General features: G+C 51.9%; 98 protein-coding genes and 3 pseudogenes (2 of these 101 cut by a window edge). 43 read left to right on the top strand and 58 right to left on the bottom strand.

Annotation, left to right across the window (positions count from 1 at the left end; all coding sequences use genetic code 11):
- From C3432_RS11840 to C3432_RS11795, 8 genes are all read left to right on the top strand, one after another.
- Window positions 1–149: the 3' portion of a helix-turn-helix transcriptional regulator gene (locus tag C3432_RS11840; RefSeq protein WP_103776780.1), read on the top strand. Its footprint begins 505 nt before the window's first position; 149 of the gene's 654 nt are visible here — the last part of the coding sequence; its start codon lies beyond the left edge, outside the window; its stop codon occupies window positions 147–149.
- A 774-nt stretch (window positions 150–923) separates the two neighbouring features.
- Entirely contained in the window at window positions 924–1,286 is a 363-nt protein-coding gene (locus tag C3432_RS11835) for a hypothetical protein (RefSeq protein WP_103776779.1), read from the top strand.
- Window positions 1,287–2,153: 867 nt separating this feature from the next.
- Window positions 2,154–2,510 carry a hypothetical protein gene (locus tag C3432_RS11820; RefSeq protein ID WP_103776776.1) on the top strand — a complete coding sequence of 119 codons (357 nt, stop codon included), beginning with the start codon at window positions 2,154–2,156 and terminating at the stop codon, window positions 2,508–2,510.
- On the top strand, window positions 2,510–2,899 hold the full coding sequence (locus tag C3432_RS11815) for a hypothetical protein (protein WP_103776775.1): 390 nt from the start codon (window positions 2,510–2,512) through the stop codon (window positions 2,897–2,899). Before C3432_RS11820 ends, C3432_RS11815 begins: the two co-directional genes overlap by 1 nt.
- Window positions 2,890–7,317 (top strand): calcium-binding protein, encoded by a 4,428-nt coding sequence (locus C3432_RS27970; RefSeq protein WP_103776774.1) that lies wholly within the window; start codon window positions 2,890–2,892, stop codon window positions 7,315–7,317. The genes C3432_RS11815 and C3432_RS27970 overlap by 10 nt, the downstream gene beginning before the upstream one ends.
- 97 nt (window positions 7,318–7,414) lie before the next feature.
- On the top strand, window positions 7,415–9,493 hold the full coding sequence (locus tag C3432_RS11805; protein ID WP_181012905.1) for a type I secretion system permease/ATPase: 2,079 nt from the start codon (window positions 7,415–7,417) through the stop codon (window positions 9,491–9,493).
- The gene (locus tag C3432_RS11800) at window positions 9,471–10,799 is read left to right on the top strand and encodes an HlyD family type I secretion periplasmic adaptor subunit (RefSeq protein WP_181012904.1); all 1,329 of its coding nucleotides are present in this window, start codon (window positions 9,471–9,473) and stop codon (window positions 10,797–10,799) included. The genes C3432_RS11805 and C3432_RS11800 overlap by 23 nt, the downstream gene beginning before the upstream one ends.
- Before the next feature lie 83 nt (window positions 10,800–10,882).
- Window positions 10,883–11,128: a hypothetical protein gene (locus C3432_RS11795; RefSeq protein ID WP_103776771.1), complete on the top strand. Its 246-nt coding sequence runs from the start codon at window positions 10,883–10,885 to the stop codon at window positions 11,126–11,128.
- 270 nt (window positions 11,129–11,398) lie between these two features.
- Here the strand turns inward: C3432_RS11795 and C3432_RS11790 are convergent, their stop codons facing one another.
- From C3432_RS11790 to C3432_RS11770, 5 genes are all read right to left on the bottom strand, one after another.
- A complete protein-coding gene (locus C3432_RS11790) occupies window positions 11,399–12,187 on the bottom strand; it encodes an EAL domain-containing protein (RefSeq protein WP_103776770.1) in 789 nt (262 codons plus the stop codon).
- A 235-nt stretch (window positions 12,188–12,422) separates the two neighbouring features.
- Window positions 12,423–13,490, bottom strand: a complete 1,068-nt coding sequence (locus C3432_RS11785) for a fimbrial protein (RefSeq protein WP_103776769.1) — start codon at window positions 13,488–13,490, stop codon at window positions 12,423–12,425.
- Between the two features lie 19 nt (window positions 13,491–13,509).
- Complete coding sequence (locus tag C3432_RS11780; RefSeq protein WP_103776768.1) at window positions 13,510–16,017, bottom strand: fimbria/pilus outer membrane usher protein; 2,508 nt, start codon at window positions 16,015–16,017, stop codon at window positions 13,510–13,512.
- A gap of 18 nt (window positions 16,018–16,035) precedes the next feature.
- Window positions 16,036–16,749: a fimbrial biogenesis chaperone gene (locus C3432_RS11775; RefSeq protein WP_103776767.1), complete on the bottom strand. Its 714-nt coding sequence runs from the start codon at window positions 16,747–16,749 to the stop codon at window positions 16,036–16,038.
- 219 nt (window positions 16,750–16,968) lie between these two features.
- Window positions 16,969–17,520: a fimbrial protein gene (locus C3432_RS11770; protein WP_103776766.1), complete on the bottom strand. Its 552-nt coding sequence runs from the start codon at window positions 17,518–17,520 to the stop codon at window positions 16,969–16,971.
- Between the two features lie 622 nt (window positions 17,521–18,142).
- On the opposite strand from C3432_RS11770, the gene C3432_RS11765 reads away from it, so the two are divergent.
- Together C3432_RS11765 and C3432_RS11760 are read left to right on the top strand one after the other, a co-directional pair.
- Window positions 18,143–18,373, top strand: a complete 231-nt coding sequence (locus C3432_RS11765) for a hypothetical protein (RefSeq protein WP_103776765.1) — start codon at window positions 18,143–18,145, stop codon at window positions 18,371–18,373.
- A 240-nt stretch (window positions 18,374–18,613) separates the two neighbouring features.
- On the top strand, window positions 18,614–19,516 hold the full coding sequence (locus tag C3432_RS11760) for an AraC family transcriptional regulator (RefSeq protein WP_103776764.1): 903 nt from the start codon (window positions 18,614–18,616) through the stop codon (window positions 19,514–19,516).
- A gap of 340 nt (window positions 19,517–19,856) precedes the next feature.
- Here C3432_RS11760 and C3432_RS11755 read toward each other — a convergent pair whose 3' ends face one another.
- The 11 genes from C3432_RS11755 to C3432_RS11705 form a co-directional block, all read right to left on the bottom strand.
- Window positions 19,857–20,801 (bottom strand): hypothetical protein, encoded by a 945-nt coding sequence (locus C3432_RS11755; protein ID WP_103776763.1) that lies wholly within the window; start codon window positions 20,799–20,801, stop codon window positions 19,857–19,859.
- Window positions 20,798–21,535 (bottom strand): CZB domain-containing protein, encoded by a 738-nt coding sequence (locus tag C3432_RS11750; protein ID WP_181012903.1) that lies wholly within the window; start codon window positions 21,533–21,535, stop codon window positions 20,798–20,800. Before C3432_RS11750 ends, C3432_RS11755 begins: the two co-directional genes overlap by 4 nt.
- Window positions 21,536–21,794: 259 nt before the next feature.
- Window positions 21,795–22,814 carry a hypothetical protein gene (locus tag C3432_RS27465; protein WP_146050851.1) on the bottom strand — a complete coding sequence of 340 codons (1,020 nt, stop codon included), beginning with the start codon at window positions 22,812–22,814 and terminating at the stop codon, window positions 21,795–21,797.
- A 16-nt stretch (window positions 22,815–22,830) separates the two neighbouring features.
- Complete coding sequence (locus C3432_RS11740; protein WP_103776760.1) at window positions 22,831–23,376, bottom strand: hypothetical protein; 546 nt, start codon at window positions 23,374–23,376, stop codon at window positions 22,831–22,833.
- A 241-nt stretch (window positions 23,377–23,617) separates the two neighbouring features.
- Window positions 23,618–24,523 carry a hypothetical protein gene (locus tag C3432_RS11735; RefSeq protein ID WP_146050852.1) on the bottom strand — a complete coding sequence of 302 codons (906 nt, stop codon included), beginning with the start codon at window positions 24,521–24,523 and terminating at the stop codon, window positions 23,618–23,620.
- Between the two features lie 327 nt (window positions 24,524–24,850).
- Complete coding sequence (locus C3432_RS11730; RefSeq protein ID WP_103776758.1) at window positions 24,851–25,378, bottom strand: fimbrial protein; 528 nt, start codon at window positions 25,376–25,378, stop codon at window positions 24,851–24,853.
- Window positions 25,365–26,066, bottom strand: a complete 702-nt coding sequence (locus C3432_RS11725) for a fimbrial chaperone (protein WP_103776757.1) — start codon at window positions 26,064–26,066, stop codon at window positions 25,365–25,367. Before C3432_RS11725 ends, C3432_RS11730 begins: the two co-directional genes overlap by 14 nt.
- Window positions 26,059–28,545 (bottom strand): PefC/AfrB family outer membrane usher protein, encoded by a 2,487-nt coding sequence (pefC, locus tag C3432_RS11720; RefSeq protein ID WP_103776756.1) that lies wholly within the window; start codon window positions 28,543–28,545, stop codon window positions 26,059–26,061. Before pefC ends, C3432_RS11725 begins: the two co-directional genes overlap by 8 nt.
- A 124-nt stretch (window positions 28,546–28,669) precedes the next feature.
- On the bottom strand, window positions 28,670–29,194 hold the full coding sequence (locus tag C3432_RS11715) for a fimbrial protein PefA (RefSeq protein WP_103776755.1): 525 nt from the start codon (window positions 29,192–29,194) through the stop codon (window positions 28,670–28,672).
- A gap of 538 nt (window positions 29,195–29,732) precedes the next feature.
- Entirely contained in the window at window positions 29,733–30,053 is a 321-nt protein-coding gene (locus tag C3432_RS11710) for a PapB/FocB family fimbrial expression transcriptional regulator (RefSeq protein ID WP_103776754.1), read from the bottom strand.
- A gap of 26 nt (window positions 30,054–30,079) precedes the next feature.
- Window positions 30,080–30,610, bottom strand: a complete 531-nt coding sequence (locus C3432_RS11705) for a hypothetical protein (protein WP_146050986.1) — start codon at window positions 30,608–30,610, stop codon at window positions 30,080–30,082.
- Between the two features lie 834 nt (window positions 30,611–31,444).
- On the opposite strand from C3432_RS11705, the gene C3432_RS27460 reads away from it, so the two are divergent.
- The 7 genes from C3432_RS27460 (at window position 31,445) to C3432_RS11675 (ending at window position 37,869) form a co-directional block, all read left to right on the top strand.
- Window positions 31,445–31,753 carry a DNA adenine methylase gene (locus tag C3432_RS27460; protein WP_146050854.1) on the top strand — a complete coding sequence of 103 codons (309 nt, stop codon included), beginning with the start codon at window positions 31,445–31,447 and terminating at the stop codon, window positions 31,751–31,753.
- Between the two features lie 166 nt (window positions 31,754–31,919).
- Complete coding sequence (locus C3432_RS27455) at window positions 31,920–32,465, top strand: hypothetical protein (protein ID WP_146050855.1); 546 nt, start codon at window positions 31,920–31,922, stop codon at window positions 32,463–32,465.
- Window positions 32,466–32,675: 210 nt separating this feature from the next.
- Window positions 32,676–33,239, top strand: a complete 564-nt coding sequence (locus tag C3432_RS11695) for a hypothetical protein (RefSeq protein WP_103776751.1) — start codon at window positions 32,676–32,678, stop codon at window positions 33,237–33,239.
- Window positions 33,232–33,477 carry a hypothetical protein gene (locus C3432_RS11690; RefSeq protein WP_103776750.1) on the top strand — a complete coding sequence of 82 codons (246 nt, stop codon included), beginning with the start codon at window positions 33,232–33,234 and terminating at the stop codon, window positions 33,475–33,477. Before C3432_RS11695 ends, C3432_RS11690 begins: the two co-directional genes overlap by 8 nt.
- A 19-nt stretch (window positions 33,478–33,496) precedes the next feature.
- Window positions 33,497–33,997: a hypothetical protein gene (locus tag C3432_RS11685; protein WP_146050856.1), complete on the top strand. Its 501-nt coding sequence runs from the start codon at window positions 33,497–33,499 to the stop codon at window positions 33,995–33,997.
- 18 nt (window positions 33,998–34,015) lie between these two features.
- A complete protein-coding gene (locus tag C3432_RS11680) occupies window positions 34,016–37,105 on the top strand; it encodes a calcium-binding protein (RefSeq protein WP_103776748.1) in 3,090 nt (1,029 codons plus the stop codon).
- Between the two features lie 185 nt (window positions 37,106–37,290).
- Window positions 37,291–37,869 carry a YebB family permuted papain-like enzyme gene (locus tag C3432_RS11675; protein WP_103776747.1) on the top strand — a complete coding sequence of 193 codons (579 nt, stop codon included), beginning with the start codon at window positions 37,291–37,293 and terminating at the stop codon, window positions 37,867–37,869.
- Window positions 37,870–38,526: 657 nt separating this feature from the next.
- On the opposite strand, the gene C3432_RS11670 is transcribed toward C3432_RS11675, so the two are convergent.
- Together C3432_RS11670 and C3432_RS11665 are read right to left on the bottom strand one after the other, a co-directional pair.
- The gene (locus C3432_RS11670) at window positions 38,527–39,516 is read right to left on the bottom strand and encodes an aldo/keto reductase (RefSeq protein ID WP_103776746.1); all 990 of its coding nucleotides are present in this window, start codon (window positions 39,514–39,516) and stop codon (window positions 38,527–38,529) included.
- A 26-nt stretch (window positions 39,517–39,542) separates the two neighbouring features.
- The gene (locus C3432_RS11665; protein WP_103776745.1) at window positions 39,543–40,394 is read right to left on the bottom strand and encodes an aldo/keto reductase; all 852 of its coding nucleotides are present in this window, start codon (window positions 40,392–40,394) and stop codon (window positions 39,543–39,545) included.
- Window positions 40,395–40,788: 394 nt separating this feature from the next.
- Between C3432_RS11665 and C3432_RS27665 the strand changes: the two genes are divergently transcribed.
- Window positions 40,789–40,950, top strand: a complete 162-nt coding sequence (locus C3432_RS27665) for a hypothetical protein (RefSeq protein WP_181012901.1) — start codon at window positions 40,789–40,791, stop codon at window positions 40,948–40,950.
- Window positions 40,951–41,020: 70 nt separating this feature from the next.
- Here C3432_RS27665 and C3432_RS11660 read toward each other — a convergent pair whose 3' ends face one another.
- The 5 genes from C3432_RS11660 to C3432_RS11640 form a co-directional block, all read right to left on the bottom strand.
- A complete protein-coding gene (locus C3432_RS11660) occupies window positions 41,021–41,335 on the bottom strand; it encodes a hypothetical protein (protein WP_103776744.1) in 315 nt (104 codons plus the stop codon).
- Between the two features lie 474 nt (window positions 41,336–41,809).
- Window positions 41,810–43,012, bottom strand: coding sequence for a MalY/PatB family protein (locus C3432_RS11655; RefSeq protein ID WP_103776743.1), 1,203 nt, complete (start codon window positions 43,010–43,012; stop codon window positions 41,810–41,812).
- Window positions 43,013–43,024: 12 nt separating this feature from the next.
- A complete protein-coding gene (gene nhaC / locus C3432_RS11650; protein ID WP_103776742.1) occupies window positions 43,025–44,476 on the bottom strand; it encodes a Na+/H+ antiporter NhaC in 1,452 nt (483 codons plus the stop codon).
- Window positions 44,477–44,617: 141 nt separating this feature from the next.
- Window positions 44,618–45,628 carry a LacI family DNA-binding transcriptional regulator gene (locus C3432_RS11645; protein WP_103776741.1) on the bottom strand — a complete coding sequence of 337 codons (1,011 nt, stop codon included), beginning with the start codon at window positions 45,626–45,628 and terminating at the stop codon, window positions 44,618–44,620.
- A gap of 200 nt (window positions 45,629–45,828) precedes the next feature.
- Window positions 45,829–46,746: a LysR family transcriptional regulator gene (locus tag C3432_RS11640; protein WP_103776740.1), complete on the bottom strand. Its 918-nt coding sequence runs from the start codon at window positions 46,744–46,746 to the stop codon at window positions 45,829–45,831.
- A 211-nt stretch (window positions 46,747–46,957) separates the two neighbouring features.
- Between C3432_RS11640 and C3432_RS11635 the strand changes: the two genes are divergently transcribed.
- The 5 genes and pseudogenes from C3432_RS11635 (at window position 46,958) to C3432_RS11620 (ending at window position 49,840) form a co-directional block, all read left to right on the top strand.
- Window positions 46,958–48,151: an MFS transporter gene (locus C3432_RS11635; protein WP_103776739.1), complete on the top strand. Its 1,194-nt coding sequence runs from the start codon at window positions 46,958–46,960 to the stop codon at window positions 48,149–48,151.
- 137 nt (window positions 48,152–48,288) lie between these two features.
- On the top strand, window positions 48,289–48,738 hold the full coding sequence (locus C3432_RS11630; RefSeq protein WP_258041602.1) for a cyclophilin-like fold protein: 450 nt from the start codon (window positions 48,289–48,291) through the stop codon (window positions 48,736–48,738).
- A gap of 102 nt (window positions 48,739–48,840) precedes the next feature.
- Window positions 48,841–48,978 (top strand): annotated as a pseudogene (locus C3432_RS27965) (NUDIX hydrolase); the annotation flags it as partial.
- Between the two features lie 234 nt (window positions 48,979–49,212).
- A complete protein-coding gene (locus tag C3432_RS27660; protein ID WP_181012900.1) occupies window positions 49,213–49,383 on the top strand; it encodes a hypothetical protein in 171 nt (56 codons plus the stop codon).
- A 13-nt stretch (window positions 49,384–49,396) separates the two neighbouring features.
- Window positions 49,397–49,840 carry a hypothetical protein gene (locus C3432_RS11620; protein WP_146050857.1) on the top strand — a complete coding sequence of 148 codons (444 nt, stop codon included), beginning with the start codon at window positions 49,397–49,399 and terminating at the stop codon, window positions 49,838–49,840.
- 192 nt (window positions 49,841–50,032) lie between these two features.
- Here C3432_RS11620 and C3432_RS11615 read toward each other — a convergent pair whose 3' ends face one another.
- The 8 genes from C3432_RS11615 to C3432_RS11580 form a co-directional block, all read right to left on the bottom strand.
- Complete coding sequence (locus C3432_RS11615; protein WP_103776737.1) at window positions 50,033–51,097, bottom strand: alpha/beta hydrolase; 1,065 nt, start codon at window positions 51,095–51,097, stop codon at window positions 50,033–50,035.
- A 23-nt stretch (window positions 51,098–51,120) separates the two neighbouring features.
- On the bottom strand, window positions 51,121–51,705 hold the full coding sequence (locus C3432_RS11610) for a flavodoxin (RefSeq protein ID WP_103776736.1): 585 nt from the start codon (window positions 51,703–51,705) through the stop codon (window positions 51,121–51,123).
- Window positions 51,706–51,716: 11 nt separating this feature from the next.
- Window positions 51,717–52,463 (bottom strand): carboxymuconolactone decarboxylase family protein, encoded by a 747-nt coding sequence (locus C3432_RS11605; RefSeq protein ID WP_103776735.1) that lies wholly within the window; start codon window positions 52,461–52,463, stop codon window positions 51,717–51,719.
- On the bottom strand, window positions 52,441–52,920 hold the full coding sequence (locus tag C3432_RS11600) for a (R)-mandelonitrile lyase (RefSeq protein WP_103776734.1): 480 nt from the start codon (window positions 52,918–52,920) through the stop codon (window positions 52,441–52,443). The genes C3432_RS11605 and C3432_RS11600 overlap by 23 nt, the downstream gene beginning before the upstream one ends.
- A gap of 104 nt (window positions 52,921–53,024) precedes the next feature.
- On the bottom strand, window positions 53,025–53,717 hold the full coding sequence (locus tag C3432_RS11595; protein WP_258041601.1) for a DUF4405 domain-containing protein: 693 nt from the start codon (window positions 53,715–53,717) through the stop codon (window positions 53,025–53,027).
- Window positions 53,718–53,726: 9 nt separating this feature from the next.
- Entirely contained in the window at window positions 53,727–54,338 is a 612-nt protein-coding gene (locus tag C3432_RS11590) for a flavodoxin (protein WP_181012913.1), read from the bottom strand.
- A 107-nt stretch (window positions 54,339–54,445) separates the two neighbouring features.
- Window positions 54,446–55,915: a heavy metal sensor histidine kinase gene (locus tag C3432_RS11585; protein ID WP_103776732.1), complete on the bottom strand. Its 1,470-nt coding sequence runs from the start codon at window positions 55,913–55,915 to the stop codon at window positions 54,446–54,448.
- A gap of 14 nt (window positions 55,916–55,929) precedes the next feature.
- Window positions 55,930–56,610, bottom strand: a complete 681-nt coding sequence (locus C3432_RS11580) for a heavy metal response regulator transcription factor (protein ID WP_103776731.1) — start codon at window positions 56,608–56,610, stop codon at window positions 55,930–55,932.
- A 274-nt stretch (window positions 56,611–56,884) separates the two neighbouring features.
- Here C3432_RS11580 and C3432_RS11575 point away from each other — a divergent pair, with 274 nt between their 5' ends.
- The 9 genes from C3432_RS11575 (at window position 56,885) to C3432_RS11535 (ending at window position 68,215) form a co-directional block, all read left to right on the top strand.
- The gene (locus tag C3432_RS11575) at window positions 56,885–57,895 is read left to right on the top strand and encodes an alpha/beta hydrolase (RefSeq protein WP_103776965.1); all 1,011 of its coding nucleotides are present in this window, start codon (window positions 56,885–56,887) and stop codon (window positions 57,893–57,895) included.
- 530 nt (window positions 57,896–58,425) lie between these two features.
- Window positions 58,426–58,557: a hypothetical protein gene (locus C3432_RS27960; protein ID WP_258041600.1), complete on the top strand. Its 132-nt coding sequence runs from the start codon at window positions 58,426–58,428 to the stop codon at window positions 58,555–58,557.
- Window positions 58,558–59,014: 457 nt separating this feature from the next.
- Complete coding sequence (locus C3432_RS11565; RefSeq protein ID WP_103776729.1) at window positions 59,015–59,734, top strand: Crp/Fnr family transcriptional regulator; 720 nt, start codon at window positions 59,015–59,017, stop codon at window positions 59,732–59,734.
- Window positions 59,735–60,352: 618 nt separating this feature from the next.
- Window positions 60,353–60,934: a common pilus major fimbrillin subunit EcpA gene (gene ecpA / locus C3432_RS11560; RefSeq protein WP_103776728.1), complete on the top strand. Its 582-nt coding sequence runs from the start codon at window positions 60,353–60,355 to the stop codon at window positions 60,932–60,934.
- 57 nt (window positions 60,935–60,991) lie between these two features.
- A complete protein-coding gene (locus tag C3432_RS11555; protein ID WP_103776727.1) occupies window positions 60,992–61,669 on the top strand; it encodes an EcpB family pilus assembly chaperone in 678 nt (225 codons plus the stop codon).
- A gap of 57 nt (window positions 61,670–61,726) precedes the next feature.
- A complete protein-coding gene (locus C3432_RS11550) occupies window positions 61,727–64,219 on the top strand; it encodes a TcfC E-set like domain-containing protein (RefSeq protein ID WP_103776964.1) in 2,493 nt (830 codons plus the stop codon).
- Window positions 64,220–64,229: 10 nt separating this feature from the next.
- Window positions 64,230–65,837, top strand: a complete 1,608-nt coding sequence (locus tag C3432_RS11545) for a fimbrial protein (RefSeq protein WP_103776726.1) — start codon at window positions 64,230–64,232, stop codon at window positions 65,835–65,837.
- Window positions 65,834–66,529 carry a fimbrial protein gene (locus C3432_RS11540; protein ID WP_103776725.1) on the top strand — a complete coding sequence of 232 codons (696 nt, stop codon included), beginning with the start codon at window positions 65,834–65,836 and terminating at the stop codon, window positions 66,527–66,529. Before C3432_RS11545 ends, C3432_RS11540 begins: the two co-directional genes overlap by 4 nt.
- A gap of 207 nt (window positions 66,530–66,736) precedes the next feature.
- Entirely contained in the window at window positions 66,737–68,215 is a 1,479-nt protein-coding gene (locus C3432_RS11535) for an EAL domain-containing protein (RefSeq protein WP_103776724.1), read from the top strand.
- 155 nt (window positions 68,216–68,370) lie between these two features.
- Here the strand turns inward: C3432_RS11535 and C3432_RS11530 are convergent, their stop codons facing one another.
- The gene (locus C3432_RS11530) at window positions 68,371–69,279 is read right to left on the bottom strand and encodes a LysR family transcriptional regulator (protein ID WP_146050858.1); all 909 of its coding nucleotides are present in this window, start codon (window positions 69,277–69,279) and stop codon (window positions 68,371–68,373) included.
- A 153-nt stretch (window positions 69,280–69,432) separates the two neighbouring features.
- On the opposite strand from C3432_RS11530, the gene C3432_RS11525 reads away from it, so the two are divergent.
- A complete protein-coding gene (locus C3432_RS11525) occupies window positions 69,433–70,869 on the top strand; it encodes an aspartate ammonia-lyase (RefSeq protein WP_219816722.1) in 1,437 nt (478 codons plus the stop codon).
- Between the two features lie 143 nt (window positions 70,870–71,012).
- Window positions 71,013–72,311, top strand: a complete 1,299-nt coding sequence (locus C3432_RS11520; protein WP_103776722.1) for an anaerobic C4-dicarboxylate transporter — start codon at window positions 71,013–71,015, stop codon at window positions 72,309–72,311.
- A gap of 48 nt (window positions 72,312–72,359) precedes the next feature.
- Here the strand turns inward: C3432_RS11520 and C3432_RS11515 are convergent.
- A pseudogene (locus C3432_RS11515) lies at window positions 72,360–73,187 on the bottom strand (class I SAM-dependent methyltransferase); the annotation flags it as partial.
- Window positions 73,188–73,370: 183 nt separating this feature from the next.
- On the opposite strand from C3432_RS11515, the gene C3432_RS11510 reads away from it, so the two are divergent.
- Together C3432_RS11510 and foxA are read left to right on the top strand one after the other, a co-directional pair.
- On the top strand, window positions 73,371–74,342 hold the full coding sequence (locus tag C3432_RS11510; protein ID WP_103776720.1) for a helix-turn-helix transcriptional regulator: 972 nt from the start codon (window positions 73,371–73,373) through the stop codon (window positions 74,340–74,342).
- A 121-nt stretch (window positions 74,343–74,463) separates the two neighbouring features.
- On the top strand, window positions 74,464–76,572 hold the full coding sequence (gene foxA / locus C3432_RS11505; RefSeq protein ID WP_181012898.1) for a ferrioxamine B receptor FoxA: 2,109 nt from the start codon (window positions 74,464–74,466) through the stop codon (window positions 76,570–76,572).
- Window positions 76,573–76,621: 49 nt separating this feature from the next.
- Here foxA and C3432_RS11500 read toward each other — a convergent pair whose 3' ends face one another.
- The 9 genes from C3432_RS11500 to prpR all read right to left on the bottom strand — a co-directional run bounded on the left by C3432_RS11500 (window position 76,622) and on the right by prpR (window position 86,284).
- Entirely contained in the window at window positions 76,622–77,884 is a 1,263-nt protein-coding gene (locus C3432_RS11500; protein ID WP_103776718.1) for a PTS galactitol transporter subunit IIC, read from the bottom strand.
- 89 nt (window positions 77,885–77,973) lie between these two features.
- Entirely contained in the window at window positions 77,974–78,969 is a 996-nt protein-coding gene (locus tag C3432_RS11495) for a 2-hydroxyacid dehydrogenase (protein WP_103776717.1), read from the bottom strand.
- 16 nt (window positions 78,970–78,985) lie between these two features.
- Window positions 78,986–79,747: an SDR family NAD(P)-dependent oxidoreductase gene (locus C3432_RS11490; RefSeq protein WP_103776716.1), complete on the bottom strand. Its 762-nt coding sequence runs from the start codon at window positions 79,745–79,747 to the stop codon at window positions 78,986–78,988.
- A gap of 11 nt (window positions 79,748–79,758) precedes the next feature.
- Window positions 79,759–81,297 (bottom strand): FGGY-family carbohydrate kinase, encoded by a 1,539-nt coding sequence (locus C3432_RS11485; protein WP_103776715.1) that lies wholly within the window; start codon window positions 81,295–81,297, stop codon window positions 79,759–79,761.
- 20 nt (window positions 81,298–81,317) lie between these two features.
- Complete coding sequence (locus C3432_RS11480) at window positions 81,318–81,869, bottom strand: glycerol-3-phosphate responsive antiterminator (RefSeq protein WP_103776714.1); 552 nt, start codon at window positions 81,867–81,869, stop codon at window positions 81,318–81,320.
- Window positions 81,870–81,883: 14 nt separating this feature from the next.
- Window positions 81,884–82,675 (bottom strand): class I fructose-bisphosphate aldolase, encoded by a 792-nt coding sequence (locus tag C3432_RS11475; RefSeq protein WP_103776713.1) that lies wholly within the window; start codon window positions 82,673–82,675, stop codon window positions 81,884–81,886.
- Between the two features lie 521 nt (window positions 82,676–83,196).
- Window positions 83,197–83,706, bottom strand: a complete 510-nt coding sequence (locus C3432_RS11470; RefSeq protein ID WP_103776712.1) for a hypothetical protein — start codon at window positions 83,704–83,706, stop codon at window positions 83,197–83,199.
- Window positions 83,707–83,915: 209 nt separating this feature from the next.
- The gene (locus C3432_RS11465; protein ID WP_103776711.1) at window positions 83,916–84,548 is read right to left on the bottom strand and encodes a LysE family transporter; all 633 of its coding nucleotides are present in this window, start codon (window positions 84,546–84,548) and stop codon (window positions 83,916–83,918) included.
- 140 nt (window positions 84,549–84,688) lie between these two features.
- Complete coding sequence (prpR, locus tag C3432_RS11460; RefSeq protein WP_103776710.1) at window positions 84,689–86,284, bottom strand: propionate catabolism operon regulatory protein PrpR; 1,596 nt, start codon at window positions 86,282–86,284, stop codon at window positions 84,689–84,691.
- A 250-nt stretch (window positions 86,285–86,534) separates the two neighbouring features.
- Here prpR and prpB point away from each other — a divergent pair, with 250 nt between their 5' ends.
- The 4 genes from prpB (at window position 86,535) to prpE (ending at window position 92,082) form a co-directional block, all read left to right on the top strand.
- A complete protein-coding gene (gene prpB, locus C3432_RS11455; RefSeq protein ID WP_103776709.1) occupies window positions 86,535–87,416 on the top strand; it encodes a methylisocitrate lyase in 882 nt (293 codons plus the stop codon).
- 80 nt (window positions 87,417–87,496) lie between these two features.
- Window positions 87,497–88,666 (top strand): bifunctional 2-methylcitrate synthase/citrate synthase, encoded by a 1,170-nt coding sequence (gene prpC / locus C3432_RS11450; protein WP_103776708.1) that lies wholly within the window; start codon window positions 87,497–87,499, stop codon window positions 88,664–88,666.
- A gap of 38 nt (window positions 88,667–88,704) precedes the next feature.
- Window positions 88,705–90,156, top strand: a complete 1,452-nt coding sequence (locus C3432_RS11445; RefSeq protein ID WP_103776707.1) for a bifunctional 2-methylcitrate dehydratase/aconitate hydratase — start codon at window positions 88,705–88,707, stop codon at window positions 90,154–90,156.
- Window positions 90,157–90,195: 39 nt separating this feature from the next.
- The gene (gene prpE, locus C3432_RS11440) at window positions 90,196–92,082 is read left to right on the top strand and encodes a propionate--CoA ligase (RefSeq protein WP_103776706.1); all 1,887 of its coding nucleotides are present in this window, start codon (window positions 90,196–90,198) and stop codon (window positions 92,080–92,082) included.
- Window positions 92,083–92,195: 113 nt separating this feature from the next.
- Here the strand turns inward: prpE and lacA are convergent, their stop codons facing one another.
- The 9 genes from lacA to phsA all read right to left on the bottom strand — a co-directional run bounded on the left by lacA (window position 92,196) and on the right by phsA (window position 104,139).
- Window positions 92,196–92,807 (bottom strand): galactoside O-acetyltransferase, encoded by a 612-nt coding sequence (gene lacA, locus C3432_RS11435; RefSeq protein WP_103776705.1) that lies wholly within the window; start codon window positions 92,805–92,807, stop codon window positions 92,196–92,198.
- 28 nt (window positions 92,808–92,835) lie between these two features.
- The gene (locus C3432_RS11430; protein ID WP_103776704.1) at window positions 92,836–94,089 is read right to left on the bottom strand and encodes an MFS transporter; all 1,254 of its coding nucleotides are present in this window, start codon (window positions 94,087–94,089) and stop codon (window positions 92,836–92,838) included.
- Window positions 94,090–94,141: 52 nt separating this feature from the next.
- Window positions 94,142–97,225 (bottom strand): beta-galactosidase, encoded by a 3,084-nt coding sequence (locus C3432_RS11425; RefSeq protein ID WP_103776703.1) that lies wholly within the window; start codon window positions 97,223–97,225, stop codon window positions 94,142–94,144.
- A gap of 121 nt (window positions 97,226–97,346) precedes the next feature.
- Window positions 97,347–98,447, bottom strand: coding sequence for a LacI family DNA-binding transcriptional regulator (locus C3432_RS11420; protein WP_308457664.1), 1,101 nt, complete (start codon window positions 98,445–98,447; stop codon window positions 97,347–97,349).
- A 17-nt stretch (window positions 98,448–98,464) separates the two neighbouring features.
- On the bottom strand, window positions 98,465–99,421 hold the full coding sequence (locus C3432_RS11415) for a GlxA family transcriptional regulator (protein WP_103776701.1): 957 nt from the start codon (window positions 99,419–99,421) through the stop codon (window positions 98,465–98,467).
- Window positions 99,422–99,433: 12 nt separating this feature from the next.
- Window positions 99,434–100,210 carry an MBL fold metallo-hydrolase gene (locus C3432_RS11410; protein WP_103776700.1) on the bottom strand — a complete coding sequence of 259 codons (777 nt, stop codon included), beginning with the start codon at window positions 100,208–100,210 and terminating at the stop codon, window positions 99,434–99,436.
- A gap of 295 nt (window positions 100,211–100,505) precedes the next feature.
- Window positions 100,506–101,273, bottom strand: a complete 768-nt coding sequence (phsC, locus tag C3432_RS11405; protein ID WP_103776699.1) for a thiosulfate reductase cytochrome B subunit — start codon at window positions 101,271–101,273, stop codon at window positions 100,506–100,508.
- Window positions 101,270–101,848, bottom strand: coding sequence for a thiosulfate reductase electron transport protein PhsB (gene phsB / locus C3432_RS11400; RefSeq protein ID WP_103776698.1), 579 nt, complete (start codon window positions 101,846–101,848; stop codon window positions 101,270–101,272). The genes phsC and phsB overlap by 4 nt, the downstream gene beginning before the upstream one ends.
- 14 nt (window positions 101,849–101,862) lie before the next feature.
- Entirely contained in the window at window positions 101,863–104,139 is a 2,277-nt protein-coding gene (gene phsA, locus C3432_RS11395; RefSeq protein ID WP_103776697.1) for a thiosulfate reductase PhsA, read from the bottom strand.
- A gap of 455 nt (window positions 104,140–104,594) precedes the next feature.
- Between phsA and mmuP the strand changes: the two genes are divergently transcribed.
- Both mmuP and mmuM read left to right on the top strand, forming a co-directional pair.
- On the top strand, window positions 104,595–106,001 hold the full coding sequence (gene mmuP, locus C3432_RS11390; protein ID WP_103776962.1) for an S-methylmethionine permease: 1,407 nt from the start codon (window positions 104,595–104,597) through the stop codon (window positions 105,999–106,001).
- Window positions 105,988–106,920, top strand: a complete 933-nt coding sequence (mmuM, locus tag C3432_RS11385; RefSeq protein WP_103776696.1) for a homocysteine S-methyltransferase — start codon at window positions 105,988–105,990, stop codon at window positions 106,918–106,920. The genes mmuP and mmuM overlap by 14 nt, the downstream gene beginning before the upstream one ends.
- A gap of 128 nt (window positions 106,921–107,048) precedes the next feature.
- Here the strand turns inward: mmuM and fbpC are convergent, their stop codons facing one another.
- The 6 genes from fbpC to C3432_RS11355 all read right to left on the bottom strand — a co-directional run bounded on the left by fbpC (window position 107,049) and on the right by C3432_RS11355 (window position 114,843).
- On the bottom strand, window positions 107,049–108,095 hold the full coding sequence (gene fbpC, locus C3432_RS11380; protein WP_103776695.1) for a ferric ABC transporter ATP-binding protein: 1,047 nt from the start codon (window positions 108,093–108,095) through the stop codon (window positions 107,049–107,051).
- An 11-nt stretch (window positions 108,096–108,106) separates the two neighbouring features.
- Entirely contained in the window at window positions 108,107–110,185 is a 2,079-nt protein-coding gene (locus C3432_RS11375) for an ABC transporter permease (RefSeq protein WP_103776694.1), read from the bottom strand.
- 70 nt (window positions 110,186–110,255) lie between these two features.
- Window positions 110,256–111,287 (bottom strand): ABC transporter substrate-binding protein, encoded by a 1,032-nt coding sequence (locus C3432_RS11370; RefSeq protein ID WP_103776693.1) that lies wholly within the window; start codon window positions 111,285–111,287, stop codon window positions 110,256–110,258.
- Window positions 111,284–112,612, bottom strand: coding sequence for an MFS transporter family glucose-6-phosphate receptor UhpC (gene uhpC, locus C3432_RS11365; RefSeq protein ID WP_258041608.1), 1,329 nt, complete (start codon window positions 112,610–112,612; stop codon window positions 111,284–111,286). The genes C3432_RS11370 and uhpC overlap by 4 nt, the downstream gene beginning before the upstream one ends.
- A gap of 60 nt (window positions 112,613–112,672) precedes the next feature.
- On the bottom strand, window positions 112,673–114,214 hold the full coding sequence (locus tag C3432_RS11360) for an MASE1 domain-containing sensor histidine kinase (protein WP_103776691.1): 1,542 nt from the start codon (window positions 114,212–114,214) through the stop codon (window positions 112,673–112,675).
- A complete protein-coding gene (locus C3432_RS11355) occupies window positions 114,214–114,843 on the bottom strand; it encodes a response regulator transcription factor (RefSeq protein WP_103776690.1) in 630 nt (209 codons plus the stop codon). The genes C3432_RS11360 and C3432_RS11355 overlap by 1 nt, the downstream gene beginning before the upstream one ends.
- 170 nt (window positions 114,844–115,013) lie before the next feature.
- Between C3432_RS11355 and murP the strand changes: the two are divergent.
- Window positions 115,014–115,184: pseudogene (gene murP, locus C3432_RS27955) on the top strand (PTS N-acetylmuramic acid transporter subunit IIBC); the annotation flags it as partial.
- Between the two features lie 130 nt (window positions 115,185–115,314).
- Here the strand turns inward: murP and C3432_RS11345 are convergent.
- Window positions 115,315–115,343: the final stretch of a hypothetical protein gene (locus C3432_RS11345; RefSeq protein WP_103776689.1), read on the bottom strand. The gene runs 361 nt beyond the window's last position; the window shows 29 of its 390 coding nt (coding positions 362–390); its start codon lies off the right edge, out of view; it ends in the stop codon at window positions 115,315–115,317.

Here is a 115,343-nt window from a genome sequence, read left to right as displayed (position 1 = left end):
GCAAAAACAAAAATTATGAGATTATCAAAGAGTTGAATTCTATCGGTTTATTTGATTTTCCTGTCACTAATAAAATTGTGTCATCAAATTTGGGCATAAGTCCAAATACTGTTTATAAGCATCTGCGATCATTGAATAGCAAGAGTTGATAAAGCAGGTACTTTCATTAAGGTACGTTTATAAAGGCATCTGCATTTACAGATGCCTGTAACACATGAATTTTCTCTGTTCAATATTTCGTATCACCGGATTAGCATCGAACGCCGTTTTCACGGCATAATGACATACGCGAACTGTCGTGTTAATCATTCTTCTTCCCGGTAATCCTTACTGCAAACGTCCATCGTTTTTTTATCATACGACAGCAACAATTAGAGTTTTTAAGCGTGTAATTACAACGAGTTATATACTAAAAAGACGTTAATGACAAAATGGATTTCACCGAGAATTGGTGTTCTCAGGCTGGTATAAAGGTCTGAAGTGAGGCGGGCGTGGCGTCAGGAGCAGGGAAGCAAGCACGTGCAGGAAAATTACATCAGGGAAGCAGGGTTATTGTTAATACAAGTGCGTTAACAGGACTGAATCTTTTTAGCATCAAATCCCACGGATATCCAAAGTGATTACTATTTGAAAAAGTCTGATTTTAGCGCTGTCGTGTATACAGCTTAACAGAAATACAGTATATATTAAAAAATTCAGAAAGTTAATGTCAGGATGGCAAGATATAAATCTTAAGAGAGAAATATTTTACGTTTTAATAATGAAAATGATGATGCTGGTTTTGGCCAGGGGATAGCTGCGTTAAAGGAAAAATCGTACTACTTAACTAATGACCAGATAATGTTATGTAGTGCTAAAGCAACTTTTTGTTTTTTAAAGCCAGATCCAGAGTATGGTAAGTGGTGACTACTGAAGGAAAAATAATGACAAATAACACCCCTGAAGAAATGGATGGTATTGATGTTCAAAAATACAATTTGCTTGATAAGCGATTTGACCGTTTTTTTGCGACGGCATTCTATTCACAAATAATTGGTGCAATTCTCTATGAATTTTGTAAGTTAATTTTTCTTAAGCTCATTGCTATTCCTTTATTTTTGGTGGCCATCGTTTCTATTTTCCATGTCTTCTATCTTAATAGTTATCTGGAACCCATAAGATGGAAACTTCATAACACGTCAAAAGGTGAAGTATTAGCATCTAAGTTTAGTAACCTGGAGTTTTATCTTATTACCATTGGTCTGATTATTTATGATATTGCTGCTATGTTTCAAATGATTATTTGAAAAGAAGTAAGGGGGAGTGTTGATATGTGATTGATGATAATATTGATGTCGCGAAAAGTAGAATGTTATAAAAATAAAATTTAGTCATTTATCGTCTTATTATCAATATAATGGAGCGGTGTGCACTACCGCGATGGTAAAGTATCAGAAATATCTGACTATCTAAATATTCAACCGCGGTTCATGGTTACTTATCATGCTGAATATAAAGAAGGCTTGTATAAGTTTGAGATGGTTATGGCTGGTGAGGAACTTTCGGAATACGGGGACCGCATAAAGGAAAACATGGCTTCGCTGCGCGGACAAGAGGTATATGCTCCGCTTATAACTCGCATACAGCAGGGGCCCTGTGTTATGCGGGGATAAATTTACCTCAGAAAGACGGGGTCATACCGACTGTGATCCTTTACCCCCTGCTGATGGCACCTGGACAGCTCACAACCCCTGCAGGAAAACATACCAGGTGCGCAGGAGCATCAGCAACGAAAGCGCTTTAACACGACTGATTTATATTTTAAACATTTTTCCTGCAATGTCTGAGTATACCTCTATTTGAGAACGTCTGATTTTAGCTCTACGGTATTTAAATTTTACGTCAATACTGTAATTCTGGTAATTCCAAAGTCGGTATCTCAGGGTAACAGGGATGTAAGTTTTATGGGAGGGTACATGGCAGTAAATTTTTTATCAGTCAGCAGGTTTTTTGCCTGTGTCTGTCTCTTTAATGTTGTGTTCATTCTGGCCTCACTGTCTGCAGCAGAAGACTCAGTTCCGGAGACCAGCACAACGGAATATGACGGTATGAAAAATATATCTGTCAGACAGTTTGTGGTGAATGTCGAAAAGTATTAACTACAGAGGTGAGACATGGAAACAGATAAAGAACTTGAAGAAAGGGTTAAAAAAGAAAGTAAAAAAAGCGAACCCTATTTTATCGCTGCTGTTTTATCTCAAATCACAGGGTACATTATTTACCAGTATAGTCATATTTACATACTGACACTGCTTGCTATTCCTCTGTTTATGGTTGCAATTTATTCATCTGTTTTTCTTGTTTGCCATGATATAAAAAATGAACCGGATGAAGTTAAAGTAAAGAAAATAAATAAAAATGATGCCCTGCTGCTTAAAATTGATGGGGTCGGCCTTTATTTTACCACGATAGTCATGATTGGCTATGATGTAATTGCTATTTTTAAAGTAATTTTGCAGGGAGTTTTGTAATGGATGTTAATATGAAAAGTATTTCTAATGATAAAATTGAATCCACTGAAGAATTAAAATTCAAAGTGGAGTGTTATAATCGAAAATTATATCGCATTGTAATAATTGGTTGTTTATCACAATTCATCGGATTTTGTTTGTATTCATATTTCAATAGTTATGCGTTTGTTTTTGTCGCAATCCCTTTGTATATCATTGCGATGATTTCATTGGTTCTGTTTTACTTACTTAGCAATGAATCTAAGCCACTAAAAATAAAGTTTTATAAAATATCAAAAAGAGAAGAAAAAATGCTCAAGGCTGATGGTTGGGAGTATTTCTTTTTTTTAGCCTTGATTTATTTATACAATATAACATCAATATTTAAAATTATTTTTTCATGGGGGTGATTAAAATGACCATAGTCTTAAAAAAAGATGATGACAAAGGAAGGGATTTTACAGAAGAGTGGAATTCCATAGCTAACAAAATTCAGTTTTTTAATAAAAATATTATCGAAAGATTTTTCCCGCAGCACAAACAAATATCACAAATTTTTAGTGGCAAGCTTGGTGCCCCTGCGTCTTTTGCCAATCTGATGGCAAAATATAAAAGAGGTGAGGATACCATTAGTGACTGGCTGGCAGCTGGTTCTGATATTTCATTGCTAGTAGCTGGATATACAAAAATCCCGGCTGCCGCTACTGTTGCTTCAGTTCTTGGGCTGGCTGCATTTCTGACCTCCGACGGATTCCATGATTTAGCCCGCACACTTCTGGACATGACCCAAAAGTATGGTATAGCCGATCCTGAAACCGGGGGCTGGTTACTTCCTCCGCACGACCTTCTGCTGGAACAATTATCCGGAGCTGCAGGCCCGGACTTATCCAATGCTGAAAATACCGCCTCACCGATTATTATTGACCTCGATCGCGATGGTGTGGAAACCATTTCTGTGGGAAATGGGGTCTTCTTCGATCATGATGGCAACAAATTTGCTGAAAGTACTGGTTGGGTGTCACCGGATGATGGGCTGCTGGTATTTGATCGAAATGGTAATGGTCAGATTGACAATGGTAGTGAACTGTTCGGAAATAATACACTACAGGCCGACGGAACTAATGCTTCAAATGGCTATAACGCCCTGAAAGGATATGATGATAATAAAGATGGAGTTCTTGACGAGAACGATGCCATCTGGAATCAGCTTCAGGTCTGGCAGGATAAAAACAGCAATGGCATCGTTGATGAGGGGGAATTATTAACGATGAAGCAGGCGGGTATTGCATCAATCAATACCGTTTATAAAAACTCATCAATAATTGACAGTCAGGGAAACTCGCATAAACAAACGGGAAATATTACTTATACAGATGGCAGTAAAGGTCAGTCGGCAGATGTCTGGTTCAATACGGATACGGGGAACACTCGCTATGATGGAGATAAAAATATCCGTGATGATATCCGGACAATGCCCTATGTCCGGGGATTCGGAAATATAACGGATCTTCATGTTGCAATGACGAAAAATGCACAACTGGAGTCACTGGTGAGAGAATTTATCGCTGATCCAGTAAAAGCAAAGAGCAGCGGGTTGCTTGAGACAATTATTTATTCATGGGCCGGAGTGGATGGAATATCAGCAGACGCCCGGGGGGAATATATTGACGCCAGATGGCTGGCCGTACTGGAATCGGCTTCCGGCAAACCCTATAAAAACAATACTAACGGTACGACAAATCCTCTTTCCGGAGCGGCTGAAGTTCTGAAGGCAGAATTTGCTGAGTTTTCAGCCTGGGTGGAAGCTCACTTACTGGCGCAAACTCTTTACAGTGAAGCATTCGGACTGATTAAAATGGAATTAAATGCCGACCTGAGCGGCGTTAACTGGAACTTTACGGCTTTTGAAACATATCTGGCGGAACTAAAAAGAACAGATATTAAACAGTATCTGCAGTTGAGTAATACGTTCTATTCTTATCTGAGTTACTCTGAAGATCTGAAAGATATACAGAATAAACTGGGTATTGATCCCGGGCATTCATTTATTGGCAGTGAAAACATCGACTCGCTCGTGGGGACATCAGGAAATGATGTCTTGTATGGTGGCGCTGGTAACGACATTCTCACCGGTGGGGCAGGGAACGACACCTACCTGTTTAACGCCGGCGACGGCCAGGACACCCTGCGCGGGCACTATCACAACACGCCGGAGACCAACACCCTGCAGTTCGGGGAAGGTATCACCGCAGACCAGGTGACGGTGAGACGCTCCGGCAGCAGCGGCCTGCTGCTGACGCTGGCGGGCAGCACCGACCGTATCCTGGTGGAGGACTTCTTCTCGTCTGACCGTCCGGACGGCACGTATAACCCGCTGCAGATGGTGGAGTTCGCTGACGGGACGCGCTGGACGGTGGCGGACCTGGTGGCGAAGGCACTGCAGGCGACGGACGGGGCCGACACCCTGACCGGAACCAGCGGGAACGATGTCCTCTACGGGCTGGCGGGCAATGACACCCTCGACGGCGGTGCCGGGGACGATATCCTGGTCGGCGGTACCGGGAATGACATTCTCACCGGCGGGGCCGGGAACGACACCTACCTGTTTAACACCGGCGACGGCCAGGACGCCCTGCGCGGGCACTATCATACCACCCCGGAGACCAACACCCTGCAGTTCGGGGCGGGCATTACCGCAGACCAGGTGACGGTGAAGCGCTCCGGTAATAATAACCTGCTGCTGACGCTGGCGGGCAGCACCGACCGTATCCTGGTGGAGGATTTCTTCTACATGGACCGGCCGGACGGCTATTACACCCCCCTGCAGGTGGTGGAGTTCGCTGACGGGACGCGCTGGACGGTGGCGGACCTGGTGGCGAAGGCGCTGCAGGCGACGGACGGGGCCGACACCCTGAGCGGAACCAGCGGGAACGACATCCTGTTCGGGCTGGCGGGCAATGACGTGCTGTACGGCCAGGCCGGGAATGACACCCTGTACGGCGGGGAGGGGAACGACACCCTCGACGGCGGTGCCGGGGACGATATCCTGGTCGGCGGTACCGGGAACGACATTCTCACCGGCGGGACCGGGAACGACACCTACCTGTTTAACGCCGGCGACGGCCAGGACACCCTGCGCGGGCACTACCACTCCACCCCGGAGACCAACACCCTGCGGTTCGGAAAAGGCATTACCGCAGACCAGGTGACGGTGAAGCGCTCCGGTAATAATAACCTGCTGCTGTCTCTGGCGGGCAGCACCGACCGTATCCTGGTGGAGGATTTCTTCTACATGGACCGGCCGGACGGCTATTACACCCCCCTGCAGGTGGTGGAGTTCGCTGACGGGACGCGCTGGACGGTGGCGGACCTGGTGGCGAAGGCGCTGCAGGCGACGGACGGGGCCGACACCCTGACCGGAACCAGCGGGAACGATGTCCTCTACGGGCTGGCGGGCAATGACGTGCTGTACGGTCAGGCCGGGAATGACACCCTGTACGGCGGGGAGGGCAACGACACCCTCGACGGCGGTGCCGGGGACGATATCCTGGTCGGTGGCACCGGGAATGACATTCTCACCGGTGGCACCGGGAACGACACCTACCTGTTTAACACCGGCGACGGGCAGGACACCCTGCGCGGGCACTACCACTCCACCCCGGAGACCAACACCCTGCAGTTCGGGGCGGGCATTACCGCAGACCAGGTGACGGTGAAGCGCTCCGGTAATAATAACCTGCTACTGTCTCTGGCGGGCAGCACCGACCGTATCCTGGTGGAGGATTTCTTCTACATGGACCGGCCGGACGGCTATTACACCCCCCTGCAGGTGGTGGAGTTCGCCGACGGGACGCGCTGGACGGTGGAGGACCTGGTGGCGAAGGCACTGCAGGCGACGGACGGGGCCGACACCCTGACCGGGACCAGCGGGAACGATGTCCTCTACGGGCTGGCGGGCAATGACGTGCTGAACGGTCAGGCCGGGAACGACACCCTGTACGGCGGGGAGGGCAACGACACCCTCGACGGCGGTGCCGGGGACGATATCCTGGTGGGGGGCACCGGGAACGACATTCTCACCGGCGGGACCGGGAACGACACCTACCTGTTTAACACCGGCGACGGCCAGGACACCCTGCGCGGGCACTACCACTCCACCCCGGAGACCAACACCCTGCGGTTCGGAAAAGGCATTACCGCCGACCAGGTGACGGTGAAGCGCTCCGGTAATAATAACCTGCTGCTGACGCTGGCGGGCAGCACCGACCGTATCCTGGTGGAAGACTTTTTCTCCGGTGATAACTGGAATCCCCTGCAGCAGGTGCAGTTTGCGGACGGGACGTTGTGGCTGGCAGACGATTTGCTCAGCTATATCGATGACGGCATTCCCCTGCCAGCAGCGTATAGCGAAGCGGACAGTACGGTACCGGTGAGCCTGCTCCGCCAGCAAATCNAAGGCATTACCGCCGACCAGGTGACGGTGAAGCGCTCCGGTAATAATAACCTGCTGCTGACGCTGGCGGGCAGCACCGACCGTATCCTGGTGGAAGACTTTTTCTCCGGTGATAACTGGAATCCCCTGCAGCAGGTGCAGTTTGCGGACGGGACGTTGTGGCTGGCAGACGATTTGCTCAGCTATATCGATGACGGCATTCCCCTGCCAGCAGCGTATAGCGAAGCGGACAGTACGGTACCGGTGAGCCTGCTCCGCCAGCAAATCAGCCAGTTTATGGCGGCCGGGGATGATGCTGAACCCCTGCTGATGGCACCTGAGCAGTTCACCACTCCGGTACTGGCCGGCGTGCAGAAAGCGTCGTTCGGGTTCTGAGTTTATCGCCCGGGCATAGTGTCCGGGCGCTCATATCAGCAAGGGAAAGAGACTGAACGTGTCACCTTCAGAACAGAGTTTATGGCAGGGGTTTGCCATGATTGCCCGCTATCATGAAACAGCCGTCAACATTGCGTCACTGAGAGCCCGGTTTTTCACGGATGACAGCCATGACATCACCCTGCAGTTTGTCCGGGCGGTCAGAAGCTGCGGGCTGAAATGCCGGCATGTCATGAAACTGGAGGCTGGCAGCCGTATTCCCCTCCCGGCGTTGATTGCCGTGCCGGATCGTGGATATGTGGTGGTGCTGGCTATCCGGGACGGAAAATGGCTGATACAGGGGGAGGGGGGCGCAGAGATCCTGGCGCCACAGCAGGGCGTACGCTATGCCGGGTTTCTCTTCGCCCGTCGCCTCTCCCTGGAAAATATTGAGCGGGAATTTAACCTGCGCTGGTTCGCCCGGGCCTTTATGCGCTACAAAAAGCTGCTCGGCGAGATCCTTCTGGCGTCCTTTTTTATCCAGCTGCTGGCCCTGGTCACCCCGCTGTTTTTTCAGGTGGTGGTGGATAAAGTGCTGACGCACCAGAGCCTGACCACCCTGGACGTACTGGCTATCGGGATGCTGGGGGTCTGTCTGTTTGATGTGCTGCTCGGCGGGCTGCGAAACTATCAGCTGGCTCACACCTCACAGCGCATTGACGTCACCCTGAGCTCCCTGCTGTACCGCCATCTTCTGGCCCTGCCGCTGGCGTATTTCCGTCAGAGACAGGTGGGCGTGACGGTGGCCCGGGTCCATGAGCTCAAAACCGTGCGGGAATTTCTCACCGGTAATGCGCTAACCCTGTGCCTGGATTTGCTGTTCACCCTGGTTTTTTTCGTGGTGATGGCACTTTACAGCGTGCCGCTGACGCTGATTGTCATTGTTTCGCTGGTGCCTTACGCCATTCTGTCCCTGACCATCACCCCGGAACTGCGTCGGCGCCTGGACGTACAGTTTCAGCAGGGAGCCCGTAACCAGGCCTTTCTGGTGGAAAGTATTACCGGGATCGAACCGGTCAAAGCGATGGCTGTTGAAAATCAAATGGGACGCCGCTGGGATGAACAAATCGCCGCCTATGTCTCAGGCTGTTTTCGCACCCAGAATCTGGGCAATGTGGCGGGGCAGCTGGCGCAGCTTATCGGCAAGGTCACCAGCGTGGCTATTCTCTGGTACGGGGCCCAGCAGGTGATTCAGGGAGAATTAACGGTAGGCGCCCTGATAGCCTTCAACATGTTTGCCGGCCAGGTCAATGCGCCGGTGCTGCGGCTGGTCCAGCTGTGGCAGGATTTTCAGCAGGTTTCCGTTTCCGTGAAACGGCTGGGCGATATTCTGAATGTCCCACAGGAAAAGGCGCAGGGCAGCGCGGTGACACTGTCTGCAATTAAAGGCGCGGTCCGCTTCAGGGAGGTGAGTTTCTCGTATCAGCCCGGCATGGAGCCAGTGGTAAACAGCGTGACGCTCTCCGTCAGGCCCGGGGAGGTGATCGGGATTGTGGGACGTTCCGGCTCCGGTAAAAGCACCCTGACCCGGCTTATCCAGCGCCTGTATATCCCGACGGGCGGGCAGATTTTTATTGACGGGACGGACAGTGCCAGCCTCGACCCGCAGTGGTTACGCCAGCAGACCGGGGTGGTGCTTCAGGAGACGCAGCTTTTTAACGGCACCATTCGCGACAATATCGCCCTGGCCGTGCCGGACGCCCCGCTGGACAGCGTGATGGCGGCCGCCAGACTTGCTGGTGCGCATGACTTCATCAGCGAATTTCCCGCAGGCTATGACACGCCGGTGGGGGAGCAGGGCGGGCAGCTGTCCGGGGGACAGAAACAGCGGATCGGTATCGCCAGGGCACTGCTGACTGAGCCACGGATCCTGATCCTTGATGAGGCCACCAGTGCGCTGGATTACGAGTCAGAGGAAATCATCCAGCGCAATATGCCTGATATTTGCCGTAACCGGACGGTATTTATCATTGCCCATCGTCTGTCCACCGTGCGGCAGGCCGGACGAATTATTGTGATGGAAAAGGGAGAGATCGCTGAACAAGGCTCCCATCATCAGTTGCTGCAACGTAATGGCATTTATGCCCGTCTGCACCAGTTACAGTCGAAGAGGGATGATGAGCCGACACTATCGTGAGTTCTTACCGGCCGTACTGGAGATCCAGGACACGCCGCCCTCTCCGGCCGGACGATTTATTCTCTGGGGAGTGATGGTATTGCTGACGCTGTCCGTCTGCTGGGCGGCAGTGGGACAGATAGATATTGTCGCCATCACCCGAGGTAAAGTCGTGGTAACCCTGCTCTCCCGGCCGGTCAGCAGCGCCGTGACGGCAGATATTGCCCAGGTATTTGTGCAGGATGGTCAGCATGTTGAGAAAGGCAGCGTTCTCATCCAGCTCAATGACAGCCAGCTGACGACCCGGCAGCAGGAAAATCTGCTGCGCCAGCAGATTAACAGGCTGAACATCAGGCGTCTCGGTCTGCTGCTGATGCGTGTCAGGGAAGCCCCCCTGTCACTGGACAGACTGGCTGACGCGGAGGGGGAAGACCACCTGGAAAAGCAGGTTTCTGCTCGCCAGGAGGCGGAGGCGGAGGCTCTGCGGCGGGAGATTCAGCGTTACCGCAATAATCAACAGACCCTGCACGCCCAGATGGAGGGCTATCTGGCACAACAGGATATGGCCGAAAAGCAGTTGCTTATCTACCGCAAACAGTTTGCTGCTCTGCAGTCGCTTTTTCAGCGGGGAAGTACCAGTGAGGACAGTCTGCTGGAAATCCGTAAGCGGCTTCTGGAGGCGGATTACAGTGCCCGGGCGGCGGGAGCAAAAGTCAGGGAGATTCAGGCCAGTATGGCGCTGTCAGAATCAGAAGAGGCCAGCTATCGTGCCGGTAAAATTCAGGAATGGGAACAGGAACGAACGGAGCTGATGACTGAAAATGCGGTACTGGAGAGCCAACTGACCCAGCTTGAAGCAGAGCTGAAATTGTATCGGTTAATCGCCCCGGTCAGTGGCAGGGTGGATTCTCTGGTATACCGCGATGCGGGCGCTGCGGTGGAAGCGACACAGGAACTGCTGAAAATTGTCCCGGAAGGCGAGAAGCTCAGCGCAGAGGTTCTGGTCAGTAATCAGGATGTGGGCTTTCTACATACCGGGCAACGGGTGACGGTAAAGGTGGACACGTTTGATTTTACCCGCTACGGCTGGGTGGACGGTACGCTGACCCGGCTGTCAGCCGATGCGGTGGAAGATAAGGAGCGAGGCTTACTCTACAGGGCGGTGATCCAACTGAATAAAACCGACATTGTCGTGGACGGGAAAAAACGTCGGCTGGAGCCGGGAATGTCGGTCTCAGCGGAGATAAAAACCGGGAAAAGAACGCTCCTGAGCTACCTGCTGAGTCCGGTACTGGAAGCGGTTGATGGCGTGGGGAAACAGCGCTGAGGCGTTTCCGGCGACGTGACGAAAGAGGCTCTCGCCCGGAGAATAAACGCCTCAGTGATGCGCTGAAGACAAAAGGAAAAAGCATGAGACCAGATGAAAATCGTTCAGAAGAGACCCGTAAGATATTGCAGAAGAGGATCCGGCTGAGACGCTGGATGATTATTGGCGGTCTCGTTATCGGGCTCAGGGCCTCGCTGAATCTGTATTCTCAGCCGGGAGCCGTATTCCCTGTTCTGGAGTTGATTCTGGCGCTGGGAAGCATGGGATACGGGGCGTCATTAACCCCGGGCATCCACAACCTTTCCCGAAAAGATGACACGAACGACTGAGATTTCGCGTGGGCGGGAGCGCCGCCAGCAGGCAGCGATGAACCCGGTTAACGTATTCAGCCGTTTCCTGGAATTTTTGGGCTTGTCAGGATGGATGGCATGGGCCACGCTTGTTTTTGAAATTGTAAGTGGCGCTATGCTCATTTTCTGTGTGAAACCAGGACTCGGAGCGCTTATTGCTATTCCGGGAATGTCAGGGCCTACTCAGGTAATGACGGGTTATTTAGCAATGCGAACGGTGATTGGGAGTATCCATTATTCTGGACATGCTCACCGATCGCTTTGGTATTGATGGGGGACGGGAAATTTACTGTGCTCCCCACTTTCAACAAACGATAATAACGGTCTTTTCGGTCCCACACTTTTCGTCATTAGCGGGATGTATTGCAGGAATTCCATCGCGGTACGCTGAAAAATATAGCCCTGTAACCAGCAGTTCGGAGTTCGGGTCAGGGCAAGCAGATGCTGTGAGTTTTCAATGCCTTCCACCACAACATGACCGGCAAATCGCGTCAGGTCACGAATGACCTTCTCAAGCTGAGCGGTATTCGTGACGTGGTGCTGCCAGAAAAAAAACTTATCAATTTTCGCGCCGCTGAAGTAGCCCCTGACAAGCAGGTCAAAATTATTGTGGCTGCCTGACCCGACATCATCCAGCCACAGCGCAGCATGCTGGCGCAGTCGCCCGAGCATTCCCTGTTTTTCCCTGTCTGAAGAGGTGAAAAACTCATTAATCTCCAGTCGGATACAGGCAATAGTGGACAACAGTGCCAGGATATCATCATCACGAACCAGCCAGTGTGCGGTTTCCTCATCAAGATTCAGGGATACTGCAACGCCGTGGCGGATGAACCACTCCTGATACTGCCGGATACAACCCAGCTGGCGGACAAAGTTCAGCCATTTATATTCCGGCGTCAGAATATCTGTCACCTCGCCCCATGAGACCATCCGGCCATCCGGTCCGGTAAATCCGGTTAATAACTCGACGGCCTTCAGACTCCCTGTCATGTCATAGACCGGTTCACAGAGGTAATGCTGTTTATAGCGATTTATCATTTATTTCCCTCTGTTTTATCCGCAGCATTTCTGGCTGCGTCTATTTAATATACTTCTGGACCGACGGGGGCCTTTTCGTAAAGCCGCCCGTGGAAAGTTCAGCGACCGTTGTCTGACGCGGAATAAAAATGCTCCGGTTCATCGTCTTAATACTGCCACAAATGTTTATTAATGAATGTTTCCAGCTCATACATGCTTACAAACCGATTTAAATGTTCTTTAAATTAATTATCTTTTATTGGTAGTTAATTATATAAGTAAGGCTAGTGCTGATATTTCCCGGCATCACTGAGTTACTAGTACGAATTATTCTTGCACCTAATGGAAAACTGACAGTACCACTACTGTCCCCCACCGCTGGTGTTACTACAATACTGCTCGACAGATCTAAGGGGATATACGTCCCGGATTGTTTTGTTGCTACCTGAACTCCAAATCCGCTGGCCGTTGCCGCGCTGTCCAGTGATACAATGCCATTACTCGTGTCAATGGCTGTGGTGTTTGGTGCCAGCGTCATGGTCAGCTTATTCGTTCCGGTACCTCCCCCCCCCTCCGATACGGCTCCCGTGTTATATCCCGTGATGCCATAAGAAGTGTAACTGCCGTTGCTGTTGTTGCCCAGAAAGACAGAACAACCCGTCAGAGTGACTGGCGTGTCACGCCATGAGGTAACATCTCCCTGATTTTTCAGAACTGTTGTGTTGGTGGTCCCGAGATCCCAGGTAAAGTTTGGTGTGGTGCAGGTGGGGGTTTGCAGGGTGAACGAACCTGTAATGGTATGGTATGCCACCCTTGCTGGGATATTATCCGCATCTATGGCGTCAATTCTAACCTGAGGAAAAAGCGCCGTATTCACAGTACCTGCGGTCACAGGTCCCATTTTGACCAGTTCAATGCCAAAGGCCAGCCATCCGTCGGGGTTCACCTGTCCACCGAGATAGGTAGAATTAACCGGATAATATTTGTTTTCAAAGGTACTTTTAAAGCGTATACCCAGTCCGTTAACCCCAGTCTGGTAGATATTGCTTTGACCTGCATACAGTGTCCCTCCTGACAGGGACATTCTGACGAAGGTTCCACTTTTTGTGCAGTTTACCGTCACGGTGCCATACCCTCTTACCTGTTGCACTCGAATATTGCTGCCGACAGGAAAGTCCTGCCCGACACTGAAGGTGGCAGCCTGAAGGGGGATTTGGACGGTATACTGATTGTTCGTGGTACAGACTGCCATACAATGGAGAGAGAACAGCAGCCCTCCCAGCACCAGCAGCAGGTGTAAGCCATATTTATTTAACGTTTTCATTTTCAGTTTCCGCTTCTGATTATTTGCATGTATAGGTCATCTGCTGCATGGCCTTCGTCTCATCCGTCACGCTGAATGGCATGATGCAGGTCGTGGCCTTGCCCCCGTTATTCACCGTCGCGAACAGCCGTCCCGTTTTATCACTCATACGGGCATACACGGTCCCACCCTGGCCCACCATGCCGGCCGCGTTCCCTTTACTGTCCGTCACCGTGGCACCGAAGGGGAGCCCCTCTTCAGGCCGGGCCGGCGTCAGCAGCAGCGCATAGCCCTGCTGCGTGGCAAACTCCGCCACCACCACAGCCCCGGCTCGCGGAACCACATTCTGGGTGGTGCTCTCCAGTTCCACCCTGTCTGACAGACCTTTCGGGTCCAGGCTGACCGGGTTTCGCTGATACGGCATTGACGCCGGCATCACCGCATTCCCCCAGTGGTCCAGCTTCAGGCCCGGATAACTGCTGACTTCCGCCCCCGCCGCACCCGGGGCATTCACCACCACCCAGGTATCGCCGGTATACGGCGTCAGCGTCACGCCATGAGGGTGAGCCACCACCGCCCCCGACAGCCCGGCGGATAACGTCCGGTTGTCCCGTCCCACTCCGGCAGAGGCATTCACGGTTGTCCACGGAGACAGATACTGTCCGCTGACGCTGCCGGTACTGCCGCTCTGTTCACTGTGGGTACCCGAAACGCCCCAGCTCATCTGCTGGCTTTCGCCCGCCGTTCCGGCCAGGGAGACCTGCTCTGCCAGACCGCCGCCGCTGTCATGGGACACCGCAGAACTGAAGGTCATCGGGCGCTCCTCACCCAGCGGGATGCTGAAAGATGCCAGCCAGCTGGTTTGCATGTCCCCTTGCGGCGCGCGGTTGCGCGCGGCTGTCAGGGAGTAACTCACCCGTTTCCAGCGGTTGGAATAACCGAACTGATACTGCATGTCATTCCCGGTACGGTCCCAGTAGTTCTGTGACAGACCAGTGACGGACAGGGTCCCCCAGCCTTCGGCCAGCCCCTGGCTGAGTGTCAGGCTGTAGCGGTTTTTGGTCCGGTAAAGCAGACCGGCATAGACCGGGTCCCCTTTCTGCTGGTTCTGGTACTCCATGGCCTGCGCAAAATCGAGATAATCGCGTGTGGAGAAGCGGTAGGCTGCCAGCGCGATATTACTCTGGGTGTCAGAGACCAGTTTGTTGTACGTGATGCGATAACTCTGCCCGCTCAGTGTGTCCCTGACGGTGGACGTGCTGGCCTGAGTGATATCCAGCGCCACGGCGCCCAGCGGGGTCGACACCGCGCTGCCGGCCTGGTACGCCTGATAGCCATCGCTGAACTGGGCACCGCCATACAACGTCAGGATATTGGTGATACCCTGCTGCCAGGTCGCCTGATAAAACGGCTGCCCGTCCCGGCCGTTCGGCTGGCGGTATTTCCCCGCCACCGCCTCGTAACGGGATGCGCCCGGGCGCAGCAGGTCCGCCACGGATGCATAAGGCACCAGGAACGTGCTTTCACTGCCATCGGCTTCACGCACGGTCACACTGAGGTCGCCGCCGTACCCGGTGGGATACAGGTCATTAATGACAAAAGCCCCCGCCGGAACGGTGGTCTCATAAATCACGTTCCCGCCCTGGCTGACGGTAACGCGGGCATGGCTGCGGGCAATCCCGCGAATTTCCGGGGCATAACCCCGCTGTGATTCCGGCAGCATCTGGTCATCACTGAACAGTGACACGCCGGTATAGGACAGCGAGTCAAAGAGACGCCCGGAGGTGTTCGCCTGTCCGGCCAGAAAACGTCCCCGTAACGGCGTGACGTCGTGCTGAATATAGGTGTTAATGCTCTGGTACTGGCTGCCACTGTCGCTCTGGTTCGTCAGGCTGCCGTTATGGCGCAGATACCAGCCCCCCACGTTCAGGCCGCTGTTGAGACTCAGATACTGCGAGTTAAAGGTCTCACCGCCGGACTCTGACTGATAGGCACTGGCGTTATATGCAGCAAACGCCGCCAGACTGCCGCTCTGCCACAGGGACGGCGGCACGCTGCCCCGGGCCGTGTTTTCCAGGTCTTCCTGAGGGACAGCTATGACCAGTTTTTGCTGACCGCTGTCCCAGGTCAGGTGTGCAGAGGGAATAACCTGCTCCACCGGCGTGCAGTTTTCAGCGGCTAGTCTGTCGGTGTCGTGCAGGGCGGCCGCCCGGACGTTCAGATGCGCCAGCAGCTCCGGCGTCATGCATACCGCCACTTTTCCGTCAGCCATTTTGCTGAAAGTCAGTTTTTGTGTGGTTATCAGGTCATCATTCAGCCAGATATCTGCCAGATATTCCCCTGGCTGCATACCGTTGCCCCGGGAGAACTGCTTCAGATCCACGCCGGAGGTATAAGCGCTGTCCAGAAAAGAGGTGTTGAACTCCACGTCCCCGGGGGCTGCGTCCGCCGCCATCACCGGTGTGGCCGCGATGGCCAGCAGGCAGACGGACATCCGGGCAACGGGCCGCCCTGCCGACAGCATTTCAGCAAGAAGTGTTTTACGCATTTGGGCTCCCCTGGCGTGTTACAGACGGCTTACCGGCGCGGTGACGGATGCACCATAATCATTAATCGCATCAACGGTCACGCTGTCTGCACTGTCGGCGCTCATCCCGGCTGGCAGGGCGAATTCCGCACTGCCGTTCGGGGCCAGCATGTCGGCCGGGACGGACGTTTTTTTGCCGCCCCGGGTCAGGGTGATGGCCACCGCGGAAACGTAATACGGCGTCGGATTGCTCAGGGATATTTTATTTCCCTGCGCCCGCCAGCGAAGCTGTGCAATGGCAGCCTGCGCCCTTTTATCATCCAGTCCGGTCGGACGGTAAAACAGTTTGATACGTGAGCGGAAGGCGACCTGAATCTGATTGCTGCCTTTATCCCCCACGGGTGGGATTTCCAGCACGTTCAGCCAGTAGACGCTTTCGCGGTCAGCCGGCAAGGGTGTGCCGGTGTATGACAGGCGCAGTGTCTGGCCCGCATCTGCGTTCACCCGGGTCAGGGGCGGCGTGAGAATAAACGGAGTACGCAGGGCGTCCGGGCGAATCTCCGGATGACCATCATCGGTCCAGCTTTGTAAGAGAACAGGATATTTACCCGGATTGGTTATCTGCACACTGACATCCTTTTCTGCGGCGTGATAAATCACCCGGGTGGCACTGATTTGTATACTGGCAAACGCTGCCGGTATACCGGCAGCCAGGAGAAGCGCTGTCGCAGAAAAGAAGCGTGTCAGTGTCATGATCGTAAAACCTTTAAAGGGGGAACCCCTCTCAGGGTTCCTGAATAATAAGTGATAACGGGCGTGGCGTTCAGCGGGTGCAGAAAACCACACCGTTATTTATTACGGTTTATTCGTAATGTTATTCTTTATTTCTTTTCAGGCTGCCGTTAAAAGAAATAAGGCGGTTTACCAGCCTGAATACAACATCCTGTCAGCACGAGAAATAATAGTTTTATATTAATTATAAATCAGAGAATAGGTAACGCTGGATGCCACGGCACCCGCAGTGGCTGCGCCGGTAGCGTAATAACGAACCGCGTATGGCAGGGTGGCATTACCACCGGAAATGGCCACGAAGTTACCGGTATTCTGGGAAATATCACCGGCTTTCAGGGCGGCATTACTGGTGCCGTCAACCAGCTCCAGTAAGACGTTGGACGCGCCGCCGGTGGAGGTGTTAATCAGACGACCATTAGCATCCACATTTGCCCCTTTCTCAAAGTAAGCTTTGACAGTGCCGGCCCCGGTTGGGTTAGTGGTGGCACAGCCGGTCACACCAACATTAAACGCAGTCTGGCCGGCCGTGTTGCCTGTGGTGGACAGGACGTTCGCCTGAACGGTGGGCAGCGTGACAGCAGCGGCAGTGGCGCCGGTGGCACCATTGACGGTGGCGTTACAGGTCTGGTTGTTTACCGCACCGGTAAAATTAATGGTGCCATTACCGGCAGCCTGAACGGCAGAAACAGCAAACACGCTGCCGAATGCAGCAATTGCGATGATTTTTTTCATAATGTCTTTCCTGAATAATAAATACGGGATGTTGTATCTTCTCTCGGGGGAGAATCGTATTCCCGGAGAAGTTAACGCATTATTACTAAGATTAAAAAAAGGTCAATAGCCTGGTAATATAGCGTTAATAACAGGGGTGGCGATTTATTCAAAATAATAAACAGGGTGATTATATGCTGGTTGTGAAGCAATACCAGAATTCCATTTTTCATGGGGAGGGTGAAATTATAGGATAAAGTAAAATAAATGACGGAGTTATTATGCGGTTTTTTTTCAAAAAAAACTGAATAGATTCAGCATAACTATGCGTAATTTTTTTTCAAAATATTTTTACCTGCTGATGTTCTCATTATGAGAACAGACCTTTATACCCCTTCATTTGCATTTAATAATAATTATTATCAGTTAGTGAGCAACTCTGCCATTCCACCGGAGTAGGTTTTTTTTGGAAAACGATTGAACGAATCAGGTCAGAACACCCTTCCGGGGAGGAGAGGGCAGGGCATGATGAGCTGTGCTACTAAATTGTAATAAACATGAAGGTTCTGCCTTCCATCTGGGTAGACAGTAGCAGATAAAGTTATCCGGATGGCTTCGGGGATCTCCTCAAAAGGAAGTGTGTATGGAACGAAAGAACTGGCTTGCTGAACAGACGGACTCTGCGACGATGGTGTTCCAGGTAGGGAAGTATTGCGATGACTGGAAGGTTTCAGGCAGTTCACCTGACGGTACGCCAGGTTTCTGGATGGAGAATGCTGGCTACAGCCAGAAGAGACCGGAGAACGTATTCACCCGGCCCGGAATGATGTGGTGTTTTTTTCAGAAACCAGAACTTTGTTTTACTGTCGTCTGAGCATGACGAAGAGGAGATCCTGCCAGCAAGTTTCGCGCGACATATCAAAGCAACGGAGTTTGGGCTGGACGCCCCTTCGCACAGGGGGATTCACAACGAGGAAAAAAGTAAATTATCAGCAAACTTTCGTCAAAAACTATCTCTTCAGACTAAGATATTTCTATATTCCTGGTAGTTAACTGCACTATAGATTATTTCGTAAAATAACTGAAAATTCGACACTTAGCTCAGGAGTGCTGTGTGGATATTAAAATATGGTTAGCTCAACAATCCCAGTCAGCAACATCGATCTTCCATATGGGCCGATATTGTGAAGAATGGAAAGCCACCACTCACCACACCGGAAAACCCAGTTTTCATCTTGTTCTGGATGGGAAGTGCTGGTTGCAACTCGGAAGCAACAGGGAAACCATTCCTCTTAGCCGGGGGGATATAGTCTTCTTCTTTTCAGACTTGCCTTTTTATTTGGTTTCATCCCAGGATCGGCGGCCAGAAGATCTCCCCAAAAAAACAATGCGCCCTCTAAACAAGCCCACTGAAAACGACATCGCTCTTCTGTGCGGCTTCCTTCATCCCCGCACCAATGAAAGCGAATTACTTTTCGCTCTCATGCCTGAATATCTTCTTATCACCCATGATATGCAGGTAAACAAAAAGCTACGCCATCTGTTTGAATTGGTCAAAATTGAATGCCTCTCTTCTGATGAAAGTAGCGAGCTGGCTGTCACCAGGCTGACTGACCTGTTGCTTGTCTACGTTATCGAACAGGTGATGGATTATCATCTGGTGGATGTTAATCTGCTCCAGGCTGCACAAAGTAACCCCCTCACCGAGTTGCTTATACAAATCATCCACTCCCCGGCAGAGGAATGGTCCATAGAACGAATGGCTGGCATAGTAAATATGAGTCGCTCAACCTTTATCAGGAAGGTGCATACTGTAACGGGCTACGCACCCAATGAACTTGTCTTGCGGCTGCGAATTAATGTCGCCGTTAATCTTTTGCGACGGGGATACCCGATTGATGATATTGCCCTTCAGGTGGGGTATGCGTCATCTTCTGGATTTTACAAAGCATTCAGAAAGGTAACAGATGTTACCCCCGCTGAATTTGCAAGAATGCTTACAGCAAGTGCTGCATAAGTTACAAAAAAAACCTGCCCGGACGAACAGGCATAAAGAAGGTGGTGGTGCCGGGTGCCTCCCGGTGATTCTGTGCCGGCTCACAGAATCGCGTGGAACAGCGCTTACAGAGAGTTGCCAGACGCCCCTCCGCATAGGGGGATTCACCACAAATCAAAAGATAAAATCATCCAATGCCCAGGGCAATATCTGACCTGCGTTTTTCAGAATTGAATATTTAAATGCAAAAAGCCCCGCACGGTGGCGAGGCTTGAAGTTCATCGATAATCAGAGCTATGACGACAAGAACAGACTGACATTAGACGTATACTACTGAATCAGGTTCAGAAGTAAAAAAGACTCACAGCCAGACAACATTGAGAATCAGTGTTGACTCCGCAGCACCGTTGCTGCCCGCGATCGGGTGTAACCGCACCGTGAAGTTTGTCACGTCCTGCGTTAACAGGACGCCATTCTGACCCGGAACGGTGCTGACCGGAACCGCACTCCCGTTCACCGGGTTGAGTATTTCCACCCAACTATGCCCCAGAGAGACACGCGTCCCTTCAGTCACAGTACTGCTGATAAACTCTATTCCCACCTGACCACTGACACCTGCCTGAGGGACCGTGACTGTCAGGGCGCGGTCCACAACCGGCGCGACGGCAGTCGCTGATACGGTGCCAAAATCAATCTCAACCGGACTTACCCTCAGTTCAGGCTGAGAGCTGGCGGTACAGTTGAACGTAATCGCCGCATCGTATCGCTTTCCGGTCGCGGCAGACCCGCTCACCCAGAAATAGCCCAGCAGACCAGTGGCCGTAACGGTAAAGTTACCGTTAAGGAGGGTGGGCAGTTTCACCTGGAATGGTTTCGGCTTCATCGTGACCCAGGTACTGACATTCAACCAGCCTGCGGGCATGGTGATATTAGCCTGGTTATTTGCCTGCCTCAGCGTATAGCCTGTGGCATGCGTGCCGACATTGAACGTATAGCCGGAAGGGACATAATTGATGGTGGTAAATGTGACGCCATTCCCGAAATTCACACAGGCATCTGATGTGAACGCCTGGGTAATGGCGTTTTTTAGCGCCGTAAGGTCTGCCGTCCCCGGAATGGTTGACGACGTGTAAGCCAGACTATTTTCCCAGGGGCCAATGATAATCCCATTATAAACCGACCAGGCAGACTCGGTTCCCTTCACTTCAGATTGCGCCGGGGTGCAGGTCATCTCTGTCTCTGCATGGCAGGTCAGAGGCAGAGATGACAGCAGGGCAAGCGTACTTAATTTCATCCGTAATCTCATACTTTCCCATCCGTTTTCTGGCTGCAGGGGCTGTCCCTGCCGTCCGGATATAACGATGACACCATTTTTTCCAGAGCGTCCAGGCTCCCCATCAGGTGCTGGCTCGCATCCTCTGTATGCTGTAATCGTGCTTTCAATACTCCGGCAGGCATCTCTGTCAGGGGACGATCAAATAACAGGGCGGCAGTCACATGCATCTGGTGATGTGCCTCCCGCAACGCCCTGAACCCCGGCTGTGTACAGAAGCGCCGTCCCCCTTCTGTACACAGCCACTGTCCTAAGGGGCAGGCATTCTCCTCTGCCAGCGCTGCGCCCGGTTGTTCTGTCAGTACAGCCATATACAGCCGGTCACGCCACTGGTAATGCTGCGCCTTCAGCAGGGTGAACAGCAGCGTATCCGCCGAGAGCATGAGCCCGGAGGCGATATCATTCAGTTGCTGCTGCATCATTCCGATCAGTCCGTACTGCTCCCGGGCACGGGACAGCAGCTGCCGCTCCTGTGTTGCATCCTTCACCCCCTCCCGGTCCGCCGCGATGCTGTTGATCAGCCGGTACTGGCGGTTCTGTAGTGGTGTCATCAGGGCGGCATCCTCGCGGTACCGGGTTGCCGAGCGGATTAATCCCTCCCGCAGGCGGAAGCATTTTTCAGCGGTGTAGTGAACCTGAACGGCTTTGTTCATCATGCTGTGTCGCATGTGTTCCATGATGATGTGGTGCTGCTCCTGTGTCAGCATGACTGACTCCATTTTCCTGGAAAGTTATTAACCCACGACAATTCAGTGTTTATGTATATGAAAACTTCCTTACAAAAAACACAGCGTTGTTATCAGACTCAATGCCACCCTGCTATATTTATTTTAACAAACAGATTATTCTTTAATTGTGGGGGTGTGAAAGATATAGAAAGCAAATTTTGATTTAAAGACGGGGGCTGATAAAATAAACGATGCATTCTTTTAAAAACACAATAAGGCGCGTTTCTGCCAATGATAACTATGGAATTATCGCTGTAACGCGTAAAAAGCCATTATACAAGCCCGCAGTAGTGTTTTTATTCGTAATTGATATGTTTCGTGTGAGTGTAACGGGTGAGTTCTTTGCAGCAGATGATGTTATGGTATCCGACAGGCCATCAATGCCCGCCGCATCAATTTTTAGGTTCGCCGCACCTGTGTCATCAATAAACTCATATTCCAGATTTATTTTTGTATTAACAGCATTACTCTGTATCTTTATAGCTACAGGAATAGACTTGATCTCTTCAAATAAAACCGGGCCAAAGTTTATATTTGCAGGGGAAATATCAACAGAAACGTCAGCAATCTCTGTATAGAAAATTTGTCCCAAACGTACATTTGGGTAATATGTAGCCTCTGAGTTAGGGGCTATCCATAATACATTGTCGTCAGCATCCCTTATTTCTACCGGTGCAACTGAATCTTTGATCAGATTTATAATGAAAGTATACTGAGTCCCAACCGGAACGGAGGGGTGGCACATACCATCCTCAATACTGAAATAGTTTCCTGCAGTCATCGTGGTGTTTACTGTATAAGCATAACCTATTTCTTTCCCCGAAAAATTTGGATCTACAGGAACTTTAATTTCAGGAACGTTCTGACCAAGAGCAATCCAGGGAGATTGAATGACTGGTTCTAATCTTCCAGATTCATGTGTTAAATTATTTACTGAATCCCATGCAGCAAGTCTTACTGACATGGTAAAAGGACCATCATGACTGAGAGTATTTACCCAGCCAGGAAGATAGTAAGCTGCATAACCGGTTTCAGATATCGACCGGAATATTGCAGAGGATCCTTTATTCACGGAATTTAATACATAAACAGTACCCGGCTTAGATAAGTCGACATCTGAAGGTACAGTCCATGTGGCTATTTTTTGTGTGTCATAGGCCGGAAGTCCCTGCGTAACTTTGACGCCACATACAGCCAGAGAATGAAGAGGAATTGATCCAACTGCAAGGCATAAAACCAATAAACTACATTTATTCATAATAGTATATTTTACCTCAAGGGTTCTCAATGGTAAATCTGATTGCAGCCATCAACCTTGTACCAGCTACAATAGCGGACCCGGACTTTACTGTTGTCACAGGCGTGATAACACAAGTTCTCGTTAAATCACCTGAGCAAATTGGCGTACCTGAGTTTGCCCCGGGTACTGTGTTGAATTCAATATTACCGGGCTGGCTACCATCCTTGAGAGAAAGATAAGCGTTGGTAAAGTTGCCTGTAACTTCATCCTGCATATGAATTAATTCCCTGTCATCCGCAGACAGACTTCCTGTTACCACCTCAGCATATATCGAAGCCTGTCTGCTATATTTGCAATCGATATTCAAGGAGAACGGAGGGTGCATTTTCTCCCCAATAGAAATATCACCAAGATTAATTTCAAGATTACTCCCACCATCAGAGAAACTCACATTGCATGGTGGGGCAACAAAAATGGCTGTAATAGGGATTAATTTGGCATAAGATGCCTGTTCCGCATCAGAGTAAAAAGAGTTAAAAATCAAAAATATAAAAAAGTAACATCTGAATTTGTTTTTCATGATCGGTTTTTATTCAGTTGATTATAAATAAGAGAATACTTACTCCGTATGAATAATGTTAATTCATCACGGATACATGACGCTGAACTGCACGATGACCGAGGTCTGGCCCCGGAGCGTGCCCTGAACCACTGGGATCGATGGCGTTATCGATCAGATCCGGTTGTCCTGCCCGGCATAAAATCCCAGCATCTCATCCGTGGCGCTATCCCTGGCCAGGTCAACCCCAACTGCATGTCAGTCAGTTAAAGCTGTGAGTGATGTTAATCTCGGCTGACTGAGGACCCGTTGCCGGCGTCGCTGCCTCTGGTGAGGCGTATACTTTTAACATCGTTTTCACTAGTGGCTTTATTGGTTCTCCAAATACATATGGGGTACCATCCGGTAATTGTAGTGATATATTATAACCACCCAGCATTAACGGTTTTCCTCCCATATTATGTGTTATGGTTAGCTCAGTATTCGGTAAAGCTCCAACATACCCGCCATACTCCAGTATAAAGTCAGCAGCAGCAGTTTCCCCATGTTTCACAACACCCATCTCAATTACGTCAGGGTAATTAAATGTCAAAGGGTTTGAAAAGCGGCATGAGTATTCATCAGTTACAACAAAATCATTCAGAGTGAATGTTCCATATCCAGAGACTGTTACCTTAGAAGACATTCTTGTGGTAACACTCAGTTCAATTGTTTTAGACTGTGTTGGATCCGCCTTAAAAAACACTGAAAAAGGCTGGCTTTCTCTGACCATTACATACTTATATAGTTGATTATACCAGTTTCCGCCTATGAGAGAGGAGCTTAATTGAGGACAGCTAATTGGAAGTATTTGAGGGTTTTCCGAACTGCATGTATGTTTAGTGATTGTTGTATTGTTGACATTATAAAAATCTCGTATAGCCACTCCCATATACACACTGGCATTGTAAATATACTGTGTGATACTGACTGACTTTTCCAATGCGGAATGCATTTCTGACACCCCGCCGACTGGTTCAGCGCCTCCCATATCTAACGTTCTTATAAAAGACGTTTCCTTTTGCACACTTGCATTTTGAATGTTGGCATTTACTATTCGTACTCTCATCTCATCTGATATAACGGGATTAGCAGCAGTACACACAAATTCAACAGGTATCGGCATCATATTATCCGTGGCTTTATACGGTATTTTTAGTGGCAACTAAAAACACCTCAATAACATACAGATCCAGATATTAAGTCGTTTCACATCCGGAATTACTATTAAGAAACGCAGTTCAGCGTCAGCGTAACCAGTACATTTGCTGAGGCCTGTCCGGCACGGGCTGTGGACGCGTCGAGAAACACGGTGAAATCCATATTCTTTCCCGTTACTGCAAAGGGGGCGTTGAGCCTGGCTAGCATCAATCGCGTCAACACGACTGCCCCGTTTTTTCTACCTCTTTATCATCCCGGATATATCCTCTGTTCTCTGACATGGGTGTGAAATTCATCACGGATACATCACACTGAACCGCACGGTGGCCGTGGTCTGGCCCCGGGGCGTGTCCTGAACCACCAGGGTCGACGGTGTCACCGTGCAGCTCCGATTGTCCGTCCCGGCACAAAATCCCTTCGTCTTATCCGTGGCGCCATCCCCGGTCAGGTCAACCTCATGACTTTCCGCCGTCAGCCAGAACGCCGCTGGCGTGCCGCTGCTTCCCGTCGGACCCGTCATCGCCATCCGCGTGCTGCTCCCGGCAACCAGCGAGCTGCCCACCTGTTGCCCGTAAATCACAGTGGATACCGGTGTCGGACAACTGATGTCTATCTTCACCGGGTAATGCGTCTGTGCCCCGTTCACCAGGCTACCAAGATGCACCGTCGGGGGTACCGTCAGCGTGCACGGGGGCACCGTGAAGGTCGCTTTTATCGTCACCGTGGCCGTTGCTGTCGTCGCCGCCTGCACCGGATGCGGTCCTGCAATCAGCAGCACCAGGGAGGAGGAGAGCGCCAGAAGTGCTGCCTTATTTAACGTCATAACTCACCGCCCCGCCCCAGTCATTAAGCGCCTCCACGCTGACCCCACTCAGACTGCTGTGTCCCGTGCTGGCTTCCGAGTACGGCGCCAGCTGCGCCAGCGCCCGCTGCGCAACCCCGCTCAGCGTCACCTCTTTCCCGTGGCTTTTTACCTTCGTGACCGCAAAGTAATAGGGCGTCGGGTTCTTTATCCACACGCTGCCCTCCCGGTTCACCAGAGTCAGCTGTTTCTCTGCCTCCTTTCTGCCCTCCACCAGGGCTTTCGGCCGGTAAAACACCTTCACCTGCGTATTCATGGCAATCGCCAGGACGCTGCCGTCCGTTTCCTTCGGCTTCGGCGGGATTTCCTGCACGTTGAGGCGGAACAGGGATTCCCGGTCAGAGGGCAGGGCAGGATTCACATTCATCAGACGCACTATCTGTTTGCCTTTCGGGCCCACTTTGAAAAAAGGCGGGGACGGCACCATGAACACATCCGCTTTATTCTGTGACACATTATCAATCCATACCTGACCACCATAAGTCTCCTGTGAACTGCTGCTCACCTCAAAGGAGATATTTTTCCTCCCCTCTTCATAGATAAAGCGCGTCCCGTTCAGGGTGAAGGCCGCCATCGCGGAGCTGACAAGGGTGGTGCCCAGTACTACAGCCAGCGTTGTCTGCAGTACCACTTTTTTTCTGTTATTCACAACGAATCTCCTGAACGGTTCCGGTATTTTCTTTTAAGCCAGCCGCGCTGAAGCGACACTGCTTCCCGCTGCTCTGACTGACGGTAATGGTTTTCGGGGCGGCCAGCAGGTTCATCAGCAGCACGCCGTTGCGGGTGATAAACCCGGCATCCAGCCCCTGCTCGGTGGTAGCGCTTCCCCCGGTGAACGTGTTGCCCTGCGCATCCCGCACGCGCACGATGTAACGCAGCACGTTCTGGAAACCGAACTCCCGGTAAATAATCGCTTTCTCTGTCGGCACCACGTCATACGAGGTGTTGAGCAGCTCGGCGCTGTCCGGGACGTTTTCCGGATTGATGCTGATGGTCGTCGGGTTATACCCGGTCAGGTACAGCACCGTGCTGCCACTGCTGTTGGTGGGCAGGGAGCCGTTAAAAGTCACGCCCGGGGTGTCCTTAATCCGCACCACCGCCACGGTATCGGATGCTTCTTTGGTCAGCAGCAGACCGGTCTGCGCCGTGGCAATCGCCGACCCGGAAAGGTTCCCGGACAGCGTGGTGGTCTCGCGGCTTTTTGACACCGCCAGGTTAGTCTGCATCCGGTCAAAGGCATAGCTGACCGACGCCCCGGCCGTATTGTTACTGCGCTCATCCGTCCCGGCGTTAACGCTGTAGTTCAGGCGTTCATTCAGGGTCGCGGAGGTGCTGGTGTTAAATGAAGCTCCGTTATAGCGGCTGTAACCCACTGAGTTACTGCTGTAGTGGCGCACCCCGCCCAGGGTGAACGGAATACTCACCCCCAGCGAACCGGAATATTCGTCCGACGAGGACCAGGCGCTGCGGGAATAGTTGCCGCTGAGGTACAGCGACACGCCGTCCAGAATGGTGGTGCTGGCGGACAAAGACGCACCGATGGCGTCTTTGTCACGGTTCCAGTAGGACTGCTGCCAGAACGAGCCACTCAGATACAGGTTGTCCATCCGGTGGGACAGGCGGGCCTCATAGCGGGCCTTCTCCTGGCCATCGAACCAGATGTAGTGGTCATTAAGCCCCAGTCCATCCGGGTCATATATCTTGCGTCCGTACCCGTACTTCGGGTTCCAGCTGGCAAACTCGGTATACCCGGGACTCTGGTAGCGGTAGGTCAGCAGCTGGATGTCGGTTTTACTGGTGAAACTTTTGGCATACTTCACCGTGGCGCTCACGCCCTGGCGGCGCGGACCATCGTCATACTCTGCCCGGGAGCCGTTCACGCTGAACGCCAGCGCTCCCCACGTGCCCATGGACTGCGTCAGCCCCACGCCGGCGGCCTGGTATCCGCTGTGCAACAGGGTGGCCATATTCAGGGTGGTGGACGACAACCCCCAGTCCAGGCTGGCCAGCCCAAAGGTGCCATTCCCGGAGCTGAACGCATCGTCCAGCCGGTTAGAATCATTCCGCTGCCCCACGGCCAGGTTATAGTTATAGTCACCCGGTCGCAGCAGGGAAGGCAGGGTGGCCACCGGGTATTCGGTCACCGTTTTCCGCCCGCCGTCATCCTCCACGGTCACCACCAGATTACCGTTACTGGTGGAGTTCAGGTCATCCAGCCGGTACGGGCCGGACGGCACCACCCGGGAATAGATAGTGTATCCCCCTTGAGTCACCGTGATGCGTGAGGTGGTGGAGGCCACCCCGGTAATCACCGGGGCGTAACCCCGGGTCTGCCAGGAGCGCATATTGTTGTTGGAGCGCAGGGCGGCACCGTAGAAGCCAAAATCGCTGAACAGTTCAGTCCGGGTCTGCGAACGTCCAAGCAGCAGGTCGCCCTTCACCTGGCTGATGGCTGTCGACAGGGTCAGGTTGTTGGTGGTGAATTCATTGCCCCACGCATTGCGGGTGGCATTCATGTCGCTGGATAAAATCCAGCGCCCCACATTGAGGCTGGTATTGAAACTGCCCCAGGCATTGAGGGTGTCATCACCGTATCCGTTATTATTCCGGGTCTGCACGTTCTGGTTAAAGTTACCGTTATACTTCAGACGCAGACCGTTAATACCGTAGTCCCAGCGGGCGGCATCGTTTTTTTCCGCCAGCCAGGCCTGGGGAATACCAAAGTCCAGCGTCTGACTGCCGAGGTCGAAGCTGACTTTTGTGCTGTCCTTCCGTCCGGGGAGGTAGCACCCCCGGACACTATCAAAGGTGTCCTGATACGCCTCCGGCTTAAAGAAGATGCCGGCATTCTGCAGCCATTCCGGGCTCAGGCAGAGCTGATCTGACTGCTCATCCTCCGGGCTGATAACCAGTGCCGAACGCCCTGTCCGGGAGCCGTTCAGGGAGACATCAACATAGTATTGACCCGCAGGGTATTTCACACCGTCCTTCAGGACTGAGGGGACATCCGTGGTTCCCTGCAGGAATGCCGTGTTGAGTTCCGTGGCAGACGCAAAGGAAGAACAAATGCTCAGTGCCAGCAGTGACAGTGCAGGTTGTTTTATTATTGTGGGGGATTTTGTGTTCACACAAACCTGCCTTCAGAGCAAACAAGAAAGAACAAGACAAAAAACAGCGGAGACCGGTAAAAGACCCTGCCGGGCCACGGGGTGAGCGCGGTGCGACAGGGCCTGTACGGATAACCGGTGGGGATTAGTTGTAGGCAACCACGTAGGCCGCAGCAGACTGGTAGTCACCTGCCTTGGCAACACCATTCAGCTGGGCACTGAACGTCATACCCTGACCGTTATTGGCGATAAACTGATCACCTGCAATCTCTGCGCTCAGGTTGGTGGTGTTGATGGTCTTGTCCACCGTGGCGTTGGTGGTCTTGATTTCAGTCCAGGCGTCATCTGCCGCACCGGACTGCGCTTTCAGACCGTTGCCATCAAACGGACCGGTCCAGGCGATGGTGACGGTGTTGGTGTTTGTCAGGCCCTGGCAGCCAGTCTGACTCATGTCCGGTTTCAGGGAGAAGTTAACGACACTGGCCTTGTCACCGACTGGTGCCGTACCCAGCTGAACCACGCTGTTTACTGCGCCATTCACACCCGGATTCACATCACAGGTGGTGTTCGTTACCACGCCCAGAAACTGCACATCACCGTTTGCTGCCAGTGCAGAGCCGGACATCACAGCCAGAGCCAGAGCAGAAACGGCCAGTAAATTCTTTTTCATGTTATTTTCCTTGTGGTGTGCTGAAGTCAGCACGTTTGTTATCAGCGATAATTTTCCTGTTGATGGCAGAAGCCATCCTCAATGCAGCCGCACCGGGCAGCATTGAGGATGAATACTGTTTATTTCGGCTTCTGTATCTCCGCCTGACAGCCATTAACGCTGCCGGATTTTCTTTAATGACAAAAAGTCGTATTACGCGGGCTACGGAATTAATTCATGCCTGATAAAATCAGTAATCGAACACAGCAGTATCACCCCACTGTTCAGATATAAATTATCCGGCTGACAGTACCTGCCCCCTGATGGGGCATTAATATCCCGACACCAGTAAGATAATGTTATTTGTTTTATTCTGTGCTTCCTGGCACCAGACAATAGCTACCGCACGAAAAATAACCGACTATTTTTCGACACTTACTCCAAAACAGACACAGTTTACCGTTCCTGAATAAACGGACTCACGGTTATGATGTTTCATCAATATATAAAAACTGAAAATAATCCCGGCAAAGAAACATGTCCTTTAACCGGCAGCACACTACATACCGGACGGCACATTCCCGGCGGCAATAAACGGATACATCCGCGCAGCCGTCTGATTCAGTATCTGTAGTTGCCGGAATTTCACCGAGAACTGGCTCTGCGATATACCATGAAGCTCACAGGCCTCGCGCTGGGTCACTCCCCGGACCAGCACATCTTCCAGCGCGTCCTGGATATTTTTCTTGCTTATTCGCCCCAGCGTCATCAGCAACCGGAAGTGACAGATATCCACCTGACCCGGCTCCAGCACGCCGGGAATATTCCTTACCCTGGCGTGGGCATTCTTGCAGGGTAATACAGCCCGGTCCGCCATCATTCAGCGCCTCCTGTATCCTGAAACGGTTATACGCTTTCACGCATCAGACAGACTGAAGAACAGCCCGCTGGTATGTCCCCGCCGTTCACACTGACCGACGGGATAAACTCCAGGGCCGTGTTCCTGATGCCCAGCTCCTTCATCAGCAACTTGCGGTAGTGATAGGCCAGTTTCTCACTGCGCCCCAGACGCTTTCCGACATCAGCCGCCGTTCCACCCAGCTCAAGCCAGTTCAGGATGATATTCGCCCCCTGACGTGAAGCAAGCCGCTGACGGAGTCGTTGACTCAGCCACCCCCGCAGGAAAACCAGCGCCTGTAAGCCGTCCGCCCGGCCGTGGCAAAACACCCGACAGGCCCCTGTACCTTCAGGGCCGGCAAAATAATCGTCGGTCACACAGTCCACCGGTATCACATCCGGATACCCGGCCATCAGGGTGTCGTAATCCCGCAGCCAGATATTCCCGAACCAGGACGCAGTAATGTAATCAGAAAATAAATGTCGCCGACGGGTGATAATCACCGGCAGTACCGGGAACTGGCGCCGGATGGCACACAATAAATAAACGCAATCCCGCGCGGAAATATCAAGAATCACCCGGAGAGGTCTCTTTTCTTTTATGAAATGAAAAAGTTCATTTATATTCCTGGTATATTCAGTGCTGTGCCTGTTATTTGTTTTATACAGTGCCGCCAGAGCCGTTCCGATAATAAAGTCCGGGGAGAACACAATAACATTCCCCACCCCGGAGCCCTGTTCATGCAACTCCATCCCTGAACCTCATTCAATATTTATCGCATCATGTTTTTTGTCATGAGCTAATGAGACGAATCCTAAGGTGTAAAAATGAATGACAACAGACAATAAAATCGATCGATAAGATCTTGAAATTTCATCGATCAGTTTCACTCATCCTTTTTCCTGATGATGGCTGACGGGATTATTCAGAAAGATACGTATTTATAAAAATAATATAAAACCACACAAAAACAAGATGTTTGATGAGGTAATTTGGAGTTATTCTCATTTTTCACATATCTGATAAAGACATTCTGATACAACATATTAGCGCGATATAAGACGAAAATACTCGCCCGGGCGGGGCGGCACGCGCCGGGCCTGTTCCCCATAAAAAATACGAATGGTGTCCGGTTCGGGGAGGAGTGTTAATTCGTAAAAACCAGGAATTAGTCAAAAACAAAATGGTGGAAATATCTTCCGGGCAGGAAATTTATTACCATCCGCAACGTGCATTTCCCGTCCGGCCATGGGCGGACCGCTTACTGAGAATGGATTTATCATGGATGTCAGCATCCGGGCCGTTTCGGCCACCCACAACCGGTGGGCATCATCAGCCCGTTCCTGAAATGAGCCGGTGCCAAAACACGCAGTATGAATGCACTCCTGTCCAGCCTGCCGTCCCACAGGCGGGGGATATTTGCCGGTCTGTGCTGTGCGGTCTACTGTGATCCGGTTTATCTGGCCCTGAGCGACAGCGCGTCGTTCACTACTTATGACGGCACGGCGTTTACCGCAGAGCATCACCGGGTACTGGCCACAAGGCTGCGTGACATCAACCGGATGACCGATTTTCCGGCGGTGGTGTCTGCCAGTGACACGCCGGAAAGCTGTCGGCGTGTCACTGGCAGCCTGCTATGGTGCAGGGGCTCACTGCACAGGACACCTGTGCCCGGCGACTGACCGTTATATAAAAGGAAACACCCGGCCACTCCCCGCAGTAAAACACATCAGGGAGAGCGATCTGAAGCGACCTCTTTTTGAGACAGTCTGATTTTTAAACATCCTCTGTCAAATCTCGCCTCCGGTCGTTACGGTAGTGGTATATCTCCCGCCCTGAGGACACATCATGGCTTTCGTTAACGAAAAATTCACCCCCGAAGACCGCGCCCGCTACCACTTTGACGACTTTGAACGTGAGCAGGTCGCCTTCCCCAATCCCTCCCGCTACTGGGCTATCGACCGCGGGGCCGGGATTTTCCTGCGCATGGTCCGCCCGACCGTGGGGGATAATTTCGACCCCGACTCCGGGCTGGAAAACCAGTTCCACTTCCACCGCCACGGCTACGATTACCTGGTTCATACCCGTGCTGGAGTAAGGGAAGACAATCTCGCACAGTTCCCGGGCACCCTCTTTGTCAGCGGCCGTGAGCCGCTCCCTGGCAGTGAACGGTTCCTCTACTACCTCCGGTTTATCGCTGAAATCAACGGTCCGTCTCCCAGTGCCCTGCGTCACCATCGCCAGGCGGTCCTCACCGACCTGGAGGTCGCCCTGGACGCCAGCTTTGGTGGTTTCTATATGTATATACCACCCGAACGGCGTGATAACCCCCGGCATATCCGCTTTATCATTGCCCCGGGAGAGGAATACTTTAATGACGGAGGCCGCCTGTGACTGAACTCAGCCTGCAGGCACCGGACCTCCTGAACACCCATCCGGAGCAGTAATTTCTCCTCGGCGGACCAGCAGAGCCGGAGCCCGCGTATGCTGACGTCTTTTTGGCATTAACACTCATTTGAGACAGTCTGATTTTTAAACATCCTCTGTCAAAACTCGCCTCCGGTCGTTACGGTAGTGGTATATCTCCCGCCCTGAGGACACATCATGGCTTTCGTTAACGAAGAATTTACCCCCGAAGACCGCGCCCGCTACCACTTTGACGACTTTGACCGCGAGCAGGTCGACTTTCCCAATCCCGACCGCTACTGGGTCATCGACCGGGAGGCCGGGATTTTCCTGCGGCTGGTCAAAGCGACCGTCGGGGACCATTTTGACCCGGCTTCCCGTCTGGAAAATCAGTTCCACTTCCACTTCCACCGCCACGGCTACGACTACCTGGTGCATATCCGCACGGGACTATGGGACGGTAACCTCGCGCAGTTTCCGGGGACCCCGTTTGTCAGCAGCCGTGAGCTGCTCCCCGGCTGTAAGCAATTCGTCTGCTATCTCCGGCTTATTTCTGAACGGGTTCGCCCTTCCCCCGGGGCGCCCAGTGCCCTGCGGCACCAGCGCCAGGCGGTGCTCTCCGACCTGGAGGCGGCCATGGACGCCAGCTTCAGTGGAGATTATCTGTATATGTCGCCGGAGGAGCGTGAGGTTCCCCGGCACTTCAGCTTTATCATCGCGCCGGACGGGGTGAGCTGCAGAGACGGAGGTCCGCGTGACTGAACTCAGCCTGCAGGCGGCGCTGAACCTGCTGGAAACTCATCCGGAGCAGTACAACAGTCAGGAGGCTCTCTTTGCCCTGGCCGAACGAATCAATGTCAATGCCACCGGGGAGGTCACCATCCTTTACAGCGGCAACCCGCTGGGAACTGACAGAGACGAGGACGCTGAGTGGAGCATTGTAACTTTTCAGAAGTCTTACGGTGCTGCAGGGGTCGCGGGACTTTTCTGTTTGATTTGACGCAATGGGTACTGCGAATATGAAAAAAAGTTTAAAAAGAATATTCTTTTTTTTATCAGGCATAATATTTGTCTTTTTTTTCTATGTGACATGCCTCCATCTGGCTGTTTATGGATTTAAATATGTGGCGTTACTCTCAAATTTACACATTATGGTTACAAGGCCAGAGTGTACTTACACATTTTTAACACCTGACTCATTAAAAAATAAATTTTCGTATAAATTATTTATGTGGTTAGGTAATAATAATGAACTGGACCCGGCAGTTAAAGTAGAAAAGATCCCTGATACTCTTGTGGCTAAATATTTCACGCCAGATAAATCCATTGATTACACCTTGAATAAGGTTAAGTGCGATTTCTCAAAACCCACAACATCCTGGCGGAAAAGTAAGAGATATATGCATTTTTCGTATTCTTATCAATACGATATGATTGGGGTCAGGAGCGCCACTATTTCTTTAAATGATCGTGACGGTAAGGCGTCTGATATATCAGGTTATCTATATTGGGGTTTTTAGAGTATTTAGGAGGAAACTATGAACAGTACTTTCGAAATGATAGAGGTAGGATATATAATGATCGGCCCTGGCTATTATCATAAATACCTCCTGTATACGAACAGTAATGGGGATAAATATATTGTAAGAGGAGGCCCTGAGAGGAATTCTGGCGGCTTTGGTAATATGGTTACTTCTCATGCTGAATATAAAGAAGGTCATATTGATTATAATAAAAAAGGCTTGCATAGGTTTGAGATGGTTATGGCTGGTGATGACCTTTCGGAATACTGGGACCGTATAAAGGAAAACATGGCTTCGCTGAGCGGACAACAGGCATATGATCCGCTTAACTATAACTCAAATACAGCAGTGGATTTGTCCCTGTGTTATGCGGGGCTTAATTTACCTCAGAAGGACGGGATCATGGATTACTGGTCTCCGGCTTCCATGGAAGATACCGACTGTGATCCTTTACCCCTCAATATTCCACCGGATATTTCTGGTAATGGTGCTGCCGGCCCTGACCTTTCTGCCGCGAAAAACACTACCTCGCCGATCATTATCGATCTCGACAGAGATGGTATTGAGACTCTTTCTCCCGGAGCCGGAGTTTTCTTTGATCATGATAATAACCATTTTTCTGAAAATACTGGCTGGGTGGGGAAAGATGATGGTCTGCTGGTACTGGATCGTGATGGAAATGGCCTGATTGATGATGGTGGTGAATTATTCGGAAATAATACCATTCTTGCGAATGGCAAAGCTGCCGCCAGCGGCTATCAGGCACTCGTGGAGCTGGATGACAATCATGATGGCCAGCTTAACAGCAGTGATGCTGTCTGGCAGCAGCTCAGGGTATGGAAGGACTCAAACAGTAATGGTCGGGTGGATGCGGGGGAATTACTCACTCTGGAACAGGCAGGTGTGGCGTCTGTTGGGACGGGTTATCAGAATTCGACGTTTGTCGATGGACAGGGAAATGCCCATAAGCAGACTGGCAACATCACTTACACTGATGGGACCACAGGAACAAGTGCAGATGTCTGGTTCAGCACAAATAACAGTTATACCCATTATGACAAAGACGTGAAGATCAGTTCAGAAATCCGTGCGTTACCTTATATCCGTGGATTTGGCAACATGGCAGATTTGCATATAGCAATGAGCCTGAATCCCCGGTTACAGGCGATGGTCGAACAGTATATTGCCTGCCCGCAGGGTAAGGAAGCCGATGATTTATTACAGCGTATAATTTTTGAATGGGCCGGAGTGACAGATATCCCCAGCGACAGCCGGGGCAGCTACATTGATGCACGCTTTCTCACAGTGCTTGAGTCTGCCAGCGGAGAGACTTACAGGAATGTGACTAATGGCACCGTTGATCCACTTCAGAATGCCGCAGAGTTGCTGAAGGATGAATACCATCGTTTTACAGAATTTATTGAAGCCAGTTTACTTTCACAGACCCTTTATCGTGAGGATTTTGCATTAATTCAGCTGAAGATAAAGCCGGATTCAGGTGGCATAACCTATGATTTTGCTGCTTTCGAAACGCACCTTAATGAACTGAAAGAGGTAAATATTGGGCGTTATCTTCAGGTCCGAAAACTTTTTTATGCGCAGTTGGAGTATATGCCATCCCTTACAGAAGAACGGAACAGACTGGGGATAGCAGGCAGCGTTTTGCTGGGAACCGATGCTAATGATTCTATCACGGGTATGGGTAAGGATGATTATTTATGGGGTGGGGCGGGTAATGACGTGCTGTACGGCCAGGCCGGGAATGACACCCTGTACGGCGGGGAGGGCAACGACACCCTCGAGGGCGGTGCCGGGGACGATATCCTGGTCGGGGGCACCGGGAACGACATTCTCACCGGCGGGACCGGGAACGACACCTACCTGTTTAACACCGGCGACGGGCAGGACACCCTGCGCGGGCACTATCACAGCACGCCGGAGACCAACACCCTGCGGTTCGGAAAAGGCATTACCGCCGACCAGGTGACGGTGAAGCGCTCCGGTAATAATAACCTGCTGCTGTCTCTGGCGGGCAGCACCGACCGGATACTGGTGGAGGATTTCTTCTACATGGACCGGCCGGACGGCTATTACACCCCCCTGCAGGTGGTGGAGTTCGCCGACGGGACGCGCTGGACGGTGGCGGACCTGGTGGCGAAGGCGCTGCAGGCGACGGACGGGGCCGACACCCTGACCGGAACCAGCGGGAACGATGTCCTCTACGGGCTGGCGGGCAATGACGTGCTGAACGGTCAGGCCGGGAATGACACCCTGTACGGCGGGGAGGGGAACGACACCCTCGACGGCGGTGCCGGGGACGATATCCTGGTCGGCGGTACCGGGAACGACATTCTCACCGGCGGGACCGGGAACGACACCTACCTGTTTAACGCCGGCGACGGCCAGGACACCCTGCGCGGGCACTATCACAGCACCCCGGAGACCAACACCCTGCGGTTCGGAAAAGGCATTACCGCCGACCAGGTGACGGTGAAGCGCTCCGGTAATAATAACCTGCTGCTGACGCTGGCGGGCAGCACCGACCGTATCCTGGTGGAAGACTTTTTCTCCGGTGATAACTGGAATCCCCTGCAGCAGGTGCAGTTTGCGGACGGGACGTTGTGGCTGGCAGACGATTTGCTCAGCTATATCGATGACGGCATTCCCCTGCCAGCAGCGTATAGCGAAGCGGACAGTACGGTACCGGTGAGCCTGCTCCGCCAGCAAATCNAAGGCATTACCGCCGACCAGGTGACGGTGAAGCGCTCCGGTAATAATAACCTGCTGCTGACGCTGGCGGGCAGCACCGACCGTATCCTGGTGGAAGACTTTTTCTCCGGTGATAACTGGAATCCCCTGCAGCAGGTGCAGTTTGCGGACGGGACGTTGTGGCTGGCAGACGATTTGCTCAGCTATATCGATGACGGCATTCCCCTGCCAGCAGCGTATAGCGAAGCGGACAGTACGGTACCGGTGAGCCTGCTCCGCCAGCAAATCAGCCAGTTTATGGCGGCCGGGGATGATGCTGACCCCCTGCTGATGGCACCTGAGCAGTTCACCACTCCGGTACTGGCCGGCGTGCAGAAAGCGTCGTTCGGGTTCTGAGTTCACCGCCCGGGCATGATGCCCGGGCCCTCAGAAGCTGCAGACTGAAAATGTGGTACTGGAGAGCCAACTGACCCGGCTTGAAGCAGAGCTGAAATTGTATCGGTTTTTAGCGTGGGCGGGAGCGCCGCCGGCAGGCAGCGATGAAGCCTGTTAACGTATTCTGAAACAGAACGGAGAAAAATATGATGGCGAATTACCCTGCGGCGTTTGAGACGGGAGATATTGTTTTTACCTGTATCGGTGCGCCTTTATTCCGTGAAGTGTCAACGGCCTCCCGGTGTTGGTGCAACCATGTCGGGATCGTCACGGGACATAATGGTGACGATTATCAGGTGGCTGAAAGCCGTATTCCTCTCTCAGGCGTCACCACCTTGTCAAAATTTATTCAACGTTCTGTTGGACAACAATATGCAGTACGTCGCTTTCGGGGAGGACTTACTACGGCACAGAAGCTTTCTGTTATGGAGCAGGTGCCAGCGCGTCTGCACAAATTCTACCATACGGGGTTTGAATACGATTCCTCGCGGCAGTTTTGTTCAAAATTTGTGTTTGATATATACAAGGATGCGTTAGGTATTCAGATTGGCAACGTGGAAACTTTTGGGCAGTTACTTAAAAGTAATCCGGAAGCAAAGCTGTTGTTCTGGAAATTCTGGTTTCTGGGGAGCATTCCATGGGACAGGAAAACGGTGACGCCCGCCAGCTTATGGCTGCATCCAGAACTGAGTCTGGTGTGTGGCATGTTTGATAGTATGGACTGAGTTTTTTCAGTGAGGAATGTGAGTAAACCTTGCTTCTGGTTTCGAGGAAATAAATAAAAAACGATATATATTTATAATTTTCAGCACTGAGAATGTGCCGATTTCTGAAATGCGACTGCATTTTAGCTTATTGAACTGTTAAGGTTTTATCTGAAGAGAACTGAATGGTAACGTATTATTTAGCCAGCCATTCATCATGAAATAAATAAATCGTAAAGTATGAAAATTCTTTTTGTCTTAAGCCCATGTAACTTTACTCAAATCGATTTTAATGAACTAACCCATTTTGAAAAATTTAACGATATGCGTATTGTTAACTGTACTGACTATCGGGATATTCTGAAATGCCGAATAAAAAACCGGCAAAATCATTATCATCTGTAATCCTGGTAGACATGACGGTACATCCCCATAAAAACAAAGTTAAGCAGCTTGCTAATCTATGGAACCTTCGGCGGTTGATGTTCCTTGAGGGGCGTTCAGGACTATCCCAATAGTGATATCTGGAAGAAAAAAAATTGAAATAGATACAGGTTCCATTAAATGGATAGAATCCCGACGTCATTCGGAAATGCTGATTAATTCTATTCTGCATGTTTATAGCTGGCCTGAGGAATATTTAAATCTGGATTTAACCCCTCAGGACCCGCCTGATTATTACCGGCCTGTGCGAGCCTGATGCTCCGGTGAGTAGCGCTCGCCGACGATTTTTACTGTTTCAAGAGTCTGTGTTATCTGAAGCAAATCATCCTCAGAGAGAATAATGTCTGCGGCCCCCAGGTTTTCCGCCAGGCGGTGTAGTTTGGTGGTGCCAGGGATAGGAACAATCCACGGTTTTTGTGCCAGCAACCAGGCCAGCGCGATTTGCGCAGACGTCACCCCTTTTTCAGCTGCCAGTTCGCCTAATAATGTCACCAGTTTTTCATTGGCTTCAATCGCCTGTGCGGCGAAACGTGGCACGGTACTGCGGTAATCATCCTTGCCAAAAGTCGTACCTGGCTTAATCGATCCCGTCAGGAAACCTTTACCTAATGGGCTGAATGGCACAAAACCAATGCCCAGTTCCTCCAGCAGCGGCAGGATCTCCTGCTCAGGCTCGCGCCACCACAGGGAATATTCACTTTGCAGAGCAGTGACTGGCTGTATTGCATGCGCACGACGAATGGTCTGTGCGCCCGCTTCGGAAAGACCGAAATGTTTGACCTTTCCTTCTGTAATCAGGTCTTTTACCGTTCCGGCAACATCTTCAATAGGCACCTCCGGATCGACACGGTGTTGATACAGCAGATCAATGACATCTGTCCTGAGGCGGCGTAATGACCCGTCAACGGCTTCACGGATATGCTCCGGACGGCTGTTTAAAATCTGCTGCTTATTGTCATTCCCGAAGGTAAAACCAAATTTGGTGGCAATGACGACACGATCGCGGAACGGCTGTAAGGCTTCGCCAACAACGTCTTCATTCAGATAAGGGCCATACACTTCGGCGGTGTCGAAGAACGTGACGCCACGTTCAACCGCTGCACGAATGAGTTCAATGGACTGACGGCGTTCTGTCGCCGGGCCGTAGCCGTGGCTGAGTCCCATGCACCCGAGTCCAGGTGCTGACACTTCAAGTCCGGATTTACCCAGATAACGTTTTTGCATTTAATCAGTACCTCTTTTATCACGACTTAAACATCAAGTTTGCGGGCAGTCAGCCATTCCACCATCGCCGGGTCACGGTGAGAGAAGAAGGCGCTGGTTGCGGTATCGAGCGCGGCAATCTGCAGCATATCTTCAGAACTGAGTTCAAAATCGAGAATATTGATGTTCTCTTCCATGCGTTCTTTTCGCACCGATTTCGCCAGCGAAACGATGCCGCGCTGGAAGATCCACCTCAGCACAACCTGACCCACGCTCTTGCCGTATTTCTGACCAATCGCCGTTAATACGGGATGCTGGAACAGGCCATTTTTACCCTCCGCAAACGGCGCCCAGGCTTCCGGCTGAATATTACGGCTTTGCATCCACGGCACGGCGTGCAGTTGCTGATTGAAGGGATTGACTTCAGCCTGGTTCACCGCAGGGGCAACGTTGTTGAAGGCGATAAGATCGGCCAGTCTGTCAGGATGGAAGTTGCTGACGCCAATGGCGCGAATTTTGCCTGCCTGTTGCAGTTCTTCCATGGCACGCCAGGCACCGTGGACATCGCCGTAAGGCTGGTGAATCAGGTACAGGTCAACATAGTCCAGCTGCAGTCGGTTCAGCGAACGTTCGAACTGCGCTTTAGCACCTTCGTAATGGGTATCCTGCAGCCAAAGTTTGGTTGTCACAAAGAGCTCGTTACGTGCAATACCGCTCTGTTTCAGCGCATTCCCGACCTGGGTTTCGTTCTGGTAGGAGGCTGCGGTATCAATCAGTCGGTATCCCGTATCAATGGCATCAATAACGGCTCTCTCGCATTCGGCGGCATCCGTCATCTGGAAGACACCAAAACCCAGCAGGGGCATTTCAATACCGCTATTCAGTTTTACAGTTTGCATGATGTTATCCTTCAGCTGTTGTCAGGAAAGCATAACGCATCGTGATTTATTCGATTAGATGGGGTAATTAGCTAGGGTTTATTAGTAGGGTTCATTAATTGCCAGCATCTGACGGGCAGCCTGGTGTCAGCAGGGACCTTCGGCACCGCCGATATTAACGGTGCATTTAGAGCAGCGATGTGTGGTTGACGCAAAAAATTTACTACTCAATATTTATTCAAAAGAATATATCCTTATTTGAATTCGCAGATCTATTTTCTGCCCTAAATAAAAAATCTCTTGCAATCCTTGACTTGCCCATAATGTGATTCTTTGTTAATGTAAAACATAAACGTCGAATACGTTGCGTATTATCCGTGCGTTATTTATACAATAATTTGTCGATGGAGCCGTAATGAAGTATGTGTTTGCATTTATGCTGAGTGTAGGGTTATCAGGCTGTACCGCAAATGATTGGGTGGATGCTGCAAGTGGGATAATGCAAGCTAAAGACCAACAAGAAAAAGACGCAAGAAATAAGCGCATAGAAGCCGCTAACAGGGCTGCGGGTTACTAATATTTAAACAATTTACATATTTCTCTTCTCATTCTACACAGACAGAAGAGAAATAGTTTTTTAATCAGGTTTACTGAGTAAACACTCCCTTATCCCTCGCCTGTTGGCAGGAGGTATAGCCATAATGTTTTCGGTTTCCATTCTTATCAAACGCCACATAAAAAGGCATTGTCTCTGCATCTTTTTTTAGCGTGTAGTTGATGCAAGTCCCACTGATTTCTGGAATATTCATCTCACTGTCTGGTTTTCCACCCGCAGTAATAACCGAGCTTTTAGTCGCATCGGGTGCGTAAGTCGCTTGTACGAGTGGATCATTATCAAATTTCATAAAACTGAAACTACAGGCACTTAATAAAGGCACAATTAAAAAAGGTGTATAGCGCATTGAATGTCCTTGCGGAGAATATAATTACTTAAGAAATTAAAGTGATCGAACCGATATTCTTTGCCCGTCAAATTTCCTCTCTCATATATGTTAAGAAAATGAAGAGGGAAGTACAATTACCGGACTTATAGTCACTGTGTTTAACTGATTTTTATTGGTCGTCTCGACCATTAATGAGCGTTGCCAGCATCCGCTTGTGGCTGTGAGTTCAACGGGTCGATGCAACGCTATCCTTAGTAAAGGGGGACGTTGCCATGAAACGAGGAACGCGAATTAACTACACGCCAGAACAGAAAGTGATTGTCTGCGACGGATATAAGCAAGGTGATTCCTTGTACCTGGGTTAAAGCACCGACTCAGTAGGTGCTTTTTTCATGTGGAGTTAGTCATATTCTGAGTCGCCACATAATGAGAACATGCTTTTTGCTTAAACCTTCAAAGGTTCATGCAGTGTAAAAGCGTCATCATTTTAAACTAACTGTTGGGATGCGCTTTCTTTGAGGCTGTATAGGCAATACGTTTCAGCCCTTCCACCGCTCTTTCGAGGTATGCTCGTGGACATCCCAGATTCAGGCGGATAAAACCATTGCCAGCCGATCCAAAGCTATTTCCCATAGAAGGTGCAATTCCGGCAACATCAGCCATGACCCATTTGAGCTGTTCATCATCCAGGCCCAGTGCTTTACAATTTAGCCATAATAGATAAGTTCCCTGGGCAGGGACAACTCTTGCCCAGGGAAGATATTCATCAACCTGTTCACTAAACCATCGGCGATTTTCTGCAAGATAACCAAGTAATTCGTCCAGCCAGGGTGCACCCTGTTGCCATGCAGCAATGCTTGCCTCGACAGATAGTGCATTAAACACATCCAGTCCATGTGCATCCAGACGGCGTAAGAACTGCTCACGCAATGTCGTCGCGGGTATCAGAAAGTTTGCAATACGCAATGTCGACAAACCAAACGTTTTACTGGCGGAGGTCGCAGAGATGACGCGCGAATGCCAGCGCTCTCCCAGATGGAGAACCGAAGTAAATTGTTCTCCAGGAAGTAACAAATCGGCCCATATTTCATCAGACAGTAACGTGACATTATATGTCTCGCACAACTGCAGTAGATCTTCCAGTTCCTGTGCAGACCAACAACGACCAGTTGGATTATGAGGATTACATAAAATCATTAATGGCGGATGTTCAGTGCGAAATACCATTTCCAGATGAACAAGATCCATCTGATAACCCGTATGCGGATCTTCATGCAATGGATTTTCCAGTAACCGTCTGCCGTTGAGTGTTATGACTTTTGAAAAAGATCCATAATAGGGTCCCTGAACCACCACCCCTTCACCCGGGTGGCTCAGCATTTGTACCAGTAAAGACAAGCCCGGAACCACCCCTTCAATACTGCAGATCCACTCTTGCTTTATTTCCAGTTGATGCCGGGTTAAGAACCATGCAATCAAGGCGTCGAAGTAAATTTGTGGTCGCTCGCTGTATCCAAAAACACCGTGCCCGACGCGATGAACCAGGGCCTCCTGTACAGCGGATGGACAGGTAAAATCAAAATCTGACACCCACATTGGCAACAGTTCATTTGCACCCTCGCCGAAATATCGCGCCATGAAGTCCCACTTCAGCGAACCGGTATTGTGGCGGTCTATAATCTTATTAAAATCCATCGAATTCCCTTCCTATTCTGTTACCGTTAAATTCTTTTCTTTTCCTGCCACCGATGACGTCTTCGCAATACCGATTCCAGTGAAACCGTAAATCAAGGCGAAGAAGATAGCGGCATAGCACTGAATCGCCCAGGGGAGTAAGTCCAGCGTACTCACCCCCAACGTTGTTGCCATATATACACCGGCAGAAGTCCACGGTAATAAGGGCTCAATAACGGTTCCCGCATCTTCAATTGTTCGTGAAAGATTTTTGGTATCGAGTCCCATGCGGCGGTAAGCGTCTTTAAACAATTCAGCAGGAACCAGAAGAGCCAGTTTGCCGTCGCTGGTGGCACCGGTAACCAGAATAGTGGTTCCAATGGTCGCCGCGATTAACTGACCGACGCTGTGAATCACCGTCAGCAGGCGGTTGATAATAATGTTGAGCGCCCCCGTTAACGTTAAGGCACCAGCAAAAGAGAATGCGCAAAACACCAGAAGGATAGTCCCCATCATTGAGAACATACCGCCACGGTTAAGCAGACGTGGGATATCAGCAATGACACCCTCACTCCCTTGCGGGAACATATTGATGTTGAACCCATCAATAAATGCGTCCAGGCCTTGCTTAATGCTAAGCCCCTGCATGACTACCCCCAGAATCAGGGCTAATACGCATGCACTGAGCATTAAAGGAATCACCGGTTTCTTGCGAATGGCCCCCCACAAAACAATAACCGGTGGCAAAATCAGAATGACATTAAAGTGGTACAGAGACGCCAGGCCGTTGACAATATCAGTGACCCGCTGGGGCGTGGCTACCTCGCCCAGCATATTACTGTGACCGGCAATAAGATAAACCACGGCAGCAAGCAGAAAGCTGGGGATCGTGGTCCACAACAAATGTTGAATATGTTCGAAGAGCGTCGTATCAGCCACAATCGCAGCAAAGTTGGTGGAATCAGACAGCGGCGATATTTTATCGCCAAAGTAAGCGCCGGAAACGACTGCGCCTGCCGCCGCTGCCAGAGAGACGTCCAGCCCGGCGGCTACTCCCATCAGCGCAACGCCCACCGTTCCTGCTGAACCCCATGATGTCCCGGTACATACTGACACTACGCTGGTCAAAAAGAAGGCGGCGATCAGAATGTATTCAGGGCTTATTAATTTAAGCCCCCAGTAAACCATATAAGGTATGGTTCCACTGAACATCCATGTTCCGATTAGCGCCCCAACGCAGATCAAAATCATGATGACCGGCATTGCTTTGGCGAGTTTATCAACCACCGAACTGATGATGTCTTCCCAGGTATATCCCTGCCACCACGCAACGCCTGCGGCTACAGCAGCGGAACAGAGCAGCAAGGGCTCAATGCGCAATCCCATAATGCCGTAACCAATAATTAGCAATAGCAGCATGGCGGCAATGGGTATCACTGCCAGGCCAAATGAGAGCGTTTTTTTCTGATTTTGAGAGGCATTCATAAATGGAACTCCTGTCTGTAAGGTCGCTCAAGAGTAGATGAACACCCTTTTCCCTGAATGTGATCGTCCATTCGCCTCCATGTAAGCGATTACATGAGATGACCAAATTTGAACCAGATCACAATTGGAACACTTGACGGCTTAACCATTGGCTTGAGGAGGAAGAACGGAATCGCGGATCACCAGTTCTGCGGCAAAGTTATTTACACTGGGTTGCTGAGTCACGCCCTTAAAGAGTTGTATTGCCAGTTGCGAAGCACGACGTGCCATTCGTTCGACCGGATAGTGCATGGTTGTCAGTGCCGGAAAGAGGTAACGCGCCATCACCACATCATCAAATCCAACGATAGAAAGCTGCTGAGGTAGCGCAATCCCTTTCTGATGTAAAATGCGCATGATCCCGGCGGCCATCACATCATTAAACGTCACTGCGGCGGTGAAAGGGATACCGCAGTTAAGAAGCTGATGCGCTGCACGTTCGCCTCCTTCTTCATTAAAAGGTACGCTAATTACCCAGTTTTTATCTGGCGTAATGCCATATTCAGTCAATGCCTGACGATACCCTTCCAGCCGCTCACTGCGATCGATAATCGGTAAATCGCTCGTCACGCAGGCAATACAGCGGTGCCCTTGCTCCAGCAAATGAAGCGTTGCCGTTTTTGCAGCCGCACAATTCTCCAGCCACACACAGCGATTGGCCATGCCGGCAATATAGCGGTTCACCACCACCATGGCGGGGAAATGTGCGGCATAACGCAGCAGTTCCTTCTCCGGTAATCTACTCGCATGTACCACAATAGCCTCACATCCCTGATTGATCAGAAAATCAAGCCCGGTTTTTTCCATTCCTTCATCGTGACCACCACTGCAGACCATTAATCGAAATTGCTCCTGGCGCGAGACCTCCTCTGCACCCCGGGCAAGACGAGCAAAAAAGGGATCGGCAAGATTACCGGTCAATAACCCGAGCATGTCACCGCTGCGCTTCGCAAGTGCTATAGCGGCGGCATTGCGATGATAATTTAGTTCGCGCATGGCCTTTTCAACACGCTCACGCGTCACAGGTTCAACCCATGCAGTTTGATTAATAACACGTGAAACTGTCGCTGTTGACACTCTTGCCAGCAATGCAACATCTTTTATCGTCGCCATACTGCCCCTTATCTTTTTGATGCCTAAGACTTTACATATCATCAGTCAGTATTCTTTTAACGCGTTAGCCTTAAACCAAAATGTCTGCCCCTCGCTCATTCCTTCAGGCCGCTTAATGCCAGAAAGAATCACCAATATTTCGGGGTAAAGACTCAACGGAGCACTGGCCCGGTAACGAGTCAGATCTTCGTTTCTCTCCTTCACTTTGCCTGGTTTACCGGCTGTCGTTTCCGGTAAACACGCAGAGCGTCTATCACCAGTGAAAATGCGGGAGAGACATGCTTACGGCTGGGGTAATACAAATAGTATCCCGGAAAAGGCTTGCACCAGGGTTCAAGCACCCGGATAAGGCGGCCTTCCTCAATGTGGGTACCAAACTCCTCCTCCGGTAAAAAAGCGATACCCAGCCCCGCCAGAGCGGCATAAACAATGTGCTCTGAAGTGTTAAACGTCACTTGCCCGTTCACGCGCACATTCAAATCTCCTCCATCCTGATCAAAATCCCAGACGTACAGCCCGCCGGAGCTGACCATGCGCTGGTTAATACAGCAGTGCTGTGTCAGTTCATGCGGTGTTTGCGGTATGGCGTAACGCGAGAAATACTCCGGAGACGCCACGGCAGCCATGTGCAGTTCCGGGCCAATCGGTATGGCGATCATGTCTTTATCAATGGTGTCGCCCAGGCGCACTCCTGCATCAAAACGGTCAGCGACGATATCGCGGAAACCGTGGTTGGCATCAAATTCAATATGGATATCCGGGTATTCATGCAGAAGTGGCGTCAGTTTCGGTAACAGCGTGGTGCGCAAGACGTCCGGCCCGCATGTGATTCGTACCGTACCGGCGGGTTTGTCACGCAACGCTGTGAGCATATCCAGCTCGGCTTCAATCTCATCAAGGCGGTTGCCGATGGCCTGCAACAGCCGTTCTCCGGCAGTGGTGGGGGATACGCTGCGGGTGGTTCGGGTGAGGAGCCGAATTTTCATGCGCTCTTCCAGCGCGGAAATCGCCTGGCTGAGGGCGGGTTGCGTCACCCCAAGATGAGCCGCCGCACGGGTAAAACTCCCTTCACGGGCGACGGTGACAAAATAGAGGAGGTCATTCAGGTTGCGTTTCATCTGGCAGGCGCTTCCGATTAATAAGTGTGGCTTATAAGCCCATTAAGTATTCATTAGCTAGTAAGCCTACACCCGGCGTGTAAAACTTTCAGCAAGAGAAAATCGCGAATGACGCGTTTAAATTATGTACTTTTTATCGCTATTCCCATGAATAGCGTCTGACCACGGCTTACCTGAATTTAGCCGGGCCGATATTCAGAGGTAGCCGTTAATGTCCACACTGACCTGCGAAACAACGCATCACAAAGAGCACGCATACTGGAGCGGCGTACTGGCGATGACGCTCTGCATCTTTGTGCTTATCGCATCAGAATTTATGCCGGTGAGTCTGCTGACGCCCATTGCGACCGATCTGGGGGTGAGTGAAGGTCTGGCCGGGCAGGGGATTGCCATTTCCGGAGCTATGGCGGTATTAACCAGCCTGTCTCTTTCCACTCTGGCAGGAAATCTGAATCGTAAATATCTGCTGCTGGGCATGACGGCGTTAATGGCTGTATCGGCAGCGGTGGTCGCGTTGTCTTCCTGCTATCTGATTTATATGGCGGGGCGTGCCCTGACTGGCATTGCGATCGGCGGATTCTGGTCGATGTCTGCGGCCACTGCGCTTCGGCTGGTGCCACAGCGTCTGGTGCCTCGCGCATTAGCCATCTTCAATGGCGGAAACGCCCTGGCGACCGTCGTGGCGGCACCGCTCGGTAGTTATCTGGGAGCGGTCATTGGCTGGCGCGGCGCTTTCTTCTGCCTCGTCCCGGTAGCGGTTGCCGCCTTTATCTGGCAGTACTTTAGTCTGCCCGCGATGGCGACCGACAAAAACACCGGGTCAGGCGATTCTGTTTTTCGTCTGCTTTCCCGTCCCGTCATGGCCGTTGGACTGCTGGCCTGCGGGCTGTTCTTTATGGGGCAGTTCTCATTATTCACCTACGTACGCCCGTTTCTTGAAACCGTCACCCAGGTGGAGATTGGCACCTTATCCCTCATTTTGCTGGTCATCGGCGTGGCGGGCTTTATTGGCACGCTGGTAATTAGCTTCTTTTTGAAGGCGGGCTTCTATTCGACGCTTGCCGCCATTCCTTTACTGATGGCGGCCATTGCTGCGGCGCTGATACTGACGGGCCATCACGTTTGGCTGGTCGCGCCGCTGCTGGGGGCCTGGGGGCTGATGGCAACCGCTGCGCCTACCGGATGGTGGACCTGGATCGCCCGCACGCTGCCGGACGATGCCGAGGCCGGTGGCGGACTGATGGTCGCGGTGATCCAGCTTTCCATCGCACTTGGTTCCACGCTTGGCGGCCTGGCTTTTGATCACAGCGGCTGGCAGAGCACTTTTGCCCTGAGCGGGGGGCTGCTGGTTGCCGCCGCGGGGCTGACAATACTGACATCACATAAAACACACCGCGCATACTAGAGGATACACGCCATGACAAATATGGCGCAGGTCATGTCGGGCTGTAAGATCGTATTGACTTATAAACTTCTGGACTCATTTGAAATAATGATAAATGCCACATCTTTACAGGTGCTGCGTAATTGAGGGGAGTCGCAATGATGAAAAAATCAGGTCTTTCACTTCTCTTAATGGCAAATTTCGTGTTTCCAGTTAATGCTAACGTCGCTGCTGCTCAGACGAACGGGGAGAATCTAATGACAATTAAAATGACGATTGACAGGCAGAGTTATACCGTTGAGCTTGCTGATAATTCAGCGGCAAAGGCGCTAATTAAGCAACTCCCTCTGACTCTGACTATGGAAGAGCTTAACGGGAATGAGAAATTCGCCGACTTAATGCATCCTTTACCCACCAGCCCAACCACACCTGGCATCATTCATAAAGGGGACGTGATGTTATATGGCCGCGAAACACTGGTGCTATTTTACGCGACATTTCATACCACTTACCGCTACACACCAATAGGTCGGGTAGTTGCAGCGGATTTATTGCCAGAGGCGGTTGGACACGGGGGGATTACAGTAAACTTCTCGAAAATGAAATAGCTTACACAGGCAGAATATTTCACCATTTGTGAAAAATCATGCTGTCGGCCTTAACCGCGGTGAAGCCGTTGATAAGGTATATCACGCCTCTACTGTGGCGTTGAGTGGCTGGCGCTACCGCTGGCGAGAGCCGCAGGTTCTGAATCTATCGACGATGAGACCGGGGAGTCCATGAGCTATCCGGTTGCGCACCGGCTCATCACGAAATGTGATGCCATTTACCGTATTGAAGGCGCTTCTGTTTATTTCGCTTGTGGCCTGACTGCCTGTGTATCATTTCGCGTAATGAGTCCGCTCCTTACTCACCGCGGACGTCATACCTCCAGGCTTGTCCCCTGCGCGCCAGATGCTGACATTTCATTGAATTTCCACTCCTGCACGGAACGGCAACCTGATGTTAGAATACCGTTTTCAAACTAAGCTCTAATAAGTCGTGTATATGTTGTCAACTTTTTATTCAACAGAGGTACTTTCGTGGAAAATACAATAACAGAAGTAAAATGGTGGGAAAAAACAGTTGAATATAATTTCGTATTAGCTGCAAAAGATGATTTTGGATTGAATTTGCTGGCTCCTTTTGATGGTAATGTGGAGTCAGTTGGTGATGCTTTAGTTGGTTCAAAAAGTCATTTTTTTTATCATTGAATTCAAAAGAACATTGTCAGACTTTACCTCTGAATATAAGAAATATAATAAGGGAGAAGAAGGTTTTAAAGAAGCTAAAGATTTATTGGCGAGCCTGGATGAATCGAAATATCATTACATTATTGGAGGAGAGTATAAAGAGGGTGGGGAAGGCCTGACATTGAAAATTAAAAGGTATTTCAATGTGGATTGCGTGACAGAATTAAATCCGGACGAGATTTTTGAGGGCGGCATGACTGTTAACGAACTGAATCAATATACAAAATGGTTTACTGAATTTAAAAATCATAACCATAGCAGTGACGATTCAGATGGCAGTGGGAGCGCCGGGAGTGGTGGACTGAGCCATTCGTTTGTACTCGCCGTAGATGAGAATAAAAAGACCACAATAATTCCGGTGAATTATTATGTTAAATTCTCATTGCGGAATAAGAAGGCATTCAAACCTGGCGGTTAACGGCAACGCCGCAGTGCTTCAGTTTGCTTGCTGGCATTTTATATCCGTTCCCCGCTCATCGCAGCCGGTCAGATTTACCGGTTCCTGTGCCACTTTCCTGCCACGGTCCGGCTATATCAACCTAAAACGACGCCTTCTTTAGCCGTTGTCCGTTCTGAACCCTCAGCTCTGAGGGTTCAGTTTGATCTCATTCTACTCGAGGTTTTTCTCTTTCAAAAAGTGACTCACCAAATCAGCGATCTGAACATTATTCAGGTCAGAAAACGGAAAGTGGGTATTACCGTGTATCCCTGTTTCCGGAAGGTGCGTAACGGTCACATCACCACCGTGCTTGTTCACCACGTCACGCCACTCACGGGCCATTGCCAGGCGTACCCGCCAGCTGTCCTGTGCGGGCATGGCGACAGGTTTATCCGGTATGTTATCGCCGTAAATAATCAGAACCGGGATTTTGGTCAGCGCCATAAATTGTTCCATTGGAACAGGCTCCCCCTTCAGCGTGTCGAACGCACTTGGCATAGGGGCAGGGAGTTCTCTCTCCGGGAAGACAAAGCTGCTGCCAGGCTCGAAGGCGACAATGGCTTTGACCTTCTCGTTTTTCATCGCCGTGTACCAGCCTGGTCCGCCGCCCTGAGAGTGGGTGAAGAGTATAGCCGGGCCGGATTTATCCACCACGGCGGACAGGGCATCAGAAATTACATTGATATCAAATGGTCCCGTATTCGGGGTCATCTGGCGGAAATACTGATTCAGCGCTTCTTTATCGTGAGAGAACTGCACGTCTTTAAAGTAGTCCGGCCAGACGCCAACACGGAACTGATTAAACCACATCTGCTCATCCGCTATTGGTGTAACAGTACCTGCTACCATAGTCCGCCCCGCGCTGCCCCGACGCGGTTGATCGACAAGATACGTTGAGAATCCGCGCCGCAGGAATATGTTCTGGAACCCTTCACGGCCGTCCGGGGTACTTTCCCAGGTACGGGAAGACTGGCCTGCGCCATGCAGCATGACGATGGGATATTTGTGAGGATCCTCCGGGATTTGGTAAAACACTGACGCATGATCGCCATGGTAAGTTTGGCCTGCGGGATCCACCGGTTTTTTCGCGTCAAATACCCCAGGCGCGGTGATGACCGTGCCGCCAGCGGAAAAGCTCCCCTGTTCCTGAATGACGATTGGCGCGGCATAGACGGATTGAGCCGCCAGGCCACCCGCCATCATGCAGATAGCCAGCTTTTTTAAAAGTGTCTGCAACGTAATATCCTCTTATCAATAAATCATCCACGTATCGTCTCTAACCAATGGATTACCGTCTCGGTGGTTCTTCGTTCCTGGCAGCATTCAACGATCAGCGGTTTTTCCCGACGCGCGGTTGGGGCAAGGCTTGCAAGAATATCGTCGCTGTCACCTTTCCCGTAGCCGCCGTGGGTCATGAAGGGGACGAGTAATTTCCCCGCCAGATTATGGGTACTGAGAAATGTTTGCACCACGGGGGGCACGCTGGCTCCCCAGATGGGGAAGCCTAAATACACCGTCTCATAGCGTTCGATATTGCCAACGCTATTTTTTAGTGTCGGTTTTGTTCCCTGTGCCCGTTCATTTTTTGCCTGTTCAACGGTCTGAAAATAGTCCTCCGGGTAAGGTGTCGCCGGTTCGATTTCAAACAGATCGGTTTTCAGGCTGCGATGTATTACACCTGCAATCACCCGTGTATTCCCGCTGCGGGAAAAATATGCCACCAGAATACGGCTGTTGCCCTGAACGTTTGCGGCTCCGGTCGCCGCAGACGCCAGAGAGACATGCGCCAGCGTGAGTCCGGCAAGGGCGGTCATTAACATTCTGCGGGTGGGATCATGCGCCATACCGGACTCCTCTATTGACTTGCCAGCGCCCGTTCAACCCGCATGGCGGCATCATTTTCACCATGTTCACGCAGAACCCCAGCCAGCTGGCGCAGTTGTGCCGCCGTCAGGCCGACCCGTATGCTTGCGCGTGTATGCGATAACAGTTGCGCTTCCACGCCCGGCGTGGCCGCTAATGCGCCGACCGTCGCCAGCTCGCGGCTTTGCCAGTCGAGGTTGTCGCGGGCAAAAATGTCACCGAACAGATGCGTTTGCAGGAACTGATTAATGACAGGGGCAAAATCAAAAAGTGGCCCCTGGACGGGCGCTCCTGAGATTTTAGTCTGGTTTGCGGTGCCGACACGACGAAGTTCATCCCCGGTGGGTATTGGGGCAACGGGCTCTTTACCCTCAACGTCTTTGATGCCGCGCTGTTTACGCGCGTCGACGACTTTCATCAGTTCATTAAGCGCATTCAGGCTACGGGGGAAGCCTGTATATGCATAGAGCTGCACGAGTATTTCTTTGGCTTCGCTTATCGTAAGCCCGGCGTCCAGACCCTGATTCAGCGCGGCGTTCAGCTTATCCATCTGGCTGCTTGCCATGGATGCCGCAATCAAAGGGATGGCCTGCTGTTGAGCAGACAGCGTATCTGAAACGGTTTGTGTAGTCATTTCTGTCGATCCTTGCGTGACCGGCGCAGCCTGTGCCGTGAGACTACAACCCAGGGTCAGCAGTGCCGCAACCGTTAATGCCTTAATGGGCGTGGTATTGTTCATCTGTCACCTTCTCCATCCAGTCAACGTTTTTGCCATCCACATTCCCGGTTATTGCCAGATGCGTCATGGCGCTACCTGGCGCAGCGCCATGCCAGTGTTTGACGCCAGGAGGACAAGAGACGACATCACCAGGACGAATGGTCTGTACCGGCTGGCCTTCCTGCTGCGTAAGCCCTACGCCGGAGGTCACAATCAGCCGCTGCCCTGCCGGATGCGTATGCCAGGCGGAGCGAGCCCCTGGCTCAAAGGTGACGTAAGCCCCGGAAACATTGATGTTGTTATCCGGTGTGAAGAGAGGATCAACCCGCACGCGTCCGGTAAAATTCTCCGCTGGCCCATTTACCGCGTTCTGACTTCCTGCAGGGGCAATATGCACTGCGGTATTTTGTTCCGCAGCCCAGGATGAAAACGTAAAGAGGGGAAGTAACAGTCCGAGGTAGCGTAAATATCGAGTCATACAAAGCGTCCTTTTCGTTGTTGGAGGGAATAGCCTGCAATGATTTTAACGAGGGAGTCATGTCGTCAGGCTGACGGCATCCTGACAATTTTGTCAGTGAGTTGTTATTGTGATGCTCCGGGGCGGCGTGTTCTGAAAATAAACCACCACAGCAAAAAACGCGTGGCTAATGAAAATAAAATAATAATGGACAGGTAACGTAAGTAAAAAAGTGCTGTCGACTCATCGTAATCAAAAAAGGAGAAATCCACTGCCATCAGTAAATATGAGAGATAGTCCCGATTCAGTAATCCGTACGCTCCCTGTAGAGCCACGATTGAAAAAAGCCCCGGCATAATCAGGTTCGCGAAGCGCGAATGATCAGAAATATGCATGATGCGACGGAAAAATGTCGCAAGCATCTTCCAGTGCAAACCGATATGAATGGCCAGTATGAGCATTCCCCAGTGGACTGCCGTCATATGCGCTTTTCTGACCCAGGTATCCGGAGTGTGGAAGGGGAGATTCAGAAAAATATGACGGGAGAGCATCATCCCAGAAACAATGGCTGTCAGAATAACCATTAAGGTCACGGCATTAACGGTTCTGTTAATCAATAACATCCCCACGGGCAGCGTTGACGGCAGCGACCATAATCGGCGTCTGTTCAGATATAAATGCAGCATAATCAGCAGGGCAAAGGTTATCCCTGCCCATTCATGGATGATTTCGCCGTGGAGGTGAAAACCCATCAATACCAGCAGTAATAAAGCCATCAACGCATCCAGCATCACCTGAAAAAGATAGATTTTTTTCATGTCGGTTGATTAATGCTGTGGATGCACTTGTTTAACCCACTGCTCAACTTGTGCCGGCACGTCAGGGTTTGAAATATCATTACGCGATATTGTCAGTGCGCGAGTTACTAATTTTGCCTGAGGCTGCATACGTGCAATTTCTCGCAGAGAATCCGCCAGCCGACTACCACCATGCGTGGTAAAGGGAATGACCGTTTTTCCGGCAAAGTCATTTTGTTCAAAGAGGGTATAGATCACCATTGGCATGGTATACCACCAGATGGGATAACCGACGTAAATGGTATCGTAATGGTTAAGGTCAGGAAGCGGCGTTGTTAGCGACGGTCTGGCTTTTGTTTGCTGTTCCTTTTCGGCGGCGCGCAGCAAGGCATCATGCTGGCGGGGGTAGGGGGTTGTTGTTTCAATGCGGAACAGATCGCCCTGAGTCTGCTGCTGAAGTAACTGCGCAATATACTGAGTGCTGCCGGTCTCAGGGGTATTTTTTTGTAATACGCTGGCCCCGGAAAAACCATCCACGGCATCAGGCTTCATTTCCTCTGGCTGCGAGAAATAGATAATCAGCGTGCGGGACTGCGCGGCTGTGCTATCGGATGCGAAAGCTGTCGACCCCGTAAAACCCATGACAATTATCGCCAGAAATCCGCTAATTACTGTTTTTATTCTCACTGTTTCATTCCCTCAATCAGCCATGGTTGGTCTTAACCCATTCTGGCGCAGGTAACCTGTCATCAGACTGACGACTTTCTGACAATTTCGTCAGTGAGCGCAGGGAATGGACTTCCCGCCTTAATCTCTGAATTCAGCCGCTCCGTTCGCTCAATGGCAGGCTGTTTCGCAAACGTCAGCCCAAATGTATTGATACCGTTCTCACTCCGCGCAAAGACGTCGCCCCGGTGCATAATGGCGACGGCGCGTACGATTGATAGCCCCAACCCGTGATGGGTATCACTCCTGGCTCTGGAGGCGTCAGCGCGGTAAAAACGTTCAAAAAGCCGATGTAAATGCCCCGGCTCAATAGGCTCTCCTCGATTCGAAACTGCAACGCAGGCGTGATTATTGTTTTCGCTTAAGCGAACGGTAACCGTACTTTCAGAGGGGGAATGCCTTGCGCTGTTTTCCAGTAAATTAGCCAGCGAGCGGTGGAATAACCGCCGGTCAATGTGCGCGGTCACATCGCCCTCCACATCCAGCGAAAGCTGTTTTTCCGCAAAAGAGGGTTCAACATACTCCGCTGTTTTCAGGGTTTCTTCGCGCAGGGAAACCTGCGTAAGCTGGGAAGCATGTTCCCCCGCATGAGCATGGGACAGAAAAAGCATGTCGTTCACGATCGAGGTCATACGCTCAAGTTCTTCGAGATTTGAACCCAGTAACTCTTCCAGCTCATCATGCGAACGTCGGCGCGATAGCCCCAGCTGCGTCTGACCAATCAGGTTGGTCAGCGGTGTGCGAAGCTCATGGGCAACATCGGCGTTAAAACTTTCAAGCTGTCGCCAGGCAACCTCCTGGCGTGCCAGCACACCGTTAAACGATGAGGCTAACTGCTGCAATTCTTCGGGTAAGGCGTTGGTATCCAGGCGTTGACCGTGATCCCCTGGGGCGAGCTGTTGTGCCTGCTTGCTGAGCGTCCCCACTGGACGCAGACCGATTTTTGAGACGACGTATCCCAGCAGTGCGACGATCAATATGCCCAGTGCGGCAATAATCAGTAACGTGCGAGTGAATGCCTCGAGGGTACCCATATACGGCGTGGAGTCGATGGCAACCACAAAGCGTAACGCCGGTCTTTCACCGTTTGCGGGGATCGTATTCACTAACAGGAACAGTGAACATGCCCCTTCCGCTGCGCCGGGCATTTTATTAAAACCTTCCCGTAATGAAGACCACTGAACACCCATTGGCAGCGGTCCCCCCATGCTAAATTGCGGGTTATCGCTCACTATCCAGTAGCGAACGCGCTCGCCTTCGGAATTGGTCAAAACGGTAAATTTGTTTGCCAGCGTTGACCAGCCGTCAACTGAAGTGCGTGCGGTGATCCACGGACTCATCAATGATTCCCGGAACAGCAGCTCGTTGTGCATCTGTTTTTGCAGTGAATCGTGCAACGAACTTCTTAGCAGGATGCCGATAACGGAAACAATCAGAAGGGCGGATAATGCAAACATCAGGGCCAGATGGACGGAGATGGAGCGCTTCAGCATACTTACCCCTTCAATTATGCAGATCTGACTTCGAGGACGTACCCCATACCGCGTACGGTATGAAGTAATTTAATATCGAACGGGGCATCTATTTTGGCTCGCAGACGTTTAATGGCGACTTCCACCACGTTGGCATCGCTGTCAAAATTCATGTCCCAGATCTGCTCGGCAATCATCATCTTTGACAGAATTTCTCCCTGGTGACGGGCAAGCAGGCTCAACAGAGAAAACTCTTTCGCGGTCAGTTCCAGTCGCGTTCCGCCACGAAATACCCGTCGGGCCAGCAGATCGAGATGCAGATCGTGAATTTGCAGCTGCGTGATATCAGCGCCATCCGTTGACCGACGACGCACCAGCGCCTGGATACGCGCCACCAGCTCAATAAGAGAGAAGGGTTTGGGGAGGTAGTCATCCGCGCCAAGACGAAGCCCTTTGACGCGCTCGTCAACCGATCCCCGCGCAGATAACATCAGCACAGGGGTTTGTTTGCTGGCCCGCACGCCCTCGAGTACCCGGTAGCCATCCATTCCCGGCAGCATCACATCAAGAACGATCGCGTCGTAGTCGAATTCCAGCGCGTAATGAAGACCTTCGGCGCCATTTGCAGAGACATCTACCGTAAACCCGGACTCACCCAGCGCACGACTGAGGTAGGTTGACGTTTTTTCTTCATCCTCGACTAAAAGCAATCTCATCCTGTTCTCCTTTGGCTTCTCTTTATTACCCGCGACGGCAGGGCGATGGTACACGTTCACCGCCGACATCTGGCTGACAGCGCGCTGACATTTCTGTCAGAAATGTGCAGGCGACATAGCTGACAAAAATGTTATGTGCCGGTCACGATGCTGACAGCCCTCTCTCCCTAATCTGAGCCTGCCTGTTTGATATCGCAAACCTGCAAGGACGGGCTGTTACTCATCGGGAGATACCATGAAATTCAAATTATTAAGTGCAATATTGCTTACGGCGATGGCCGGCATTACCTCAGTCAATGCGGCGGATTACAAAAAGAATCCGTTTACTCTTGTCTACGACGGTGCCATCACTGAGAACGTCAAAGGCAAGGTCAACATCCATCCGGTGAAATACGATCTGCATGGCATTCAGATTGCCGCAAATGTCTATACGCCTGCAGACTACGATCCCGCCAAAAAATACCCTGCTATTGTGGTCGCACATCCTAACGGTGGTGTGAAAGAGCAGGTCGCCGGGTTGTACGCCCAGCGCCTCGCCGGTCAGGGTTACATCACGATTACTGCCGATGCGGCTTATCAGGGGGCCAGCGGGGGTATGCCTCGTAGCGTTGATATCCCGGCTAACCGTATTGAAGATATCCACGGTATGGCTGACTACATCAGCCAGTACCCGGGGGTTGATACCGCCCGCATCGGCCTGCTGGGTATCTGTGGTGGCGGCGGTTATTCCTTAAAAGCCGCCCAGACGGATAAGCGCTTTAAGGCGCTGGCGACGCTGAGCATGTTCGACTCCGGCCTTGTGCGCCGCAATGGTTACCAGGACTCACAGCTCGCTACCCTCCAGGAGCGTCTGAAACTGGCAAGCGATGCGCGCGCCAAAGAAGTCGCCACGGGTGAGGTCAGCTATTCCGGTGACGCCAACCTGACAGACGAACAAATCGCCAGGCTGCCGTTCGATCTTTACCGTCAGGGGTATGAGTATTACTGGAAAACCCATGCCCATCCGAACTCAACGTTCCGCTATACCACCAGCAGTCTGCTGGATTTGATGCGCTTCGATGCGCAAAGCAATATGGATCTCATCAATCAACCGCTGTTAATGATGGCCGGTACTAAAGCGGATTCGCTTTACATGACCGAAAGTGCCTTCAGGCTGGCCACCGGTACGAAAGATAAAGAACTGTTCCTGATCGACGGTGCGACCCATATTGAAACCTATTGGGTCCCTCGCTACGTTGACCAGGCAATGCAAAAGCTGGACGTCTTTTTCGATAAGAATATTTAATCCGTATCCGACAAATCCCCGGTCAGCCTGACAGTGACAGGCTGGCCGTCATACGTCCCGCCAGCAGCCATTTACCGTGTACTGATTAACGCGATACGCCCAGATTAACGAAGTTGGCGCTAAAGATAATTACGCACATTAAATAGATGTTATGAATGAAATTCATAGATCTACTCAGAGGGTGTTATGTAGCGGTTTTTTACAAGGCGCTGGCTGCCGTAAATGCCGCCATCATTCAGCTCATTACCCCAGGCGAACCATCGTGACACGAAAGGAGCAGCAGCGACCTTTGCACTGTATAGCTTAAAGGGAGATGGCCATATATCAAAGAGGGAAATAGCATATGTGTACAATAAATAAGGTTAATAATCATTGTGTTAAGTTCGAGTATTCGTTTTTTTATCTTTTTGTACAACTTTGCATGTACAGATTCTGAGGCGGCATCTACACTCAATGTGTAAATCAATAACGTTGTTTATTATTGTCAGGCTATTTAATTGCAGAAAACAGTTCTGTAATGGAGTGTCGTTATGATGACGCTGAAAGGCTATCTCATTACCATCATCATGTTGATTGCCTTCATTTATTCGCAACGATGGGTGAAGGACTTCAGTCATGATAATAATCAAGTGATCGACTCAGCAAGGAATACGGAGCAATGAACACCATACCGGAAAGATTCGTACTCAGTTCTGCACTTTATAACATCCTGCATCATCACGCTCAGGACACTTATGGCTATGTGAATAACCAAAATCTGACGCAAACGATTATGGATTTCAAATCAAAAGAACCGAATGAAATACTTAACGATTTGTACGAACAGATTTTATTAACGCTTAAATAAGCGAGTGAATTCCGCGTACAAAGATCGATAATACGAAGCCCCGTGCCGGGATCCCGTCGAGGATCTCTTTGCAACTCATCCTAATGATATCCCTGATGGTCGACCCGGCGCTGCTGATAACGCGTCAGGCGCGCTGGCGGCCTTCAGTCAGAGGAAGAGCACGTATCACAGATTTTTTCCCACTCAATGTGAAAATTCCAGGTCTTTGGCTTCCGTATTGTTCCCGTGGTGAGATCCTTTAGAATCATTTTTATTTTATGAGGGATTGTTGCGTGAAATCGGATATTCATAAACTGAGCATCCCTGTCGTGCCACTCGGCAACCCGTTTCCTCCACGTCACTGTTCACTCTGCCCAAGGGGATCGGTTATCGATCGTGATAATCAGCACCGGTTGATAGACAAGAGAAGGCGGTTTAAAACAGGTGAGATAATCGCCAGACAGGATGAACCGGCAGATAAGATATTTGTGATTCATGAGGGATACTGTACGGCCAGCGTGGAGTATGCGGAAAATGCTTTTGTCAGTCGTTTCTATGTTCCGGGCGATATCATGGCGCTGGATGCCATCGAAGGGCGGAAATATCTCACGACCATCAAGGCCTCAACCGCCGCAGAGATTTGTCATATCGATATCGCCCGGTTATTTGAAGCGGCAGAACAAGACGTTTCCGTTGCTGTGGCAGTCATAAAATTTCTCTGTAGGGATAATGGGTTTATTGTTGAAAAAATGCGGCGTTACGCGAAGAAAAATGCTGAAGCCAGGATTGCCGCTTTTCTGGTGGAGTTCTATGAAATGCATTTGCGAATTGGCAGGCCAGAAACGACCTTTCGGCTGCCCTGTTCCCGCGAAGAGATTGCCAGCTATCTCGATCTGAAAATTGAAACGGTGAGCCGCTCGTTAAAATCTCTCGAACAACAAAATCTGATTACTCTCCATCGTGTTCGCACCGTAACCCTGAACAGTTATCTTGGGCTGAAAAGCTTAATTTAATTCTCTTCATTCTCTTTTTATTTACAGAAAATCAGGGATATTCCGTTTACTTACCAAAAAACCAGGAATATTCTATTTTTGCGAAAAAATCCTGGTGGTTGGGCGTGTAATTATTATCACGGGATGTCCGACGGGATAATTCTGCCGGACCAATATAAGAATATTCCTCAATCACCTTCATTTCATTAAGATATTTCCCTCGCCAAATAAAATTTATCATATTTGTAACAAATAATAAGCATTATGTGGTGTTTATAAATGGCCTGGTTATCTTGTTGTTTTATAATGATTTTTATAGGGTCTTTTTTGTGGCAACTTTTTGATAATTATCAAAAACATAAAAAAGATAAATTAATTGATATTTTGCATCTGCATAGTAAATAATTCTGCGATTGATGGTTTCCTCAGTGAATGTAACTTATAGAAATATCTTATGTGACGGCAGGTGAAGGAAAATTCCTGGTTTTTTTTATTTTTTTCGTTTCATCGTTTGTTGAGATGTTACTTATTTCAAAAGATACTCTTGCGGCGCGGCAATTTACGCTCGCAATTAATGGAACCGCTGGTGTGACTTATTTAATAAGACCCGGTGGTGAGTTTGTTCTTAGGAGAAGAAAAATGAAAAAATTATTATTAGTGGCCTCTCTGGCTTCTGTATTTGCCGCAGCGAATGCTATGGCTGATGTCGCTGCTTCGGCTACAGCCTCATGGGATGCGACGGCAACCAAAGACACCACCAGTATGCTGGTTGTTACCCCGCTGAACTCTTTGACTTTCCAGTATGCGGAAGGTCTGAACGGCTTCAATTCCCAGGACGGCGCATTTGATGTCACTATTCAGGGCCAGGATACGGCGACTGATTTTGAACTGACGGCTCAGATTGTTAGCAATACCCTGACCAACGTCAGCGGTGACGACTCCACGCTGAACGTTGGCGTTGCATGGAATGGTACCGCGCTGTCTAACGCCACGGAAACCGTGCTGGTGAACGCCAGTTCGACTTCTGGTCTGGAAAGCCTGATGGCTGATGGCGCGTACAACGGTACTGAGCGCGTCAGCGACCAGTCCAGCTTCAAATTCACTATCGCGTCTGCAACCTCGGACGGCACTACGCCGGTAAGCGATTACTCTGCGCTGCCGGATGGTTACTGGTCTGGCGATGTGAAGGTGCAGTTCAACGCAACCTGGACAACACCGTAAGCGTAATGAATAAAAATTCGGGAGACCCGCTCTCCCGAATTTATCAGGAATAATGTCATGAAAAAATATTTACCGGCAGCCATGTTGGTAGGATTAGTAATATCTTTTTCCGGGCGGGCAATTAATGTTGGTGATATCACGTCGATAATGACTTCCACTGAGAGTTCATTATCGAAAGAAATTACGAATACGACGGATTCGGCGCGCTATGTCAGCGTTTCGGTAAAACAATTATCATCTCCGTTAGCTGATGGTATTGAAATAAAGCCTGTTAATTCCGGCGAATTACTTTCTACGCCAGCCAACCTTATTCTTCCCGGGCAGGCGAAAGATGTCTTCCGCTTCTTTTATAAAGGGCCAGAGGATGATGTCGAACGATATTATCGTCTGCAATGGATAGACGAACCGGTTACTGAGAATGCGGAAACCCGGGCTAATAAAATGGCGGTGGCGACAGCATCCGCAGAAATAGGCACCATTCTGGTGGTAGCCCCGCGAAAAGAGCGTTTTGACTACACCCGAAATGGCGATGTTATCGCTAACACCGGGAATGTGTCATTCCGCGTTATCGCTTATGGCGCATGTAAAGACAAGGATCGCGAACGGGGGCAAGGCTGTCGCGAACGTTATTACATTATGCCGGGTAAGAAAATAAAACTGCAGTTTACCGACATGAGTAATAGTCGTTCACGTATTGGTATTTGGCATGGAAAGCAGTTTATTACAGTGAACTGATGGTCATTAGCAACCATCAGAACGGGATAATAAAAATACCGGAATGTAAGGATGCATATGACAACGAAATATCTTTTAAGCGGTAGCATTTGTGTTTCTCTGGCGCTAACGTCGGGGTTTACCTGTGCCGCTCCAGTAAAAATAGGTAATTATGTTATTCCCGGCGCGTTTGCTCGTTCACTGGAGCAGGGAATGACGGTTCCGGTATATATTCGTTACAATGAAACCGACGAGAAAAGTCAGCAAAAGATTGCGGATGCGGTGATTTCACTTGTCGATGGCGCGATTACCGTTAAATCTCTGGTGCTTGCCGAATTACCCAATAATGCGGTGTTATCAGAAAAGACCCGCTCCATGGTGGAAAAGATTCGTGATGTTAAATTCCAGAATAATACTTATATCGATCTGTCTGACGATGCGCGTCTGCAACTCAATGTCTCCTCATTTCACCTGGAGATGATTGTCAGTAAGGATGCATTAACCGAAGCGATTGTTGCCCGTAGCAGCCTGCTGGGGCCTTCCAGCGTTGGGACGCTATCTAACGTACTCAACTACAATTTTGGAACCTACTACAACGATTATCGCAATGGCAGCAGCACCCGCAGTTACCTGACGCTGGATAACACCACATCGTTACGTGAACATCACTTTAATATCAACGGTTCCTTTTACGGCATTGGCGACAGCAATGGCTCCAGCAAACTTTATCGTGCGATGTATGAGCGCGATTATGAAGGTTATCGACTGGCGCTGGGGATGCTTGACACCTGGAATGTCCAGTCTGTTGCCAGCCTGAATGCCCTGAACGGCGGCAAAATATATGGTGTGAGCTATGGCAACAAAGGGAGTACGGTTGTTGAAAATACCGCCCTTTCACTCACGCCAGTTACCGTATTTTTACCGGCGGCAGGGGAAGTTCATGTCTTTCGCGATGGGCGTTTGCTCAGCGTACAGAATTTCAACATGGGCAGCTACGAAATTGATACCAGCCGCTTCCCGTATGGCGTCTATGACGTCACCGTCGATATCGTGGTCAATGGCCGGACGATAAATAGTCGTATCAGCCGGATTAATAAAATCTTTGCCCGTCAGCAGGCCGCCGGGCTTCATCAGCTGTCCTGGCAGTTTTTTGGTGGCTCACTGGATTACGATCGGGTGAGCTATAAGCGTAACCACTATCAGGATTCAGGCAGTGAGCAGACCTGGATTGCCGGGGGCGCCGCGTCGGTGACGCTGGCCGTGCTATCGGGGCTAAGTCTTAAATCGACGATCTACGGTTTTGGCAACAATACGGTCAATGAAACGGATGTCACGCTCAATGTGAATGAATATATCAGCGTCGGCAATCAGACGCTGGTGGCGAGCGATTCGTCATGGCGAAATATCAGTAACGTGAACCTCAACGTACCCGGAGGGTTTGGCTCTCTTTGGGCGTCACGCGAAGACAGTAAAATTGGCAACCGGCTACCTGTTCAGGAACGTGACAACTATTCCATTGGTGGAACCCTTAACCTCGGCAAGTTTATTCCCCATGGCGGCTCGCTCACCGTCAGCCAGACGGAGAATCGCTATTCGGGCAATAAATACCGTAACCTGGACTACAGTACGACGCTCTGGTCAGGCAGATACGCCACGGTGGGGCTGCGTGCAGGGATCCAGCGTTATTACTACAGCAACCGTAATGACGATGGCCAACAGGAACGCTATGTCAGCCTGGATTTTTCCTTGCCGCTGGCTTCCTGGCTGAGTCTGGGGGTTTCCCGGGATCGCTATGGCAGCACCCAGGGCAATGTCAGTGCGCGTAAACAGTATGCCGAAGGCCCCATTAAATCGGTTGGGTTATCGGCGTCAACGCGTCTGAGCGGTGAGCAACATTACGACAATAACTATTCGGTAAACGGTAATCTGAGTTATGACACAAAATATAACGCCGGAACCGTATCGGTGACGCGTTCAGCAGATAACTCGACCAATATGAACTTCTCTTCACAAGGCTCCCTGGCATGGGCAGGTAAAGACTTCGGTCTGAGCAAAGAGAGGCAGCGGTCAGGCATCATTGTGAAAACGGATTTAATGGGCGAGGGAAAACTGGCGGCAAAAATTAATAACCGCAACTACCTGCTGAGCGGAAAATCGAATTTCATCGCATTGCCGCCGTATGCGCAGTACAAGCTGGAAATACTCAATGATAAAAATTCTGAAGACAGCTTCGATATTGTCTCAGGGCGCAAGCAGGAGCTGACGCTTTATCCGGGTAACGTCGGGGTGGTTAATCCGGAAGTGAAAAGTATGGTGACTGTGTTTGGCCGCATCCGCTATCCCGACGGGCAACTGGCGTCGAATACCGATATTCATAACCATATCGGCAAAACGCGTACGGATGAGAAAGGCGAATTTGCCATTGATATTGATAAAAAATATCCGGTTATTACGCTAATTTCAGCCAATGGCAGCGTGTGCGAGGCGGATCTCGATCTGGAGAATGCGCGCGGCGCGGCGTGGGTCGGGGATGTGAAATGTGCCACGCAAACCACAATGGCACAACGGTAAGGTATGAATAATGAATAAATCACTTTCTCTTATTCTTGGATGTGTTTTCGTCACGTTATCTCCATCTGCCTGGGCACTCTCGGCATCTACCCAGGCGGCGGTGAACAACAAGTTTTTGTTTATTGAAAACAACGTTGATAATGAATACTTTATTACGCCTTCATCTCTCGATCCTCGCTTCAGTGGTTCGAACACCTGGGTGAAATATGGAAACAGTCAGGATAGCCTTGGATATATCGGTATTGTTGGCTGGACAGGCGGCACCTCATATTACAAGGATATATGGATTGATAATTCACCGATCAATGAACCATTCCGCGGTATTCGTTGTACCACGGGTTCTAATTGCCCTGCCTCCGGTTATATTGCTGCGGATCTGACCGATCAATGGGGTTTCTATCATACCAAAGCTACCGGGGCGGGGATTGCCGGCGGGCATTATGGTTTTGCATCGCTGACCGACTCAGCATATGAATATTTTCGCAATATGACCGTAGGAGGCTCAGAGACTTACAATCTCAATTATTGCCGGACAACGGTTAACTATGATTATGCGGCTGGACAGCGTTGCAAAGACCAGAACAGCGGTAACTGGTATATCAGACCCTACACTTTAAACAAAATAGGTCATTTATCGTTAGTTTCGACTAATGCCTTTCAGGAACTGTGGGTTGCCAGTGATGGTACACCCAGCATTGTCAGAGACAGCGGTTATTGCGAATTGGGTGTTGTCGGCCGGGACGATGGCGTCATCTGCAAAATGGTTTCATATGATTTTAATCAAACCAGCAACCTGACCAGTTCTCTCCGTATCCGCATGTATGCTGATAGCGCAATGCTTGGTTTTACCCCCGGCGCCTCGACAATTAAATATTCTGGTGACGGACAGTCCTGGACTAATTTTGGTTCAACATCGATTTATTATAATGTTTTTAGTAGTGGGGGCGAATATATCTATATTTTCCTTTCCAAAGTTTTTCTGAAGGCAATGGTGGACAACGGTGTCAGTATCACTAATAGCCAACCTTTTACCTTTGCCTTTACGAATAGCGTAACGCCTGAGTCGGGATATTACCAATTTACGCCTTCGCTACAGCTCAATATTGTGCCGAAAGAGTATGGGATTAGCATTGTCTCTTCAGATAACCATACTTCCGCGAGCGGGAGCGGCACGATCGGCGACGCCGAACCAATAGAGATGGATTATACCGTCACCGTCTCGGGGCCGCGTCAGGCCGATAGCATCACTGCGCAAGTTATTGGGGACAGTACGATGATAAACGGCGTCCCTTACTGTTTGTTTACCTCTGTGCAGGGCGGGCTGTCCGTTCCTGTGCCTGCCTTTCTTCAGTATAACCGTCAGTCGGGTGGGGTGGCGCAGAAACGAAATAGCTGTAATGAAGCGGCAATCAACATGAGCGACGCGCTGTGGCAACAGACCCCCTGGGACGCAAATAACAACGATGATGGAAGCTTCTATACGACGGATTTGAAGCTGCTTTTCCCGATGAATGACTCACGTTCGATGCTGACTGTTTCGGGGGCGGACTGGGAAGGCGTCGTCAGCGCCAGCGGAGAGATTAAAGTGACGGCGAACTGGGTGGGAGTGACGCCATGAACTTCCGACGTTTTGTGCTGAGATGTGTTTTTACCCTGCTGCCGGGGCCGATCGCACTCTCTGCGCACGCGGTCTACCTGGAGTCGACAATTTATGAAATGCCGTCAGATAAGGCGTTTATTAGCAAACGAATCTATAACGATAGTCATAAGCAGAATGTGTACAGTATCGCCGCGGTAAAAATTGATAAACCAGGGCCTGGGGGGGAAAACCGGAGTGCGATTGCCGAAGGGGAACTGCTGTTTACACCCCTGAATTTCTCACTGGCTCCAGGGGCCAGTGAGTTTTTTAAGATTTTTTACCGTGGCCCGCAGGATGGAAAGGAGCGCTATTACCGGATCCTGTTCCGTGAGATGCCGGTAACGCTATTCACCGAACGTAGCCAGGGGAAAGGCAGCGAGGCTGTTCCGGTTATCGCAATTGACACTATCCTGGTCGTTCGGCCAGGAAAAGTGAAGCTGGACTACACAATTGATGAGAAAAACGGCGTCCTGAAAAATACGGGAAATACCTTTTTCAAAATCATTGTACATCAAGGTTGCCACTCAACGGATGACGAGGCCACGATGCGTTATGTATTACCAGGGGAAACCTGGCGCAGTAGCGAGTTAAAAACAAAGAATAAAAAATTTATCGTAGCTTTACAGAAATACATACCGGTGGGAGAGGGATGCTTTAAACGTAACCCGTAACGGGCATTGAATTTTATCTGATATGTCACGATGAGACATAAAGCCTGTTGCTGGACAATCTTCAATAAATTCTGCGGCTGGGGATGTTGCTCAGCAAGAAAATTAAGTCACGAATTGTCTTATAAATGTAAAGTCTGAAGGTATTGTCTATACTCTCGTACATAAGCGAGGGATCTGCTATGCTATAAATTCAACCGGGTGATAACTATGAATACGAAAAAGGTTTTTCTGCTCAGTTATGACATCTATCTTTTCTCAGGGATGAAATTTGAGCTTCCAAATCTGGTGTTAGCTGATGCCAGAACATATATTTCAGATACGCAGACGCTTATTCCAAAATATGAATCTTGCCTGCTAATAATCGATAATCGTCTGCCATTGTTATTGGTCAGTAAATGGCTTCAGAGGAACAGCTCACAGTTTATTAATATGAACTGTGTGGTAATTCAATTGAGTGAAAGTAAATGTATTAATCGGGGATATGAAGAGTATGCGTTTATAAACGGGAATTTATTAGCGGGAGAGGTGATGTCTCAGCTAAAAGCAACGCTGTTGGCACCCGCTCACGCTATACAGACAGCGAAGGGCTCCTCAGTGTTCAATTTTCGTTTGACTGATTTTGAAGAGGAGATGCTCTATGCTTCTTTTACGAAAGAGGGATTACAGGAATTTTGTAAAGCCAATTCGGTAACAGTCAAATCCCTTTATCGATATCGCGATAAAATTACGGCCAGGTTCGGATTCTCTCATTTCAACGAAGTGATTATTTTTTTAACCAGAAATAACTTGCTGAATGACAGCTATTCGATGAATCGTAACTCAGGGAAGCATATCATTTATGATGATATATATGATGCTTCAGATAGCAGTCGCTTGAGTATGGCAATACGGAATGATGAAATAATTCCGTATTATCAGCCTATCGTTAATACAGCCGGAGACGTTTATGGTGTTGAGATTTTAGCCCGCTGGCCGCAGGGGCACAACTATGCCATTTCTCAGCGCGAGTTTATTCCATTGGCAGAAAAAAGTGGTTTAATCAATGAGTTGACGAGCTATTTAATGAACAGGGTGGCGCAAAGCCTGGTGGCGTCGGAATATTTTACAGATAAAAATTTGTTTATTTCTTTCAATATCAGTCCCGCCACGTTAAGTAACCCTGTGTTTTACTGGGAGTGTCTCCATTTTATGGAGGTAACACAAAAACTCCCCATTCGACTGATGATAGAAATAACAGAAAGCCAGACGTTGAATATTACACCTGCCATTAAAGAACTTATTCGTTCGCTACGCAATCGTGGCGTTCTGTTTGCGCTTGATGATTTTGGTACGGGTTATGCTAATCTTTGCCATCTCAACGAACTGGAGCTGGATTTGATAAAAATTGATAAAACCTTTATTAAAAGCATCAAGGAGGCCGGGCAGCGTATTCCTATGCTTGAATCGATTGTACATCTTGCCGGGATTTTAGAACTGCGGACGGTGGCTGAAGGGGTTGAATATGAATTCCAGCAGCGCTGGCTGGAGGAAAATAATATCGATTACCTGCAAGGGTATTATTTTTTACCGCCTGTGGCATTCGGCGACTTTGTCCGGTATCACAAGCAGCTTGAAAATTCCGTTAAATCTTTTACCGATTCGGGAAAAAAAACGTTGCCATCTGATGACAAAAAAAAGCCACGCTGAAGATGTTATCTGCTTAATTCGCAAGACATTATTGCTGGAATATTCGTTTTGTTTAAGCAGGGTTTTTATGCCTTACGTATAAAAGCCCTGCTTATGTGACCTACCGGCATACTCTGGGCAAGACGCGCAGTCCGTGGCACGTCTAAACCCTGGCGCTACACCTCATCTTTGAGCTGAGAGTAAAAACTGTCTTCCAGTTTGCTTTCCAGTATTGTGCGGATTTCCGTTGCCAGATTTTTGTAGAAGTCAGAGAGTTCGTCATCTTTGCATAATAAAACGATCTTCCGTCTCTCTTTTCGGTTGTTGATCCTGATGATTTTCAGCGTTTGTGAAAAGTCAGGGATCGTGGTGATAAACAGCGGGGTCGTCAGGGTCCAGCCATAGCCACTGGCGATAAGCTTTAAAATATCGTCTGCGTTGTCCATTTCAAACTGCACGGCAGGCGAAAGGTTATTCCATTTAAGCCAGTTAAGCGTTTGTATGCCCGTTGGCGTATTGCTGGTGTAGGCAATGTAGTGTCGATTTTTACACAGATCTTCCAGCCGGGTTTCGGGCCACGTTTTGGGGCAAACGCATAAAAACGCCTCTTCAATCAGCGGATACATTCTGACATTCGGCGGCATCTCCGTATGCATCATGGTAATGGCAAGGTTAATGCCTCCGGTATTTAAGGCGGTTAACAGACCTGAGGCGGTTCCGGTGATCTGATAAATATGTTGCACCTGCGGTTGCAGGAATTTCAAAATATCCAGACCAATCGTTTTGCTGATAGAGTCGACAAAGCCAATTTTCAAACGAGAAATACTTCCATGACTGACCGCGCTGATATGCTCCTGCAAGTAGATACCGCTATCGATAATTTTTTTTGCCAGCGGATAAAGAGCCTGCCCGGCGATCGTCATTTGAACCGGGCGCTGGGCGCGGTTAAGTAAGTCCGTATTTAAGCTATTTTCCAGGTTCGCAATCTGCTGGGAGACGGAGGATTGCGTCAGGTTAAGTTTCTTCGCCGCAGCCGTGAACGATCCGGTTTCGATCACCGCCAGAAAGGCCTGTAACTGTCTCAAATCGAAGTTAATTTCCTTCACATCCGCCCCGATTATTACATTTTTTAATAGTGAGTATTTATATTCTCAATGGTTTTTTTTATTTGAGCAACGTCAAATTATCTGTTCTGCCAGCAAATTAAGGTGGTTATACACCCACATGCAGAAAGAGAGATGGCAATGCGTGAAGAAAAGGATCTATTAGGATGTTTAATGGTGCCCGATGATGCGTACTACGGCATTCAAACCCAGCGGGCGGTGTTAAATTTTTCGGTATCGGGCAGGACAGCAGTCGACATTCCCCATTTCTTATGGTCCATTGCCGCGATTAAACAGGCGGCAGCGCAGGCGAATGGACAAATCGGCGCACTGGACCAGGAGAAAGCCGCGGTCATTGTTGAGGCTTCGAGGGAAGTGATGGCAGGGGCGTTTGATGCGCATTTTCCTGTTGATATTTTTCAGGGCGGCGGCGGTACCTCCACAAATATGAATATGAATGAGGTGCTGGCAAATCGCGCCAATGAGATCCTTACCGGCGTGCGAGGCTACGAAGCGATTCATCCGAATACGCACGTCAACATGGGGCAATCCACAAATGATGTGATTCCGGCAGCCATGAAAATGACCAGTCGGAAAAATATTAACCATCTGATTGTTCAATTAGAAAAGCTGGAAGCGGTACTGGCAGAGAAAAGCCGGCAGTTTGCCAGCAAAGTAAAATTAGGCCGAACCTGTCTGCAGGATGCGGTACCGATGACTTTTGGCCAGCAGTTTGGCGCCTACTGTACGCAGGTCAGGAGACTTAAAGAGAATCTGACGCAGGTGAATGAGGATGCTCTGTCTTTGCCGCTGGGCGCGACGGCGATCGGCACCGGTTTATCAACCCATGAGGGGTATCTCCCGGCGGTGTATTCGTGGCTGGAAATGATTACCGGAGAAAAATATCGCCCGGAAGCCGATTTCTTTGATGGTTTGCAACACGGTGATTTTTATATTGAGTTCTCTGCACAGCTTAAAAAAATCGCCGCTTTTCTTTCTAAAATGGCGACCGATTTCCGTATACAAGGGTCGGGACCGCGGGCGGGGTTCAATGAAATTATTGTGCCAGCCGTACAGCCTGGCTCGTCTATTATGCCAGGAAAAATTAACCCGGTTATGCCGGAGCTGGTCAATCAAATTGCGTATCAGGTGATCGGTAACGATCTCACTGTCACGATGGCCGTTGAGGGCGCAGAGCTTGATCTGAACGTTTGGGAACCGGTGCTGCTGAAGGCCCTCTTTGAATCTTGCTCGCTATTGAGCCGGGTAATTCCATTATTTATTGATAAGTGTCTGGCAGATATCACTATCAACGAAGCGGTGAGCGCTCGCTACGCAGAGCAGAGTACCGCACTGGCGACGATAGTGGCGACCCTGTTTGGCTATCAGGTTGGATCGCGGATTGCAAAAGCGGCTTATGAACAACAGTGCAGCGTCAGGCAGGTTGTTCTGGCGGAAAAATTACTGACGCCAGCGCAGGCAGATTATCTGCTCGATCCGCTGGTGATGACTGACCCACAAAAAAGTACGGCAGCCATTAAGCGCTATAAAAAAGAAATGGATGCGCAGTAATTATTTTCTCTAACAAAACAGGCTTTAAATGCAGGTAATGAATATTGACTATATATTCATTACCTTGCCTCCTCGCTGTTGATAAATATAAATACGATAACGTAGCGCCTGGTACTCCAGGCTACTTAGAGTAGGGTGAATATATGGTGATATTACATGTCATTTTATTACTTGGCACCATCATGCTGGCCGCAAGATGGGGTGGAATGGGCGTAGGGTTTGCCGGAGGAATTGGCTTAGCAATTGCTGTATTTATTCTTGGCGTACCGGCAGGTTCTCCCCCTGTTGATGTCATGCTGATTATCCTGTCAACGATTCTTGCTTTATCCGTGATGCAACTGGCCGGGGGAATGGATTATTTAGTTATTCTCACAGAAAAGTTATTACGTCATCATCCCGGTTATCTTAATATTCTCGCTCCTGCCGTCACCTTTATCTTAACGGTTTTATCCGGTACCGGTTATACCGCGATGTCGGTGATGAATGTCATTCAGGAGGTGGCGAAGGATAACGGCATCAGGCCCAGCCAGCCGCTGAGTTCTGCGGTTGTGGCATCTCAGTTGGGGATTACCGCCTCGCCCATCTCAGCCGCAACGGCGATTATGTACGGTACCGTGGAAGTGATGGGTGTGAGCTTTGGCGATGCCATGTTGGTGGTTTTCCCCACTGCATTGTTTGCAATGTTGATTGCCGCTTTTATTGCCAGCCGACAAGGAATAAAACTGGCCGATGATCCTGTTTGTCAGAAAATCATGCAGGAGAATAAAATCGTCATTAATAAACACACTGAGCGCGTCGTTGCTCCCGGCGCAAAATCTTCAGTTATCCTGTTCCTGCTCGGCGTGCTGTTTGTTGTTTGTATGCTTCTTTTTAAACCCATAATTGGACATGCGATTAACTCTCGCGACTTAATTATCATTACGATGTTTGTTGTCTCTACTATCATTATTTTCGCCTGCAAGGTGGATATGAAGGAGGTTAAAAATTCCCCCTTATTTAAATCCGGCGCAGAATCCCTGGTCGTGGTATTAGGTATTGTCTGGCTGAGCAGTACGCTTATTGGCGCTCATATTGAGGAGATTAAAACAGGCGCCAGCGATGTTTTGCGTACCTGGCCGATGCTGCTGGCGGCGGTCTTCTTTTGCACCAGCGCAATGCTGTTCAGTCAGGGGGCGACAAGCGCGCTGCTTATGCCCATTGCGGCATCCATCGGGATCGGTCCGGATGCGATATTAGCCAGTTTTGTGGCGGTAAGCGCGCTCTATATCACCAATATCTACCCAACGACGGCATTTGCGATTGCCACCGATGATACCGGTTCATTCCTGAGTCGTCGCTGGAACGGCTCGAGGATCGTCAATCATCCGTTCTTTTTACCCGGATGCCTGTCAATTATCTGCTCGGTGCCTTTTGGTTTTTTACTGGCAAGGATCATATTGTAGTGCGGGCGGGAAACGGGGGAGCCACGCTCCCCCGCATTATCGGACGGTCGCCTGCAAGGCAAACAGCTTTCCGGCAAAAGTCTCGCTCACTGGCCAGTCGTCGCCAGCCACTCTGGTGGGAGGCAAAAATCCGCATTGCATCAGCAGTTGTTGATACTCTTCATCCCGCCAGGCGTGCATCTGACTACCAAAACGCGTTACGTTACCGTCGGTTTTTACCGCCCAGAATGTGGTTGCGCTGATTTGTGTTTTCTCATCCCAACGATTTTCGATTAACAACAAGTGGGGGTCAGCAAGGAACAACCCTTGCGGACAGCGCTGCCAGGAGCCTTCCGCCATGCCCTGGCGTTTTACTTCCTCAAAAGTATGCACTTCAATAAGCAGTTTTCCTTCGGGCTTCAGCCACTGCGCGCAGCGGCTGAGCAGCGTTTGGGCATCGTCTGCGCTGAACACATTCAGTTCACCAAAGGTCATTATGATGAAATCAAAAGTTTGATCGGGGGTGAACTGACGGACGTCCTCGCATCGGTAGTCAATCTCCAGGCCATTCTGCTGCGCCTGTTCCCTGGCCCACCTAATCGATGCCGGAGAAAAATCAACGCCCGTACAGTGAAAACCACGTTGTGTCAGCCGCTGGGTGTAAAAGCCGGGGCCGCAGCCCAGATCGAGGAGCTGTGCACCCGTAGGGAGCTGCTGTGCTATCCATGCCACCTGATCCTCAATGATCGCGAGTTTGCGGCTGGCCCAGTCGTGATCCTGCGACAAATGGTTCTCAAGCATACGTTGGCTGAATGCTTCATCATCCCAGGGAATTTTGCTCTCCAGGTCTGACATGCCAGCTGAAGGGCTGACCATGATGAGATCGCGGATATCCATCTTCTCTCCTTAGTGAATTTCCAACAATGCTGAATCTATCATTAGCCTGGTGAATAAAATATGTGTACTAATCAACACGCGATGCTATTTTGGTGATAATGATTCTCATCTTTATTGTCGCCACCCGTCGGCAATGATAATGTTGCAGACTGAATTCATCCCCCCTGGCGCACAGAAGACGGCATGAACAACATCACCGCCCACAATGAATCCAGCAGTAAGATCTTTTCCGTGAGTGAGTTTATGGATTTCGGCGAGCGTTATGGCATTGATTACCGCTTTCCAATGCTGATGCAAAAGCCGGATTTTCCACACTCCAGCCCCGTTTTGCAGGGGGAGGTCGAAGAGATGACGCTCCCCTGCGGCATGTGCGTAACCCATTCCGACGTTCAGGTTCTGCAACCCTATGAAACGACCTCCCGCCACAGCAGTCCCTTATATATGCTGGTGGTGCTGGAAGGCTGCGTGGTGCTGACGCTGAACGGGCAGAAGCACGTGGTACGTTCCGGCATGGCATTCAGCTCCCGGCTTAGCGAGCGTCAGACGATGTGTGCCAGCCATCACGCAGACTGCAAATTGCGCACGCTGTCGCTGGGGCTGTATTCCGACGGCGCCTGGCGTGACGGCCTGCTGGCGTCGCTGATGCGGGAATGGGAGCGATGTCAGACCCCGACGCTTATCTGGCAGGTGCCGGGCTTTTTGCTCAGTGGCTTACAGTACGCCCGACAGGGGACGCTGAGCAGCGTCTCCCGTCAGCTCATGCTGGAGGGACTGATTCTGCAACTGTTCGGCCACGGTCTGAGCGTCTGTCAGGTTGAGAGCGGAAAAAGGCTCGGCGGCGAGCAGCAGCGGCTGGAACGCATCCGCTGTCTGCTGGAGCAGGAACCGGAAAAGAACCATACCCTGAACGAGCTGGCCCAGCGGGCGGCGATGAGCCCCAGCAGTTTGCGCAGTAAATTTCGTGCGGCATATGGGTGTTCGGTTTTTGACTATCTCCGGGATTGCCGTCTGGAACGTGCGCGCAGCTATCTCCTGGCAGGGTATAGCGTTCAGCAGGCCGCCTGGATGTCGGGCTACCAGCATGCCACCAACTTTTCAACCGCGTTTCGACGTCGTTACGGTTTTCCACCGGGCGATGTCCACAAACTTTGCTAATCCATTTTTTCGTATTGCGCGAAGCCCTGGCTAACAATTTGGCATTACGCATACGCAACCTGGCATCCGGCATAGCTATCTTCATCAGCAAAAAGGTAATAATTCTTATTTACAATTAGAAATGCCTTTGGAGACGTTCATGTTCGCTAAGACTCGGTTGGCGCTGCTGGTAGGATGGGTAACCGGCAGCGTGGCTTTTCCTCTGTTGGCTCAGGAAACAACAAAAAACGATACGGTGGTTGTCACCTCGCAGATGCAAAGCGGCGCCACCAAGCTTGCCACGCCGGACATTGAAACTCCCCAGTCGGTGTCCATTATTACCCGTGAACAGTTCGAAGAGCAGGGCGCCACCAGCGTGCGTCAGGCGGTGAGCTATACCCCCGGCGTTTACAGTAATCAGATTGGGGCTTCAAACCGTTTTGACTACATCGTACTGCGCGGCTTCTCTGATGGCAGCCTGGACAACGTCTATCTCGACGGTCTGAAAATGATGGGCGACACCAACTCACACAGCTCGCTGGTGGTCGATCCCTGGTTCCTCGAAAACATTGAAGTGGTGCGCGGTCCGGCTTCGGTCCTGTATGGCCGATCTTCGCCGGGTGGAATTGTGGCGCTGACCTCCCGCAAGCCATCATTCGATCCCGGCGGGGAGGTTAAACTGTTCGCCGGAAACAATAACCAGCGCGGGGCGGCGTTTGATGTGACCGGCCCACTGGATGATAACGACCGCGTGGCGGTGCGTTTGAGTGGGATGACGCGCTACGCGGATTCGCAGTTTGATAAGCTAAAAGAGGAACGCTACGCGCTGATGCCGAGCCTCACCTGGCGTATCACCGACCAGACGCGTCTCGATCTGATGGCTTATCTGCATCGCGATCCGGAAGGCGGCAGCCACTCTGGTTTACCGTATGATGGCACCGTCGTGCCACATTATGGTCACAAGATCTCCAACACCTTCTTTGAAGGGGAGGACGATTACGACAAATACGATCGTCGCGAGAACATGGTGGGTTACAACATTGAGCATATGTTTGACAGCGGCTGGTCGGTGCGGCAAAAGCTGCGCTATCTGCACACCAAAGTAGAGCTTAACCAGGTTTACGCCGCGGGATGGCTGAATGAGACGGAGCTTAATCGTGGCTACTCCGGTTCCGATGAGAAAATGTCGGCGGTGACCCTGGATAACCAGCTTGACGGTAGTTTTGACACCTGGGATATCAACCACCGTCTGCTGGTGGGGATCGACTATCAGGATCGCAGTAATAATACCACCGGCTACTATGGGGCATTCCCTCCGATAGATGCTTTCAACCCGGTGTACGGCGCGAAGCCGAATTACATCTCCATGTATGCACGCGAGAAGCACAAGCTGCGCCAGACGGGCTATTACTTGCAGGATCAGATGTCCTGGGATCGCTGGCGTCTCACGTTGGGGGGGCGCTACGATCAGGTCAGCGTCTCTAATATCGACAAGATCAACCATTCCCGCAGCGATCTGGATAAAAACAACTTCAGCACTCGCGCCGCGTTGCTCTACCTGTTCGACAACGGGTTTGCGCCATACGTCAGCTACTCTACCGCCTTCACGCCGACCAGCTTCGCCGATGAAAACGGTAATCTCCTGGATCCGATGAAAGGCAAACAGTGGGAAGCCGGGGTGAAATATGAGCCGGAAGGCTTAAACAGCCAGTTTAGCGCATCAGTATTCCGCATTAACCAGACCAATATCGCCACCAAAGAGGAACCTACCGATCCGTACCGCTCGATTGGTGAGATTGAATCGGAAGGCGTGGAGCTGGAGGCCATCAGCCAGTTGACGGAGAGTTTCCGTCTGCAGGCGGCGTATACTTACACTGATATCCGTTACAGGAAAAGTAGCCCGGAAGAACAGGGCAAACGCGCTGTCTATGCGCCGCGTAATCAGGCCAGCACCTGGCTGAGCTATGACGTGAAAAACGGTCCGCTGGAAGGTCTGACGCTTGGCTCTGGCGTGCGTTACGTGAACGGTATTACCAGCGATCGTCTGAACACCCACACGCTACCGTCATACACGCTGGTGGATATGGCCATTGGCTACGATTTGTCGAATATTGGTATTAAAGGGTTAAGCGCGCAGGTGAACGTGAATAACCTGACTGATAAACGTTATGTCGCGGCCTGCAACTCGCTCTCTTACTGCTATTTCGGCGCGGAGCGCAGCATCGTCGGTAGCGTCTCCTGGACGTTCTGATCGACAACGTGCCCGGAGCAGACAGGCTCCGGGCATCCTCGCTGCGCGGTTAAGGCGCAGTACCGAAAAACTCACCAAATTTTACCGCCAGCCAGCCCACTGGTGTGGTAGCGCCGCCGACAATATTGGTAATCTCAGACATCCCTTCTGGCACCGGAATACTGGAGTTTATTGCCGCTTGCGTATACTCCTTCGAAATGTCGGTCCCGACGTACAAGATACAGGTCACAATCAGCGTGCCGGTAACAAACATTCGGAACATGTTGCGTTTGCAGAATGGCGTGACCATGGCCAGCAAAAACATGAGGGAGGCCAGATCAACAAACGGCAGCACGCGGTTACCCGGCAGAATAATTGACAGCACTACCGCCATGGGAATTAACAGCAGCCCGGTGGCCAGTACGGATGGTTCACCGATCAGGAGTGCGGTATCCATACCGATATAGAAATCACGATCGGGGAATTTGGCCTTCAGTTTTGCTTCTGCTGCGTCGCGAACAATCAGCAGCCCCTGTACCAGAATCTCGATCATTTTCGGCAGCAATAGCATGGCAGCAGAGACTTTAATAGCCAGCGATACCGCAGCCGAGACATCATATCCCGCGAGGAATGCCAGCAGCAGTCCCAGCACAAAGCCCAGCGTTAGCGGTTCGCCAAATACGCCGAATTTTTTGTTAATGCTTTCCGGATCAAAATTGATTTTATTGATGAGGGGAATCTTATCAATAATGTAATTACAGGCAATGCCAAAAGGCACATAGGCTATACAGGTAAGATGAGGGAAAGAGATCCCTTTCAGATTATAGTTTTTTTGTAAGTAAGGTGCAGTGAGATCCGCTGCCAGCAAGGTGAGGATAAATATACCGAAGGTTATACCTACGGAGAGCCAGTAATTTCCGGTTCCGGCATAGACGACCGATCCCATAATCAGGAATATCCAGTAATTGAAAATATCGATATTCACCGTTTTGGTTAATTTGAGCAGCAGCATGGCAAGGTTAATGATAATGAAACCAACCACCACCGGCAGCATCAGCGGGGAGCCCCAGCCGATAGTGGAGGCGGTAGGCCAGCCGGTATCCACTACCGTCAGGTGCAGGCCAATACGCTCAACCATAGCCTGTGATGCCGGACCCAGGTTGGTCAGCAGCAGACCGATTACCAGACCGACACCTTCAAAGCCGATACCGACCAGCATCCCTGCTTTAAATGCTGTGCCGATTTTTACCCCAAAGCAAAGTGCGATAATAAAGAATATTACTGGCATCATCACTGATGCCCCCAGACTAATAATACTGTTGATAATATCCATAATGATTCCTTAAAAGGCGGGCGAATTGGGCGCGAGCGAACCCGTGCCCAATGGGCCGTATAAAAACCTTTAATGATTCTTTTTAATATTTAACTGAGTTTCTTCAACAGAATCTCAGAAAATAGTTTTGGTGAGTTACTAAAAGCATCAATAGTACTTCCCGCAATATGCGGCGTAATGGTGACATTATTCAGCGTATAAAACGCGCTGTCATCCGGTAGTGGTTCGTCATCAAAGGTATCTAATGCCGCCCCCATAATTTCCCCGGCTTTGAGCGCCGCAATCAGATCGCCTTCATTGATTAATCCCGAGCGCGCGGTGTTGACAATAATGGCGCTGTTTTTCATCAGTGCAAAATGGTGCGCATTGATCAGGTTCTCTGTCTCCGGCGTCAGGCGGGCATGCAGCGATACCACATCGACGCGTTGCAGCAGTTCATCCAGTGAATCGACTTTTTCATAGCCATCGTGACTCTCCACGTACTTATCGTAAAAGAGTATTTCGCTGCCAAAGCCGCTAAGAAAACCGGCAACCAGTTGGGCGATATGTCCCAGACCTACCAGACCCACGACTTTACCACCCAGCTCAGGGATTGCCTGATGATTCGGGCTATCCTTACGCCAGAATTTGTCCCGTAGCGCATCGTGAGAACGGGCGATATTACGCATTTCCGCCAGGATCATCCCGACGGTAAACTCGGCGACGCTGCGGGCATTGCGCCCTGGCGTGTTTATCACCTCAATACCGCGCGCCTTTGCCACCTGCTGATTAACGTTTTCCACACCGCCGCGCAGAACACCCACGTATTTTAGCTGCGGCAGCTTATCGAAGACCGCTGTGTTAACCGGGGCAAACTGGGTGATCAGAATTTCCACATTGTCTGCCCCCTGGAGCAGGGTATCAGGTAATGCCACGGCTTCCGAACCTTCCTGCTCAACACGCAGATTATCCTCCTGTAATTTCTCAACTGACTCATGTGACCATTCGCGTACTTCAACCTCGATTCCTTTATCTCTTAGCGCCTTCAGACCGGCGTCCATCATTGCGGCATTGATAAAAAGATCGGCAATCGCCAGACATTTCATAGTGATTCTCCATAGATTAACGCATCAACATACCGCCGGTGACATCCAGAGTTGCTCCCGTCATATAGCGGGTTTTGGGAGAAACCATGAAGACCCCGATGTCGGCAATTTCCTGGGGTTGGGCTACCCGACCAACCGGAATGCGGCTGACGTAATAGTCAGGATTTTGTTCAATGTTTTTACGGATCATCGCGGTATCCATAATCCCGACGGCGATGTTGTTCACATTGATGTTCTGCTTTGCGACTTCCCGCGCCAGAGAAATAGAGAACGCAACCAGGCCCGCTTTACTGGCCGCATAATGGGCATGACCGGTTGTGGAACCATGGAATGCCGCTTGCGAAGTGATATTTAAAATGCTTCCCGCCTGGACGTTTTGCAGGCAATGATTCACAAACAATTGACTCAGATGGAAGACCGCTTTCAGGTTGACGTTCATCACCGTATCCCAGTCCTGCCGGGTGATTTCGGTGACGTAGCCACTCAGCCAGATCCCGGCGTTATTGACCAATATGTCGGCGTTCCCCAGTCGGTTGATGCAGGTGGCGAACAGATTTTCACGGCTCTGGTCATCGGAAAGATCGGTTTTTACCGCGATGATGTCGACATTCGTTGTGGATTTCACCGTTTCAACCAGGTCCTGCGGGTTTTCTTCTTCACGCAAATAGGTAAAGCAGACATTGACCCCTTCTTTTGCCAGAGTGAGGACAAACTCTTTGCCCAGTCCTGTTGCGCCACCTGTGACGATGGCTGTACGGTTTTTCAAATTCAGATCCATTTTTTCCTCACTTAATGTGCGATGTAATTGCTACAGCTTTTCCAGGGCGACTGCATTTCAGATAACAGGTTTTTGTAGAGGCGGTATTTGTCCTGATACACCTTATGGTTATCCGGATTTGGCGACACGGTACGGGAGACATGCACCATCTCATTGGAAGCGGCAAAGACGTCGTCAAACCAGCCCACCATGACCGCGGCGGTCATCGCTGTACCCAGTGTGCCGTGCTCTTTCACGTCAACAATCTCCAGCGTCGACTGGAAAATATCGGCAAATATCTGTAGCCAGACCGGCGAATTAGTGACCCCTCCGGCGATACGGATGGTATGGCTCAAATTTGGGTTGATATTACGCAGACGTTCGGTGTGATAGAGGTGGCTGAAAGCCACGCCTTCATAAATTGCGCGCAGGAAATGCGCCTTTTTATGAAAGCTGTTTACGCCAATAAATCCCGCCGACGCATCGGGGATGGTGTTTGAGCCAAAGACAAACGGAAAGAACAGCAGATGACTTTCTTCTGGTGTGGTAGAGGAGACCAGCGTGTTGCAAAGATTGTACACCGATGAGCCTTTCGCGGCGGTGGCTTCCCGGTCACTCTCCATAAAGTTATTAATAAACCACTCAAGGTTACTGGCAGAGGTCGGGCTGGCTTCGGTGATCAGCCACTTGCCTTCAATCGGATAGATGGAGGTCATAAACAGATTTTTATCGATAACCGGATGGTCGGTGACGTACTCGTTAATGCTCCAGGTTCCGGTAATGATCGCCAGCTTGTCGAGGCTGTTAATACCTGAAGCGACGGACGATGCCGAAATATCGAACACGCCGCCAGAAACCGGCGTTCCGGCGCGAAGTCCGGTCAGGCGGGCCACGTCCTCGCCGATCCTGCCGCAGCAGTCTATGGAACGTTTGATCGGCGGTAATTTGTCGCGCAGATCGGCGAGTCCCCACCAGGTCAGTAGCTCGTCGTCATAATCACGATTGCGCACGTTGATCAAGTTGGTCCCTGAGATATCGGTCAGTTCAAGGAAAGCCTCCCCGGTCAGGTAAAAGCGAATCAGGTCTTTCACCATAAAAATGTAGCGTGCTTTAGCAAGCGTTGTGGGTTCGTTGTCCTTCAGCCAGGCCAGAAGTGCAACAGGTTGTCCGGCCCAGATGGACTGCATGGTTTTTGGCAGAATGTCAGACAGAAACCGTGGCTCGCTGTACCATTTCTCGACATAAGCTTTCGCCCGGCTGTCCGTTGAGATAATCCCGTTGCGTACCGGATTACCTTTTTCATCAACCAGATACAGTCCGTTACCATGGCCCGTCACGGCAATACCTTTAATCTGGCTGGCGTCGATTCCTGACTGTGCGATCGCTTTTTTTATCACTTCAACGTTAGCAGTCCATAACTCATTGATATCGCGCTCGGTGTGGTATTCCTTTGGTGTGAGCATTTGTGTGGATTTTGAGGCGATGGCGATGACGCTCCCCTCACGATCATAGATTGCCGCTTTGGTGATGGTTCCGCCGTTGTCGATCCCCATTACAAATTCATCTTTCATTACCGTGGACTCCTCATTTGTCACCATAATCCGGGTTCACTGGTGGTGATACCTTTGAAACCGGCATGGAATATTTTTTCTACAAGGTATTTCCGCTTAACAAAGCCTCCGGCGATGAATACCACATCAAAGCCTTTTAAATTCCGGCTAATCAATTCCAGACACTGGCAGGCATATTCAGCAGGTAAGATTTCTATTGCGTCCGGTGGGTTATGTTTAACAATATCGATTGACTGATCCAGAGAGCGTGAATCGATAAGTAACACCCGAAAAATAGTCAGCAATCCCTCTTTTTTTGCATAGCGTAGGGCCGAGAGATTGGAAGAAATAACACCATCAACTTTGTAATAACTTTTCAGCAAATTGATACCGGCCTGGTCGGGTTTAAACCCACCGAGTAACTCCAGGTGAATCAGTACCTTTTTGCCACTCTGATGACATTTGCCAATCAGTGATTGCAGATTACCGATATTGGCTTCGGACAACAGGACATATTCTGACGGGCAGGATAATGCCTGCTCAAAGTGTTTATATTTTCTGACTGAAGGAATGATGGTGTTATTTAAAAACATTTTAGTATCCGATGTTATTTAGCCATGTAGAGGCTGTATGCATCTTCCGCAGTGGCATTTTCATGGATGATGGCATTCAGACCTGCTACCACTTTTGCGGGCTGTGGGTCCTGCGTGATGTTGCGACCCACAGCCACCCCTTTAGCACCAACCTGCATACAGTGCTGGACAAACTTAAAGTATCCGTCGATACCGGTTTTTGGTCCGCCAAGTGCCAGCACTGGCACACCCGCGGCTTCAACAATCAGCCGATCTTCTGCCGTTCCGGTGAAGCGCGTTTTGATAACGTCTGCACCCAGCTCTACGGCTGTGCGAGCCGAGGCGGCGATGATTGCCGGATTGTTTGAGTCATCGCTGGTGACGGGATAACCGTATGGGAGTGATTCGACAATCAGTGGGACATTCCAGCGGTCCGCCGCCTGTGCCAGCTGCATCGCCATGATGTGGGTTTTCTCTTCGTTGAAAGCACCAGGAAAGGTCATGCAGACCACGCCCTCAGCGGCCACTTTCAGCGCATCTTCAACGGAAAAGACGGGAGTCGTATCGGGAACGGTATTATCAAAAATACTGACCGTGCTATCGACGCGTAATACGACGGGAACGCTATTTAACGCTTCGCGGAAATTTTTCAACATGCCATAGGTCACCAGCGCACAATCCAGTCCTCGTTCAACCAGTGCGGGAAGCTGGTTTATCGTATTATCAATACCATTTGTTTTCGTCGAAAAATAGTAGCCATCCAGTGCTAACGTAACGGATTTACCATCTTTTGCGAAAATCCTGGAGAGACGACGTTCTTTAGACATTTTTTACTCCTCAGATAGAAAAAACAAAAAGCCCTCAGAGACTCACGTCTCTGAGGGCTTTCAGATCAAGTACCCTTTTAATAATGATTCAGTTATCCAAATCATTATCAAATAAATTTTTATAGCATTCTGAGAGGGCTTTAAATACTGTTCAATTTAAATCCGTTCTCTTGCTTGTTTAAATAACTAGCATGCTGTTAATCCTTTTGTCCAGCCGAAAACCGCAAATTGGGATATTCATCACAACCTTTTATCGTTTATTTACCAGATATTTTTCGGCCCAATATCATCCCTTTTGGGACTGGAATTGAGCCGCAAATTCAAATCTGTTTCTGACAGATTTGTCGCGCATCCCGGACACGGAGTCGTGTACGCTCCCGGGGATGTATGAGGGACATCCTTGTCCCTCACCGGAGGTAGCCTTCGGCCTCGCCCCTTCGGGGTCAGCGCAGCGCTGTTCAAAACGACTACGCCATTTTGTCCTGCAACCCGAATTATTTAGAACATAATCACCGGGGCGATTATTGGGGGAAACCGTTATCGATACATATCTGCCCGCTGGTTCGCAGAGTAAAAGAGATCTTATCCGGATAGTGGCTGTAATAGTTATGCTCCTCTTGCAGTCCTCTCTCCTGTGCCAGGCGCACCGTCTGAAGCGAGCAGGTGCGGTAAATCAGGTCTTTTCGCATCGTGTTCTGCTGTTCCATCTGTTTTTGAGGCGACAAGGACAGCCAGCTTTCTGACAAAGAGTAATCAAACACCACCCGATTCCCTTTTGCCTGGATATTTTCAACCGTAATGGAGTCATCGATCTTTAGCCGTGGCTGGCCGCCCATTTTTTTCTTCTCTTCGGAGGCGGCATATTGGGTCAGTGTGTCAATATCCATTCCGGCGATTTTTTGCTTATAGGCGTTAACATAAGCATCGGGTTGTTGATAATGCCTGGTATAGGCGTTTCTTAACTCTCCGTCGCTCATTGAACAGCCGGTCAGAAAAAGAGACAAAATGAGCGCCAGTTTTATTTTAGTCATGACATGATTCCTGTTCATTATGGTGATCCCGGATTACCCATAACAATAAAGGGGGGTCATGGTTATGGGCGATATTCAGGGTTGTATAAACCGGGAGCACGGAGAACAAGTTCATTAATCTTAAAGTTGGATTATTCAGGGGAAACCCTGCCAGAATTGGCAGGGGGAAACATATAACACATCAAAAATCTGGCTTATTACGCCTGGCGCTAGCGGTGATTTACGCCTTCATAAATCAACCTGAGAGCGAACACGCCGATAATCGCGCCAATCACCCTGCTGGCAACGCGCTGTATTCTCCCGTAAGCGCGGCGCACTGCCGGTAAGGAGAACGCCTGGCTCAGGAAGATACGCCAGATGACGGAGGAGAGCACAATTCCGGCCCAGGCCATGAGCCGCGCCCACGTGGGCGTTTCTGCGCTGAGCGTGACAGAGAAAATGCTGATGAAAAACAGCACGGTCTGCGGATTCGACAGATCGGTTAGCAACCCCCGACGGAAGAATACGATCCAGGGGGCCGTAATCGGCTGCTGTAGCGTGGGCATTTGCGGCGTGGCCTGATGGCGGATGCTGTTCCACGCGAACCACAGCAGATACGCCCCTCCGACAATTTTGATCACAGAGAAAATCTCCTCGCTCTGGGTGATCAGCGTCGCCATGCCAAACAGTCCCAGACCGGAATAAATGGCATCGCCAGACGCCACCCCTAACCCCGTTAATACCCCGGCCCGACGCCCGGAGGCGAGGCTGGTTTGCACCACCACAAACAGGTTGGCGCCGGGGTTAAAGAAGGTTAAGACAAACAGACTGACGGTCAGGACAACCGCGTGCAGAGGTTCCATAGACAAAAATTCCACTGGTGAATGAATTAACATCATCATATTTTTAGCAAAACTCTGTGGATGAGAGAGCGATCACAAAGGAGTCACTTCATCGGCTCCGACCGCTGGGATTGACTCAGCATCGTAGAAAGATCGGCAATCTATTCTTTTAACCGCCGCCAGAATGTGGTTCTGCTAATTCCTAAATAACGTGCGGCGGCCGTTTTATCACCATTAAATTGTGCCAGAACGTGTTGTGGCGTCAGAGAAGGGGGGACCGGAGGCGCGTCAGCCGTGGTGGTCAGTTCTGGCAGCAGCTTTCGGAGAAAATGGACATCCAGCCTGGGCTGCGGTTCAACGCTTAAAAAGAGCGCCAGTCGTTCCATCAGATTACGCAGTTCGCGGACATTTCCGGGCCAGTCATAGCGCAAAAGTGCGGTCTGGTTCTCCGCAAGTCCGGTGCGTACCGACTCGCTAAACGGCGCATTCAGGGCCGCCAGCGACTGCTTTAAAAAGTCTTCCGCCAGCGGCTGAATATCCGGCAGGCGCTCCCGGAGCGGGGGAAGCGTCAGGCGAAGAATGCTCAGGCGATAGAACAGGTCGGCCCGAAATCGCCCCTGCTTCATCTCAGCTTCCAGATTACAGTGGGTGGCACCGATCACGCGCACGTCCACGGGGATGGGATGATGCCCTCCGACGCGGGTGACCTCCTTTTCTTCCAGCACGCGCAGCAGGCGAGTCTGCAAGGGCAGCGGCATTTCTCCAATCTCATCAAGGAACAGCGTCCCGCCGTGGGCGATTTCAAACAGTCCGGCGCGGCCTCCCCGCCGGGAGCCGGTAAACGCGCCGTCTTCGTAGCCAAACAGCTCTGCTTCCAGTAACGATTCGGCGATTGCCCCGCAGTTAACGGCGACGAAAGGGGCCGACTGCCTGCCGCAGCGTCGGCCCTGCCGGGCGAAATACTCCCGATGAATGGCCTGGGCCGCCAGCTCTTTCCCGGTGCCGGTTTCCCCCTGGATGAGTACCGCCGCGCGCGAACGGGCGTAGAGCATAATGGTATGACGAACCTGCTCCATCGATGCGCAGTCCCCGCGCATATCGCCCAGCTCATAACGGGTGCGCTGGCCGTTGCCGGAGCCGTACTGACTGCCTTGCCGCAGCGTCAGACGGGTCATATCCAGGGCGTCAGTAAACGCCTGACGCACCGTGGCGGCGGAATAGATGAAGATGCCGGTCATGCCCGCCTCTTCCGCCAGATCGGTAATCAGTCCTGCACCGACCACCGCTTCAATGCCGCTGGCTTTCAGTTCATTGATTTGCCCGCGGGCATCCTCTTCGGTGACATAGCTGCGCTGTTCCAGTCGCAGATGGAACGTTTTCTGAAAGGCGATAAGCGCCGGTAGCGTCTCCTGATAGGTCACCACGCCGATGGCGGCGGTCAGCTTCCCGGCTTTTGCCAGGGCCTGTAGCACGTCAAAACCGCTGGGTTTAATCAGGATCACCGGAATGGACAGGCGGCTTTTCAGATACGCGCCGTTGGAGCCCGCGGCAATGATGGCATCGCAGCGTTCGGTGGCGAGCTTTTTACGGATATACGCGACGGCCTTCTCAAAGCCGAGCTGAATCGGCGTGATGGTCGCCTGGTTGTCGAACTCCAGGCTGATATCGCGGAACAGTTCGAACAGACGGGTGACCGACACCGTCCAGATCACCGGTTTGTCGTCATTTATCCGTGGGGGAAGATGCGTAGTCGCCATAATAAGCTCAACAAGAGTAGACAGATTATTGGGTTTAGCCTTGTTTCATAAATGTTGCAATGAAACATGTAAGAACGTTTCGTGAAACGTTAGCTGACACGCTTTTTTATGGCTGCATATTCACAGGTTTTTATAATTCGTTGTTATTAAATAATAAAAATGATTTCTTTCTCTTTTTGTTCCCGTTGGCATACCTCTTGCTTTATATGAATCAACCTTAAGTAACAAGTTGATAACAAGAGGATGGAATATGTCTCTACGCTCTCCGGGTCAGATGTTTCGCGCTGCGCTCACCAAAGAAAACCCCTTACAGATCGTCGGCACTATCAATGCCAATCATGCGCTGCTGGCCCAGCGCGCGGGCTATCAGGCGATTTATCTCTCCGGCGGCGGTGTGGCGGCGGGTTCGCTGGGGCTACCGGACCTGGGTATTTCTACCCTTGATGACGTGCTGATCGATATCCGCCGCATTACCGATGTCTGCCCGCTGCCGCTGCTGGTGGATGCCGACATTGGGTTCGGCTCTTCGGCATTCAACGTGGCGCGTACCGTGAAATCAATGATTAAGGCCGGCGCCGCCGCGCTGCATATCGAGGATCAGATCGGCGCCAAGCGCTGCGGTCACCGTCCGAATAAAGCGATCGTTTCCAAAGAGGAGATGGTGGACAGGATCCGGGCGGCGGTGGATGCGCGCACCGATCCTGATTTTGTGATCATGGCGCGTACCGATGCGCTGGCGGTGGAAGGACTGGAAGCGGCAATTGATCGTGCGCGGGCTTATGTGGAAGCGGGAGCCGACATGCTGTTCCCGGAAGCCATTACCGAGCTTGCCATGTACCGTCAGTTTGCCGATGCGGTACAGGTGCCGATCCTCGCCAATATTACCGAATTTGGTGCGACCCCGCTGTTCACCACCGACGAACTGCGCAGCGCGAACGTCGCGATGGCGCTGTATCCGCTGTCGGCTTTCCGTGCGATGAACCGTGCAGCAGAAAAGGTTTACAACGTGCTGCGCCAGGAGGGAACGCAGAAGGGCGTTATCGACATCATGCAGACGCGCAACGAGCTGTACGAAAGCATCAACTATTACCAGTACGAAGAGAAGCTCGACGCGTTGTATAGCAAGAAGTAACCGTCGTAGGCCGGAGAAGGCGTAGCCGCCATCCGGCAATAAATTTGTACCCTACATATTAAAATAATGACGAGGACAACATGAGCGACACGACAATCCTGCAAGACAATACCCATGTCATTAAGCCCAAAAAATCCGTCGCGCTGTCAGGCGTTCCGGCGGGAAATACCGCCCTGTGTACCGTTGGCAAAAGTGGTAACGATCTGCACTACCGCGGCTACGATATTCTCGATCTCGCGGAGCATTGCGAATTTGAAGAAGTTGCCCACCTGCTGATTCACGGCAAACTGCCGACCCGCGATGAGCTTCAGGCGTATAAAATTAAGCTCAAAGCGCTGCGCGGCCTGCCGGCGAATGTCCGCATTGTGCTGGAATCGCTGCCAGCGGCGTCGCATCCGATGGACGTCATGCGCACCGGCGTCTCAGCATTAGGCTGCACGTTGCCGGAAAAAGAAGGGCATACCGTCTCCGGCGCCCGCGATATCGCCGACAAGCTGCTGGCCTCGCTCAGCTCTGTCCTCCTGTACTGGTACCACTACAGCCACAACGGTGAGCGTATCCAGCCGGAAACGGACGACGACTCTGTTGGCGGTCATTTCCTGCACCTGCTGCACGGTGAAAAACCGTCACAAAGCTGGGAAAAGGCGATGCACATCTCGCTGGTGCTGTACGCCGAGCACGAGTTCAACGCCTCCACCTTCACCAGCCGGGTGATTGCCGGAACCGGTTCCGATGTCTATTCGGCGATTATCGGCGCGATTGGCGCGCTGCGCGGCCCGAAACACGGCGGGGCGAATGAAGTGTCGCTGGAAATTCAGCAGCGCTATGAAACACCGGAAGAGGCCGAAGCGGATATTCGTAAACGCGTTGAAAACAAAGAAGTGGTGATTGGCTTTGGCCATCCGGTTTACACCATCGCCGACCCGCGCCATCAGGTGATAAAGCGCGTGGCGAAACAGCTTTCTCAGGAAGGCGGATCGCTGAAGATGTACAACATTGCCGACCGTCTGGAAGCGGTAATGTGGGACACGAAAAAGATGTTCCCCAACCTCGACTGGTTCTCGGCGGTCTCCTACAACATGATGGGCGTCCCCACCGAAATGTTCACGCCGCTGTTTGTGATTGCCCGGGTTACCGGCTGGGCTGCGCACATCATCGAACAGCGCCAGGACAACAAAATTATCCGTCCTTCCGCCAATTACACCGGCCCGGAAGATCGTGTCTTTGTCGCGCTAGATCAGCGTTGCTAATGCAAAACCTCTAAATATAAAAAACAGGAACCCTTTTTATGTCCGCACATATTTCGAACGTTCGCCCGGAATTTGACCGTGAAATCGTTGATATCGTTGATTACGTCATGAACTACGAGATCGCCTCGAAGCTGGCGTACGACACCGCGCATTATTGTCTGCTTGATACGCTGGGCTGTGGTCTGGAAGCCCTGGAATACCCGGCCTGTAAAAAACTGATGGGACCCATCGTTCCGGGAACCGTGGTGCCGAACGGCGTGCGCGTTCCGGGTACCCAGTTTCAGCTCGATCCGGTGCAGGCGGCATTTAACATTGGCGCGATGATCCGCTGGCTCGACTTTAATGATACCTGGCTTGCCGCAGAATGGGGGCATCCTTCCGACAACCTCGGTGGGATTCTGGCAACGGCGGACTGGCTGTCGCGCAATGCGCTGGCTGCCGGAAAAGCCCCTTTGACCATGAAGCAGGTGCTCACCGGGATGATCAAAGCCCATGAGATTCAGGGCTGTATCGCGCTTGAAAATGCCTTCAACCGCGTGGGGCTTGACCATGTGCTGCTGGTAAAAGTGGCGTCCACCGCGGTGGTTGCTGAAATGCTCGGGCTGACGCGTGAGGAAATCCTCAACGCGGTGTCGCTGGCGTGGGTGGACGGGCAGTCGCTGCGCACCTATCGTCATGCGCCAAACACCGGGACGCGTAAGTCCTGGGCCGCAGGCGATGCCACTTCTCGTGCGGTGCGTCTGGCACTGATGGCGAAAACCGGTGAAATGGGCTATCCGTCGGCGCTGACGGCGAAAACCTGGGGCTTCTATGATGTCTCCTTCAGAGGTGAGTCGTTCCGCTTCCAGCGCCCGTACGGCGCTTACGTAATGGAAAACGTGCTGTTTAAAATCTCCTTCCCGGCGGAGTTCCACTCGCAAACGGCGGTAGAAGCGGCCATGACCCTGTATGAACAGATGCAGGCGGCGGGTAAAACTGCGGCCGATATCGAGAAGGTGACGATTCGCACCCATGAAGCCTGCATTCGCATCATCGACAAAAAAGGCCCGCTGGATAACCCGGCCGATCGTGACCACTGTATTCAGTACATGGTGGCGATCCCGCTCCTGTTCGGGCGCTTAACGGCGGCGGATTATGAAGATGGCGTGGCGCAGGACAAGCGTATCGACGCCCTGCGCGAGAAGATTAACTGCTTTGAAGATCCGGCGTTTACCGCCGACTATCACGACCCGGAAAAACGCGCCATCGCCAATGCCATCACGCTTGAATTCACCGACGGCACGCAGTTTGCGGAAGTGGTGGTGGAATACCCGATTGGTCATGCCCGCCGCCGCGCCGACGGCATTCCGAAGCTTATCGAAAAATTCAAAATTAATCTGGCGCGCCAGTTCCCGACCCGCCAGCAGCAGCGCATCCTGGATGTCTCCCTGGACCGAACGAGCCTGGAGCAGATGCCGGTCAATGAGTTTATGGATCTGTTCATTATTTGAAACACGACTCATCAGGCGTAAGTTCAACAGGAGAGCATTATGTCTTTTAGCGAGTTTTATCAGCGTTCCATCACCCAGCCGGCGTCGTTCTGGGCCGAACAGGCCAGACGAATTGACTGGCAACAGCCGTTTACCCAAACGCTGGATCACAGCCACCCGCCGTTTGCCCGCTGGTTTTGCGGCGGCACGACGAATTTGTGCCATAACGCCATCGACCGCTGGCTGGATAAACAGCCGGATGCGCTGGCGCTGATTGCCGTCTCATCTGAAACCGAAGAGGAGCGCACGTTCACCTTCAGCCAGCTGTATGACGAAGTGAATGTGGTGGCGTCGGTGCTGCTGTCGTTGGGCGTGCAGCGCGGCGATCGGGTGCTGGTGTACATGCCGATGATTGCCGAAGCGCATATTACGCTGCTGGCGTGCGCGCGTATTGGCGCGATTCATTCGGTTGTGTTTGGTGGTTTTGCCTCACACAGCGTGGCGGCACGGATAGATGATGCCAAACCTGTGCTGATTGTCTCTGCGGATGCCGGGGCGCGCGGCGGCAAAATCCTGCCCTATAAAAAGCTGCTGGATGATGCCATCGCTCAGGCGCAGCATCAGCCAAAACATGTGATCCTGGTGGATCGCGGTCTGGCAAAAATGGCGCGGGTTGCCGGGCGCGATCTTGATTTTGCGACCCTGCGTCAGCAGCATCTCGGTGCGCGGGTGCCGGTGGCATGGCTGGAGTCCAACGAAACCTCCTGCATTCTCTATACCTCCGGGACAACCGGCAAGCCAAAAGGGGTGCAGCGCGACGTGGGGGGCTATGCGGTGGCGCTGGCGACCACTATGGACACCATTTTTGGTGGCAAAGCGGGCGGTGTCTTCTTTTGCGCCTCGGATATCGGCTGGGTCGTCGGACACTCATACATTGTCTACGCGCCGCTGCTGGCGGGGATGGCGACCCTTGTCTACGAAGGTTTGCCCACGTACCCGGACTGCGGCGTATGGTGGAAAATCGTCGAAAAGTATCAGGTTAACCGCATGTTCTCTGCCCCGACCGCCATCCGCGTGCTGAAGAAGTTCCCGACCGCGCAGATCCGCAATCACGATCTCTCTTCGCTGGAGGCGCTCTACCTGGCCGGAGAACCCCTGGATGAACCGACCGCCAGCTGGGTAAGCGAAACGCTGGATGTGCCGGTGATTGATAACTACTGGCAAACAGAATCCGGCTGGCCGATTATGGCGATTGCCCGCGCGCTGGATGACCGGCCTTCACGTCTGGGCAGTCCCGGAGTGCCAATGTATGGCTACAACGTGCAGTTGCTCAATGAGGTGACCGGCGAACCATGCGGGGCCAACGAGAAGGGGATGCTGGTGCTTGAAGGGCCGCTGCCCCCCGGCTGTATTCAGACTATCTGGGGCGACGATGCGCGGTTTGTCTCGACCTACTGGTCGCTGTTCTCCCGGCAGGTCTATGCCACCTTTGACTGGGGCATTCGCGATGAAGACGGCTACTACTTTATCCTCGGACGTACCGATGATGTGATAAACGTCGCCGGACATCGGCTGGGCACGCGCGAGATTGAGGAGAGTATTTCCAGTTATCCGAACGTGGCGGAAGTGGCGGTGGTTGGGGTGAAAGACGCCCTGAAGGGGCAGGTCGCGGTGGCGTTTGTGATCCCCAAACAGAGCGATAGCCTGGAAGACCGCGATATCGCACATTCTGAAGAGAAAGCGATTATGGCGCTGGTGGACAGCCAGATTGGCAATTTTGGCCGTCCGGCGCACGTCTGGTTTGTGTCGCAGTTGCCGAAAACGCGATCCGGCAAGATGCTCCGGCGTACGATCCAGGCCATTTGCGAAGGCCGCGATCCTGGCGATCTGACCACCCTTGACGATCCCGCGGCGCTACAGCAAATCCGTCAGGTGATTGAGGAGTAATCGTTATGCCGCTGATGTTGCCGTCGGTTGAATAAGCCACCAGGCAGCGCCATCTGGCAAAAAGGCCCGGTGGCGCTGACGCTCACCGGGCCTGCAAACGATGACGGGCCTGGTTAAACAGACGGCTCGACTTTATAGTCTTTATAATAATACTGCTTATCCCGGTCGTTTATTTCGCGGATAACCCGGCAGGGAACCCCTACGGCAACGACATTTGAGGGAATATCTTTTGTTACCACGCTACCCGCGCCAATAACGGTGTTATCGCCAATCGTTATACCGGGATTGATCACCACGTGACTGCCAATCCATACGTTATTGCCGATTGTGACCGGAAAGGAAAACATTTCTCCGGCTTTTCTCAGCGTATGATGAATGGGGTGACCCGTTACAGAGATCGTGACATTTGGCGCAATTAAAACGTTATCGCCTATCGTGACCGTGTAATCATCAACAATGGTGAGGTTAAAATTGGCGTAAAAGTTATCGCCAATATGGATCCTGGAGCCGTAAGAAAAATAGATGGGAGGCTCTATCCACGCATGTTTGCCCACCGTTCCAAACATTTCGCTCATCAGCTTTTCCCGCTTTTCAATCTCTGATGGCCGCGAGTGGTTAAATTCATACATCAGCTCTTTTCCGCGGAGTCTCTCTTGCGGCAGACCTTCGCACATATCGGTAAACAGCTGGCCTGCTTTTATTCTGTCTCTCATTGAAACGGTCATTGGTGATATTCCATCCTTGTATTTATCTTCAGGCTTGTTTACCGGTTTGTGCGAAACAGCGGGAAAACGGTCCCGGCCCACTGAGGGTAAATACGGAAATCAGCGTGAAGCTCATCGCGATGATCCCCAGCACCAGATAAGCCCCCTGGAAACCAATACTCTCATACATGTTGCCAGCTAAAACGGACATGAAAATCATCGCTAACTGTTTGAAGAAACAGAAACACACCAGATAAATTGTGGCGGAGAAACGCACTTCAAACTGACTGGTAATATATTTGAAGCAGCCGACGATGAGGAACGGTATTTCAAACATATGCAGCGTTTTGAGGATGATAACCTCCAGCGCGGAGGTGGCGAATGAAGAACCGATAATTCGTACCGACATAATCGTGCCCGCGATCAGTAGGGCGTTCTTCCCGCCAATGCGATTCACAATCAGCGGCGCAAAGAACATGATCGAGGCGTTGAGCAATTCCCCCATGGTGGTGACGTAGCCAAACACGCGGGTGCCGTGCTCTCCGGTGGCAAAGAACGAGGTGAAGAAGTTGGCGAACTGCTGGTCAAACACATCATAAGTACAGGAAACCCCGACGACGTACAGCGAGAGGAACCAGAGCTTCGGCTGTTTGAATAACTCCAGCGCCAGCTTCAGGCTGAAGGCCGAGTGGTTAGCGCCTACCGCGTCCGCCACCTTTGCTGAAGAAGCCACTTCCGTTTTTGAAAAGAACAGCAGTATGGCCAGAATGACCGCACAGCCGGAGCCCAGCCAGAAGACAAACTGGTTGTTGATGGTAAACATAATCCCGACGATCGAGGCACACAGCGCCCAGCCTACGCAGCCAAACATGCGTGCGCGGCCAAATTCAAAATTGCTCCGGCGGCTGGCTTTTTCAATATAGGCTTCAATCGCGGGTGCCCCGGCATTGTAAATGAAACCGAGGTAAATCCCGCCGACAATGGAACCCAGTAAAATATTGACCTGTAATAACGGGCCAAAGACGTAAATAAAGAACGGGGCAAACATCACCAGCATACCGGTAATGACCCACAGCAGATGTTTACGCAGGCCAAGTTTATCGGAAAGCAGACCGAAGACAGGCTGGAATAGCAGGGAGAACAGCGAAATACAGGCGAAGATAATCCCGGTATCCCCTTTGCTGATATGGTTTATATCGTGTAACCAGATAGGGAAGAAGGGGAAATAGGCACCCATAATGAAAAAGTAAAAGAAAAAGAAGAAGCCGAACATCCAGAAGTTAGTGTTTTTCAAATAATACATAATGGACTTCCTTACGATGAATGCGGGCAGGGGTGAACCTGCCCGATTATTATTATTTTTGACCCCAGACCAGCTGGTAGTGGTAGCGTCCGGCACTGAGCAGGAACTCCGGTGAAACGGAAGGACTCCAGGAGTCATCACCGCCCACGCCCATATGGAAGCCATCAATATTGACCCAGGTACCGGCTTCCGGCACAAGCAGATGGCGGTGGCTGGTCTCCATCAGCTGCTTCTGACCGTAGCGGCTGATGTTGAACTGGAAATTACCGCGCCAGAGGTGTGTGCCATAGTGCAGCTCACGAGTGTCGCAGCGCAGGCCGTTTTCGCTCGGGAACACATACGGGGTGTACATCTCCTCCAGGGATAAATCCCAGCGGTCAAAACAGGCTGCGCAAAGACGATCCGGATAGTTTTCATGCGGGCCTAACCCCAGCCAGTTGACGCGCGGAGCCACCTGCGCAAGCTGGCAGCTCAGGCCGATGCGTGCCGGATGCGGCGTACCGTGGGTGACATCAACATCTACGGTAATCAGCATCTCGCCGTGACCGTCGATACGGTAAGTTTTCCGGCTGACGAACAGCGTTTCACCCTGATACTGCCACGCATGAGCGGTGGTAATCAGCACCGCGCTGGATAGCGCATCAGCATCGCATTGCAGTAAGGTGGCCTCAGCCTGATAGTGACCGGCGGCCTTCCAGCGTTCCACCCAGGCGTCAGGGTCGATACGGGTTGATTCGCTCACGCCGATGTCGTTGTCCAGCGGTGCGCGGGTAAACTGGTCGATAAGTGGGGTCAACAGTTGTGGTTTTTCGCCAATCCAGTACTGCGTCAGCAGACCCTGCTGGCGGCTGAACGCCCAGCGTTTATCGTTTACCGTGACGTTAAAGGCGGTTTCGCTGGCGGTGAGCTGCGGCGCGCGGCTGCCGGGGGGTGGCAGCGGCGCGCAGAGTTTCTCGTTAAGCTTCCACTGATGCCAGGCGCTGATATGTCCGGCCTTCGACCATGCGGTTGCCTGCGGTTGTTCAACGCGTACCGTCAGCCATAGCTGACCGGCGGTTTCCGGTTTCAGGAGATCGGGCAGTGTGATGATCTGACGCCCCTGCGCCGGGATGTCCAGCGTCACAGCGCCGGTAGCCAGTGGGTTGCCGTCCAGCGCCAGCGACCAGTGCAGAATCTCGTTATCGCTGTGGCGGAACAGGTATTCGCTGGTCACTTCAATCTGGCATTCGCTCCCTGGCAACAGCGCAAACTGGAAAAACTGCTGCTGATGTTTGGCCTCATACAATGACGGGTGCGGCGTGCGATCGGCGAACACCAGGCCATCCATGCAGAACTGGCGATCGTTAGGCGTGTCGCCAAAGTCGCCACCGTAGGCAGACCACGGCTTACCGTCAGCGTCGTATTTGATGAGCGACTGATCCACCCAGTCCCAGATGAAGCCCCCCTGCAGGCGCGGGTACTGGCGGAACGCCTGCCAGTATTTGGCGAAGCCTCCAAGGCTGTTCCCCATTGCGTGGGCGTATTCGCAGAGGATCAGCGGGCGCTGCTCGCCCGGCATCGACAGCCATTTCTTGATTGACCATTTTGGTACCGCCGGGAAGGGCTGATCCTGATCGACGCGGGCGTACATTGGGCAGATGATGTCAGTGGCGGCGGTATTTGCGCCGCCGCCTTCATATTGCACCGGGCGGGAGGGATCTGCTGATTTCAGCCAGTGGTACAGCGCATCGTGGTTCACGCCGTGTCCGGACTCATTGCCCAGCGACCAGATAATAATGCTCGGATGGTTACGATCGCGCTGAACCATCCGCGTCACGCGCTGGCTCATGGCGGGCAGCCAGGTGGGATCGTCGGTCAGGCGATTCATCGGCACCATCCCGTGCGTCTCAATATTGGCTTCATCCACCACATACAGGCCGTAGCGATCGCACAGCGTATACCACAGCGGGTGGTTCGGATAATGAGAGCAGCGCACGGCGTTGAAGTTGTTCTGCTTCATCAGGATGATGTCCTGCACCATCGTCGCCTCGTCCATCACCTGACCGTTCTCCGGGTGATGTTCATGACGGTTGGTGCCGCGGATCAGCAGCGGTTTGCCATTCAACAGCAGCAGGCCGTTTTCAATGCTGACCTGGCGGAAGCCCACATCACAGGCTTCGGCTTCCGTCAGCGTGCCGTCAACGGTATGAAGTTGCACGACGGCGCGATACAGATTTGGCGTCTCCGCACTCCACAGCGCCGGGTTTTCGACGTTCAGACGCAGGGTTGTCCGGTCAGAGTAGGCACCGCGCTCATCAATGATTTCACTGCCTGGCGGGGCGGTTTTTTCTCCGATTAATGTTTCTTCATCCCACAGTTGCACCGTCACGCGGAGATCGTCGGTGAGTTCACCCGCCAGCCGGACTTCCGCTTCCAGAACCGCACGGCTGAAGTCGTCGTTGAAGCGGGTGTTAATCCGCAGGTCGCTGATTTGCGCGGTGGGTTTATGCAGGAGAGTGACATCGCGGAAAATCCCGCTCATCCGCCACATGTCCTGGTCTTCCAGGTAGCTGCCATCGCTCCAGCGCAGCACCATCATCGCCAGACGGTTTTCACCGGCAAGCAGATACTCGCTGAGATCAAATTCAGACGGCAGGCGGCTGTCCTGCCCGTAGCCTACCCAGCGTCCATTGCACCACAGATGGAACGCCGAGTTCACGCCGTCAAACACGATCCGCGTCTGGCCTTCCTGTAACCATTCTTTATCCACATTGAATGTGAGCGAGTAACATCCGGTGGGGTTCTCTGCCGGAACAAACGGCGGGTTAACCGGAATGGGATACGTGACGTTGGTATAAATTGGCGCGTCGTAACCGTCCATCTGCCAGTTGGAAGGGACGGTGATGGTATCCGCCTGTTGCAGCTCACCTGTTAGCCAGCTCTCCGGAACCGCTTCCGGAGACGCAAACCAGACAAACTGCCATTCCCCGTTCAGGCTGCGCTTCTGCGCGGATTCCCGCCTGGTGCGGGCATCATCGGCATTGCGCCAGCTGTTAAAAGGAGGATGCGCCTCCAGCCGGTTGATCTGCGTTACGCCGGGGTTTTCCCAGTCGCGACGTTTCAGTACGGCGGCGAGTGAATCTGTGTTCAGGGTCATAGCTGTATCCTGTTTGAATTTGTTATCCGCTCACAATTTCAATCAAAATACGAATAAGGGCTTCCGGTTGTAAAGGACAGGAGGTTGAATGAGTGAACTCACTCACACAATTGTTATGCGTTCACATTTTGGGCGCGATCTGCGCGATCTGCCGTGCCAGCTGTATGAGAGAATCGGCCAGCGCCTGAGGAGAGGCGGCCTGGGTATCGGGAGACTGAACCGTTTTACGCGCGATCAATGAAACGGGCAGCAGCTGATTACCGGTGGTGGCTTCGCCCCGGGAGAGTTGCAGCAGTCTGTCGACGCTGGTCTCGCCAAGTAAGGGAAAATCCTGCCTGATGGTCGTCAGCGGCGGGATATAGCAGGCGCTGTCCTCGGTATCATCATAGCCAATGACGGAAATGTCTCCCGCCACGCGCAAACCGAACTCGCTAATTGCCCGCATCGCGCCCAGCGCCATCTGATCGTTCGCCACGAGCATGGCGGTGGGGATCGTTCCGTCATTGAGCATTTGCAGGGTTTGCTGAAAACCGGACATCGCGCTCCAGTCGCCTTCGGTTTCAGCGACCGGCTGAAGCTGGTAGTGCGCCAGATATTTATGCCAGCCAGCCAGCCTCAGCCGTGCGGAAACCGACGAATGCGGACCGGCCAGCAGCGCAATGCGCCGGTGTCCATGATTGACCAGATGCTCCACGCCCAGACGCGCGCCGTCGTCATGGGAAAAAATAATACTGTTAATGGGGGACTGGTCAGAAACGTCGAGAAACAGCACCGGCACGTTGCCGCAGGCGGCCGCGACAGCGATGGCATCGTTTTCATCGAGCGGATAGTTAACGATCAATCCGCTCACCCGCTGCGCCAGCAGGTTATGCACCGCCGCTTTACAGGCTTCGACGCCGTGGCGCTCCACCATGGCGATCACCACGCTGGCCCCGGACCTGTCGGCGCGGGATTTGATCGCCGCGACAATTTGCGACGGGGCGTGTAGCGCGAGGTTGGCGGTGGCAACGCCGATGAGCGGCGTCTGTTTCCCTGCCAGCTGCTGTGCGACGCGGTTGGGGATGTAATTCAGCTCCGCCATGGCAGCTTCGACTTTTTCACGGGTTTTGGCGGAAACCTGGCTGGCCCGATTCACGACGCGGGAGACGGTCTGATAAGAGACGCCTGCATGGTCTGCAACATCATACAGCGTTACCGGTTTCACACTTATTACCCCCTGAATTCAACGTTTTCTGTGCGCTATGATGCCACACCCTGAAACGTTTTGCGCCATTCGACAGGGCTGACGCCAAAGCGGGACTTAAAATGCTGACGCCAGGTTACCGGCGAGAGAAAACCTACCTGTTCCGCAATGCGCCCGACGGGCAGTTGGCTGGATTCCAGCAACGCCTGGCTGCGGTGTAAACGTTCCGTAATCAGCCACTGTGCGACACCTGAACCCGTGGCTTTCATAAAGTGGCGTGTCAACGTGCGGCGACTCATCATGACTCGCTGTGCCAGCGAGTCCAGGTCGTGCTGTTCATGAAGATGCTGACGCAGATAATCCAGCAGGGCGTTAATCCGCTGGTCCTGGGTATTTTCTGGCACTGGCTGGGCGATGAACTGTGCCTGGCCGCCTTCGCGATGCGGCGGCACGATCATCCTGCGGGCGATCTGGTTGGCGACCTGGCTGCCAAAGCGCTGGCGAATAACGTAAAGACAGCAATCCAGCGCGGCGGCGGTCCCTGCGGAGGTGATCACCCTGTCGTCATCCACATACAAAGCATTAATATCAAGATGCGCGGCGGGGAAGCGCGCCTGAAAGTCCTGCTCAAATTCCCAGTGCGTGGCTGCGCGTCTGCCGTCCAGCAGTCCCGCATAACCGAGGACGAATGCGCCCAGGCACAGCCCGACAATCTGCGCGCCGTTTTGCCGTGCCTGAATCAGGGCATTAAGTAACGACTGCGGCGGGCGATGCGCCGTTGTACCCCACCAGGGAATGATCACCATATCCGCGTCAGGCAACGCCTCAAACCCGTATGCCGCCGTCACGGAGAAGCCTTCCTGAGAGCTGACAATACCGGGTTTTTCAGCGCAAATTTGCACCTCAAAGCGTTTTTTTGTCGCCACTCTTTCACTGAAAAGGATGCACGGCACCGAGAAGTGAAATGGGCTGAAATCTTCAACGGCGACAATGGCAACAATGACAGGAGGCATACCGGCCCTCTTTTAAAAGGTTAGCGTTTCACCATCTTCCGGCACGGTAACGAATTCTGCAATCTGGTTGTCGCGGGCATAGTCCCGGAGTGCGCTGCGTTTTAGCAAGCAGTGGTTGATGGCTTCCATATGCGTCGCCACAATCCGGGCGTCTGGTAGCGCGAAGTGCGTTTTCAGCACATCCTCTGCACCCATGATGATCGCGCCAAAGTCGATCACATGGGCAAAGCCTGCATTCAGCACCACCACCTCTGGCTGAAAGGTTGTCATATTGGCTTCGACTTCATCGCGCCAAAGGGTGTCCCCGACCAGGTAGAGCGTTTTTTCCTGCGGATGCTGGAAGATGACGCCGCAGGCTTCGCCAAGACGCTGCGCCATTTGTGGAACAGCATACGCTCTGTCTGAACCATGCTGCCCGCCGGTTTTACGCAGGGTGATCGTGTCGAATACCGTGTTATCCGTCAGGACGGTCAGGTTCGTGAATCCCTGTTTCCTGAGTGCCTGAGCATCCTGGTCGTTCTGTACATAGATGGATTTGTCTTTCGGCACCACGCGAGATGCAGCCTCATCCCAGTGATCCTCATGCAGATGGGTGACAATTATGGCATCCACCTGCATAAGCGTGTCGATGGCACACGGCAATTCCACGCAGGGGTTGCGGATCTCTGCACGCGCCGTCCCGGCAAATCCCGGATACGCGCCTTTGGGCGCAAGCATTGGGTCGATTAAAAAGGTTTTATCACCAAAGGCGATGAGCTGGGTGGCATTGCGGATTTGGGTGATTTTCATGGTGTGTACTCCACGTGAGGATGTCTGTGGTGTCATCGTAGAGTGTTGCCCGGAAACTGAATGTAGGCAAATGGGCGAATAGTGATGAGATTGGGCCAGATATTCAATCTTATGACGCGGCAAAACAGACGGCGTTTTAACAGCATGTTCTCGCCAGGGAGAGAAAGCGTCGTGCCTGTTGCGGACGACTGGCCAGTCAGACAGGGAGAACGCGCAGGAAAATATGAAAAAAGCCATATTTTCCTGCGATGAGTTGAGACTTTCAGTTCGGTCGACGTGCGTAATACCGATGCTTTCAGCCTTTGCGCGATGCAATTTCCGTAGGGTGATGACGGTGGCGGTGGTAACCGTCGATCATGCTACGGAAAATTTGCCCTGGGGTGTCGCCGAGGGTACAGAGATAGATATGTGCGCAGATAAACAGCAGTCCCACAATGGCCAGCCCCATATGCAGGACCAGCATCAGCGGCCCCATGCCAACGACCTGCGGATAAAGGCACAATAAGCCGGTCATCATCAACAAGGGCACCAGCGCATACATAATGGCCAGATAAGCCAGCTGCTGCAGCGGGTTAAACTTGTTTTCTGCTGTCGCCGCAAACGGATGCGCCTCGCCTTTCATAATCCCGTAGAGGTAAAAACGCGTCTGCTTCAGGCAGCGACCAGTCAGCCCTTGTCGTTTCACCCGGTAGTGACAACCGTTGCCGCTGGTTGCATTGATCAACACAAACCCCAGCCAGAAGGCCACCAGTGCAAACCCGCACCAGGTGTGTAGCTGTACCATTAAGGCTACCGGCCCAACAGAGAAATGTCCGAACAGGCCGCTCACCAGGAGCAGGACAAACAGTAACGCATTGCCCCAGTGCCAACGCCGAATCGCCAGAGAGTAGAGATAATCACGTTGTTCTTCCCCTTCAGCCGTTTTCGGCGCCATCAGGCGGCGCAGTAGCGCATGTCCCACAAGCCCTGCAATCATCAGCAAGACAACACATCCGGCTAACACCAGCCATAATGGCCAGTAATCTGGCGCGTAATGGAGCTCTGCTCCCCAGATAGTATTCATACATTTCCCTCCTGATGTACCTCTTTGCGCCGGTACAGGCTCACCTCGCCGCTGCGTTTATTCTGTTGCCGATAGACCTCTTTCTGATCAATCCAGCGCTGGATCTCTGGCTCAGCAAGATGACCGAATTTCAGCGCGTCTGTCGGGCAAACGGAGACGCAGGCCGGAGATTGCCCCTCTTCCAGGCGGGTATCCGCACAGAAATTACATTTATCCGCAATGCCGGTTTTCGGATTCAGGTAGCGGACATGGAACGGACAGGCAGCAACACAATAGTCACAGCCGATACAGCGGGATTTATCCACCTGCACAATGCCGTTGTTATCACGAAACGAAGCCCCCGTCGGGCAAACAGAGACGCAGGGGGCATCTTCACAATGCTGGCAGGAGACGCGGACAAACTGAAAATGCGATAACGTTTCAGACTCCGCCTGCGGCGTACGTATCTGCACCTGTACCCGGCTAAACCCTTCCGGGACATCATTCAGAACTTTACAGGCTACGGTGCAGGCCTGACAGCCAATGCAGCGCTTCTCGTCATGCAGCATGACATACTGGTTTTCTCTAAGGCTCATGAGTTCCTCCTTGTTCATGCCCGACTCAGCGTTACGCCAGCGGTATGGACAACCGTGCCGGAAACCGGGCTGGTCACGTGCGGAAGTAAATTGCCGCAGTGAATGCCGTGCGTTGTCGCCGCCGTTTTTGCTCCTGCCCTGGCGCCGAATCCCATGTAGACAAACAGCGTATCGGGTCGAATACCTGCCGTGACTAATGCTTTACCTTTTTCTTTCCCGGTGGCGTTCTCCAGCCAGATTTCATCGCCGGTTTTGATGCCCTTCTCACGGGCGGTTTGTGGATGGATCCAGACCGCGTTATCCCACATCAGCTCACTAAGCATCGGTACATACTGCGTGGCGCCGTTGGTATGCACCGCCACTTTGCCCTGAATGAAATAGAGTTCATTACTCTTTTTGAGGGGGAAATCCCGCGCCTTTGGTGCACCGTAGCCCGGTAGTAGCGCTTCCAGGGTTTCAGAATAAAGTTCGATTTTTCCAGAAGGGGATTTAAAACGCAGCTGTTCGCCGTAGGTATTGTCACTGTCCATCGCCACTGCGCCGGGATAACGCCCGGCAAACTGGCGAACGGATTCAGGTTCCCGGAGCAATAAGGGGACTCCCCATTCCAGGTAGCCTTTATCGCGAAGGGCTTTGGAGAGTGCATGATCGCCATTAAGCTGATGCAACTGGCGCGTCTGCATATCCTGCCAGGGGTAGAATTGCCCCAGTCCCAGCTGTTCACCCAGCTCTTTCCAGATTTGCCAGCCTGGGCGCGCCTCGCCAATCGGTTTTATAACCTGCTGACGCAAGGCATAAGCGGGATTAAGACCTGACATATCAGACACTTCTTCATCACGTTCCAGGTATGTGCATTCTGGTAACAGATAGTCCGCATAGGCTGCGCTTTCGCTCAGATAAACATCGCAGCTCACCACCAGATCCAGCTTTTCAACGGTTTTCACCAGAGCGGGACGGCAGGTTACCGTCTGGAGAGGGTTATGACGGGACATAATCCAGCCTTTAACCGGATAAGCCGTTTCGTTTAATACCGCATCGATAATGCTTTGCACCACGCCGCCGCTCGCCGCAATGAACTTGAATTGCGGGGCGACCAGATCAATACGCTGCGCGGTTGGCTTCGGCATATTCTGGATATCCGGTTTTGCCAGCACCGGCGCCACTTTTTCTCCCGCCAGCTTGTTGTAGGTTGCCGCCGATTTTTTCTGGTACAGCCCGCCCTCACGCTCAATATTGCCCAGCAATGCGTTGAGCGTGAAGATCATCCGCCGCATGTCGATCTCTTCCTGCGAGTATGTGGCGCGATGTCCCGGACTCACTATTGCGCGGGGCGCGCAGGCCGCCAGTTCACGTGTGACGCGAACAATGATGTCCGCCGGGACATCCGAAAGTTGCTGCGCCCATTCCGGCGTTGCCGCTTGCACGGCCTCCGTGAGCTGGGTAAAACCGGAGGTATAGCGCTCAACAAATGCGGCGTCGTAAAGATTCTCCTTAATCATGACGTGACACATCGCCATCAGCACCGGCAAGTCTCCGCCAGGGCGAATGGCATGCCATTCATCTGCTTTACTGGAGAAAACCGACAGGCGGGGATCGAAGCTCACCATTTTCGCCCCATTCTCCTGCGCGCTCATTAATTCGAGCGTGTCAGCAACTTCAATCCCTTCATACAGGTTATGTCCGAACGACACCATGTAACGGGTATTGGCGATATCCATTGCCAGATCGCCTCCCATCATCACTTTGGCCGCGATGGATTTCCCGGCCGGACACGTTGAGGCATGAGTAAAGGTATTCGGGGAACCAAACGCGGTGGCCAGGTGGAAGAGATGACCGGACAGCGAGCCTGATTTGGACGAGAACATCACGCTTTGCGGGCCAGACTGCGCTTTGATGTTATTCATCTTTTCAGCAATTTCTTTATACGCCTGCTGCCAGCTAATGACCTGCCACTCTCCGCTCCCACGTGGTCCCGTGCGTTTCATCGGTTTAACGATCCGGTGAGGGTCGTTTACCAGACTCACGCCGCTTCCTCCACGTGCGCAGATGCGGGTTCCCTGCTGAGGCGCATGGGGATTTCCCTGAATAAACACCGTTTTGTTGTTTACCACCTGCGCCTGAATGGGACAGCGAAACGAACACATTTCGCACAGACTTGGCGTGAGTGCGGAGCGCCCGCTCAGGGTGTCTGTCGGGTTCCGCGCCAGGGCACCAGGCGGAAAACTGCCTATTGCACAGGCGGAACAGCCAATTCCTACCCCGCGTAAAAAATTACGCCGACTAATGCTCATATAACCTCCTGTTATTAGATATATCCAATTAGTATAAGTAATTTATATTATAAATTTACAACATCTCTCACAAATTAAATGATAAGGTGAAATAGCGCGGCGTTGTTTTTTAATGTGTTGTTTTTAAATGGTTTTTATATTTACCTTAACCCTGACTTAGATCGTTTCTCTCATTTTTTAGATCAATTTTTTGCTTCATTGTTAATGCGTCTGATTATCAATAAATAACTCTTTCATAATCATCATCAAAAACAGAACAATTAATTCCAGTAAAGATTAAAGGTATTTTATTTATTCACCACAAAACGATATGAGAAGAATTATTCCTCATCCGTTATTAATCTCCCCGTTGCGGCCATCTACGGCTCGCTCACCCCTGACTTTGCATTCTGTTAACAAACGCGGTATAACAGACTTCTTTGGATGTTTAGATGTCCATACGTTTGGAAGGTTATATGCAGACAACACAACAACAAAATGCGCCACTGAAGCGCACAATGAAAACGCGTCACCTGATTATGCTCTCTCTGGGAGGCGTGATTGGCACAGGGTTATTCTTCAATACCGGCTATATCATCTCCACCACCGGGGCGGCGGGAACGCTGCTGGCCTACCTGATTGGTGCGCTGGTGGTCTGGCTGGTTATGCAGTGTCTGGGAGAACTCTCCGTGGCGATGCCGGAAACCGGGGCGTTTCACGTCTATGCCGCACGTTATCTCGGCCCGGCAACGGGCTACACGGTGGCCTGGCTCTACTGGCTGACCTGGACCGTGGCGCTCGGCTCCAGCTTTACCGCCGCCGGATTCTGTATGCAGTACTGGTTTCCACAAGTTCCGGTGTGGATTTGGTGCGTGGTTTTCTGCCTGGCGATCTTCGGTCTGAACATCATCTCGACGCGCTTTTTTGCTGAGGGAGAGTTCTGGTTTTCTCTGGTGAAAGTGATCACCATCATCGCCTTTATCCTCCTGGGCGGGGCGGCGATCTTTGGTTTCATTCCTGTGCAGGATGGTTCGCCTGCGCCGGGGCTGAGCAACATCACGGCGGAAGGCTGGTTTCCGCACGGCGGTTTGCCGATTCTGATGACTATGGTGGCGGTGAACTTTGCCTTTTCCGGCACCGAGCTTATCGGTATTGCGGCAGGGGAAACGGAAAATCCGCATAAAGTCATTCCGGTAGCCATCCGCACCACCATCGCCCGGCTGATCATCTTCTTTATCGGTACCGTATTTGTGCTGGCGGCGCTAATCCCGATGCAGCAGGCGGGCGTGGAGAAAAGTCCGTTTGTGCTGGTGTTTGAGAAGGTAGGGATTCCGTACGCCGCCGATATTTTTAACTTCGTGATCCTGACAGCCATTCTTTCTGCGGCGAACTCCGGACTGTACGCCTCCGGGCGGATGCTGTGGTCGTTGTCGAATGAGCGCACGCTGCCCGCCTGCTTTTCCCGGGTAAACCAAAACGGCGTACCGCTGACGGCGCTGTCGGTCAGTATGCTTGGCGGCGTGCTGGCGCTGTTTTCCAGCGTGGTGGCCCCGGATACGGTGTTTGTTGCGCTGTCGGCGATTTCGGGTTTTGCCGTTGTGGCGGTGTGGCTCAGCATCTGCGCATCGCATTTTGTTTTCCGTCGTCGTCATCTGCAACAGGGGAAAGCGCTCAGCGAGTTGCACTATCGTGCGCCCTGGTATCCGCTGGTGCCGGTGCTGGGCTTTATTCTCTGCCTGGTCGCCTGCATTGGGCTGGCATTCGACCCGAGCCAGAGAATTGCGCTGTGGTGCGGGTTACCGTTTGTGGCGTTGTGTTATGGTGCTTATTTCCTCACTCAACCGCGTAAAGCAAAACAGGAGCCCGAACATGTCGCAGAATAATCCGTTAAGCGCCATCCTCCATCAGCAGGATTTCCTGTTGTTAGACGGGGCGATGGCGACGGAACTGGAAGCGCGAGGCTGTGACTTAGCTGACAGCCTGTGGTCAGCGAAAGTACTGGTCGAAAACCCGGAGCTTATCCGCGAAGTCCACCTCGATTATTACCGGGCGGGCGCGCAGTGTGCGATCACCGCCAGCTATCAGGCCACGCCCGCGGGGTTCGCCACACGCGGGCTGGATGAAGCGCAGTCGAAAGCGCTGATTGGCAAGAGCGTTGAACTGGCACGCAAAGCGCGTGAAGCGTATCTCGCTGAAAACCCGCAGGCGGGGACATTGCTGGTGGCGGGGTCCGTGGGACCCTACGGCGCGTTTCTTGCCGACGGCTCAGAGTACCGTGGTGATTACGTCCGTCGCGACGACGAGTTTCAGGCGTTCCACCGTCCGCGCATAGAAGCGCTACTGGATGCCGGGGCCGATCTGCTGGCCTGCGAAACGTTACCGAATTTTGCCGAAATTAAGGCGCTGGCAGTGCTGTTGACCGCATACCCACGTGCGCGGGCCTGGTTCTCCTTCACCTTGCGCGATAGCGAACATCTCAGCGATGGCACGCCGTTGCGGGACGTTGTGGCTTTCCTCGCGCGTTTTCCGCAGGTGGTGGCTATCGGTATCAACTGCATCGCGCTGGAAAATACCACCGCCGCGCTGGAGCATCTGCATAGCCTGACGGCGCAGCCGCTGGTGGTCTACCCGAATTCAGGTGAGCATTACGATGCGGAGAGCAAAACCTGGCACCCTCATGGTGCGGCCTGCGCAGGGCTGGCGGATTATTTGCCACAGTGGCGGGCGGCGGGCGCGCGGTTGATTGGCGGGTGCTGCCGCACCACGCCTGCGGATATTGCGGCTTTGAAAGCGCGTTGTTGAGGGCATTCATTGCCGGATGGCGCGACGCTTATCCGGCCTGCGAAAACTGCGATGATGTTGCCGAATGCTTGCCTGTAAATGATGTGAAATGGCGGCCCGCTAAGATGAAGCCGCCATCGGGCACAACATCACGCTGCATCGGCCAGCACAAACATCCCATACGGGTGGATTTCGAGGTAATACTGCTCGCCCACGTCCGGCTGCAGGCGGGTGGCGTTGACCTGTAATAAGATCTCCTGTCCATGCCATTCCACCGTCACTTCATATTGCGGTCCCATATAAGCCACGTGCTGGATCACGCAGCGCTGGCTCTCCTCGCCGCGATCGCTCAGCGTAATCGCCTCCGGACGCACGCCGACGGTGCCGGAACCCTGCGCGACAAAGTGCGCCGGGCGGGGCAGACGGTAGCCGTAGATATCCACCGCATCCTCGCTGAATGTGGCCGGGAACAGGTTGGCGTCCCCCATAAAGCTCGCCATAAAGCGCGACGCGGGCTGGCGGTAGAGATCCTGCGGCGAGCCAATCTGCATGATATGCCCTTTGTTCATCACCAGCACGGTATCGGAAACCGCAAAGGCTTCGCTCTGATCGTGGGTGACGTACAGCGAGGTGATATCAAACTGCTTTTGCAGCTCGCGGATCTTGTCGCGCATGCTGCGGCGCAGGTTGGCGTCGAGGTTACTTAGCGGCTCATCAAATAACAGCACCTTCGGCTTGAGGATCAGGGCGCGCGCCAGCGCCACGCGCTGCTGCTGCCCCCCGGAGATCTGATCGACATACCGGTCTTCAAATCCTTCCAGATCCACCATTGCCAGCGCCTCTTTCACCCGCGCTTTCACATCGCTGCGCGACACGCCAAGCATCTTCAGACCATAGCCGACGTTTTCCCCCAGTGACATGTGCGGGAACAGGGCGTAAGACTGAAAGACCATGCAGATGTCACGCTGCTGAATAGAGCGATGCGTGACGTCTTCGCCATCGATGAAAATCTGTCCTTCGCTGGGTTTTTCCAGCCCGGCCACCAGACGTAAAATAGTCGTCTTGCCACAGCCGGAGGGACCGAGCAGCGTCACCATTTGCCCCTGCGGGATGGTGAGGTTAATGTTGTCGATGACCGTATTGTTGCCGAATCGTTTGGTGACGTTACGCAGCTCAACAAAATTTTTCTGACTCATAGTGCGCTCCATTACGCCTGGTTTTTGGCTTTTGAACGGGAGATACGCGCTTCCCCGATCAGCCAGTCAAAAATGAAAATAATCGCCAGCATCACCACGATCAGAATCGAACCGTAGGCGATCGCCACGCCGTACTCGCCGTCTTCCACGCGATTCAGGATATAGGCTGTCGCCACGCGGGTGTCCGGCGTCACGAGGAACACAATGGCGCTGACGGTGGTAATGGCGCGCACAAAGCTGTAGATCAGCGCCGAGAGGATTGCCGGGCGCAGCAGCGGCAGCAGAATGTGCGTGATGGTACGCAAGCTCCCGGCGCGCAGGCTGAGCGACGCTTCATCCAGCGATTTATCGATCTGACCTAATCCGGCAATCCCGGCGCGGATCCCGACCGGTACGTTACGCATCACCATGGAGATAATGACAATCGCCGCCGTTCCAGTGAGGTACACCGGGGCGCTGTTAAAGGCGAGGATATAGGAGACGCCCGCCACGGTACCCGGTACCGCAAAGCACAGCATGGTGGTGAACTCGATGGTTTTTTTGCCTTTAAACTGCTGGCGGACCACTACCCAGGCGATCAGCAGGCCAAAAGCAGCGGTGATCGGCGCGGCAATCCCGGCGTAGAGCAGGGTGTCGAGCAGGGAAGGCCATGCCCCATCGCTCATCCCCTGACCAAACAGCTTGATAAAGTTATCCAGCGTCAGGGTGTAGTCCACGCCCCAGTTGACGGTAAAACTGCCGTAAAAAATGCTGCCGTAGAGCAGGGCGTTAAAGGCAATCCACACCGCCAGAATGGCGATCACACTCCACACCAGGGTGACCGGCAGCGGCTGAACGTCGCCCCGGTAGGACTTACCGGATACCGTGACGTAAGAGCGTTTGCCAATCCACATATACTGAATGCAGAACACCAGCAGCGAGAAGAGTAGCAGGAACGCGCCGAGGGTGCTGGCGGCCTGATAATCGAGCTGTGAGCCGGTAATGTAGAAGTAGATCTGCGTCGCCAGCACGTCGAAGTTACCGCCAAGTACCAGGGGGTTACTGAAGTCGGCCAGCGACTGCACCACCACGATCAGGAAGGCGTTTGCCAGCGCCGGTTTCAGCAGCGGGACAAACACCCCGTTAAAGGTTTGCCAGCGGCTGGCGCGCAGGGTGTATGACGCTTCCTCCAGCGATGGATGAATGGTTTTGATCGCCCCGTCGAGGATCATAAACGCCATCGGGGTAAACGCCAGCACCTGCGCCAGCCAGATACCGGTAAAACCGTACAGCCAGTTGGTGTTGGTCAACCCAAACCACTCCACCATAAATTCGGTCACGTAGCCGGAGCGCCCCATCATCAGCGTCACCCCTAAGCCGACGACAAACGGTGGGGTGACGATCGGCAGAATCGAGAAGATACGACCAATAATGGCGCTGCGTCTGGCGATGCGGGTGGTGTAAATCGCCAGCACCAGGCCGAAGAAGGTACAGCCGACGCCAACCGCAATCGACAGGGCAATGGAGTTAAGGATGACCTGAACAATGTGCGCCTGCGACAGCACGGTCATAAACGCCAGCGGGGCGAATTCGCCTGCGTCGTTGGTGAATATCGGGATGAAAATGGCGATGCTCGGCCAGACGATAAAGACGCCAATCAGCGCCACGATGGTGACCAGCGAACCAATCACAAAGCGGTCGCCGCCCAGCCATTCAAGGCGGGTTAGCGCCAGAGTCGCGATCGCGCCCAGCGCCACAAACAGCACGATGGTGGCATACCCTAAACCGCGGCCTTCAATCGTGGCGCTGATGACGATAAACGCCATGCACAAAAACGCCCAGCCCGCGTCGAGATAGTTCCGGCCGCGCTGGTCCCGCCGGGTTTCCTGCAGCGGACGAATCAGCAGCAGGCCCGGCAGCAGATACCACAGCCAGCTTATATTGACCTGTGACCAGCCGTAGGCCTCGAGAATTTCATCGCTCGTGGATTCCAGCAGACCGTAATCCAGGCTCCAGCTCGGCAGGAGGGCAAACGCCAGCCAGCCCAGTAAAACCCAAAGAAATATCGCATCCCGTTTTTTCACGGGATGGCGTGCCAGTGTATGTGACATACGTTTTCCGGTGTTGTGTTCAGGCCCGGCAAGCGTGAGCGCCACCGGGCATTAACCGTACAATCTGGGCTTATTTACCCATCTTCACTTCGCTGACCCACTTATTGATCAGCGCCTTACGGACATCGGTGGAGCCGTATTTATCCATGTCGTAGTTGATAAGCTTCAGGTCGTCGAGCTTCAGCGAGTTTGGTGACGTTTCGGCAGTGGTATTGGTCAGGATCTGATAGGACTTGCCTTTTTTCCATGCCAGCTCCTGGGCATCTTTCGACAATACCCAGTCGACAAACAGTTTGGCGTTGTCGAGGTTACGTGCTCCTTTCAGGATACTGATGCCGCCAATTTCATACCCGGTACCTTCGCACGGGGAGATAAGCTCCAGCGGGGCACCCTGCTCTTTTTCCAGCGAATAGTCGTGCAGGAAGCCGATACCAATGGCCGTTTCACCACGCGCGGTGTTACGCGCCGGGGCGATACCGGATTTGGTGTACTGGGAGACGTTAGCGTTGAGCTGTTTCAGGTAATCAAAGGCCTGATCTTCCCCCCACAGTTGTGCAAAGGTTGCCAGTGCGGTGTAAGCGGTGCCGGAGCTTTGCGGGTCGGCAATCTGGATTTCGCCTTTGTATTCCGGCTTGGTCAGATCCTGCCAGCATTTTGGCACAGGCAGGTTTTTCTCTTTCAGACGCTGGGTGTTAACGCCAAAGCCAAGAATACCGACGTACACCGCCGAGGAGTAGTTGCCTTTCAGCTTCGCCGGATCGCGGAATTTCTCCATCACCTGCTCAAGATTGGGGGACTTGTAGGGTTGTAGCAGACCCATTTCACCGGCCTGAGACTGCGGGTCAAGGGTGCCGCCGTACCAGACATCCGCCTGCGGGTTTTTCTTCTCAGCATCGACCTTCGCCAGCGTACTGCCGGAGCCGTTGCGGATGAACGACGTTTTCACGTCGTATTTGTCGCCGAAGGCTTTGGTTTCTGCTTCACACATTTCGTTGGTGGCGCTGCAATAGACCACCAGACGACCTTTGGCATGTGCCGCGCCGCTTAACGTCGCCAGCGCAATGCCGGAAGCAATCAGGGAAGTGACCAGAGTTTTTTTCATTGTTTTATCCTTTGACCGGGAGAGGTTGTAATGCTCGCCATCAGCAGCGGCATCAGCAATAAACCCATAAATACTGCGGCAATCGAGAGCAAACTGAACATTCCCGACCAGCCGTAGCGTTCAATGACCAGCGACAGAGGCCAGCCCGCCAGCGCGGCCCCCAGATAGGCGAACAGGCCGAGAAAACCGGTGATTGAGCCTGCCGCCGCTTTGTGTCCGCACTCCACCGCCGCCAGGCCAATCAGCATTTGTGGGCCAAAAACGAAGAAGCCCACCGTAAAGAAACAGACTGCCAGCAGCGCATAGTGATGAACCGGTGCCAGCCATAGCGCGGTGACGGAGACGATCAACCCTAATGTGAACAGCAAAATCATCGGCGCCCGCTGGCCGCTGAACAGCAAATCTGAACCCCATCCGGCGAACAGCGCACCGAGCAACCCGCCTGCTTCAAACAGCATCACGGTGGCGTTGGCGCTGAGCAGATTGACGCCGTGACTCTCCGTCAGCCAGATGTTGCCCCAGTCGTTAAGCGCAATGCGGATCAAATAGACCAGCACATAAGAGACGCCCAGCAGCCAAATCATCGGATTCTTCAGCATTGTGGTACGCAACATCTGCCATAGTCCCATCGGCGGACTTTGCTGTTCCTGGCGCAGTTCTAACGGATCGTTGCGCCATGTGCCGACGGACGGCAATCCCTCTTCCTGCGGCGTTCCTTTCAGTTGCAGCGTTAGCCAGATGCCTGACGCCATGCTGATAATCCCCGGCGCCAGCATCGCCGCCTGCCATCCCCACCAGTGGGCGGCAAAGGCGCTAATCAGAGGGATAATGGCCCCGCCGAGGTTGATCGACATATTCCAGCAGCCCCACCAGAAACCGCGCTCGTTGCGTGAGTACCAGTGGGTCAACAGTCGGGCGCAGGGCGGCCATCCCCAGCCCTGAAAAAATCCGTTCAGCGTCCAGACAGCCAGCAGCAGCGTCAGCGACTCGCCAAAGGCGAATACCAGGTTCAGTACCCCGGTGATGAACAGGCCAACGCCCATAAACCAGCGCTGTCCGTGGCCGTCGTGCCACAATCCGGCGGTAAATTTCGACAGTCCGTAGGTCAGATAAAATAGCGATCCCAACAGGCCGATATCGCCTTTATCCAGCCCCAGATCGGTTTGCAGCGCCGGGAGCACGTAGTTGACGCTTTTGCGCGTCAGATAAAATGCGGCATACCCGATGACCATGCACATCAGCAGCCGTGGACGCAGCGTCCGGTAATGTTGGTTAATGTCGGTTGCTGAGCGTACGTGCATAGCCGTCTCCGTTTTTCTGACTATAAGAAAGTGAAACCGAAAGGGGATGAGACAAAGTCCGGAGTGGCTAAGACTTTTTCCTGGTTAGTACGCTGTTTGTTGCAAATTTGTGGGCAGGTTAACAATTACCCGCGTGCCGTTCTGCGATTCCAGCGTCAGTTCGCCGCCCAGGGCGCTGACCCGCTCGCGCATCCCCTGAATGCCAAAACCGGGAATTTTGTCAGGACTGATCCCCACGCCGTTGTCCTTCACCTCCAGAAGCAAAATATCCCCCTTCTGGTACAGCGTAATGGCGACCTCGCTGGCGCTGGCATGTTTGCATATGTTATTGAGCAGCTCCTGCAACAGCCGGTAGAGGGTAAAGCGCACCGTTTCACTCTCCGGGGGAGCGATCAGCTGGTAGTCAAAGCGGCAGTGGGGGCCGTGTTCGGTAAAGGCGAATTCATTGAGCAGGTGGTGCAACGCCTCCCGGAACGACAGCTCATCAAGGGCGGGAGGGCGCAACTGGCGCAGCAGCTGGCGGGTGGAGTGATGAATACGGCGGGCGAGATCGTTAATCTGGCTGGCGGCAGCCTGAGTCTGCGCCGGATTGCGCGCACGTTTCACCAGCTGTGACTGGATCTGAATGGCGGTGATGTTCTGCCCGATCTCGTCATGCAGCTCGCGCGCCAGGCTTTTACGCGTATCTTCTTCGGTGTGGATCAGCTTTTCAGTCAGCGCGCGTCGCGCCGCCAGCTCCGCTTCCAGCCGTTGGCGGTAGTGGTGCAGGTTTTGCGCCAGATGCTGCTGGCGGCTGATAGCAATCCCCAGACCAATGCCGAGCAGCGCCTGAGTGGCCAGAAAAATCTCCAGCTCAACCAGGTTATTAAAACCCACGCCAACCTGACGGGCGATGGTGATCATCATACTGCCCAACAGGCCAGAGAGTACGCCGCCCTGCCAGCCGAATTTCCAGGCCATCACCACGTTTGGCAGAAAAACGACAATCAGCAGCAGGCGTTCAATTTCCGGCGACAGCACTATCTGGGTGCCGATGCCAATGATAAAGAACAGGCTGCACCAGATAATTAATGAGGTGCGAAGCGGCGGGTTACTGGTGTCCAGCCCCAGCAGATGGTAGCGGTGCTGCTGGCGCAGGAACTCAAAGATCAGATAGACAAACGGGGTCAGCAGCACACCACCGGTAAACGAGGCCAGGCCGAGCAGCATTGCCGGACTTTTGACAAACGGCGAAAGCAGGGCGGTGTTGAGTAGTGAAGATGCGGTAACCGTTGCCAGCAGCAGCGTCAGGCGCTGCCAGTAAAGGGGAAAGCGGTGCCAGAATTGTTGCGCGAGGCTGGCGGGAATCAGGCTAATTAATGGCGCAACCAGCAGGATATAGCCGTTAACCAGCTGTTCGCCGGGCAGCCAGAGCAGCATCAGCATGGGGGGCAGTATCAGTGCTGGCCAGTAGCGACGAGAAAGCAGGATCAGCAGTGCCAGGTAGACGCCGTGCGGCAGAAAAAGCGCCGCCTGCTGACCGTTATGGGTCAGGTAAAATCCGAGCGTCCATAACATCAGCCAGCCGGTTCCCCAGGCCAGCACAATGAATAATGAGATAACCCAGTGGCGAAGACTGCGCGACATTAGTGCCCCGCCAGCAGTTGGTGGTCGAGGGCGAAATGTACCAGGTCAATTGTGCTGTGGCACTGGAGCTTACCCAGTACATTGGCGCGATGGACATGAACCGTCTTGTGGCTGAGGGAGAGTCTGAAGGCGATCTCCTTCACGCTGTCGCCTTTGACAAGTAAATCAAACACCTCACGTTCACGTGGGGTGAGGATTTCCAGCACCTGTGACGATTGTTCTCCGCCGCGCAACGCCCGTAGCGCGTCGGCACACAGGTAATGACCGCCCATCCCGACGGAACGCACGGCCTGTACTAACTCTTCCGGCCCGCAGCGTTTGGTCAGATAGCCGCTGGCTCCCGCATCAAGCGCGCTCTGCACGAAGGTTGGGGTGTCATAAATGCTCAGAATAATGGCGCGAAATTGCGGTTTTTGCGCGCGCAGGCGTTTCAACAGGCTCAGGCCGTTTTCATCCGGCATGGCAATATCCATCACCGCGACGTTGATGTCATCGCGCAATAGTGTGGGCCAGGCTTCCGCCGCGCTGCTGAACTGACCTGCAACGTCGAGATCCTCTTCGAGGCTGAGTAACTGTGCAAAACCGGAGCGTACTACCACATGGTCATCGACCAGCACCACACGAATCATGTTTCTATTCTCTTACCGAACCATGGTCCTATGATGCCCGGTGCCGCTGCGCTGGCAATCAATCAGGCACAGTTATGGAACGAATATAACAAAATCGCAATAATTTGCCTGATGTTCCAGGCCAGATAAGCGTAGCGCCATCAGGCATTGATTGCCGGAGGGCGGCACAAGGGCTTTCTCCAGCCTTTGGCCCGTCAGGGCTTGCTGCGTTACCGCTCATGACGTCTGACAACGGGATTCTTCCGGCGATTGCCGTTTATGGTGGTGGCGTTCTGATCTCTTACGTTTCAGGGTTTATTATCACTGCATTGTGTGGCTGCAAAAACGTAGATCTGGATTGAGGGAATAATGATAAAAATTAATATGATTGCAGTCATTTTACTGATTTTTTCAGTCTAAGCTTTTGCTGCTGATTATCCGGTATTGGTTAGACACAGCAGCGGGATCTCTCCCGCTGCTTCTTCATGTTAATTAATCTCTTATATATAACATTAGAACCG

This window comes from Citrobacter amalonaticus, from assembly GCF_002918555.1.
In the GTDB taxonomy this organism is placed as follows: domain Bacteria; phylum Pseudomonadota; class Gammaproteobacteria; order Enterobacterales; family Enterobacteriaceae; genus Citrobacter_C; species Citrobacter_C amalonaticus_A.
Note: the sequence above shows the minus strand (reverse complement) of the source record. Positions and strands in the feature narration are given on the sequence as shown.

What these genes read in the sequence shown, in the direction of transcription:
- C3432_RS11835 (WP_103776779.1), top strand. Translation starts at nt 924, where the DNA reads ATGACAAATAACACCCCTGAAGAAATGGATGGTATTGATGTTCAAAAA.
- C3432_RS11820 (WP_103776776.1), top strand. Translation starts at nt 2,154, where the DNA reads ATGGAAACAGATAAAGAACTTGAAGAAAGGGTTAAAAAAGAAAGTAAA.
- C3432_RS11815 (WP_103776775.1), top strand. Translation starts at nt 2,510, where the DNA reads ATGGATGTTAATATGAAAAGTATTTCTAATGATAAAATTGAATCCACT.
- C3432_RS11805 (WP_181012905.1), top strand. Translation starts at nt 7,415, where the DNA reads ATGATTGCCCGCTATCATGAAACAGCCGTCAACATTGCGTCACTGAGA.
- C3432_RS11800 (WP_181012904.1), top strand. Translation starts at nt 9,471, where the DNA reads ATGATGAGCCGACACTATCGTGAGTTCTTACCGGCCGTACTGGAGATC.
- C3432_RS11795 (WP_103776771.1), top strand. Translation starts at nt 10,883, where the DNA reads ATGAGACCAGATGAAAATCGTTCAGAAGAGACCCGTAAGATATTGCAG.
- C3432_RS11790 (WP_103776770.1), bottom strand. Translation starts at nt 12,187, where the DNA reads ATGATAAATCGCTATAAACAGCATTACCTCTGTGAACCGGTCTATGAC.
- C3432_RS11785 (WP_103776769.1), bottom strand. Translation starts at nt 13,490, where the DNA reads ATGAAAACGTTAAATAAATATGGCTTACACCTGCTGCTGGTGCTGGGA.
- C3432_RS11780 (WP_103776768.1), bottom strand. Translation starts at nt 16,017, where the DNA reads ATGCGTAAAACACTTCTTGCTGAAATGCTGTCGGCAGGGCGGCCCGTT.
- C3432_RS11775 (WP_103776767.1), bottom strand. Translation starts at nt 16,749, where the DNA reads ATGACACTGACACGCTTCTTTTCTGCGACAGCGCTTCTCCTGGCTGCC.
- C3432_RS11770 (WP_103776766.1), bottom strand. Translation starts at nt 17,520, where the DNA reads ATGAAAAAAATCATCGCAATTGCTGCATTCGGCAGCGTGTTTGCTGTT.
- C3432_RS11765 (WP_103776765.1), top strand. Translation starts at nt 18,143, where the DNA reads ATGGAACGAAAGAACTGGCTTGCTGAACAGACGGACTCTGCGACGATG.
- C3432_RS11755 (WP_103776763.1), bottom strand. Translation starts at nt 20,801, where the DNA reads ATGAGATTACGGATGAAATTAAGTACGCTTGCCCTGCTGTCATCTCTG.
- C3432_RS11750 (WP_181012903.1), bottom strand. Translation starts at nt 21,535, where the DNA reads ATGCTGACACAGGAGCAGCACCACATCATCATGGAACACATGCGACAC.
- C3432_RS27465 (WP_146050851.1), bottom strand. Translation starts at nt 22,814, where the DNA reads ATGAATAAATGTAGTTTATTGGTTTTATGCCTTGCAGTTGGATCAATT.
- C3432_RS11740 (WP_103776760.1), bottom strand. Translation starts at nt 23,376, where the DNA reads ATGAAAAACAAATTCAGATGTTACTTTTTTATATTTTTGATTTTTAAC.
- C3432_RS11735 (WP_146050852.1), bottom strand. Translation starts at nt 24,523, where the DNA reads ATGATGCCGATACCTGTTGAATTTGTGTGTACTGCTGCTAATCCCGTT.
- C3432_RS11730 (WP_103776758.1), bottom strand. Translation starts at nt 25,378, where the DNA reads ATGACGTTAAATAAGGCAGCACTTCTGGCGCTCTCCTCCTCCCTGGTG.
- C3432_RS11715 (WP_103776755.1), bottom strand. Translation starts at nt 29,194, where the DNA reads ATGAAAAAGAATTTACTGGCCGTTTCTGCTCTGGCTCTGGCTGTGATG.
- C3432_RS11710 (WP_103776754.1), bottom strand. Translation starts at nt 30,053, where the DNA reads ATGATGGCGGACCGGGCTGTATTACCCTGCAAGAATGCCCACGCCAGG.
- C3432_RS27460 (WP_146050854.1), top strand. Translation starts at nt 31,445, where the DNA reads ATGAATGCACTCCTGTCCAGCCTGCCGTCCCACAGGCGGGGGATATTT.
- C3432_RS27455 (WP_146050855.1), top strand. Translation starts at nt 31,920, where the DNA reads ATGGCTTTCGTTAACGAAAAATTCACCCCCGAAGACCGCGCCCGCTAC.
- C3432_RS11695 (WP_103776751.1), top strand. Translation starts at nt 32,676, where the DNA reads ATGGCTTTCGTTAACGAAGAATTTACCCCCGAAGACCGCGCCCGCTAC.
- C3432_RS11685 (WP_146050856.1), top strand. Translation starts at nt 33,497, where the DNA reads ATGAAAAAAAGTTTAAAAAGAATATTCTTTTTTTTATCAGGCATAATA.
- C3432_RS11675 (WP_103776747.1), top strand. Translation starts at nt 37,291, where the DNA reads ATGATGGCGAATTACCCTGCGGCGTTTGAGACGGGAGATATTGTTTTT.
- C3432_RS11670 (WP_103776746.1), bottom strand. Translation starts at nt 39,516, where the DNA reads ATGCAAAAACGTTATCTGGGTAAATCCGGACTTGAAGTGTCAGCACCT.
- C3432_RS11665 (WP_103776745.1), bottom strand. Translation starts at nt 40,394, where the DNA reads ATGCAAACTGTAAAACTGAATAGCGGTATTGAAATGCCCCTGCTGGGT.
- C3432_RS27665 (WP_181012901.1), top strand. Translation starts at nt 40,789, where the DNA reads ATGAAGTATGTGTTTGCATTTATGCTGAGTGTAGGGTTATCAGGCTGT.
- C3432_RS11660 (WP_103776744.1), bottom strand. Translation starts at nt 41,335, where the DNA reads ATGCGCTATACACCTTTTTTAATTGTGCCTTTATTAAGTGCCTGTAGT.
- C3432_RS11655 (WP_103776743.1), bottom strand. Translation starts at nt 43,012, where the DNA reads ATGGATTTTAATAAGATTATAGACCGCCACAATACCGGTTCGCTGAAG.
- nhaC (WP_103776742.1), bottom strand. Translation starts at nt 44,476, where the DNA reads ATGAATGCCTCTCAAAATCAGAAAAAAACGCTCTCATTTGGCCTGGCA.
- C3432_RS11645 (WP_103776741.1), bottom strand. Translation starts at nt 45,628, where the DNA reads ATGGCGACGATAAAAGATGTTGCATTGCTGGCAAGAGTGTCAACAGCG.
- C3432_RS11640 (WP_103776740.1), bottom strand. Translation starts at nt 46,746, where the DNA reads ATGAAACGCAACCTGAATGACCTCCTCTATTTTGTCACCGTCGCCCGT.
- C3432_RS11635 (WP_103776739.1), top strand. Translation starts at nt 46,958, where the DNA reads ATGTCCACACTGACCTGCGAAACAACGCATCACAAAGAGCACGCATAC.
- C3432_RS11630 (WP_258041602.1), top strand. Translation starts at nt 48,289, where the DNA reads ATGATGAAAAAATCAGGTCTTTCACTTCTCTTAATGGCAAATTTCGTG.
- C3432_RS11610 (WP_103776736.1), bottom strand. Translation starts at nt 51,705, where the DNA reads ATGGCGCATGATCCCACCCGCAGAATGTTAATGACCGCCCTTGCCGGA.
- C3432_RS11605 (WP_103776735.1), bottom strand. Translation starts at nt 52,463, where the DNA reads ATGAACAATACCACGCCCATTAAGGCATTAACGGTTGCGGCACTGCTG.
- C3432_RS11600 (WP_103776734.1), bottom strand. Translation starts at nt 52,920, where the DNA reads ATGACTCGATATTTACGCTACCTCGGACTGTTACTTCCCCTCTTTACG.
- C3432_RS11595 (WP_258041601.1), bottom strand. Translation starts at nt 53,717, where the DNA reads ATGAAAAAAATCTATCTTTTTCAGGTGATGCTGGATGCGTTGATGGCT.
- C3432_RS11590 (WP_181012913.1), bottom strand. Translation starts at nt 54,338, where the DNA reads ATGGGTTTTACGGGGTCGACAGCTTTCGCATCCGATAGCACAGCCGCG.
- C3432_RS11585 (WP_103776732.1), bottom strand. Translation starts at nt 55,915, where the DNA reads ATGCTGAAGCGCTCCATCTCCGTCCATCTGGCCCTGATGTTTGCATTA.
- C3432_RS11580 (WP_103776731.1), bottom strand. Translation starts at nt 56,610, where the DNA reads ATGAGATTGCTTTTAGTCGAGGATGAAGAAAAAACGTCAACCTACCTC.
- C3432_RS11575 (WP_103776965.1), top strand. Translation starts at nt 56,885, where the DNA reads ATGGCCGGCATTACCTCAGTCAATGCGGCGGATTACAAAAAGAATCCG.
- C3432_RS27960 (WP_258041600.1), top strand. Translation starts at nt 58,426, where the DNA reads ATGATGACGCTGAAAGGCTATCTCATTACCATCATCATGTTGATTGCC.
- ecpA (WP_103776728.1), top strand. Translation starts at nt 60,353, where the DNA reads ATGAAAAAATTATTATTAGTGGCCTCTCTGGCTTCTGTATTTGCCGCA.
- C3432_RS11555 (WP_103776727.1), top strand. Translation starts at nt 60,992, where the DNA reads ATGAAAAAATATTTACCGGCAGCCATGTTGGTAGGATTAGTAATATCT.
- C3432_RS11550 (WP_103776964.1), top strand. Translation starts at nt 61,727, where the DNA reads ATGACAACGAAATATCTTTTAAGCGGTAGCATTTGTGTTTCTCTGGCG.
- C3432_RS11545 (WP_103776726.1), top strand. Translation starts at nt 64,230, where the DNA reads ATGAATAAATCACTTTCTCTTATTCTTGGATGTGTTTTCGTCACGTTA.
- C3432_RS11540 (WP_103776725.1), top strand. Translation starts at nt 65,834, where the DNA reads ATGAACTTCCGACGTTTTGTGCTGAGATGTGTTTTTACCCTGCTGCCG.
- C3432_RS11535 (WP_103776724.1), top strand. Translation starts at nt 66,737, where the DNA reads ATGAATACGAAAAAGGTTTTTCTGCTCAGTTATGACATCTATCTTTTC.
- C3432_RS11525 (WP_219816722.1), top strand. Translation starts at nt 69,433, where the DNA reads ATGGCAATGCGTGAAGAAAAGGATCTATTAGGATGTTTAATGGTGCCC.
- C3432_RS11520 (WP_103776722.1), top strand. Translation starts at nt 71,013, where the DNA reads ATGGTGATATTACATGTCATTTTATTACTTGGCACCATCATGCTGGCC.
- C3432_RS11510 (WP_103776720.1), top strand. Translation starts at nt 73,371, where the DNA reads ATGAACAACATCACCGCCCACAATGAATCCAGCAGTAAGATCTTTTCC.
- foxA (WP_181012898.1), top strand. Translation starts at nt 74,464, where the DNA reads ATGCCTTTGGAGACGTTCATGTTCGCTAAGACTCGGTTGGCGCTGCTG.
- C3432_RS11500 (WP_103776718.1), bottom strand. Translation starts at nt 77,884, where the DNA reads ATGGATATTATCAACAGTATTATTAGTCTGGGGGCATCAGTGATGATG.
- C3432_RS11495 (WP_103776717.1), bottom strand. Translation starts at nt 78,969, where the DNA reads ATGAAATGTCTGGCGATTGCCGATCTTTTTATCAATGCCGCAATGATG.
- C3432_RS11490 (WP_103776716.1), bottom strand. Translation starts at nt 79,747, where the DNA reads ATGGATCTGAATTTGAAAAACCGTACAGCCATCGTCACAGGTGGCGCA.
- C3432_RS11485 (WP_103776715.1), bottom strand. Translation starts at nt 81,297, where the DNA reads ATGAAAGATGAATTTGTAATGGGGATCGACAACGGCGGAACCATCACC.
- C3432_RS11480 (WP_103776714.1), bottom strand. Translation starts at nt 81,869, where the DNA reads ATGTTTTTAAATAACACCATCATTCCTTCAGTCAGAAAATATAAACAC.
- C3432_RS11475 (WP_103776713.1), bottom strand. Translation starts at nt 82,675, where the DNA reads ATGTCTAAAGAACGTCGTCTCTCCAGGATTTTCGCAAAAGATGGTAAA.
- C3432_RS11470 (WP_103776712.1), bottom strand. Translation starts at nt 83,706, where the DNA reads ATGACTAAAATAAAACTGGCGCTCATTTTGTCTCTTTTTCTGACCGGC.
- C3432_RS11465 (WP_103776711.1), bottom strand. Translation starts at nt 84,548, where the DNA reads ATGGAACCTCTGCACGCGGTTGTCCTGACCGTCAGTCTGTTTGTCTTA.
- prpR (WP_103776710.1), bottom strand. Translation starts at nt 86,284, where the DNA reads ATGGCGACTACGCATCTTCCCCCACGGATAAATGACGACAAACCGGTG.
- prpB (WP_103776709.1), top strand. Translation starts at nt 86,535, where the DNA reads ATGTCTCTACGCTCTCCGGGTCAGATGTTTCGCGCTGCGCTCACCAAA.
- prpC (WP_103776708.1), top strand. Translation starts at nt 87,497, where the DNA reads ATGAGCGACACGACAATCCTGCAAGACAATACCCATGTCATTAAGCCC.
- C3432_RS11445 (WP_103776707.1), top strand. Translation starts at nt 88,705, where the DNA reads ATGTCCGCACATATTTCGAACGTTCGCCCGGAATTTGACCGTGAAATC.
- prpE (WP_103776706.1), top strand. Translation starts at nt 90,196, where the DNA reads ATGTCTTTTAGCGAGTTTTATCAGCGTTCCATCACCCAGCCGGCGTCG.
- lacA (WP_103776705.1), bottom strand. Translation starts at nt 92,807, where the DNA reads ATGACCGTTTCAATGAGAGACAGAATAAAAGCAGGCCAGCTGTTTACC.
- C3432_RS11430 (WP_103776704.1), bottom strand. Translation starts at nt 94,089, where the DNA reads ATGTATTATTTGAAAAACACTAACTTCTGGATGTTCGGCTTCTTCTTT.
- C3432_RS11425 (WP_103776703.1), bottom strand. Translation starts at nt 97,225, where the DNA reads ATGACCCTGAACACAGATTCACTCGCCGCCGTACTGAAACGTCGCGAC.
- C3432_RS11415 (WP_103776701.1), bottom strand. Translation starts at nt 99,421, where the DNA reads ATGCCTCCTGTCATTGTTGCCATTGTCGCCGTTGAAGATTTCAGCCCA.
- C3432_RS11410 (WP_103776700.1), bottom strand. Translation starts at nt 100,210, where the DNA reads ATGAAAATCACCCAAATCCGCAATGCCACCCAGCTCATCGCCTTTGGT.
- phsC (WP_103776699.1), bottom strand. Translation starts at nt 101,273, where the DNA reads ATGAATACTATCTGGGGAGCAGAGCTCCATTACGCGCCAGATTACTGG.
- phsB (WP_103776698.1), bottom strand. Translation starts at nt 101,848, where the DNA reads ATGAGCCTTAGAGAAAACCAGTATGTCATGCTGCATGACGAGAAGCGC.
- phsA (WP_103776697.1), bottom strand. Translation starts at nt 104,139, where the DNA reads ATGAGCATTAGTCGGCGTAATTTTTTACGCGGGGTAGGAATTGGCTGT.
- mmuP (WP_103776962.1), top strand. Translation starts at nt 104,595, where the DNA reads ATGCAGACAACACAACAACAAAATGCGCCACTGAAGCGCACAATGAAA.
- mmuM (WP_103776696.1), top strand. Translation starts at nt 105,988, where the DNA reads ATGTCGCAGAATAATCCGTTAAGCGCCATCCTCCATCAGCAGGATTTC.
- fbpC (WP_103776695.1), bottom strand. Translation starts at nt 108,095, where the DNA reads ATGAGTCAGAAAAATTTTGTTGAGCTGCGTAACGTCACCAAACGATTC.
- C3432_RS11375 (WP_103776694.1), bottom strand. Translation starts at nt 110,185, where the DNA reads ATGTCACATACACTGGCACGCCATCCCGTGAAAAAACGGGATGCGATA.
- C3432_RS11370 (WP_103776693.1), bottom strand. Translation starts at nt 111,287, where the DNA reads ATGAAAAAAACTCTGGTCACTTCCCTGATTGCTTCCGGCATTGCGCTG.
- C3432_RS11360 (WP_103776691.1), bottom strand. Translation starts at nt 114,214, where the DNA reads ATGTCGCGCAGTCTTCGCCACTGGGTTATCTCATTATTCATTGTGCTG.
- C3432_RS11355 (WP_103776690.1), bottom strand. Translation starts at nt 114,843, where the DNA reads ATGATTCGTGTGGTGCTGGTCGATGACCATGTGGTAGTACGCTCCGGT.